At 52.9% G+C, this 115343-nt stretch carries 107 protein-coding genes and 1 pseudogene (1 of these 108 running past the window's edge); 42 read left to right on the top strand and 66 right to left on the bottom strand.

The window, feature by feature from the left end; genetic code table 11:
* Nucleotides 1-67, top strand: partial view of a heme o synthase gene (cyoE, locus tag OGY72_RS01750; RefSeq protein WP_003831005.1) — the final stretch only. 824 nt of this gene lie to the left of the window's left edge; only the last 67 of its 891 coding nucleotides appear in the window; its start codon lies beyond the left edge, outside the window; the stop codon is at nucleotides 65-67.
* Nucleotides 68-124: 57 nt separating this feature from the next.
* Here the strand turns inward: cyoE and OGY72_RS01745 are convergent, their stop codons facing one another.
* Both OGY72_RS01745 and OGY72_RS01740 read right to left on the bottom strand, forming a co-directional pair.
* A complete protein-coding gene (locus tag OGY72_RS01745) occupies nucleotides 125-448 on the bottom strand; it encodes a DUF1493 family protein (protein WP_267445061.1) in 324 nt (107 codons plus the stop codon).
* Between the two features lie 168 nt (nucleotides 449-616).
* Entirely contained in the window at nucleotides 617-991 is a 375-nt protein-coding gene (locus OGY72_RS01740) for a DUF1493 family protein (RefSeq protein WP_079938378.1), read from the bottom strand.
* A gap of 235 nt (nucleotides 992-1226) precedes the next feature.
* On the opposite strand from OGY72_RS01740, the gene OGY72_RS01735 reads away from it, so the two are divergent.
* Entirely contained in the window at nucleotides 1227-2591 is a 1365-nt protein-coding gene (locus OGY72_RS01735; RefSeq protein ID WP_071445875.1) for an MFS transporter, read from the top strand.
* A 94-nt stretch (nucleotides 2592-2685) separates the two neighbouring features.
* Here the strand turns inward: OGY72_RS01735 and OGY72_RS01730 are convergent, their stop codons facing one another.
* The gene (locus tag OGY72_RS01730; protein WP_003831002.1) at nucleotides 2686-3177 is read right to left on the bottom strand and encodes a YajQ family cyclic di-GMP-binding protein; all 492 of its coding nucleotides are present in this window, start codon (nucleotides 3175-3177) and stop codon (nucleotides 2686-2688) included.
* 174 nt (nucleotides 3178-3351) lie between these two features.
* On the opposite strand from OGY72_RS01730, the gene panE reads away from it, so the two are divergent.
* Together panE and yajL are read left to right on the top strand one after the other, a co-directional pair.
* Nucleotides 3352-4263, top strand: a complete 912-nt coding sequence (panE, locus tag OGY72_RS01725; protein ID WP_149281124.1) for a 2-dehydropantoate 2-reductase — start codon at nucleotides 3352-3354, stop codon at nucleotides 4261-4263.
* Nucleotides 4226-4816, top strand: coding sequence for a protein deglycase YajL (gene yajL / locus OGY72_RS01720; RefSeq protein WP_126319036.1), 591 nt, complete (start codon nucleotides 4226-4228; stop codon nucleotides 4814-4816). Before panE ends, yajL begins: the two co-directional genes overlap by 38 nt.
* 39 nt (nucleotides 4817-4855) lie before the next feature.
* Here yajL and OGY72_RS01715 read toward each other — a convergent pair whose 3' ends face one another.
* From OGY72_RS01715 to OGY72_RS01705, 3 genes are read right to left on the bottom strand one after another with little or no spacing between them, the layout of a single operon-like run.
* The gene (locus tag OGY72_RS01715) at nucleotides 4856-5644 is read right to left on the bottom strand and encodes a dimethyl sulfoxide reductase anchor subunit family protein (RefSeq protein ID WP_286546413.1); all 789 of its coding nucleotides are present in this window, start codon (nucleotides 5642-5644) and stop codon (nucleotides 4856-4858) included.
* Between the two features lie 10 nt (nucleotides 5645-5654).
* A complete protein-coding gene (locus OGY72_RS01710; protein WP_170972905.1) occupies nucleotides 5655-6203 on the bottom strand; it encodes a 4Fe-4S dicluster domain-containing protein in 549 nt (182 codons plus the stop codon).
* Nucleotides 6204-6205: 2 nt separating this feature from the next.
* Nucleotides 6206-8539, bottom strand: coding sequence for a molybdopterin-containing oxidoreductase family protein (locus tag OGY72_RS01705; protein WP_286546410.1), 2334 nt, complete (start codon nucleotides 8537-8539; stop codon nucleotides 6206-6208).
* A 171-nt stretch (nucleotides 8540-8710) separates the two neighbouring features.
* Between OGY72_RS01705 and OGY72_RS01700 the strand changes: the two genes are divergently transcribed.
* Entirely contained in the window at nucleotides 8711-9406 is a 696-nt protein-coding gene (locus tag OGY72_RS01700) for a helix-turn-helix domain-containing protein (RefSeq protein WP_191238811.1), read from the top strand.
* A 36-nt stretch (nucleotides 9407-9442) separates the two neighbouring features.
* On the opposite strand, the gene thiI is transcribed toward OGY72_RS01700, so the two are convergent.
* The gene (gene thiI, locus OGY72_RS01695) at nucleotides 9443-10891 is read right to left on the bottom strand and encodes a tRNA uracil 4-sulfurtransferase ThiI (protein WP_003830998.1); all 1449 of its coding nucleotides are present in this window, start codon (nucleotides 10889-10891) and stop codon (nucleotides 9443-9445) included.
* 196 nt (nucleotides 10892-11087) lie between these two features.
* Between thiI and xseB the strand changes: the two genes are divergently transcribed.
* From xseB to yajO, 4 genes are read left to right on the top strand one after another with little or no spacing between them, the layout of a single operon-like run.
* Nucleotides 11088-11330, top strand: a complete 243-nt coding sequence (xseB, locus tag OGY72_RS01690; protein ID WP_003021586.1) for an exodeoxyribonuclease VII small subunit — start codon at nucleotides 11088-11090, stop codon at nucleotides 11328-11330.
* Nucleotides 11331-12230 (top strand): (2E,6E)-farnesyl diphosphate synthase, encoded by a 900-nt coding sequence (ispA, locus tag OGY72_RS01685; RefSeq protein WP_181509333.1) that lies wholly within the window; start codon nucleotides 11331-11333, stop codon nucleotides 12228-12230.
* A 24-nt stretch (nucleotides 12231-12254) separates the two neighbouring features.
* On the top strand, nucleotides 12255-14117 hold the full coding sequence (dxs, locus tag OGY72_RS01680) for a 1-deoxy-D-xylulose-5-phosphate synthase (protein WP_286546400.1): 1863 nt from the start codon (nucleotides 12255-12257) through the stop codon (nucleotides 14115-14117).
* 56 nt (nucleotides 14118-14173) lie between these two features.
* Nucleotides 14174-15148, top strand: a complete 975-nt coding sequence (gene yajO, locus OGY72_RS01675) for a 1-deoxyxylulose-5-phosphate synthase YajO (protein ID WP_008783931.1) — start codon at nucleotides 14174-14176, stop codon at nucleotides 15146-15148.
* Between the two features lie 99 nt (nucleotides 15149-15247).
* Here the strand turns inward: yajO and pgpA are convergent, their stop codons facing one another.
* The 6 genes from pgpA to nrdR form a co-directional block, all read right to left on the bottom strand.
* On the bottom strand, nucleotides 15248-15766 hold the full coding sequence (pgpA, locus tag OGY72_RS01670; protein ID WP_003021578.1) for a phosphatidylglycerophosphatase A: 519 nt from the start codon (nucleotides 15764-15766) through the stop codon (nucleotides 15248-15250).
* Entirely contained in the window at nucleotides 15744-16721 is a 978-nt protein-coding gene (gene thiL, locus OGY72_RS01665; protein WP_286546396.1) for a thiamine-phosphate kinase, read from the bottom strand. Before thiL ends, pgpA begins: the two co-directional genes overlap by 23 nt.
* 77 nt (nucleotides 16722-16798) lie before the next feature.
* Entirely contained in the window at nucleotides 16799-17218 is a 420-nt protein-coding gene (nusB, locus tag OGY72_RS01660; RefSeq protein WP_000801129.1) for a transcription antitermination factor NusB, read from the bottom strand.
* A gap of 19 nt (nucleotides 17219-17237) precedes the next feature.
* A complete protein-coding gene (gene ribH / locus OGY72_RS01655; RefSeq protein WP_003021575.1) occupies nucleotides 17238-17708 on the bottom strand; it encodes a 6,7-dimethyl-8-ribityllumazine synthase in 471 nt (156 codons plus the stop codon).
* A 90-nt stretch (nucleotides 17709-17798) separates the two neighbouring features.
* The gene (ribD, locus tag OGY72_RS01650) at nucleotides 17799-18902 is read right to left on the bottom strand and encodes a bifunctional diaminohydroxyphosphoribosylaminopyrimidine deaminase/5-amino-6-(5-phosphoribosylamino)uracil reductase RibD (protein WP_063941301.1); all 1104 of its coding nucleotides are present in this window, start codon (nucleotides 18900-18902) and stop codon (nucleotides 17799-17801) included.
* A 3-nt stretch (nucleotides 18903-18905) separates the two neighbouring features.
* Nucleotides 18906-19355, bottom strand: coding sequence for a transcriptional regulator NrdR (nrdR, locus tag OGY72_RS01645; protein ID WP_286546392.1), 450 nt, complete (start codon nucleotides 19353-19355; stop codon nucleotides 18906-18908).
* A 153-nt stretch (nucleotides 19356-19508) separates the two neighbouring features.
* Here nrdR and OGY72_RS01640 point away from each other — a divergent pair, with 153 nt between their 5' ends.
* Nucleotides 19509-20048 carry a SadB/YajI family lipoprotein gene (locus tag OGY72_RS01640; protein ID WP_003830983.1) on the top strand — a complete coding sequence of 180 codons (540 nt, stop codon included), beginning with the start codon at nucleotides 19509-19511 and terminating at the stop codon, nucleotides 20046-20048.
* Nucleotides 20049-20346: 298 nt separating this feature from the next.
* Nucleotides 20347-21210: a nucleoside-specific channel-forming protein Tsx gene (locus tag OGY72_RS01635; RefSeq protein ID WP_003021561.1), complete on the top strand. Its 864-nt coding sequence runs from the start codon at nucleotides 20347-20349 to the stop codon at nucleotides 21208-21210.
* Between the two features lie 45 nt (nucleotides 21211-21255).
* On the opposite strand, the gene OGY72_RS01630 is transcribed toward OGY72_RS01635, so the two are convergent.
* The 7 genes from OGY72_RS01630 to queA form a co-directional block, all read right to left on the bottom strand.
* Nucleotides 21256-21948, bottom strand: coding sequence for a helix-turn-helix transcriptional regulator (locus tag OGY72_RS01630; RefSeq protein WP_032942528.1), 693 nt, complete (start codon nucleotides 21946-21948; stop codon nucleotides 21256-21258).
* Between the two features lie 23 nt (nucleotides 21949-21971).
* The gene (locus OGY72_RS01625) at nucleotides 21972-22337 is read right to left on the bottom strand and encodes a VOC family protein (RefSeq protein ID WP_003021554.1); all 366 of its coding nucleotides are present in this window, start codon (nucleotides 22335-22337) and stop codon (nucleotides 21972-21974) included.
* Between the two features lie 170 nt (nucleotides 22338-22507).
* On the bottom strand, nucleotides 22508-23479 hold the full coding sequence (gene secF / locus OGY72_RS01620) for a protein translocase subunit SecF (RefSeq protein WP_003021550.1): 972 nt from the start codon (nucleotides 23477-23479) through the stop codon (nucleotides 22508-22510).
* A 10-nt stretch (nucleotides 23480-23489) separates the two neighbouring features.
* Nucleotides 23490-25337: a protein translocase subunit SecD gene (secD, locus tag OGY72_RS01615; RefSeq protein ID WP_003021547.1), complete on the bottom strand. Its 1848-nt coding sequence runs from the start codon at nucleotides 25335-25337 to the stop codon at nucleotides 23490-23492.
* 27 nt (nucleotides 25338-25364) lie between these two features.
* Nucleotides 25365-25697, bottom strand: coding sequence for a preprotein translocase subunit YajC (yajC, locus tag OGY72_RS01610; protein WP_003021544.1), 333 nt, complete (start codon nucleotides 25695-25697; stop codon nucleotides 25365-25367).
* 22 nt (nucleotides 25698-25719) lie between these two features.
* Nucleotides 25720-26847 carry a tRNA guanosine(34) transglycosylase Tgt gene (gene tgt / locus OGY72_RS01605; protein WP_126955929.1) on the bottom strand — a complete coding sequence of 376 codons (1128 nt, stop codon included), beginning with the start codon at nucleotides 26845-26847 and terminating at the stop codon, nucleotides 25720-25722.
* A 208-nt stretch (nucleotides 26848-27055) separates the two neighbouring features.
* Nucleotides 27056-28120: a tRNA preQ1(34) S-adenosylmethionine ribosyltransferase-isomerase QueA gene (gene queA, locus OGY72_RS01600; RefSeq protein ID WP_126319050.1), complete on the bottom strand. Its 1065-nt coding sequence runs from the start codon at nucleotides 28118-28120 to the stop codon at nucleotides 27056-27058.
* Between the two features lie 90 nt (nucleotides 28121-28210).
* On the opposite strand from queA, the gene acpH reads away from it, so the two are divergent.
* A complete protein-coding gene (gene acpH / locus OGY72_RS01595) occupies nucleotides 28211-28792 on the top strand; it encodes an ACP phosphodiesterase (protein ID WP_003830978.1) in 582 nt (193 codons plus the stop codon).
* Between the two features lie 168 nt (nucleotides 28793-28960).
* A complete protein-coding gene (locus OGY72_RS01590; protein ID WP_003021524.1) occupies nucleotides 28961-29563 on the top strand; it encodes a peroxiredoxin in 603 nt (200 codons plus the stop codon).
* Nucleotides 29564-29684: 121 nt separating this feature from the next.
* Here the strand turns inward: OGY72_RS01590 and OGY72_RS01585 are convergent, their stop codons facing one another.
* The 3 genes from OGY72_RS01585 to OGY72_RS01575 form a co-directional block, all read right to left on the bottom strand.
* Nucleotides 29685-31553 (bottom strand): amidohydrolase, encoded by a 1869-nt coding sequence (locus tag OGY72_RS01585; RefSeq protein WP_149281127.1) that lies wholly within the window; start codon nucleotides 31551-31553, stop codon nucleotides 29685-29687.
* A 21-nt stretch (nucleotides 31554-31574) separates the two neighbouring features.
* Nucleotides 31575-32120 carry an antibiotic biosynthesis monooxygenase gene (locus OGY72_RS01580; RefSeq protein ID WP_003830975.1) on the bottom strand — a complete coding sequence of 182 codons (546 nt, stop codon included), beginning with the start codon at nucleotides 32118-32120 and terminating at the stop codon, nucleotides 31575-31577.
* Nucleotides 32121-32293: 173 nt separating this feature from the next.
* Nucleotides 32294-32935 carry a hydrolase gene (locus OGY72_RS01575; protein ID WP_286546381.1) on the bottom strand — a complete coding sequence of 214 codons (642 nt, stop codon included), beginning with the start codon at nucleotides 32933-32935 and terminating at the stop codon, nucleotides 32294-32296.
* 273 nt (nucleotides 32936-33208) lie between these two features.
* Here OGY72_RS01575 and OGY72_RS01570 point away from each other — a divergent pair, with 273 nt between their 5' ends.
* A complete protein-coding gene (locus OGY72_RS01570; protein ID WP_286546379.1) occupies nucleotides 33209-34111 on the top strand; it encodes a LysR family transcriptional regulator in 903 nt (300 codons plus the stop codon).
* Here the strand turns inward: OGY72_RS01570 and malZ are convergent.
* The 5 genes from malZ to phoB all read right to left on the bottom strand — a co-directional run bounded on the left by malZ (nucleotide 34105) and on the right by phoB (nucleotide 41276).
* Nucleotides 34105-35922, bottom strand: coding sequence for a maltodextrin glucosidase (gene malZ / locus OGY72_RS01565; protein ID WP_286546377.1), 1818 nt, complete (start codon nucleotides 35920-35922; stop codon nucleotides 34105-34107). The two genes, OGY72_RS01570 and malZ, sit on opposite strands and share 7 nt — an antisense overlap.
* A gap of 138 nt (nucleotides 35923-36060) precedes the next feature.
* On the bottom strand, nucleotides 36061-37434 hold the full coding sequence (proY, locus tag OGY72_RS01560; protein ID WP_003021504.1) for a proline-specific permease ProY: 1374 nt from the start codon (nucleotides 37432-37434) through the stop codon (nucleotides 36061-36063).
* An 81-nt stretch (nucleotides 37435-37515) separates the two neighbouring features.
* The gene (brnQ, locus tag OGY72_RS01555) at nucleotides 37516-38835 is read right to left on the bottom strand and encodes a branched-chain amino acid transporter carrier protein BrnQ (RefSeq protein WP_003021501.1); all 1320 of its coding nucleotides are present in this window, start codon (nucleotides 38833-38835) and stop codon (nucleotides 37516-37518) included.
* A 405-nt stretch (nucleotides 38836-39240) separates the two neighbouring features.
* Nucleotides 39241-40536 (bottom strand): phosphate regulon sensor histidine kinase PhoR, encoded by a 1296-nt coding sequence (gene phoR, locus OGY72_RS01550; RefSeq protein WP_286546374.1) that lies wholly within the window; start codon nucleotides 40534-40536, stop codon nucleotides 39241-39243.
* Between the two features lie 50 nt (nucleotides 40537-40586).
* On the bottom strand, nucleotides 40587-41276 hold the full coding sequence (gene phoB / locus OGY72_RS01545; protein ID WP_003830970.1) for a phosphate response regulator transcription factor PhoB: 690 nt from the start codon (nucleotides 41274-41276) through the stop codon (nucleotides 40587-40589).
* Nucleotides 41277-41466: 190 nt separating this feature from the next.
* Here phoB and sbcD point away from each other — a divergent pair, with 190 nt between their 5' ends.
* The 3 genes from sbcD (at nucleotide 41467) to araJ (ending at nucleotide 47174) form a co-directional block, all read left to right on the top strand.
* Nucleotides 41467-42669: an exonuclease subunit SbcD gene (sbcD, locus tag OGY72_RS01540; protein WP_279275130.1), complete on the top strand. Its 1203-nt coding sequence runs from the start codon at nucleotides 41467-41469 to the stop codon at nucleotides 42667-42669.
* Nucleotides 42666-45809, top strand: coding sequence for an exonuclease subunit SbcC (gene sbcC, locus OGY72_RS01535; RefSeq protein WP_286546366.1), 3144 nt, complete (start codon nucleotides 42666-42668; stop codon nucleotides 45807-45809). Before sbcD ends, sbcC begins: the two co-directional genes overlap by 4 nt.
* Nucleotides 45810-46001: 192 nt before the next feature.
* Nucleotides 46002-47174 (top strand): MFS transporter AraJ, encoded by a 1173-nt coding sequence (gene araJ, locus OGY72_RS01530; RefSeq protein ID WP_286546988.1) that lies wholly within the window; start codon nucleotides 46002-46004, stop codon nucleotides 47172-47174.
* A gap of 27 nt (nucleotides 47175-47201) precedes the next feature.
* Here the strand turns inward: araJ and mak are convergent, their stop codons facing one another.
* Entirely contained in the window at nucleotides 47202-48110 is a 909-nt protein-coding gene (gene mak / locus OGY72_RS01525) for a fructokinase (protein ID WP_286546363.1), read from the bottom strand.
* A 91-nt stretch (nucleotides 48111-48201) separates the two neighbouring features.
* Here mak and rdgC point away from each other — a divergent pair, with 91 nt between their 5' ends.
* Nucleotides 48202-49113: a recombination-associated protein RdgC gene (gene rdgC / locus OGY72_RS01520; RefSeq protein ID WP_003021479.1), complete on the top strand. Its 912-nt coding sequence runs from the start codon at nucleotides 48202-48204 to the stop codon at nucleotides 49111-49113.
* A gap of 50 nt (nucleotides 49114-49163) precedes the next feature.
* Here rdgC and ppnP read toward each other — a convergent pair whose 3' ends face one another.
* The 5 genes from ppnP to OGY72_RS01495 all read right to left on the bottom strand — a co-directional run bounded on the left by ppnP (nucleotide 49164) and on the right by OGY72_RS01495 (nucleotide 51849).
* Entirely contained in the window at nucleotides 49164-49448 is a 285-nt protein-coding gene (gene ppnP, locus OGY72_RS01515) for a pyrimidine/purine nucleoside phosphorylase (RefSeq protein ID WP_003021477.1), read from the bottom strand.
* 71 nt (nucleotides 49449-49519) lie between these two features.
* On the bottom strand, nucleotides 49520-50197 hold the full coding sequence (locus tag OGY72_RS01510) for an AroM family protein (RefSeq protein ID WP_003830963.1): 678 nt from the start codon (nucleotides 50195-50197) through the stop codon (nucleotides 49520-49522).
* Nucleotides 50198-50443: 246 nt separating this feature from the next.
* Nucleotides 50444-50635 carry a protein YaiA gene (gene yaiA, locus OGY72_RS01505; protein WP_003021472.1) on the bottom strand — a complete coding sequence of 64 codons (192 nt, stop codon included), beginning with the start codon at nucleotides 50633-50635 and terminating at the stop codon, nucleotides 50444-50446.
* A 26-nt stretch (nucleotides 50636-50661) separates the two neighbouring features.
* Nucleotides 50662-51207: a shikimate kinase AroL gene (gene aroL, locus OGY72_RS01500; RefSeq protein WP_003830960.1), complete on the bottom strand. Its 546-nt coding sequence runs from the start codon at nucleotides 51205-51207 to the stop codon at nucleotides 50662-50664.
* Between the two features lie 186 nt (nucleotides 51208-51393).
* Complete coding sequence (locus OGY72_RS01495; protein WP_275397230.1) at nucleotides 51394-51849, bottom strand: YaiI/YqxD family protein; 456 nt, start codon at nucleotides 51847-51849, stop codon at nucleotides 51394-51396.
* Between the two features lie 189 nt (nucleotides 51850-52038).
* Here OGY72_RS01495 and proC point away from each other — a divergent pair, with 189 nt between their 5' ends.
* The gene (gene proC, locus OGY72_RS01490) at nucleotides 52039-52848 is read left to right on the top strand and encodes a pyrroline-5-carboxylate reductase (protein ID WP_003021462.1); all 810 of its coding nucleotides are present in this window, start codon (nucleotides 52039-52041) and stop codon (nucleotides 52846-52848) included.
* Nucleotides 52849-52865: 17 nt separating this feature from the next.
* On the opposite strand, the gene adrA is transcribed toward proC, so the two are convergent.
* The 5 genes and pseudogenes from adrA to OGY72_RS01465 form a co-directional block, all read right to left on the bottom strand.
* Nucleotides 52866-53981, bottom strand: coding sequence for a diguanylate cyclase AdrA (gene adrA / locus OGY72_RS01485; protein WP_126319065.1), 1116 nt, complete (start codon nucleotides 53979-53981; stop codon nucleotides 52866-52868).
* Nucleotides 53982-54072: 91 nt separating this feature from the next.
* A complete protein-coding gene (gene psiF, locus OGY72_RS01480; protein WP_003830956.1) occupies nucleotides 54073-54393 on the bottom strand; it encodes a phosphate starvation-inducible protein PsiF in 321 nt (106 codons plus the stop codon).
* Nucleotides 54394-54490: 97 nt separating this feature from the next.
* Nucleotides 54491-55906, bottom strand: a complete 1416-nt coding sequence (phoA, locus tag OGY72_RS01475; RefSeq protein WP_003830955.1) for an alkaline phosphatase — start codon at nucleotides 55904-55906, stop codon at nucleotides 54491-54493.
* Between the two features lie 104 nt (nucleotides 55907-56010).
* Nucleotides 56011-56253, bottom strand: a complete 243-nt coding sequence (locus OGY72_RS01470) for a sigma-S stabilization anti-adapter protein IraP (protein ID WP_003830953.1) — start codon at nucleotides 56251-56253, stop codon at nucleotides 56011-56013.
* 248 nt (nucleotides 56254-56501) lie between these two features.
* Nucleotides 56502-57688, bottom strand: a pseudogene (locus OGY72_RS01465) (multidrug efflux MFS transporter).
* 301 nt (nucleotides 57689-57989) lie between these two features.
* Here OGY72_RS01465 and ddlA point away from each other — a divergent pair.
* Nucleotides 57990-59084: a D-alanine--D-alanine ligase gene (gene ddlA / locus OGY72_RS01460; protein ID WP_286546350.1), complete on the top strand. Its 1095-nt coding sequence runs from the start codon at nucleotides 57990-57992 to the stop codon at nucleotides 59082-59084.
* A gap of 23 nt (nucleotides 59085-59107) precedes the next feature.
* Here the strand turns inward: ddlA and OGY72_RS01455 are convergent, their stop codons facing one another.
* Nucleotides 59108-59326, bottom strand: coding sequence for a DUF2754 domain-containing protein (locus OGY72_RS01455; protein ID WP_003830949.1), 219 nt, complete (start codon nucleotides 59324-59326; stop codon nucleotides 59108-59110).
* Nucleotides 59327-59590: 264 nt separating this feature from the next.
* On the opposite strand from OGY72_RS01455, the gene OGY72_RS01450 reads away from it, so the two are divergent.
* Nucleotides 59591-59914, top strand: a complete 324-nt coding sequence (locus OGY72_RS01450; protein WP_286546348.1) for a DUF2755 family protein — start codon at nucleotides 59591-59593, stop codon at nucleotides 59912-59914.
* Here OGY72_RS01450 and OGY72_RS01445 read toward each other — a convergent pair.
* Nucleotides 59899-61002: a DUF1615 domain-containing protein gene (locus tag OGY72_RS01445; RefSeq protein WP_286546346.1), complete on the bottom strand. Its 1104-nt coding sequence runs from the start codon at nucleotides 61000-61002 to the stop codon at nucleotides 59899-59901. The genes OGY72_RS01450 and OGY72_RS01445 overlap by 16 nt on opposite strands.
* A gap of 15 nt (nucleotides 61003-61017) precedes the next feature.
* A complete protein-coding gene (gene sbmA / locus OGY72_RS01440) occupies nucleotides 61018-62238 on the bottom strand; it encodes a peptide antibiotic transporter SbmA (RefSeq protein ID WP_003021430.1) in 1221 nt (406 codons plus the stop codon).
* Nucleotides 62239-62622: 384 nt separating this feature from the next.
* Here sbmA and ampH point away from each other — a divergent pair, with 384 nt between their 5' ends.
* Nucleotides 62623-63780, top strand: coding sequence for a D-alanyl-D-alanine-carboxypeptidase/endopeptidase AmpH (ampH, locus tag OGY72_RS01435; protein WP_003830945.1), 1158 nt, complete (start codon nucleotides 62623-62625; stop codon nucleotides 63778-63780).
* A gap of 1 nt (nucleotide 63781) precedes the next feature.
* Here ampH and iprA read toward each other — a convergent pair whose 3' ends face one another.
* Nucleotides 63782-64405, bottom strand: coding sequence for a hydrogen peroxide resistance inhibitor IprA (gene iprA / locus OGY72_RS01430; protein ID WP_003830944.1), 624 nt, complete (start codon nucleotides 64403-64405; stop codon nucleotides 63782-63784).
* An 89-nt stretch (nucleotides 64406-64494) separates the two neighbouring features.
* Nucleotides 64495-67395, bottom strand: a complete 2901-nt coding sequence (locus OGY72_RS01425; RefSeq protein ID WP_286546341.1) for an autotransporter outer membrane beta-barrel domain-containing protein — start codon at nucleotides 67393-67395, stop codon at nucleotides 64495-64497.
* A gap of 500 nt (nucleotides 67396-67895) precedes the next feature.
* Here OGY72_RS01425 and hemB point away from each other — a divergent pair, with 500 nt between their 5' ends.
* On the top strand, nucleotides 67896-68870 hold the full coding sequence (hemB, locus tag OGY72_RS01420; RefSeq protein ID WP_126319076.1) for a porphobilinogen synthase: 975 nt from the start codon (nucleotides 67896-67898) through the stop codon (nucleotides 68868-68870).
* Nucleotides 68871-68947: 77 nt separating this feature from the next.
* Here hemB and tauD read toward each other — a convergent pair whose 3' ends face one another.
* Genes tauD through tauA form a run of 4 tightly spaced genes read right to left on the bottom strand, consistent with a single transcriptional unit; the run spans nucleotide 68948 to nucleotide 72367 of the window.
* Nucleotides 68948-69799, bottom strand: a complete 852-nt coding sequence (tauD, locus tag OGY72_RS01415) for a taurine dioxygenase (protein ID WP_126319078.1) — start codon at nucleotides 69797-69799, stop codon at nucleotides 68948-68950.
* Nucleotides 69796-70626 carry a taurine ABC transporter permease TauC gene (gene tauC, locus OGY72_RS01410; RefSeq protein ID WP_286546332.1) on the bottom strand — a complete coding sequence of 277 codons (831 nt, stop codon included), beginning with the start codon at nucleotides 70624-70626 and terminating at the stop codon, nucleotides 69796-69798. Before tauC ends, tauD begins: the two co-directional genes overlap by 4 nt.
* On the bottom strand, nucleotides 70623-71390 hold the full coding sequence (tauB, locus tag OGY72_RS01405; RefSeq protein WP_003830938.1) for a taurine ABC transporter ATP-binding subunit: 768 nt from the start codon (nucleotides 71388-71390) through the stop codon (nucleotides 70623-70625). The genes tauC and tauB overlap by 4 nt, the downstream gene beginning before the upstream one ends.
* A 14-nt stretch (nucleotides 71391-71404) precedes the next feature.
* Complete coding sequence (gene tauA / locus OGY72_RS01400; protein ID WP_003830936.1) at nucleotides 71405-72367, bottom strand: taurine ABC transporter substrate-binding protein; 963 nt, start codon at nucleotides 72365-72367, stop codon at nucleotides 71405-71407.
* A 323-nt stretch (nucleotides 72368-72690) separates the two neighbouring features.
* Between tauA and OGY72_RS01395 the strand changes: the two genes are divergently transcribed.
* The 6 genes from OGY72_RS01395 (at nucleotide 72691) to fbpC (ending at nucleotide 80484) form a co-directional block, all read left to right on the top strand.
* Complete coding sequence (locus tag OGY72_RS01395; protein ID WP_286546985.1) at nucleotides 72691-73320, top strand: response regulator transcription factor; 630 nt, start codon at nucleotides 72691-72693, stop codon at nucleotides 73318-73320.
* Complete coding sequence (locus OGY72_RS01390; RefSeq protein WP_286546328.1) at nucleotides 73320-74861, top strand: MASE1 domain-containing sensor histidine kinase; 1542 nt, start codon at nucleotides 73320-73322, stop codon at nucleotides 74859-74861. The genes OGY72_RS01395 and OGY72_RS01390 overlap by 1 nt, the downstream gene beginning before the upstream one ends.
* Before the next feature lie 85 nt (nucleotides 74862-74946).
* Nucleotides 74947-76251, top strand: a complete 1305-nt coding sequence (uhpC, locus tag OGY72_RS01385) for an MFS transporter family glucose-6-phosphate receptor UhpC (RefSeq protein WP_286546326.1) — start codon at nucleotides 74947-74949, stop codon at nucleotides 76249-76251.
* The gene (locus OGY72_RS01380; RefSeq protein WP_003830932.1) at nucleotides 76248-77279 is read left to right on the top strand and encodes an ABC transporter substrate-binding protein; all 1032 of its coding nucleotides are present in this window, start codon (nucleotides 76248-76250) and stop codon (nucleotides 77277-77279) included. The genes uhpC and OGY72_RS01380 overlap by 4 nt, the downstream gene beginning before the upstream one ends.
* 68 nt (nucleotides 77280-77347) lie before the next feature.
* A complete protein-coding gene (locus OGY72_RS01375; RefSeq protein WP_008783887.1) occupies nucleotides 77348-79426 on the top strand; it encodes an ABC transporter permease in 2079 nt (692 codons plus the stop codon).
* Between the two features lie 11 nt (nucleotides 79427-79437).
* Complete coding sequence (fbpC, locus tag OGY72_RS01370; protein ID WP_003830930.1) at nucleotides 79438-80484, top strand: ferric ABC transporter ATP-binding protein; 1047 nt, start codon at nucleotides 79438-79440, stop codon at nucleotides 80482-80484.
* 107 nt (nucleotides 80485-80591) lie between these two features.
* Here the strand turns inward: fbpC and mmuM are convergent, their stop codons facing one another.
* The 9 genes from mmuM to OGY72_RS01325 form a co-directional block, all read right to left on the bottom strand.
* Nucleotides 80592-81524 (bottom strand): homocysteine S-methyltransferase, encoded by a 933-nt coding sequence (gene mmuM, locus OGY72_RS01365; protein ID WP_286546321.1) that lies wholly within the window; start codon nucleotides 81522-81524, stop codon nucleotides 80592-80594.
* A complete protein-coding gene (mmuP, locus tag OGY72_RS01360) occupies nucleotides 81511-82914 on the bottom strand; it encodes an S-methylmethionine permease (RefSeq protein WP_001373486.1) in 1404 nt (467 codons plus the stop codon). Before mmuP ends, mmuM begins: the two co-directional genes overlap by 14 nt.
* Nucleotides 82915-83188: 274 nt before the next feature.
* Nucleotides 83189-84400: a 3-(3-hydroxy-phenyl)propionate transporter MhpT gene (gene mhpT / locus OGY72_RS01355; RefSeq protein ID WP_174785057.1), complete on the bottom strand. Its 1212-nt coding sequence runs from the start codon at nucleotides 84398-84400 to the stop codon at nucleotides 83189-83191.
* A 69-nt stretch (nucleotides 84401-84469) separates the two neighbouring features.
* Nucleotides 84470-85483 carry a 4-hydroxy-2-oxovalerate aldolase gene (mhpE, locus tag OGY72_RS01350; protein WP_286546315.1) on the bottom strand — a complete coding sequence of 338 codons (1014 nt, stop codon included), beginning with the start codon at nucleotides 85481-85483 and terminating at the stop codon, nucleotides 84470-84472.
* Nucleotides 85480-86430: an acetaldehyde dehydrogenase gene (mhpF, locus tag OGY72_RS01345; protein ID WP_286546313.1), complete on the bottom strand. Its 951-nt coding sequence runs from the start codon at nucleotides 86428-86430 to the stop codon at nucleotides 85480-85482. The genes mhpE and mhpF overlap by 4 nt, the downstream gene beginning before the upstream one ends.
* Nucleotides 86427-87236 (bottom strand): 2-keto-4-pentenoate hydratase, encoded by an 810-nt coding sequence (gene mhpD, locus OGY72_RS01340; RefSeq protein ID WP_286546311.1) that lies wholly within the window; start codon nucleotides 87234-87236, stop codon nucleotides 86427-86429. The genes mhpF and mhpD overlap by 4 nt, the downstream gene beginning before the upstream one ends.
* A gap of 9 nt (nucleotides 87237-87245) precedes the next feature.
* Nucleotides 87246-88112, bottom strand: a complete 867-nt coding sequence (mhpC, locus tag OGY72_RS01335; RefSeq protein WP_286546308.1) for a 2-hydroxy-6-oxonona-2,4-dienedioate hydrolase — start codon at nucleotides 88110-88112, stop codon at nucleotides 87246-87248.
* 28 nt (nucleotides 88113-88140) lie between these two features.
* Nucleotides 88141-89085 carry a 2,3-dihydroxyphenylpropionate/2,3-dihydroxicinnamic acid 1,2-dioxygenase gene (mhpB, locus tag OGY72_RS01330; RefSeq protein WP_003830921.1) on the bottom strand — a complete coding sequence of 315 codons (945 nt, stop codon included), beginning with the start codon at nucleotides 89083-89085 and terminating at the stop codon, nucleotides 88141-88143.
* 1 nt (nucleotide 89086) lies between these two features.
* Nucleotides 89087-90751 (bottom strand): bifunctional 3-(3-hydroxy-phenyl)propionate/3-hydroxycinnamic acid hydroxylase, encoded by a 1665-nt coding sequence (locus OGY72_RS01325; protein ID WP_286546304.1) that lies wholly within the window; start codon nucleotides 90749-90751, stop codon nucleotides 89087-89089.
* Nucleotides 90752-90942: 191 nt separating this feature from the next.
* Here OGY72_RS01325 and OGY72_RS01320 point away from each other — a divergent pair, with 191 nt between their 5' ends.
* Nucleotides 90943-91755 (top strand): DNA-binding transcriptional regulator, encoded by an 813-nt coding sequence (locus OGY72_RS01320; protein ID WP_050542092.1) that lies wholly within the window; start codon nucleotides 90943-90945, stop codon nucleotides 91753-91755.
* A gap of 135 nt (nucleotides 91756-91890) precedes the next feature.
* On the top strand, nucleotides 91891-92193 hold the full coding sequence (locus tag OGY72_RS01315) for a putative quinol monooxygenase (RefSeq protein ID WP_149384036.1): 303 nt from the start codon (nucleotides 91891-91893) through the stop codon (nucleotides 92191-92193).
* A 191-nt stretch (nucleotides 92194-92384) separates the two neighbouring features.
* On the opposite strand, the gene OGY72_RS01310 is transcribed toward OGY72_RS01315, so the two are convergent.
* From OGY72_RS01310 to OGY72_RS01300, 3 genes are all read right to left on the bottom strand, one after another.
* Nucleotides 92385-92942 carry a hypothetical protein gene (locus tag OGY72_RS01310; RefSeq protein ID WP_286546300.1) on the bottom strand — a complete coding sequence of 186 codons (558 nt, stop codon included), beginning with the start codon at nucleotides 92940-92942 and terminating at the stop codon, nucleotides 92385-92387.
* Nucleotides 92943-93181: 239 nt separating this feature from the next.
* The gene (locus tag OGY72_RS01305; RefSeq protein WP_003830914.1) at nucleotides 93182-93658 is read right to left on the bottom strand and encodes a cold-shock protein; all 477 of its coding nucleotides are present in this window, start codon (nucleotides 93656-93658) and stop codon (nucleotides 93182-93184) included.
* Nucleotides 93659-93744: 86 nt separating this feature from the next.
* Nucleotides 93745-93990, bottom strand: coding sequence for a YmjA family protein (locus OGY72_RS01300; protein ID WP_003021350.1), 246 nt, complete (start codon nucleotides 93988-93990; stop codon nucleotides 93745-93747).
* Between the two features lie 376 nt (nucleotides 93991-94366).
* Between OGY72_RS01300 and OGY72_RS01295 the strand changes: the two genes are divergently transcribed.
* Both OGY72_RS01295 and OGY72_RS01290 read left to right on the top strand, forming a co-directional pair.
* Nucleotides 94367-95143: an MBL fold metallo-hydrolase gene (locus OGY72_RS01295; protein WP_148362371.1), complete on the top strand. Its 777-nt coding sequence runs from the start codon at nucleotides 94367-94369 to the stop codon at nucleotides 95141-95143.
* Nucleotides 95144-95161: 18 nt separating this feature from the next.
* Nucleotides 95162-96112, top strand: a complete 951-nt coding sequence (locus tag OGY72_RS01290) for a GlxA family transcriptional regulator (protein ID WP_286546297.1) — start codon at nucleotides 95162-95164, stop codon at nucleotides 96110-96112.
* On the opposite strand, the gene OGY72_RS01285 is transcribed toward OGY72_RS01290, so the two are convergent.
* On the bottom strand, nucleotides 96109-96717 hold the full coding sequence (locus OGY72_RS01285) for a class I SAM-dependent DNA methyltransferase (RefSeq protein ID WP_370621441.1): 609 nt from the start codon (nucleotides 96715-96717) through the stop codon (nucleotides 96109-96111). The genes OGY72_RS01290 and OGY72_RS01285 overlap by 4 nt on opposite strands.
* A gap of 156 nt (nucleotides 96718-96873) precedes the next feature.
* Here OGY72_RS01285 and OGY72_RS01280 point away from each other — a divergent pair, with 156 nt between their 5' ends.
* The 4 genes from OGY72_RS01280 (at nucleotide 96874) to lacA (ending at nucleotide 103115) form a co-directional block, all read left to right on the top strand.
* On the top strand, nucleotides 96874-97965 hold the full coding sequence (locus OGY72_RS01280) for a LacI family DNA-binding transcriptional regulator (RefSeq protein WP_286546295.1): 1092 nt from the start codon (nucleotides 96874-96876) through the stop codon (nucleotides 97963-97965).
* A gap of 121 nt (nucleotides 97966-98086) precedes the next feature.
* Complete coding sequence (locus OGY72_RS01275; protein ID WP_286546293.1) at nucleotides 98087-101164, top strand: beta-galactosidase; 3078 nt, start codon at nucleotides 98087-98089, stop codon at nucleotides 101162-101164.
* Nucleotides 101165-101221: 57 nt separating this feature from the next.
* The gene (locus OGY72_RS01270; RefSeq protein ID WP_286546292.1) at nucleotides 101222-102475 is read left to right on the top strand and encodes an MFS transporter; all 1254 of its coding nucleotides are present in this window, start codon (nucleotides 101222-101224) and stop codon (nucleotides 102473-102475) included.
* Between the two features lie 28 nt (nucleotides 102476-102503).
* Nucleotides 102504-103115 (top strand): galactoside O-acetyltransferase, encoded by a 612-nt coding sequence (gene lacA / locus OGY72_RS01265; RefSeq protein WP_284969663.1) that lies wholly within the window; start codon nucleotides 102504-102506, stop codon nucleotides 103113-103115.
* Between the two features lie 92 nt (nucleotides 103116-103207).
* Here lacA and prpE read toward each other — a convergent pair whose 3' ends face one another.
* The 4 genes from prpE to prpB form a co-directional block, all read right to left on the bottom strand.
* The gene (gene prpE, locus OGY72_RS01260) at nucleotides 103208-105094 is read right to left on the bottom strand and encodes a propionate--CoA ligase (protein WP_267441109.1); all 1887 of its coding nucleotides are present in this window, start codon (nucleotides 105092-105094) and stop codon (nucleotides 103208-103210) included.
* 39 nt (nucleotides 105095-105133) lie between these two features.
* A complete protein-coding gene (locus OGY72_RS01255) occupies nucleotides 105134-106585 on the bottom strand; it encodes a bifunctional 2-methylcitrate dehydratase/aconitate hydratase (protein ID WP_286546271.1) in 1452 nt (483 codons plus the stop codon).
* Nucleotides 106586-106624: 39 nt separating this feature from the next.
* A complete protein-coding gene (prpC, locus tag OGY72_RS01250; protein WP_060682693.1) occupies nucleotides 106625-107794 on the bottom strand; it encodes a bifunctional 2-methylcitrate synthase/citrate synthase in 1170 nt (389 codons plus the stop codon).
* Nucleotides 107795-107874: 80 nt separating this feature from the next.
* Nucleotides 107875-108756, bottom strand: a complete 882-nt coding sequence (prpB, locus tag OGY72_RS01245) for a methylisocitrate lyase (RefSeq protein WP_003830903.1) — start codon at nucleotides 108754-108756, stop codon at nucleotides 107875-107877.
* Nucleotides 108757-109009: 253 nt separating this feature from the next.
* On the opposite strand from prpB, the gene prpR reads away from it, so the two are divergent.
* On the top strand, nucleotides 109010-110620 hold the full coding sequence (gene prpR, locus OGY72_RS01240) for a propionate catabolism operon regulatory protein PrpR (protein WP_126319122.1): 1611 nt from the start codon (nucleotides 109010-109012) through the stop codon (nucleotides 110618-110620).
* A gap of 32 nt (nucleotides 110621-110652) precedes the next feature.
* Here the strand turns inward: prpR and yahO are convergent, their stop codons facing one another.
* On the bottom strand, nucleotides 110653-110928 hold the full coding sequence (yahO, locus tag OGY72_RS01235) for a DUF1471 family periplasmic protein YahO (RefSeq protein ID WP_032942474.1): 276 nt from the start codon (nucleotides 110926-110928) through the stop codon (nucleotides 110653-110655).
* A 266-nt stretch (nucleotides 110929-111194) separates the two neighbouring features.
* On the opposite strand from yahO, the gene OGY72_RS01230 reads away from it, so the two are divergent.
* From OGY72_RS01230 to OGY72_RS01215, 4 genes are all read left to right on the top strand, one after another.
* Nucleotides 111195-111827: a LysE family transporter gene (locus OGY72_RS01230; protein ID WP_003830900.1), complete on the top strand. Its 633-nt coding sequence runs from the start codon at nucleotides 111195-111197 to the stop codon at nucleotides 111825-111827.
* 79 nt (nucleotides 111828-111906) lie between these two features.
* Entirely contained in the window at nucleotides 111907-113295 is a 1389-nt protein-coding gene (locus OGY72_RS01225) for a diguanylate cyclase (RefSeq protein WP_126319124.1), read from the top strand.
* 219 nt (nucleotides 113296-113514) lie between these two features.
* On the top strand, nucleotides 113515-114612 hold the full coding sequence (locus OGY72_RS01220) for a 4Fe-4S binding protein (protein ID WP_286546267.1): 1098 nt from the start codon (nucleotides 113515-113517) through the stop codon (nucleotides 114610-114612).
* 183 nt (nucleotides 114613-114795) lie between these two features.
* Complete coding sequence (locus tag OGY72_RS01215; RefSeq protein ID WP_286546264.1) at nucleotides 114796-115305, top strand: hypothetical protein; 510 nt, start codon at nucleotides 114796-114798, stop codon at nucleotides 115303-115305.
* Nucleotides 115306-115343 lie beyond the last annotated feature (38 nt).

The following is a 115343-nucleotide window of genomic DNA, read 5'->3' as shown; positions in this document are numbered from 1 at the left end:
TTCCGTGATGATGTCCGTCGACTTTATGGTGCCAAACTCGCAGAACCTGCTGACTTACGTCTGGTAAGAATCTGCAGATACGAAAAGGGTGCTCCGGCACCCTTTTTATTGGCAGGAATATTATTCAGTCATAGAGCCATTTCCCAGCCTTTGCTGACTCGATAATCATACCTACTGTCAAAGGCTTTAACTCAATTTCAGGAGGATCTTTTCGCCAGAAAGGGTATTCTTGTTCAATATAATTCCTTCCATCAAACTTCGAGTATTCAATATTAAAATGCTCAAATAAATCAGCTAAAAAATCATACGCATCTTCCGGAACAAACTGAAAATCATCCTCAAGGGTCCATTCTTTAGTGACCTGCTTAAGACCAGGTCTGAACCAACGTTCCCTGATTGGGTAATTCTTCATGATGTACTCAATAACTTCAGCTTCATAATTTCTCATCAGAAGGATGTCCACTGCATGCGATCTTTGGGTCGTACTAATATGATGATATCATTAGACTTTATGATGCATAATTCACACAACCTGTTGACCTGGGTTGGGTAAATTCAGCGAATGCTAAAAGGGTACTTCGGCACCCTTTTTACTTACTACGCGATTTTGAGAGCGTCAGGTCTCGTCTTTTTGCTCATCAGGCCAGATCTCAAACAACCATTTCCCCTCCTCTGCTGACTCCGCAAACATCCTTACGGTTAAAGGTAAACGTGTTGCTTCAACCTCCTCCCGTTTAACCTTGAACCATCGTGCCAAAAGTGGCGTGTTTTCCCAGGGGAAATAGCGGGTCCAGTCTACTTCCGATAAATCAACGTTGAATACTTTCCGGAACTCTTCAATTGCATCTGAGAGATCGTCTCGTGGCTCATCGAATAAATCTGTGTCGAGTTCTAAAGGAACCTCCTTCCAGTTTTCATCCAAATACCCAGGTATTTCTTCCCTGAAAATTTTTAACACATCGTCTTGAATACTCACTAGAATGATGTCCATTGAATACAAACATCAGCTTGAAGAAATGGGTTATATTTATCGCGAAATACCATTTTCCTTTTCCCTCTTTCCATTAGAAACAACCACAAAAAGACTACACCCGTAATTATCACAAGCAAATTAGTTGCATAGGTAATTATTTCAATTATCCCACAACACAATTCCACATATCGTAGAGGTTTACCGCACTCCTTCCCCGCTTTACACTAGGCGCGAAATTAATACAGAGGTGGGAATGAACGATTACAAAATGACGCCCGGTGAGTTGCGCGCCACCTGGGGTTTAGGGACCGTATTCTCGTTGCGCATGCTTGGCATGTTTATGGTCCTGCCGGTTCTGACCACATACGGTATGGCACTACAGGGTGCCAGCGAAGCGCTGATAGGCCTTGCTATCGGCATTTACGGTCTGGCCCAGGCCGTCTTCCAGATCCCCTTTGGCCTGCTCTCTGACCGCATCGGTCGTAAGCCGCTTATTGTCGGCGGGCTGGCGGTATTCGTTCTCGGCAGCATAATTGCTGCTCTCTCCGATTCAATCTGGGGCATTATTCTTGGTCGGGCTTTACAAGGCTCTGGCGCGATTGCTGCTGCCGTAATGGCGCTGCTTTCCGACTTAACCCGTGAGCAAAACCGTACCAAAGCGATGGCGTTTATCGGCGTCAGCTTTGGTATCACCTTCGCCATTGCGATGGTGCTGGGACCAATCGTTACCCATGCGCTGGGGCTACACGCGCTGTTCTGGATGATTGCAGCCCTTGCTACCACGGGTATCGTGCTGACCATTTGGGTCGTTCCCAATAGCACTACCCACGTGCTGAACCGCGAGTCGGGGATGGTAAAAGGCAGCTTCAGTAAAGTGCTGGCAGAGCCCAAACTGCTGAAGCTCAACTTTGGCATCATGTGTCTGCACATATTGCTGATGTCCACCTTCGTTGCCTTACCAGGCCAACTCGCGAAAGCAGGCTTCCCCGCCGCAGAGCACTGGAAAATTTATCTGGTGACGATGTTGCTGTCTTTTGTTTCCGTGGTGCCGTTCATCATTTACGCCGAAGTGAAGCGCCGCATGAAACGCGTGTTCCTCGCCTGCGTGTTACTGATACTTATTGCAGAGATTGTATTGTGGAGCGCTAACGTGCGTTTCTGGGGGTTGATTGCGGGCGTGCAGATATTCTTCCTCGCCTTCAACCTGATGGAAGCCCTCCTCCCCTCGCTTATCAGTAAAGAGTCTCCGGCTGGCTATAAAGGCACGGCAATGGGCGTTTACTCCACCAGCCAGTTTCTTGGCGTGGCGATTGGCGGTTCGCTCGGCGGTTGGGTGGTTGAAATGTTTGATGGTCAGGCCGTATTCCTGGCCGGTGCGCTTCTGGCGGCAGTGTGGTTATTGGTGGCGAGTACAATGAAAGAGCCGCCGTATGTCAGCAGCCTGCGGGTGGAAATCCCACCTGAAATTGCTGCGGATGACACCCTGAAGCAGCGTCTGCTGGCTAAAGAAGGGATAAGCGAAGTGTTAATTGTGGCGAAAGAGCATTCGGCCTACGTGAAAATCGACAGCAAAGTCACCAATCGATTTGAGGTTGAGCAGGCCATCAGTCAGGCGTGATGATTGCCTGATGGCGACTATCGTCTTATCCGGCCTACCAATAGCGTGTGCTACCTGTAGGCCTGATAAGCGTCGCGCCATCAGGCATTACGACTTAATCGCGGAAGTTCTTAAACTGGAATGGCTGGCCGAGATCGCCGCCGCGAACCAGTGCCATGACGGATTGCAGGTCGTCACGCGCCTTGCCGGTTACACGGATTTCTTCGCCCTGAATCTGCGCCTGCACCTTCAGTTTGCTGTCTTTGATCAGCTTAACGATCTTCTTTTGCACTGCGCTTTCAATGCCTTGTTTCAGCTTAGCTTCAACAAACCAGGTTTTACCGCTGTGCACGAAGGTTTCTGGTACGTCCAGCGACGTGCCTTCAATACCGCGTTTGAGCAGCTTGGCACGCAGAATATCCAGCAACTGATTGACCTGAAAATCAGACTCGCTCAGCACCTTAATCGTCTTATTTGACTCATTCAGCTCAAAAGTCGCTTCAACGCCACGAAAATCAAAGCGTGACTCCACTTCGCGGCTGGCGTTATCTACCGCGTTACGGGCTTCCTGAAGATCAACTTCAGAGACAATATCGAAAGATGGCATCTTTTCCTCTCCCTTCATTTTTGATGCGAAGCATAATACCTGCAAAGTTACCCAACAGACAGCGCTATACTAGGCTGTATCCTTTAATTGTACGTGGTACTGACACCTGCGAACAATAATGGGGTACGGCCGATATGGATTAACACCTGGTGCTGTTGCAGGTGAGGAGGAAGAATGAAAATTACCGTACTGGGATGTGGAGCGCTAGGACAGCTTTGGCTTACCGCGCTATGCAAACATGGACATGAGGTGCAAGGGTGGCTACGCGTACCGCAACCCTATTGCAGCGTAAACCTGATCGACACGGATGGGTCAGTTTTTAATGAATCCCTGACGGCAAACGACCCCGACTTTTTGGCAAAAAGCGACCTGCTGCTGGTCACCCTGAAAGCCTGGCAGGTTTCTGATGCGGTAAAAGGCCTGGCCGCAATTCTGCCTGAAACCACCCCGATTCTGCTGATTCACAACGGTATGGGGACGATTGAAGAGCTGCATAGCATTAAGCAACCTCTGCTGATGGGCACCACCACCCACGCGGCACGCCGTGACGGCAACGTCATCATTCATGTCGCTCAGGGAACAACGCGCATTGGTCCGGCGCGTGAACAAGACGGTGATTTCAGTTATCTGGCTGAAGTCCTGCAAGAGGTGCTACCGGACGTCGCCTGGCACGACACTATTCGCGCCGAGCTGTGGCGCAAACTGGCCGTCAACTGTGTCATTAACCCGCTGACCGCATTATGGGATTGCCCAAACGGCGAGTTACGCCATCATCCTGAAAAAATAGCACTCATCTGCGAGGAAGTGGCCGCGGTCATTGAACGCGAAGGCCACCACACATCTGTGGATGATTTACGCTATTATGTCGAGCAAGTGATTGACAGTACGGCGGAAAATATCTCATCGATGCTGCAAGACATACGTGCCCTGCGCCATACTGAGATCGACTACATTACCGGTTATTTGTTAAAACGCGCCCGCGCGCACGGCATCGCCGTTCCGGAAAATGCCCACCTGTTTGAAATGGTTAAGAGAAAGGAAAGTGAGTATGAGCGCTCAAGCACTGGTATGTCTCGCCCCTGGTAGTGAAGAGACCGAAGCGGTCACCACTATCGATCTGCTGGTTCGCGGCGGAATTAAGGTCACAACCGCCAGCGTCGCCAGCGATGGCGGCCTGACTATTGTGTGCTCACGCGGAGTAAAGCTGCTGGCGGATGCACCATTAGTCGAAGTTGCTGACGGCGATTTCGACATTATCGTGCTACCGGGCGGTATTAAAGGCGCCGAGTGTTTTCGCGACAGCCCGCTGCTTATCGAAACCGTGAAACAGTTTCATCGTTCCGGGCGCATTGTCGCGGCAATTTGCGCCGCGGCCGCCACCGTACTCGTCCCACACGATATTTTCCCCATCGGTAACATGACCGGTTTTCCGGCGCTGAAAGACAAAATTCCCGCTGACCAGTGGCAGGACAAGCGCGTCGTATGGGATCCGCGCGTCAATCTGTTAACCAGCCAGGGACCGGGAACCTCAATCGATTTCGGTTTGAAAATCATTGATCTTCTGGTGAGTCGCGAAAAAGCTCACGAGGTGGCGTCACAACTGGTGATGGCCGCGGGAATCTATAACTACTACGAGTAAATATGCTTACCGGATGGTTTCAACCATCCGGTAAAATATTTAAAACCAAGGCACTCCGCTCATAACGTTGCTATAAAACAACATTCTTCCCGCCAGTTCCCCCGTCGCCATTAATACTACCCACACCCAACTCTGTTGGCCGTAGTTCAGACGCGATATTCCCCACACAGCAATGCAGATACTGGCAAATAGCTGCCACCATAGCAGAGGACTTGACGCATCAGCGCCAGGCACATGATAGCGAAACCACAACCCGCCCGCCGTCAACACGATTCCAATTACAATCCCTGCATTGCATGTCGTTGAAGAGGATTTATGCCAATAGCCACCGGCCACCGCCACACTCATAAAACCCAGCAATACTGCCGTTGCCAGGAAGCCAAGCGGCGTAGCTATGGTATGCCAAAGCGAGTGCAGCGCCATTTGGTAATACACCTGAGACGTCACAAAAATTGACACCAGGCCAACAAGCGCAGTCACACCACCCAGAAGATTCGCCCCTGGATGCCCAGGCTTGAGCCAACATAACGCTAACCAGCAAAATATCACGGCATTCAATACTATAAATGCCACTACTTCCCGGCTCAGCCAAGATACTCCCAACCCTGCCATTGAACGGTATGCGCCTGTAGGTGTTCCCAGGTGTGCAAGGGATGCCAAAGAACCCAGCACAGTGATGACCCAAAATAACAGCGCCAGCAGACGATACTGTTTAGCATCGAATTTCAGCGTACCAAAATTCTGACACAACGTTAGTGCCAGGACACCACCAATCCCCCATTGAGCAAAGACCGTAAAAAAGACTAATGGCAATTCATAGTGTTCCATTTCTCTCTCCTCAGTCCCGTGGCGCGATAATCACAATATTGGGCTTACTGATATTGTGATCGGGTAAGTTGTAGCGCTTCTCTAGTACCGTCCATTGGGTGGTATGCTCTTTGCGAAGATCTTCTATCTCGCCAAATCGTAAAACCCCCGCGGGACAAGATTCGACACAGCGTGGTTGTAAACCTTCATCCAGGCGTTCCGCACACAAATTACATTTACTGGTTTTCCCCTCTTCCGCATCGTAAACCGGTGCACTCCAGGGGCAGGCCATAATACACATCCGGCAACCGATACAACGTTCGTGGTCCTGTACAACAATCCCGTCAGCTCGTTTGGTATAAGTCCCGGCAGGGCACACTTTCATGCACTGAGGGTCATCGCAATGGTTACACGACATGCTGATAAAGGCTTGAGTATTAGGTTCATCTGTATTGCGCTCACGCACCCGCCGCCACAACACACCAAGCGGCGTCATATTTTCTGATTTGCAGGCCATGCTGCAGGTTTTACAGCCATAGCAGTTTTGCATATCAATAAGAAATCCATACTGTTTCGTCATGATTATGCCTCCCTTCTCACGTCAACTAACGTACTGTTACAAGAGTGTCCATTGCCCAACAACTCGACCTGATCGTTGGTGACGTGGCTACTACTTCCCCCCTGTTGCTCCCACCAGCCGTTATCCAGGCTCACAACTCCCCGTTTTATATGCGTTGTAACATCGGCAATTGCTCTATGCTCTCCACGATGATTGAAAACAACAACCCACTCTCCGGCCTGGATCTGACGATTATGGGCATCTTCTGGATGAATCATAACGTTCGGGCGATTACGCTGAACCTCGAGGATCCATTCATTCATACCGTGGCTCGAATGTACGCTACGTGCCAGTTTGCGCTGTACCGCCATTAACGGATAGTGGCTTGCCAGTTCAGGTGAACCTTTCACTGACTCTTTCACCTGTCTCCAGGTTACCACCGGCAGGAAGTCTTTTTTGGCCCACTCCTCGATATAAAAATGCGCCTTTCCGGTTGAGGTACGAAACTGCCCATCCTTAAAGGGGATCCAGTCTTCTTTAACGGGGCATACCGGCCCTTTTTTTAACATCTCACGGGTGATACCCGACCCTTTGAGGCAAGTATCAATGTAATGTTCAATGGGCTGATTAAAGACGTCTCCAAATCCAAAACGCTCGGCCAAGCGTGCGAAAATCCAGTAATCCGGTTTAGCTTCTCCCGGTGGTTCCACCGCTTTCTCCATCAGTTGTACATAGTGGCTGCGTACCCCCGCCATTAAACTGACATCTTCAAAAATGGTCGTCACAGGCAGCACCAAATCGGCATACAGTGCAGACGAACTCATCAAATTGTCCGCCACCACGACAAATGGCACTTTTTTAAAGGCTTCTCTGACCTGATTTGTATTCGGCAACTGCGTCATCGCCCCCAGTGTCATGTTCCACCAGAATTTTATTGGATGAGGTTTTTCGTTAACGATCCAGTCCCCAATTTTAGAAATGGGGATCGATGGAATTTTGGCAGCATTTGGCGCAGGGGGGATAATGGGCGAAAATTTCGCCATTTGCCTGACCCCGCCCGCATCACAGACCCCTGCACCAGGCTTACCGATATTGCCGGTTATCAGCGCCAGATAAAATTGGCTGGCAGCAACATAAGTACCAAACTCAGTTCTCTGTGCACCAGACATATTCTGAACTATCATCGCAGGTTGCGTGGAAGCATAGTCTCTCGCCAGGCGTAATACCGTTTGCGCTGGCACATCCGTTTCCTGCTCAACTTTCTGTGTCGTCCAGGGCTTTGCCTGCGCCCAAACGTTATCCAGTACGGTCGTAAAATCACTCTCGTTGGGCAGTTCATCATTCAGCAATGCAGGAATAACGCCCGGCGCATCATGTCGCTTCACGCTTTGTGTCAGGGTATCAAACACCAGATAACTGTCAGTATCCTGCGGATCGGCTCGCATTAACTTCTGTTGTCCATCCACCAGATAAACCGCACCGGTGTGCGCTCGCAGAAAATCCGCGTCATAGCGTTTTTCCTGCATAATAATGTTGATCATCCCTAGCGCCAGCGCGATATCCGTTCCCGGCACAATAGGCACCCACTCATCCGCTTTTGCTGCGGTTTCGTTAAACCGGGGATCGATTACCACCATTCGCGCTCCGTTACGCTGCGCATTTGAATAATCTTTGAAGTAAGCATGCATCGTAACGGCCGGGTTGTTCCCCCAGCAAAGGATATAGCGACTTTCCTTTATTGTGTCGCGGGTATCAGCATACCGTAAGCCCACCATTGGCATCATCGCAGCGGTGACGGCTGCGCAGCATAACGAACCAACATGTTTTGTCGATCCACCAAGATAATCAAAAAATGCCTTCCCCATATCATTTTTGATAGAGTCCATATTCCCTGAGGCTGCTGTTAGCAACAGGCCTTTATTGCCATCGGTAGCGATCGTTTCTCTGATTTTCTTTTCAATAAGCTCAAGCGCGGCATCCCAAGAAATCGGCTTAAATTTTCCTTCACCTTTTTCTCCCGTACGCAGCAAGGGTTGCGTCAGTCGTAGCGGGTGATACACCCATTTCGTTCGGCTAATCCCTCGTAAACAACATTTCACGTTAAAGCCTTTTGTCGCTTCAATTTTCATCAAACGATCTTTCCAGACATATGCCGTCAGGTTGCAATGCAAACATTCCATTGCACAGGTCGAACGAAATGTCTGGTAATCCGATTGCTGCAGACGAAACCGAGGCAGCGGTGCGCCATTGACCTGACGCAACCCTAGAAAGGTTGGACCTAATGAAGCCAGCCCCACCACACCTAGCCCTTTTAACAGGGTTCTTCTTTTTAAACGTATATTGCTCAAAGCATCCATGATCTTTCCTCCAATAAAGTTCATCATTAGTGAACTAAAATTCACCAATAATTAACTTGAGGTGAGTCATGATCTAATCATTTAGAGGTAACGATCTTTTTGAACTATGAAAGCAGCACTGCTTTCTGAACTCAATGATATAATCGAGGAGTATTTAATAAGAGAACGCATATGACTGAAACATCACAAGGGATTAATTCGGTTGATATAGCCGTCAGCATTTTGACATTTGTCGCCAGTCAGAATGGTCAAGCGAGGGCAATCGATATCGCTACTGGGTGTGGTTTGTCGAAAAGCCGTTTACATAAATATCTTATCTCACTTTGTCGCACCGGCATGCTATGCCAAAACGAAAAAGGGCTTTACTGCCTGGGAGCAACCACACTGCAACTGACTGGAGGCCAAACCGGCGCACGAGACGCAATTGACGAGCTCAATGCTATGCTGGTCACTTTTCGCGACACCTTTAACCACTCCACCGGGGTCGTCGTTGCTTCTGAAAATGGATTAATACTCAAACACTACAATCGCAGCTTTCGAAACGTCGATATCGATTTTCTGCCCAATACGCAGGTTCCACTTCATGCCAGTGCTGCAGGGCAAATTTTTATGAGCTTTTCTGATTATCAGGCGCAAAATCTGGCGCAGAAACAGTTGATTAGACAAATAATATCGCAGGGATACGCCGTGCGTTACAACCCAACTCAGGGGATCCCTGGAGCGCAATCTATCGCTTGTCCGCTTCAGAATAGTAAAGGTGGGCTCATTGCAATTGCTGTCACAATGGGTTTTTTTAGTGCCGAAGCCATTCCGCAAATTGCCAACCAACTGGTCAACAGCATCGCATCACTTCAGCCACAAGATTAGCGCAGCCCCAGCGCATAAAGCCGGGGCAAGACTCAATTACGGGCGATACACCTTCACATTTTCAAAGCCCTGCTCGCGCAGATAAAGCGCCTGCAGGCGGCTCATCACCCCGCGTTCACACCACAGCAGCCAGGTTTTACTCTGGTCCAGATCGCCGAATTTAGTGCTCAGCTTGTAGAATGGCAGAGAAACGACGTCCACACCTTCAATCTTCAGCGGTTTATCATCCTGTTCATCCACAGAACGGATATCAAGGATTACGTCATTCGGGCCGAAACCGCTCACGGTTTCCACTTCTACCACGGTCTGCTGCGTCTGCTGGGCGATATCGCGAATATCGATATTGTTCGCTTCTTCAACCACTTTATCGAGGATAGAGAAATCGAAGTTTTCTTCTTCGGCCTCAATCTTCGCTTTGATCGCTTTCACCGTCGGGCTTTTTGAAATTACACCGCAGTATTCCGGCATGGTACGTGCAAAGTCTTCGGTGCCAATTTCACGCGCCAGATTGATGATGTGCTCTTTATCATGGGAGATAAGCGGGCGCAGGATCAGGGTGTCGGATACGTTATCGATCAGACGCAGGTTGGTCAGCGTCTGGCTGGACACCTGGCCCAGTGCTTCACCGGTTACCAGCGCCTGTACGCCGTAGCGCTCAGCGACTTTCGACGCCGCGCGAACCATCATACGTTTGAGAACCACGCCCATCTGGCCGTCATCAACTTTCTCCAGGATCTCACCGACCACCGGTTCAAAGTTGATAGCAACAAAACGCACGCGATGCGAACTACCGAAGCGATTCCACAGGTAATGCGCCACCTGGCGAACGCCGATTTCATGCGCTGCGCCGCCAAGGTTAAAGAAGCAATAGTGCACACGGCAGCCGCGACGCATCAGCATATAGCTGGACACACCGGAGTCGAAACCGCCGGAAATCAGCGACAGTACGTCTTCCTGCGTCCCAATCGGGAAACCACCAATACCTTCATAGCGGCCTTTAACCAGCAGCAGACGGTCGTTTTCGATTTCAAGATTAACGGTCACATCCGGCTTCGTCAGCTTCACGCGTGCAGATTCAATATGTTGGTTCAGTCCACCGCCAACATAACGTTCCACCTCAATGGAGCTAAACTCATGCTTCCCGCGACGCTTCACGCGTACACAGAAGGTTTTACCTTCCAGTTGATCGCGATACTGCACCAGTGCCTTCTCAAAAATATCGTGCATATCGGTAAACGGCACGTCTTCTACTTCGAGAATGTGGTGGATACCCGGAATACGGGTCAGCGCGTCGCGAATATCCAGGCGCTGGCTTTCATCTTTAGCGCGAACCTCAACGTGATCCCAGTGACGGACAACGGCAAGGTCTTCATCATAGTGCTTTAAAACGTTACGAATGTTCCCTGTCAGAATTTTTATAAAGCGCAAACGCACAGATTGGCTTTTGATGGTGATTTCTGGGAACAATTTAATGATAAACTTCATGGCGGCAATGGTTCTTAGGCAAGTCTGAATGACTTGTAATGGAAAAAAATACAGCAGCCCATACCCGCGACTGCATCCAGGCGCGCAAGTATATCACCATCACGCGGCTACTGTGCACATTGCGCGTTATTTGCTTATCAGTGCGAGTCCGTTACCATAGTCTTGTGCTGCCAATACAGAGAGTCAGACATTCATTATGCCGAAGAAAAATGAAGCGCCCGCCAGTTTTGAAACCGCGCTGAGCGAGCTGGAACAAATTGTTACCCGTCTGGAAGGCGGCGACCTGCCGTTAGAAGAAGCGTTGAACGAATTCGAACGTGGCGTACAGTTGGCGCGTCAGGGACAGGTCAAATTACAACAGGCTGAACAGCGCGTACAAATCCTGCTGTCAGATACTGAAGACGCCGCCCTTACGCCTTTTACACCGGATAATGAGTAAATGGATTTTACGCAGCAGCTACAGGCTTGCGTTGAGCAGGCAAACCAGGCACTGAGCCGTTTTATCGCGCCACTGCCCTTTCAGAACACTCCCGTGGTAGAAACCATGCAATATGGCGCATTATTAGGCGGTAAACGTCTGCGCCCGTTCCTGGTGTATGCGACCGGTCAGATGTTTGGTGTCAGCCTGAGTACGCTTGATGCTCCCGCTGCCGCCGTCGAATGCATTCATGCCTATTCGCTGATGCACGATGATTTACCCGCGATGGACGACGACGACCTGCGACGCGGTCTGCCTACTTGCCACGTAAAATTTGGCGAGGCAAATGCGATCCTGGCCGGAGATGCGCTGCAAACGCTGGCGTTCTCTATTATCAGCGATGCCCCAATGCCGGAAGTCGCTGACCGTGACCGCATTGCGATGATCTCTGAACTGGCTCAGGCCAGCGGCATCGCCGGTATGTGCGGTGGTCAGGCGCTGGATCTGGAAGCTGAAGGTCATCAGGTTGAGCTGGATGCGCTGGAGCGGATTCACCGCCATAAAACCGGGGCATTGATTCGCGCCGCCGTGCGTCTGGGGGCGTTAAGTGCTGGCGATAAAGGGCGAGAATGCCTGCCAATACTCGACAAATACGCAGAAAGCATCGGTCTGGCCTTCCAGGTTCAGGATGACATCCTGGATGTGGTAGGCGATACTGCAACATTGGGTAAACGTCAGGGTGCTGACCAGCAGCTTGGCAAAAGTACCTATCCTGCACTTCTGGGTCTTGAGCAAGCCCAGAATAAAGCCCGGGATTTAATCGAGGATGCCCGCCAGTCGTTAAGTCTGCTGGCCGCACAGTCACTCGATACCTCGGCACTGGAAGCGCTAGCGGACTACATAATCCAGCGTGATAAATAAACCAACATATCCCATGAGCTTGCGATGAGTTTTGATATAGCCAAATACCCGACCCTGGCGCTGGTCGACTCCACCCTGGAGTTACGCCTGCTGCCAAAAGAGAGCCTGCCAAAGCTTTGCGACGAACTGCGCCGCTATTTGCTCGACAGCGTAAGCCGTTCCAGCGGGCACTTCGCCTCTGGTCTGGGCACGGTGGAACTCACCGTCGCGCTGCACTATGTCTACAACACCCCGTTTGACCAGTTAATCTGGGATGTAGGACATCAGGCTTACCCGCACAAAATTCTGACCGGTCGTCGCGATAAAATCGGCACCATTCGTCAGAAAGGCGGCCTGCATCCGTTCCCATGGCGCGGTGAAAGCGAGTATGACGTACTGAGCGTTGGGCACTCTTCAACCTCCATCAGCGCAGGTATCGGTATTGCGGTTGCCGCCGAGAAAGAAGGTAAAGAGCGCCGTACCGTGTGTGTGATTGGTGATGGAGCCATCACCGCAGGGATGGCGTTTGAAGCGATGAACCACGCAGGCGATATTAAGCCCGACATGCTGGTTATCCTTAACGACAATGAAATGTCGATTTCAGAGAACGTTGGCGCGCTGAACAATCATCTGGCGCAACTGCTCTCTGGCAAACTCTACTCCTCGCTGCGCGAAGGTGGGAAGAAAGTCTTCTCCGGCGTGCCGCCGATTAAAGAACTGCTCAAACGTACCGAAGAACACATCAAAGGCATGGTTGTGCCGGGTACGCTGTTTGAAGAACTGGGCTTTAACTATATCGGTCCGGTGGACGGTCACGACGTGCTGGGGCTTATTACTACGCTCAAAAACATGCGCGATCTGAAAGGCCCGCAGTTCCTGCACATCATGACCAAAAAGGGTCGTGGCTATGAGCCTGCGGAAAAAGATCCGATCACCTTCCACGCGGTACCAAAATTCGATCCATCCAGCGGATGCCTGCCGAAAAGCAGTGGCGGCCTGCCGAGCTATTCAAAAATTTTCGGTGACTGGCTGTGCGAGACCGCAGCGAAAGACAATAAGCTGATGGCAATCACCCCGGCGATGCGCGAAGGTTCCGGAATGGTGGAGTTTTCACGTAAGTTCCCGGACCGCTATTTCGATGTGGCGATTGCCGAGCAGCACGCTGTGACGTTTGCTGCCGGTCTGGCGATTGGCGGCTACAAGCCGGTGGTAGCCATTTACTCGACTTTCCTGCAACGCGCCTACGATCAGGTGCTGCACGATGTAGCCATCCAGAAACTGCCGGTCCTGTTCGCCGTTGACCGGGCAGGGATTGTTGGCGCAGATGGACAAACCCATCAGGGGGCTTTCGATCTCTCCTTCCTGCGCTGCATCCCGGAAATGGTCATCATGACCCCGAGTGATGAAAACGAATGCCGCCAGATGCTGTTCACCGGCTATCACTACAATGACGGTCCAACGGTCGTGCGCTACCCACGCGGCAACGCGGTAGGCGTTGAGCTGACCCCGCTGGAACAACTGCCAATTGGTAAAGGCATCGTGAAACGTCACGGGGAAAAAGTGGCGATTCTCAACTTCGGTACCCTGATGCCGGAAGCCGCTCAGGTAGCAGAGTCGCTGAACGCCACGCTGGTCGATATGCGTTTTGTAAAACCACTGGATGAAACGTTGATCCTTGAAATGGCTGCCCAACACGAGGTGCTGGTTACCATTGAAGAGAACGCCATTATGGGTGGTGCTGGCAGCGGCGTAAACGAAGTGCTGATGGCCCATCGTAAGCCCGTCCCGGTGCTGAACATTGGCCTACCAGACTTCTTCATCCCGCAGGGAACTCAGGATGAAGCTCGTGCCGATCTGGGTCTGAATGCCGCCGGAATTGAGACCAAAATCAAGGCCTGGCTGGCATAATCCCCTCCCCGCTCCTGCTATGCTTAATTCATCACGAGCTAAGCAGGAGTGGATTGATGAAATACAACATCTTAGGAAAAACCGACCTACGGGTCTCCCGCCTTTGCCTGGGTTGCATGACGTTTGGCGAACCCAATCGCGGCAATCACGCCTGGACGCTACCCGAAGAAAGCAGCCGCCCGATAATCAAACACGCCCTTGAGGGCGGCATTAACTTTTTCGATACCGCCAACAGCTACTCCGCTGGCAGTAGCGAAGAGATTGTCGGTCGCGCGCTGCGTGATTTCGCCCGCCGCGAAGATGTCGTGGTCGCTACCAAGGTTTTTCATCAGGTTGATGATTTAGCGGAAGGATTATCCCGCGCACAAATCCTGCGCTCGATTGATGACAGTCTCCGACGCCTGGGTATGGACTATGTGGACATCCTGCAAATTCACCGCTGGGATTACAACACGCCAATCGAAGAAACGCTGGAGGCTCTAAACGACGTCGTGAAAGCCGGTAAAGCTCGCTATATTGGCGCCTCATCCATGCACGCCTCGCAGTTTGCCCAGGCTCTGGCCTTACAGAAGCAACACGGCTGGGCGCAGTTCGTCAGCATGCAGGATCACTACAACCTAATCTACCGCGAAGAAGAACGCGAAATGCTGCCGCTTTGCTATCAGGAAGGCGTGGCCGTCATCCCATGGAGCCCGCTGGCGCGCGGTCGCCTGACGCGTCCCTGGGGAGAAACAACCGCACGTCTGGTTTCCGATGAAGTCGGTAAAAATTTGTACAACGAGAGCGATGAAAATGACGCGCAAATCGCCGCACGACTGACCGGTGTCAGTGAGGAGTTGGGTGTAACGCGGGCACAGGTTGCGCTGGCCTGGCTGCTGAGCAAACCCGGCGTGGCAGCGCCAATTATTGGCTCTTCGCGTGAGGAACAGCTGGATGAGTTGCTCAACGCGGTAGATTTAACGTTGAAGCCGGAGCAAATTGCCGAGCTGGAAACGCCGTACAAACAGCATCCGGTGGTGGGATTTAAATAAGCGCGATTGAAGATTGTAGGCCGGATAAGCATAGCGCATCCGGCACTGATCGCCCGATGTCGCGGCGCTTATCGGGCCTACAATAGCCCCTGAAAAAGGTTAAATGATACCTACCGGCCAGTGATGGCCGATAAAATACAAAATTCCGGCAGAGAGTATTCCGGCCACAATATCGTCGATCATAATCCCCGTGCCGCCATGCACGTTGCGATCGAACCAACGAATCGGCCACGGCTTCCACATATCCAGAATACGGAAAATCACAAATCCGGCGGCAACCCACTGCCAGTCGTTTGTCGGCAGCGCCATCAGGGTAATCCACATCCCGACAAACTCGTCCCAGACAATACTACCGTGATCGTGCACGCCCATATCTTTCGCCGTTTGATGGCACAGATAAACGCCGATACAGATAGATAACATCACCACCAGCGAATACAGCTGCCACGGCAGAAAGGTCATTAAATACCAAAAAGGGATCGCCGCCAGCGATCCCATCGTGCCAGGAACAATTGGGCTCAGCCCGCTGCCAAAACCGGTGGCTAACAGGTGCCACGGATTGCGCATACTCAGGCGGCTTTTGGCGACATCTTTTTTAAGGCGCGGCAAAATGGTCATATCCTTTCCAGCCAAACGTGACGGGTTTTCCATCGCGCGTAAAGTGAATGCCTTCCACGTCCGCGCTCATCTGCCCAATGCAGGTAAACGCTGCGCCGAGATTTCCCAGCGCCACGTCCAGCGCACCACGATTAATTTCCGGTACGGTAAAGCATAACTCATAATCTTCACCTCCCGAGAGCGCCCAGCGCAGGGCCTGTTCCGGCTCAACGTGCTGTGACAATGCCGTGGAGTATGGCAGCACATCAACGTTAACCCGTGCGCCACAGCCGCTGGCATTAACGATGTGTCCCAAATCGGAAATCAGGCCATCGGAGAGATCGATAGCCGCACTGGCCAGATCGCGCAGGGCTTGTCCCTGCAAAATACGCGGCGTGGGACGCAGATGGCGTTGCAGCAGATAGTCCGCGTCTGTTGCATCTGCAACCTGCAATCGGTTCTGCAAAATCGCCAGCCCGGCCGCACTGTCACCCGGCGTGCCGGTAACATAAATCCAGTCACCCGGTTTCGCGCCAGAGCGTTTTAAAGCCCGCCCAACGGGGACGTAGCCATGGATACCCAGCGTCATCGACAGCGGCCCACGCGTGGTGTCACCGCCAATCAGCTGCATATCATAGTAATTGAGGAGTTCAAACAGGCCATCGCTGAAGGCTTCCAGCCAGGCTTCATCGACGTCAGGTAACGTGAGCGCCAGCGTCAACCACGCAGGATCTGCCCCCATCGCCGCCAGATCGCTCAAATTCACCGCCAGCGCTTTCCACGCGAGATCGGTCGGATCAATGTCGGGGAGGAAGTGGTTACCTGCCACCAGCGTATCGGTACTGATCGCCAGCGTTTGTTTTTCAGGGATGTTCAGAAGTGCGCAGTCGTCACCAATACCGGTTTCGACATCAAGACGGGACGTTCTTACGCGGTCAAAATAACGGGCAATCAGGGAAAACTCGCCACATGCCATACGTTATGCCTCAGCAGAAAAAAAAGAAAAAGCCGGGGACAGCGGAAACAGGTTCCACCATCCAGCCGGCCTCGGGATTACTTTTTGTTGGGGCGAATCACAGGTGCTGCTTTATCCAGTACGCCGTTCACGAATTTGTGGCTATCTTCGGCGCCGAAGGTTTTTGCCAGTTCAATCGCTTCGTTGATGGCCACTTTGTACGGCACATCACTACGTTTAGACAATTCAAACAGCGCAATACGCAGTACAGCTTTTTCTACCTGACCCAGCTCTTCCAACAGACGAGACAGGTAAGGCTTCATTAATCCATCCAGGTACGCGCTGTTAGTCGCCACCCCGGACAGCAGTTCACGGAAATACAGAACGTCGACATCTTTAACGTCCTGTTCCGCCAGGAACTGGTATTCAACATCAGCGATGTCGTTCTGGGACAACTGCCAGGAGTAGAGCGCCTGGACGGCACACTCACGGGCGCGGCGACGAGCAGCAGGTTTCACGGATTTCCCCTTACAAAAATCAGGCCTTGATGGCTTTCAATACATTAATCATTTCAAGCGCAGTCAGTGCAGCTTCTGCGCCTTTGTTACCGGCTTTAGTGCCAGCACGTTCGATGGCTTGTTCAATACTTTCGGTGGTCAGAACACCGAAGGCTACCGGAATGCCACTGTCCTGAGCGACATGCGCCAGGCCATTACTTGCACCGCCAGCCACATATTCGAAGTGCGCGGTACCGCCACGGATCACCGTACCGAGCGCAATCACCGCGTCGTATTTACCGGTTTTTGCCAGTGCGTCTGCCGCCAGTGGCAGCTCATATGCACCTGGAACCCAAACAACGGTAATGTTTTCATCTTTAACCTGGCCAATACGTTTCAGGGCGTCGATAGCACCTTCCAGCAGGCTGTCATTGATAAAGTTGTTGAAACGCGCAATGGTGATGGCGACGCGAGCGTCCGGGGTAGCAACGTTAGCTTCAATAATGTTCATATTCTTCCTTCGGGTTCGATTTTTGGCCCCGTAAGGGGGGCGGATTTTATCATAATATTCTGTGCGCTGCTTCCTCTAAATCAGAAAGCCTCACGCAGTCGTTAAATGCAGGCAAACGTCCGGGCCCACCTGGCGTATCTCATTGAATTTGAAATGGGGTGCGTCAGCCAGTTTCTCAAGGCCTGGAAGCACACATAATCCTCTCGCATCGCTGCCTAACAGTTTAGGCGCAACATAAACGATTAGCTCATCGACCAAACCGGCCTGTAATAATGCCCCTGCGAGCGTTGGGCCTGCTTCAACCCAAATGCTGTTAATTTGCTGTTTGCCCAGTTGCATCATTAGCACCACCAGATCCAGATGCCCGTTATGTTCCGGCACCTTCAGGCTGCGCACCGTCTCCGGCCAGCTACGAGGGTCGTCTTCAGTCCGGACAATCCAGGTTTCTCCTGGCTGTTGCACAATTTGGTGCTCCGGTGTGACCTGATTCTGGCTATCAAGAACAATGCGGATTGGCTGGCGCAGCTCTTCCTGCGGGTAACTCGCCTGAGTTGACTCCCCTAGCTCCGACCAACGCACGGTAAGCTGAGGGTCGTCTGCCAGCACCGTAGAACTGCTGGTTAAAATGGCATGGCTTTGCGCGCGCAAGCGTTGCACATCGCGGCGCGCCTGTGGCGAGGTAATCCACTGGCTTTCACCGCTGGCCATCGCCGTACGGCCATCAAGCGACGCGCCAAGCTTAAGCTGAAGATACGGGAATCCCGTACGCATGCGCTTGAGGAAGCCTTTATTCAGTTGCTCAACTTCGCTCATCATCAGCCCGTGGCTGACGTCGATGCCCGCCTGCTGTAAACGGTAGAGCCCACGTCCTGCGACCTGCGGATTGGGATCCTGCATCGCCGCAACCACACGCGACACCCCCGCCGCAATCAGCGCATCGCAACACGGCGGCGTGCGACCATGATGACTGCAGGGTTCGAGCGTCACGTAGGCAGTTGCCCCCTGCGCTTTTTCTCCGGCCATCCGCAGAGCATGAACTTCGGCATGCGGTTCGCCCGCACGGTGATGATATCCTTCACCGACGATCTCCCCATCTTTCACAATCACGCAGCCCACGTTGGGGTTGGGGTGAGTGGTAAAACGTCCGCGCGCAGCAAGCTTCAGCGCGCGCGCCATGTACAATTCATCCTGCATGGCTTAGTCCTGTAGGCGAGCAATCTCTTCGCCAAATTCTTTGATATCTTCGAAACTCCGGTAGACAGAGGCAAAGCGGATGTAGGCGACTTTATCGAGCTTTTTCAACTGCTCCATCACCAGGTTGCCAATCATCTTACTCAGCACCTCACGCTCGCCCGTCGCACGCAGCTGTGATTTGATATGGTTTAACGCCATTTCGACGTCATCTGCGCTGACAGGCCGTTTCTCAAGCGCTCTGAGCATGCCGCTGCGCAGCTTTTCTTCATTAAAGGGTTCACGCACATCGTTGCTTTTCACAACGCGCGGCATGACAAGTTCAGCCACTTCAAAAGTGGTGAAACGTTCGTTACAAACCAGACACTGCCGACGGCGGCGTACCGAGGAGCCCTCGCCTACAAGACGAGAGTCAATTACCTTAGTGTCTACGGCGAAACAGAATGGGCAATGCATACGGCGTCCTGTACCTCAGTGGTTAACAGAATCTATTTTACCCTGAACTGCCGTGACAACAAAGGCGCTGCGCTTTTGAGACAAAGGATCGATGCCTTCGTGCTCAGTGCACACTACCATTATGCTATCGCGACAATGAAGGAAGTAATCACAATGACAAGACGTTACCTAAGAATTCTCCTGGTGGGAAGTCTCTTTAGTCTTAGTGCCTGCGCACAGCAAAGCGAAGTACGCCAGATGCATCAAAGCGTTAGCACGTTGAATAAAGAGATGACGCAGCTTAATCAAGAAACGGTAAAAATTACGCAACAAAATATGTTGAATGCAAAATCAACCAGCGGCGTCTATCTGCTACCGGGTTCCAAAACCCCGGCACGACTGGACAGCCAGATTGGCACCTTACGCATGTCGCTGGTGAACATTGCACCGAACGCCGATGGTACGCGCCTGACGCTACGGATTCAGGGTGAATCCAACACGCCTTTACCCGCTTTTAGCGCCACCGTCGAGTACGGGCAAATTCAGGGCACCACGGACAACTATCAGGAAGTGAACGTTCATAACCAGTTGGTCAACGCTCCGGCGAGTATTCTTGCTCCCAGCGACGTAGACATTCCGTTACAGATAAATGGCCTCACTCCAGATCAGTTAGGATTTGTGCGCATCCACGACGTCCAGCCTGTTAGCCAATAAACTTTTTTGCGGAACGTTTTGTGCGTTCCGCAACATCACTCTGCTCCATTTTGTTACTCCCCTGACATAACCGATATTTCTGGTAAAACTTGGCAACATTCATGGGAGCCAGTACAATTCGTCGCCTAAAGTACGCAAACGTGAACGCAATCGATTACGTAAATGATAGAACTGTGAAACAAGACATATTTTTGTGAACAATGATTTTTATAATAGGCTCCGAAGAATTACGAAATATTTAGAAACGCAAATTGCGCATTTTTCACTCCCGAAAGGGATTTCAAACAGTGGCATACATATGAAAAAAACATTACTTGCAGCCGGTGCAGTGCTGGCGCTCTCCTCGTCTTTTACTGCCAACGCAGCAGAAAATGACAAACCGCAATATCTGTCCGACTGGTGGCACCAGAGCGTTAACGTGGTGGGTAGCTATCACACCCGTTTCTCCCCGAAACTGAACAACGACGTGTATCTGGAATACGAAGCGTTTGCTAAAAAAGACTGGTTTGACTTCTATGGCTACATCGATATTCCGAAAACCTTCGACTGGGGTAACGGCAACGATAAAGGTATCTGGTCTGACGGTTCCCCGCTGTTTATGGAAATCGAACCGCGTTTCTCCATCGACAAACTGACCGGTGCTGACCTGAGCTTTGGTCCGTTCAAAGAATGGTATTTCGCCAACAACTACATCTACGATATGGGTGATAACAAAGCCAGCCGCCAGAGCACCTGGTATATGGGTCTGGGTACCGATATCGATACCGGTCTGCCGATGGGTCTGTCTTTGAACGTGTATGCTAAATACCAGTGGCAGAACTATGGCGCATCCAACGAAAACGAGTGGGATGGCTACCGTTTCAAAGTGAAATACTTTGTGCCGATCACCCAGGTTTGGGGCGGCCAGTTGACCTACATCGGCTTCACCAACTTCGACTGGGGCTCAGATTTGGGTGATGATCCGAACCGCACCAGCAACTCTATCGCGTCCAGCCACGTCCTGGCGCTGAACTACGATCACTGGCATTACTCCGTCGTAGCGCGTTACTTCCATAACGGCGGCCAGTGGAAAGGTGGAGATACCCTGAACTGGGGCGAAGGCGATTTCAGCGCGAAATCTACCGGTTGGGGTGGTTACCTGGTCGTAGGTTACAACTTCTAATCCAGACAATGTTTCGCAGACAAGCCAGCTTAACCGCTGGCTTTTTTATGGCTGGTCTTCACAGCGTACTTTACGCAAAAAGTCACTTAGCGAGCGATCTGCCGATTCGCGAAAATGCCTGTCGAGTGGCGTAATCTTCAGACATCGATCAACGCGAAAGCAACGATAATCGTCACGCTTCTCGCACCAGCCAACCAGCAGCCAGTGCTCGCCCCAGAAAAATAATCCCAGCGGCTGAACGTCGCGCCAGGAGAGGTTCCCGGACTCATCGCGATAATGCAGCGCCAGCACCTGCTGTGCTGAAACCGCGCGATGTATGAGATCGAAGGCACTACGTGAATGCGGCTGATTACCAAAATCTGGCGCGAAAATCCGCGTTTGCTCGGCTCTGCGCCGACTCTCTGGCGGCAATATCGCCAACACTTTTTCCTGCGCGGATTCCAACGCCTGTGAGAGTGAATCCCCACCCCATGTTTTCAGCAACCGAATCGCTACCATCAATGCTTCTGATTCGTGATGCGTTAACATCAACGGCGGTAGATCAAACCCGGCCATTAAGCGGTATCCGCTGCCCACTTCGCCTTCAATAGGCACGCCGGATAAAGAGAGATCGCGGATATCGCGATAAATCGTCCGTTCAGAAACCTCAAGACGCTCTGCCAGCAGCGCCGCCGTTGTCACTCGCCTGCCACGCAGGATTTGCACAATCTGAAACAAGCGGTCGGCGCGTCTGCTCATTTTAATCCTCAGTGCTGAAAATATTACGCGGGTTGATGTAAACCAACACGATTGCCTTCGCTGTCAGTAAATAGCGCAATCGTACCAATGTCCTGCCCCAGTTCGAGTGGGCCAAACACACACTGACCGCCAGCAGTGGCGACGCGTTCAAGCGTTGCAGCCAAATCGTCCGTATGCAGATAAATAATAGCGCCCTGCGCTGAAGGCGTAATACCATCAAATTTAGCCAGCGCCCCGCCGGGAGCGGGATCCTGATGCGGAAATACGGCGAGCTCAGCGCAGTCCATGTTCTCCCTACGCAAAGAAACCTGCATCACTGGCTCATAAAAAGCGATGGCGCGATCCATTTGTGCCACGGGGATTTCAAACCAATTAATTACGTTGCTCATACTTCCTCCTGCCTGTGTGGGTAATCTCAGGAGGACTATAAGACAGGGCTACTGACAGCATACTGTCAGTAGTGTGGCGACAGGAAAAGATAATTACCTGTCGCTAATTCACAGGCAAAAAAAATCCCGACCTTGCGATCGGGATTCCAGTATCTTCACTCCTGGATGGGTTAAGGCAGAATCGACGGTTGATCCGCCCCTTCTTTCTCGACCTTCTGCTGCAGCATGTGCTCACGCTTCATACCCAGCTTCAGCGCCAGCGCCGAAGCCACGTAGATAGAAGACGCAGTACCGATGGAAACACCGATCAGCATCGTCAGTGAGAATCCTTCCAGTACCGGACCACCGAACAGGAACAGCATCAGAATAACCATCAACGTTGTACCGGACGTAATCAACGTACGGTGCAGCGTTTGAGTCAGTGACACGTTAAAGATTTCGTAAGGCGTACCGCGACGAATTTTGCGGAAGTTTTCACGAATACGGTCAGATACAACGATACTGTCGTTCAGCGAGTAACCGATTACCGACATCAGTGATGCGACGATAGTCAGGTCAATCTCGATATGGAACAACGACAGGATCCCAAGTGTGATAATCACGTCGTGCGCCAGCGCGATAACTACCCCTGCCGCCAGTCGCCACTCAAAACGGAAACCGACGTACACCAGGATGGAGATCAACGCCGCCATCAGCGCCATCGCACCGGTTTGCGCCAGGTCTGCACCCACGCTCGGACCCACGAATTCAATTCGCTTCACCGCGGCGTTTTGGTTGGTGGATTCGTTAATCACACTCAACACTTTACTACCCAGCACCTGACCGCCGTCTGCACCTTCAGTTGGCGGCATACGTACCATAATGTCGTGGCTGCTGCCGAAGTTCTGCAGAAGCGGATCAACGAAGCCCGCTTTCTCCAGCGCATCGCGCATCACGTCCATATCGGCCGGTTTTTCCAGCGTGATTTCAATAACCGTACCACCGGTGAAATCGAGACCCCAGTTAAACCCGCGTACGCCCATCACCACGATGGCCGCAATCAGCAGGAAACCTGAAATGCCGAAAGCCCAGTAGTCCCAGCGCATAAAGTCCCAGACTTTACGGCCGTGGTTCAATTGTTCAACAGTATATTCCTGTGCCACTTCGCACTCCTCAGATTGACAGCTTTTTGACGCGCTTGCCGCCATACAGCAGGTTTACGATGGCACGTGTACCGACAATCGCGGTAAACATCGACGTCGCCACACCAATACCGGTAGTAATCGCGAACCCTTTAATTGCCCCGGTGCCCACTGCGTACAGGATGATGACCTTGATCAGCGTCGTAATGTTCGCATCAAAGATGGAGCTAAATGCGCCCGCATAACCTTCATTGATGGCCTGCTGCACCGAACGCCCGTTACTCAACTCTTCTTTGATACGTTCGTTGATCAGTACGTTCGCATCGACCGCGACAGCAAGGGTTAAGACGATCCCCGCAATCCCCGGCATACTCAGCGTAGCACCCGGCAGCAACGACATAATACCGACAATCAGCACCAGGTTAGCAATCAGCGCACTGGTCGCAATCAGACCGAACTTCTTATAGAAGAAGATCATGAACAGGATAGACACCACCAGACCGGCCAGACATGCTTCCAGACCCTGTTTAATGTTCTGCATACCCAGGGTTGGGCCGATGGTACGTTCTTCAACAATCTGAATTGGCGCAATCAACGCACCGGCACGTAACAGCAGGGAAAGCTGGCGTGCTTCGTTCGGGTTGTTGATACCGGTGATACGGAAGCTGTTACCCAGACGAGACTGGATATTGGCGATGTTAATCACCTCTTCCTGTTTCACCAGTACTGCACGACCGTTAGCATCTTTCTTACCGCTGTCTTTGTACTCCACAAACAGGGTCGCCATCGGCTTACCGATGTTGTCCTTAGTGAAGTTGGACATGATGTTACCACCTGCGCTATCCAGCGAGATGTTAACCTGCGGCTGATTGTATTCGTCCTGGCTGGAAGTAGAGTCGGTGATATGGTCACCGGTCAGAATCACGCGCTTGTACAGCACAACCGGCTGACCTTCACGAGACTGTTTCACTTCCGAGTCACCCGGTACACGCCCGGATGCCGCAGCGGACTGGTCAACGTTGGTATTTACCAGACGGAATTCCAGCGTCGCGGTTGCGCCCAGAATTTCTTTCGCACGCGCGGTATCCTGAATACCCGGCAGTTCGACCACAATGCGGTCAGCCCCCTGGCGTTGTACCACCGGCTCAGCAACACCCAGTTGGTTAACACGATTACGCAGAATGTTGATGTTCTGCTGTACCGCGTATTCACGGGCTTCGCTCAGGCGCGCATCGGTCATTACCGCACGCAGAGCATTGCTGCCCTGGCTGGAAATAACCAGATCCTGGTGACGTTTGCTCAGGTAAGAGATAGCTTCATCACGGGCGCTGCTATCACGGAAAGTGATGCTCAGACCGTAGTTATCTTCTTTGCGAACAGTAGTATAAGGAATGCCTTTTTCACGCAGATCGCTGCGCAGGCTATCGATATTTTGTTCCTGCAACTTACTCAGCGCGGTGTCCATATCCACTTCCATCAGGAAGTGAACGCCGCCACGCAGGTCAAGACCGAGTTTCATCGGTTCTGCGTGAATGGCAGCCAGCCAGCGCGGGGTTGCCGGAGCTAGGTTAAGCGCCACGACGTACTGATCGCCCAGTACGCCCATTAATACTTCACGTGCGCGCAGTTGGGTATCAGTGGAGTCGAAGCGCGCGAGAATAGCACCCTCTTCCAGAGCCACAGACTTAGGTGTGATTTTATCTTCTTGTAACGTTTTCTGGACCTGGATCAGCGTTTGCTCACTGGCGGCGGCACCGCGCACGCCAGTGATTTGAACAGCCGGATCCTCACCATACAGGTTGGGAAGCGCATAGAGCAGACCGACGACAATAACGACGATCAGCATGACATACTTCCACAAAGGATAACGGTTTAACACGGCAGTTCCCTTTGGGAAAACAATAAATTACAGCGCCTTCATGGTGCCTTTCGGCAGAACGGCAGCTACGAAATCACGTTTGATAACCACTTCAGTGGTGTCGTTCAGCGCGATAGCGATGTAGCCAGATTCTGCTACTTTAGTCACGCGACCCACCAGACCACCGTTAGTCAGTACTTCATCGCCTTTCGCAATGGAGTTCATCAGGTTCTTGTGTTCTTTGGTACGCTTTTGCTGTGGGCGCAGGATCATAAAATAGAAAATCAGACCAAACACCACCAGCATCAGAATCAGAGACATCGGGCTGCCCTGCGCCGGAGCACCTGTTGCCGCTACCGCATCAGAAATAAAAAAGCTCATTCAAATTCCCTCATTATTAAAATTAATCAACGTTCACAGGTGGAACTGGTCTACCCTGACGTTGGTAAAAATCGGTCACGAAGCTCTCTAATTTACCCTCTTCAATAGCCTTGCGTAAACCCGCCATCAAACGCTGGTAGTAGCGAAGGTTATGAATCGTGTTGAGTCGCGCGCCCAATATTTCGTTGCAACGGTCGAGATGATGCAAGTAAGCGCGCGAATAATTGCGACAGGTGTAACAATCACACTCAGCATCGAGCGGACTGGTGTCGCTTTTATGTTTCGCGTTACGAATTTTTACCACGCCGTCAGTCACAAACAAATGACCATTACGGGCATTTCGCGTTGGCATCACGCAGTCAAACATATCGATACCGCGACGCACGCCTTCAACCAGATCTTCTGGTTTGCCGACGCCCATCAGGTAACGCGGTTTATCTGCCGGAATCTGCGGGCAAACATGTTCCAGAATGCGGTGCATATCTTCCTTCGGCTCACCGACAGCCAAACCGCCGACAGCGTAGCCATCAAAGCCGATATCTACCAGACCTTTGACGGAGATATCACGTAAATCTTCGTAAACACTGCCCTGAATGATGCCAAAAAGCGCATTTTTGTTGCCGAGACTATCAAAACGGTCACGGCTACGCTTCGCCCAACGCAAAGACATCTCCATTGAGCGTTTAGCATAGTCCCAGTCGGCCGGATACGGTGTACATTCGTCGAAGATCATCACGATATCGGAACCGAGATCGTATTGAATCTCCATCGACTTCTCGGGATCGAGGAAAATCGGATCGCCGTTGATCGGGTTACGGAAATGCACGCCCTGCTCGGTTATCTTACGGATATCGCCCAGGCTGAACACCTGGAAGCCGCCGGAGTCGGTGAGGATCGGCCCTTTCCACTGCATGAAATCGTGCAGATCGCCGTGCAGTTTCATGATTTCCTGACCCGGGCGCAGCCACAGGTGGAAGGTGTTGCCGAGGATGATCTGTGCGCCGGTTGCTTCAACTTCTTCCGGCGTCATGCCTTTCACGGTGCCGTAAGTACCGACCGGCATAAAAGCAGGCGTTTCTACTACGCCACGTTCAAAAACCAGGCGGCCGCGGCGAGCGCGACCGTCTGTGGTATCCAGTTCAAATTTCATTTTTTCTCCTGCATCAGAGAGACAGTCTGATGATTAAACTTTCCCCACGGAATTACTCCACGGAGTAAAAATATATTAACCCACTGGCGAAGGCGCAATCGGCGCAGCCAGTTTGGGGGCGACCAGCGCACAGCCACCGGAGCGTACACGCAGTACGAGAGGATGGCGAGCACTGCCCGACATCAAAATGGCAAGTGAGATAGCCTTCTCACGGTCGCTCAGAAATAGCCTGCGGATTGTACGTGATAAACATGGCATCCCCGTAACTAAAAAAGCGATATTCCGCTTTTACCGCTTCATGATAGGCGTGCATGGTGTTTTTATAACCAGCAAATGCGGAAACCAGCATAATCAGCGTTGATTCCGGCAGGTGGAAGTTGGTGACCAGAGCATCAATCACCTGATATTTATAGCCCGGATAAATAAAGATTTGTGTATCGCCGAAGAACGGCTCGATGAGATCGTTTTTGGCCGCCTGCGCCGCACTTTCCAGTGAACGTACGGAGGTGGTGCCCACCGCAATCACGCGGTTGCCGCGCGCTTTCGCCGCCAGCACCGCGTCAACCACATCCTGCGGTACTTCCGCATATTCGGAGTGCATAATGTGGTCTTCAATAGTGTCTACGCGCACCGGCTGGAAAGTACCCGCGCCAACGTGCAGGGTGACGAACGCCATTTCAATGCCTTTATCGCGCAGTTTAGCCAGCAGCGGAGCGTCAAAATGCAGACCCGCGGTCGGTGCAGCGACGGCACCCGGTTTTTCGCTGTATACGGTCTGGTACAGCTCGCGGTCGGCGTCTTCATCCGGACGGTCGATATACGGCGGCAACGGCATATGGCCGATGGCGTTGAGGATATCCAGCACGCTGCGTTCGTCGTTAAACTCAACTTCAAACAGCGCGTCATGGCGGGCGACCATCGTCGCTTTAATACTTTCGTCGTCGCCCAGCAGCAGCTCGGCACCCGGTTTCGGCGCTTTCGAGGCACGAATATGCGCCAGAATACGTTTGTCATCCAGCATACGCTCGACCAACACTTCAATCTTGCCGCCGCTGGCTTTACGACCAAACAGACGCGCAGGAATGACGCGGGTGTTGTTAAAGACCAGCAAATCTCCAGGGTTGAGCTTATCGAGCAAATCGGTGAAAGTACCGTGCGTCAGCGCGCCCGTCGGCCCGTCCAAAGACAGCAAGCGGCAGCTACTGCGCTCAGCTTGCGGATAGTGGGCAATCAGGGATTCGGGTAATTCAAAGGTGAAATCGGTAACGCGCATGACACTGACTCAGACTAAAATAAGAGGCGGGTAGTCTAGTGCCGGGGCGTTCTCCCTGCAACCTTTACCCCTCTGGATAAACGTTTAACTATGAATTTTCTTGCACATTTGCATCTCGCTCACCTTGCCGATAGCTCGCTTTCCGGCAATCTGCTGGCCGATTTTGTCCGGGGTAATCCGGAAACGCACTACTCGCCTGATGTGGTAGCAGGCATCTTTATGCATCGTCGTATCGATGTGATGACCGATAACTTACCGCAGGTGCGTGAAGCCAAAGAGTGGTTTCGTAGCGAAACGCGCCGCGTCGCGCCGATTACGCTGGACGTTATGTGGGATCATTTTCTGTCGCGCCATTGGTCGGAAATCTCACCTGACTTCCCGCTGACGGACTTTGTGCGCTATGCCCGTACCCAGGTAACCACTATTTTGCCGGAATCGCCGCCGCGCTTTATCAATCTGAACAACTATATATGGTCAGAGAAATGGCTTGAGCGCTACCGGGACATGGATTTTATCCAGAACGTCCTGAACGGCATGGCCAGCCGCCGTCCGCGGCTCGATGCCCTACGCGACTCATGGTATGACCTCGATACGCATTACGATGCGTTAGAAGAACGATTCTGGCAGTTTTATCCGCAAATGATGGAACAGGCGCGGTGCAAAACCCTTTGATCGCAGCCCGTATTCCCCGCCGGATAAGCAGTAGCCACCGTCCGGCAAAAGATTGATAGACAAAACCTGTCTCATTGATTGCCAGCGCCTCTTTGTCTTATTCCCGAACACTCTCTATACTGGCCCGCGTTGCGTTCCAAAAACCCCTTAACTTTGCAGGAGAATTATATGGTACTGGTAACTCGTCAGGCTCCGGATTTCACAGCAGCTGCGGTACTGGGTAGCGGTGAGATCGTTGAAAACTTCAACTTCAAACAGCATACCAACGGTAAAACCACCGTTCTGTTCTTCTGGCCGATGGACTTCACCTTCGTTTGCCCGTCTGAACTGATCGCATTCGACAAACGTTACGAAGAATTCCAGAAGCGCGGCGTTGAAGTTGTTGGCGTTTCCTTCGACTCTGAATTTGTCCACAACGCATGGCGTAACACCCCTGTCGACAAAGGCGGCATCGGTGCAGTGAAATACGCAATGGTTGCTGACATTAAACGCGAAATCCAGAAAGCCTACGGCATTGAGCACCCGGAAGCGGGCGTTGCGCTGCGCGGTTCTTTCCTGATCGACGCTAACGGCGTTGTTCGCCACCAGGTGGTTAACGATCTGCCGCTGGGTCGTAACATCGACGAAATGCTGCGCATGGTTGACGCGCTGCAGTTCCACGAAGAGCACGGCGACGTTTGCCCGGCACAGTGGGAAAAAGGTAAAGAAGGTATGAACGCGTCTCCGGACGGCGTGGCAAAATACCTGACCGAGAACGTTTCCAGCCTGTAATTGGCATGAATCGACGAAAGGCCCGCAAATGCGGGCCTTTTTTATTGTTCGCAGATCAGATAAGCGATTGCGTCACTTTCCGTTAGTATCGCCAGTGACGATACGCTTATCCAAACCACAATTAAAACGCGAAGCAGGAGCAGCCAAGCGCGCCCCAGAAAGCCCGGTCATCTGACACCGGAATCCCCGATTTCCGCGCAATATCATGCTGGTGACCGTGTACACCGCAGCTACCGCAGCACTGGTGCATCTGCACCATTGCGCCAATTTTCGCCGCAGCAGGTGGCGCTGAGCGATAGTGCCCCGGCACCTTCACTACCGGCGACCAGTCCGGCACAACCGGAATGGCTGGCGGTGCCAGCGGGGTGAAATGCCCGGCGGCGTAAACCACTTTGCCATCAACAATGGTCATTACCGACTCAATACCTTTAATCTCTTCTTCCGGCACGCTGAAGTAATCTTTGGACAGCACCACCAGGTCGGCCAGTTGATCTTTCTCGATGCGCCCTTTCTTACCCTGTTCGCTGGAGAACCAGGCGCTCCCGGCCGTCCACAGTTCCAGGGCCACATCACGCGGCAGGCGATTGTTATCATCGTACATCGCCATACCGCCAACGGTGCGTCCTGATACCAGCCAGTACAAAGCTGTCCACGGGTTGTAACTTGCCACGCGCGTAGCATCGGTACCCAGGCCAACTGGCACATCAGCCGCCAGCATTTTCGCCACCGGCGGCGTATGTTTAACCGCGTCTTTGCCGTAGCGATCGACAAAATACTCTCCCTGGAACGCCATACGGTGCTGGACCGCAATCCCGCCCCCCAGCGCTTTTACGCGTTCGATATTCCGTTCGGTAATCGTTTCGGCGTGATCGAAGAACCAGTGCAGACCATTGAACGGGATATCACGATTTACCTTCTCAAACACGTCCAGCATTCGGCTGATGGATTCATCGTAGGTAGCATGCAAGCGGAACGGCCAGCGGTGCTCAACCAGGTGTCGCACCACGCGCTCCAGCTCATCTTCCATACCTTCCGGCAGATCCGGGCGTGGCTGGAGGAAGTCTTCAAAATCCGCGGCCGAGAAAACCAGCATTTCCCCTGCCCCATTGGCACGATAGAAGTCGGTTCCCTGCCCTGGCTTGAGCATATCGGTCCAGCGTTCAAAGTCTTCCAGTTCCTGCTTCGGACGCTGGGTAAACAGGTTGTAGGCAATACGCACCGTCATCTGTTTGTTGGCGTGTAACTGCTCAATGATCTCGTAATCTTCCGGGTAGTTCTGGAACCCGCCGCCCGCATCGATGGCGCTGGTCAGTCCCAGACGGTTCAGCTCGCGCATAAACTGACGGGTCGAGTTAACCTGCATTTCCAGCGGCAGTTTTGGTCCCTTTGCCAGCGTCGAGTAAAGGATCATCGCGTTCGGTTTAGCGATCAGCATTCCGGTCGGGTTGCCGTTGCTATCACGCACAATCTCACCACCCGCCGGTTCCGGCGTCGCTTTGGTATAGCCAACCGCTTTCAGCGCGGCGCGGTTGAGCAAAGCCCGGTCGTAGAGATGCAGAACAAAAACCGGAGTATCAGGAGCGGCTTCATTCAGTTCTTCGAGGGTTGGCATGCGACGTTCGGCAAACTGGAATTCACTCCAGCCGCCCACCACGCGTACCCATTGTGGCGACGGCGTTCTGTCAGCCTGGTCTTTGAGCATGCGTAGCGCGTCCGCCAGTGACGGCACGCCCTCCCAACGCAATTCCAGGTTGTAATTCAGTCCACCACGAATAAGGTGCAGGTGCGAATCGTTCAGGCCAGGGATCACCGTATGCCCTTGCAGATCGACAACCTGCGTCCCTTCAGCGGCAAAGCTCATTACCCGTTCGTGGCTACCGGTCGCCAGAATCTTTCCGTTGGCGATCGCCACCGCCTCGACCTGAGGACTTTGTCTGTCGAGAGTATGAATTTTTCCGTGAGTCAGAATCAGTGTGGCAGTTTGAGACATAACAATCTCCTGAGATACCGGTCAGGCTTTTTTCAGCCATCCGGCAAACAGACGGGTTACGATGGGCATCCAGAACCAGACCACCAGCGCAACCACAAAGGCATCATTGATGAGATGCAGGAGTAACGAGCCCTTCATTGCAGGCAGCACAATGCCGGTCAACCACGGCACCAGATTGGTGCTGGGAAATATCACCAGCAGGGTTATCAGAAACTGTTTCCAGCGTTTGGGCTGTCGTACATGGGGCGCGGGCGGCGTAAACCAGAATGCTGCTTCGGTGCGAATTTCGGTTTTGTCACCTTCAGCCAGCAGTGGAGCAATCTCTTCGACCAACACGCGGCGCGTATCGGACTGGGTCCAGCTATACAGATGCTCAAGCGTGTCGAAGCGGATAATGATGTTCCACAGGTTGTTGCCATCTGCCGGGCGAATCACGTTCGCCCCGAGATGACCGGGAAATTCAGCCGCTACAGGCATGATTTTCCCCAGCCACTGCTCATACCGCTGCGCCTGCTCAGGTAGCAGAGTGTGAGTAATTACCAACGTCACATGTTTGTTCTGCGCCATGAAGGGTTCCTTGTTGACAGGAAACAGGCCGCTTAGGCCAGGAAAGTAATACACAAAATCATTCATGGTGCATCGAGGCGGCAAGGTTGTGGATCCCCGGGAGCTTACATAAATAAGTGACCGGGGGACGCAAGCGAAGCCAACAAAGATGCAACATGAAGGATGACGTGTATTTAAGCTTTACGTTCCGGCGCGCCATGCACCATGGTATAGGCATAATCCACGCCCATACCGTAGGCACCGCTGTGCTCGCGTACCAGATCCATTACGGCGTCGTAGGTTTCTTTGCGGGACCAGTCGCGCTGGTACTCGAGAAGAACCTGTTGCCAGGTTACGGGTACGGCACCAGCCTGTACCATGCGGTCGATAGAACGCTCATGAGCATCTACGGACGTGCCGCCGGAGGTATCCGTTACCACATAAACTTCATAGCCTGCCTCCAGTGCCATCAGCGCTGGAAAAATCAGGCATACTTCGGTCCACAGCGCGGAGATAATCAGTTTTTTACGCCCGGTCGCTTCCACCGCTTTCACAAACGCCGTATCTTCCCAGGAGTTCATTGAGGTGCGTTCAATGGGTTTGACATCAGGATGAACCGCTAACAATTCCGGCCAGATATATCCGCTAAAACTTTTAGTTTCTACAGAAGTATAAATCACCGGAACATTGAATATTTTCCCGGTTTTCGCTAATGCCACGGTATTATTTTTTAAAGTCTGGCGATCAATATTCGCCACACCGAATGACATTTGCGGCTGATGATCAATAAAAATAAGCGTAGAGTTTTGAGGGTCAATCAGTTCCCGAATAGACATAGCACACCTTCTTAATCAATAAGTTAAAAGGCAACGGTCTGTATCTGCCGTCAGCAGCAGGATCCTGAATCAGAAAGCTTGTTGAGTATAGCGGGAAATTTCTAACGAGTTATTAAAGAAAACTTACCATCCTGTGAAACTATTAATTTTGTGTTGCGATATATCCTAAACAACATCAAAAAAATGCGCATGACTCATCTAATTTATTCACTGGCATTGTTTTTCTTCATTCGGTACAACAGAAGGGTTTAATTTTCAGGATATTTTCTGCTTATGCGCATTAATCTGGATGTTTTGCTTATTCTCGACGCTCTCGACAAACAGGGTTCATTTGCCGCAGCGGCCGAGTCGCTGTTTAAAACCCCTGCCGCACTCAGCTATATGATTCAGAAGCTGGAAAGCGATTTGAATATCGAGCTGCTTGACCGTTCCGGGCACCGGGCAAAATTTACCGATACCGGACAGATGATGCTGGAAAAAGGGCGTTTGCTGCTGAATGCGGCAAAAGATCTCGAAAAACAGGCGGTACAGCTGAGTTCAGGCTGGGAAAAAGAGCTGGCGATTGCGCTGGACGACTCTTTTCCTTTCGCCGCGCTGTTACCCATTATCGATGAATTTCACGCGCTGAATAAGCAAACTCGCCTCAGTTTTACCCACCATACGCTGGCGGGCTCCTGGGAGGAACTGACCCATAACGGAGCAGATATCATCCTGGGAGCGATCAATGAACCGCCAACGTCAGCGGCCTGGTCCTACAAAATGCTCGGCACGTTGGACAATGTATTTGTCGTGGCACCTCAGCATCCGCTGGCCGCAGCGCCAGATGGCCTGACTAACGAGCAGCTGTGCCTGCATCGGGCGATTGTTATCAGCGACAGCGCTCGCTTCTGCCATCCGTTACAAACCAATCTGATGGAGGAACAGGCGCAAATCCGCGTCGATGACTTCCACAGTAAGGTGATGTTACTGCGGGCCGGTATGGGCTGCGGATTTCTCCCCCGCCATATTGCCAGCCCGTGGCTTACCGCTGGCGAGCTGGTGGAAAAAACGGTTATCTCATTTCGCCAAAAAGACGTGGCTTATATGGCATGGCGCAATAACCGCGATGGGCTGGCACAGCGTTGGTGGCGGGAAACGCTGCTGGCAAGCCCGGAGATTGCGCGCTTATATCAATGACCTATCCATACCGAGGCGGAAATCGCCGGCAGCGTCAGGATATCGTCGGTAAGCATACCGTTGCCCTCTTTATGCTGCCATTGACTCACGCTCAGTAATGGCGAGGCTGGCAGGACCACTTCACAAGCGTGGCCACGGTTAATCGCCACCAGTACGCGCTGTCGGTTTAGCACGCGAACAAACACCACCACGTTATCCTCGGCGTAAATCACCTGGCAACCACCGTGGCGAAGCGCCTGATTCTGGTGGCGTAATTTTGCCAGCCGCTGATACAACGCCAGCAGAGTAGCGTCCTGTTTTTCAGGCTGCCACGGGAACGGTTTGCGACAAAACGGATCGTTGTTCCCGTCCAGCCCCACTTCGTCACCGTAGTAAATACAGGGCACGCCAGGCCAGGTAAACAGCCATACCACCGCTAGCGGTAACCGTGCGACGTCTTTACCGAGCAGAGATTTAAAGCGGGCGGTATCGTGGCTGTCGAGCTGATTAAACATCCGCAGCTGTTGCTGATGCGACAACCCCGCGCGGTAGTTATCCATCCACGCCATACAGGTCTGGGCATCAATGGATTGCGGGTCGTATGAAATATCGGTATTGGCAAGGAATCCCCAGAGGGGGAAAGTAAAGCCGCGATAATTCATGGCGGCATCTTCTGCATCGGCCTGCAACCACTGGCGCGCATCGCCAAAATGCTCGCCCACCACATACGCCTCAGACTGCGTTTCTTTTGCCGCCTGCGTAATTCCGGCCACATGTTGTAGGTTGTTACGTGCGCCTCCGGCCTCTCCCAGCATGTGCACCACATCAAGACGCCAGCCGTCCATACTCCACGGCGCTTTCAGCCAGTGGCGGACGATACTGTCTTCACCGCGATAAATTTCATTCACCAGGCTTTCCGAAGAAAAGTCCAGCTTGGGCAGGCTGGAATATCCCAGCCAGTCGAGCGCAACGCCGTCGGCTGAGAAATGATACCAGTCGCGCCAGGGGGATTCTGGATTATGGCACGCCCCGTCCGTCCCCCGATTATGTCGGTCAAACCAGGCGTGCGAATCGCCGCTATGGTTAAAGACGCCGTCGAGAATCAGACGCATGCCCTGCTGTTGGGTGTTGTGCCGCAGACGCAGTAGCGCCCTGTCGCCGCCAAATTGCGGATCAACATGACGGTAATCTTCGGTATCGTATTTATGCACGCTCGGGGCGGTAAATACAGGATTCAGGTACAGCGCCGTGACCCCTAACGTTTTCAGGTACGGTAGCTTTTCGCTGATGCCGTCCAAATCACCGCCATAGAACGTGGAGCCACCGGCCTGAGCCGTAAGCGGTTCATCCCATTCGCGCCGTAAGATGTCGTGTCCGGCGGCGTGGTGGTAATAGACGTTATCCTGGCCCGCTTCACGCGACTGGCTGCGGGCAAAACGGTCCGGGAAAATTTGATAGAAAATCTGATCGGCAACCCACTGCGGACCGTTATCCGGCACATCAACCGCAAACTGCTCCAGACGCGCAGGCGGAAAACGGCCGAATCCCTGCGGGGTGAACCACAGCTGACGATCGGGCCAAAGTAATTTAAAGCTATAGCGTCGACGAGGCTGCCCGCTGGAGAGATCGATCGCCGCTCGCCACGCGGTCACGCCCGGCTGCGGCTGGCTGCGCTGCTTGTGCATAGCCAGCGAAATCTCTTCGTTATCGTTTTCTGCGCGTAGCGTCACCCGCTGGGGTGGATTTTCCCCCGCCAACCATAATGTAATCGTCAGTTGATCTTTGTCTTGCTTAACAAATGGGGCAACCGGAAGGTGCCAGGCGTTCAACATCACGTATCCCCTTTGATGATAATGACGTCACCTTGCCATAGCGAAGTGCAGGATCACTCATCATCTTAACGTTTATTGGGGGAGGAGTTCGGGGGAGGAGAAAATTGCCGGGTAACGCAAAGCTACCCGGCAAAAATATTACTGTGCTTCAGCCAGTTGGCGCTCGCGACGGCGCTTGAATCCCCAGCCGACCAGCAGCAGAACAATCCACGCAAAGCCGACGTACAGCGAAATGCGGGTATCCGGATGATAGCCTATGAGCGCGATGATAAAGACCAGGAAAATCAGGCCAACAACAGTCGTCGTTACCCCACCCGGTACTTTAAATTTCAGCGCTTTGACCTCTTCCGGCGGCAGACGACGACGGAAAGCAATCTGCGACAACAGGATCATAATCCACACCCATACCGTGGCGAAAGTCGCCAAAGAGGCGATCACCAGGAAGACGTTTTCCGGCATGATGTAGTTAAGATACACCGCAAACAGCAGCGCGATAGTCATCACCATTACCGTCACCCACGGCACGCCACGACGCGACGTCTTGGCGAACATTTTCGGGGCACTGCCCTGCTCCGCCATGCCGTGCAGCATACGCCCCACACCGAAGACGTCAGAGTTAATAGCCGACAGCGACGCAGTCAGAACCACAAAGTTGAGGATCCCGGCAGCAAAGGTAATACCCATATGCTGGAACGTCATAACGAACGGGCTACCGTCGGTACCCACCTGGTTCCACGGGTAGATAGACATAATGACGAACAGCGTCCCCACATAAAACACCAGGATACGCATTGGTACGGAATTGATGGCGCGCGGAATAGATTTTTCCGGATCTTTGGCTTCGCCTGCGGTAATCCCGATAATCTCAATCCCGCCATAGGCAAACATCACCATTTGCAGCGACATCACCATGCCGAGCCAGCCGTTGCTGAAGAAGCCACCGTTGCTCCATAAGTTATGGATACCGGTTGGTTGTCCGCCGTTGCCAATCCCCCAAATGATGATACCGAAACCGGCAACAATCATGATGATAATGGTGGCGACTTTGAAGAACGAGAACCAGAACTCCAGCTCACCAAACACCTTCACGCTCATCAGGTTGATGGCGCAGATAATCAGCACCACGCTGAGTACCCAAATCCAGTGCGGTACCGCCGGGAACCAGACGCCCATGTATATGCCGAAGGCTGTCACGTCGGCAATGGCGACAATCAGGATTTCAAAACAGTAGGTCCAGCCGGTAATGTAGCCTGCCAGCGGTCCGAGGTTTTCCTGCGCATAGCGCGAGAAGGAGCTGGCTGCCGGGTTATGAACAGACATTTCGCCCAGCGCACGCATAATAATGTACGCTGCGACACCGCCGATAATATAGGCCAGCAACACGCTTGGCCCCGCCATTTTGATGGCGTCGGCCGAGCCGTAAAACAGCCCGGTACCAATTGCTGAACCTAATGCCATAAAGCGGATGTGCCGGGTGCTCAGCCCACGCTTTAGCTTGTTATTACTTTCCATCGATTCCTAACCTGTTAACACAATAAAAAAACCACGGGGCCATGTTAATAGCCCCGTGGTTAAAACTTATTGTCAGTGATATTAGTGTGCGCTGGAGGTCACTTGTCGACCCGCGGCGCGATCCCAGATAACTGCCAGGACCACCATCACGACTGTTGGCATCAACCACGCCAGCCCCTGCTCCGCCAGCGGTAAACGCTGGGTCCAGGCCGGTAACACGTCGCCAATTGCAGAAGCTTTAATGCCATCAAGGATACCAAAAATCAGGCTGATAAACATCGCAGGTGCAATGACGCGGGAAGAATTATGCCACCATGAGCGGGTAAAGCTTAATACAACCAGTGCGATACATGGCGGATAGATAGCCGTCAGCACCGGAATAGAGATCTGAATCAGATGGCTCAGACCCAGGTTAGAAACCACCATCGAGAAGCCGCCGAGGATAAATACCAGCGTACGATAAGACAGTGGAACGTACTGGGCAAAGAACTCTGCGCAGGCGCAGGTCAGGCCAACCGCGGTGACCAGACAGGCGATGAAAATCAGCGCCGCCAGCAGGAAGCTACCTGCACCGCCAAAGGTGTGCTGAACATACGCATGCAGAATCGCCGCGCCGTTAGCAGACTGATCGACCAGAATCGCGCTATCTGAACCCAGACGGAACAGCGCGAGATACAGCAGCGTTAAGCCCACACCCGCCATTAAACCCGCCCAAACGGTGTAACGGGTCAGCAGACGCGCTTCAGTAACACCACGCGAGCGAGCGGCGTTAACGATAACAATACCAAACACCATCGCGCCCAGCGTATCCATGGTCAGATACCCGTTCACGAAGCCATTAGAAAACGCCGCAGTTTGATAGGCTTCCATCGCATTACTGATCGGGCCTGCAGGCCAGACAATTGCAGCGACAGACAGGACCACCAGCGCCAGGATTTTCAGCGGTGCCAGGAAATTACCCACCGTATCCAGCAGTTTGCCTGGATAAAGCGAAACCAGAATGACAATCGCGAAATAGATAACACTATAGATAAACAGCGGCAGCGCAGAGTCACCAGTCAGCGGTGCAATCCCGACTTCGAAAGAGACCGTCGCGGTACGCGGGGTAGCAAATAACGGCCCAACGGCCAGATAGCAAACGGTCGCCAGCAGCAGACCGGCAACTTTACCGATAGGCGTGCTCAGTCGGTCCACACCACCGCCGACTTTCGCCAGCGCGACAACGGTAAGTACCGGCAGGCCAACGGCGGTAATCAAAAAGCCAAAAGCCGCAGTCCAGACGTGTTCACCTGCCTGCAAACCAACCATTGGGGGGAAGATGATGTTACCTGCACCAACGAACAGTGCAAATGTCATAAATCCCAAAGCGATAATATCGCGCGATTTTAACTGATGGGTCATAAAGTCTTACTGCCTGTGGATGTGGTGTTGAAAATAGTAAATTTTTGCCTTTCCCTGGGGGACAATACAGCGGCATTTTTGCTCAATTCCAGCGGGAAACACTCCCGACCTGGCGCGGCGAAGAATAGTTTTTCGATTTACCGCGTAAATGCAGTCGGTATGACAGCACCTGGAGCGCAATTTAAACGCTTATAACGTTTTAAAGCAAGGTGGGATCCAAAAACCAGAACAATATAGCGATATGAAAAATAGGGTTAGCACAAAAAACCATTTCATGGAAAAAGGTATGGGTAATAATTCGAACAAAAAACAATCAAACATCGTAAAATTCAGGAGGCATCTATTGACCACATAAAAAAAACCAGCTTGCGCTGGCTTTTGGAAAGATTATCTTACGAATACGTCTTAGCCGTTACTTTTGGCAATGAAACGTTCCGGGATCATGAAACTAAATCGCGTCACTTTGCCTGGTTCGCTTTCGATGTTCAAACGGCTGTCGTGATGATGCAGCGCATGTTTCACGATAGCCAGACCCAGCCCGCTACCGCCCGTTTGTCGCGATCTCGCCTTATCCACACGATAAAAACGCTCGGTCAAACGTGGTATATGCTCGGGGGCAATGCCCGGACCGTTGTCTTCCACGCAAAACTCCGCCCCCGACGCCACATGCTGCCAGCGTACGGTAATGTGCGTTCCCGCTGGTGTGTGGTTAACCGCGTTGTACACGAGATTCGAGATAGCGCTACGCAACTGCTCCTCGTTGCCTCGCACATTCAGGCTGTTATCGACATCAAAGGTAAACGTATGTTTATGCTGGCTCAGGGTTTGCGCTTCGTGCTCGATCACGCGCAGCATCATGGGCACATCGACTTTCTCATTCAGCTGCAACGTCGGCGCAGCTTCAATTTTTGACAGCGTCAGCAGCTGTTTCACCAGACCTTCCATACGGTACGTTTGTTCACGCATGGTATGCAGCGCTTTTTCGCGCGTTGTCCCTTCCAGCGGATGCTCCTGCATCATTTCCAGGTAGCCTTGCAGCACCGTCAGCGGTGTGCGCAGCTCATGGCTGGCGTTGGCGAAAAAGTTACGCCGTGAACCTTCCAGTTGGTGCATCTGGGTAACGTCGCGCGCCACCATCAACAATTGCTTATCGGTATAGGGCATCACGCGAATTTCCAGATGCCGTCCGGTATTGAGCACCAGATTGATTGGCCGGCTAAAATCGCGCGTTTTCAGATATTGTGTGAATTCCGGGTAGCGCAGCAGGTTAAGAATATTTTGCCCGCTATCGTCCGGCCAACGCAGTCCCAGAACCTGCTGAGCCAGTCCGTTACACCAGAAGATACCGCCTTCTTCGGTGGTCAACACCACCGCGTCGGGTAGGGATTCCGCCCCGCTGCGAAAACGTTTAATCAGGTTACCCAGTTCTCGACGGCGCTTTTTGTTGCGAAGCTGCATTTGATGCAGCCCATATAACAACGGCTCCCAACTGCCTCGCCCCGGTGGCGGCGTCATACTTCTGTCGACCCATAACCACCAGGATAAACGTAATAAATTCCAGAAATGCCAGATAAGCAGGCCCGTTACCGACGCCAGTAAAAACCAGGGCAGGTAACCGAAAAAAGCGCTAAGGATAAATGCCGGTATGCAGCACAGGATCAGCTCCAGTACCAACCTTTTCCATGACAATCGTTCTAGCAAACGTCTTACTCCATAAACGGCCTAATCCATCAGGCCCTGATTCTTGTCAGTCAAAAGCGGGTCGAAAAACGATATCCCGTCCCGCGAACTGTCTGCACCATACGATCGTGTCCGCTGTGCTCCAGCGCTTTACGTAATCGACGGATATGCACATCAACTGTCCGGTCTTCCACGTAGACATTGGTTCCCCAGACATGATTGAGGAGTTGTTCACGACTGTATACGCGTTCGGGGTGAGTCATAAAGAAGTGCAACAGTTTGAATTCGGTCGGCCCCATATCCAGCGGTTCTTCGCCGGTCATCACGCGATGCGAAGTGGGATCAAGACTCAGCCCCTGCATCTCAATCACCTCTTCCACCGCCATGGGGGAAATTCGACGCAGCACAGCTTTAATACGCGCCACCAGCTCCTTGGGAGAAAACGGCTTGGTAATATAGTCATCCGCACCGGTTTCCAGACCCCGGACGCGATCTTCCTCTTCTCCCCTCGCCGTCAGCATCATCACGGGTATGTCCCGTGTCATGGCTTCGCGCTTGAGATGCTTAATAAACTGTAGACCCGAGCCGCCGGGAAGCATCCAGTCAAGCAGGACGAGATCCGGCCAGGGTTCATTGAGTTGGTTCACAGCACTGTCATAGTCTTCGGCTTCTACGGGTTGAAAACCGTTTTGCTCGAGCACGAAGCAGACCATTTCACGAATTGGAGCTTCATCTTCTACGACCAGAATACGTCTCGCCATGATTTGCCCTGTTTATAATTAAATCGTTTGCCATCAATACGGTGCCATTATGCGTCAGTTTTATGACAGATTTATGAAAAGATAGTCCAGGTTTAACGCAGCCAGACGAATTATGACAGCCCGGAGACAAGATATTACCGTCCTTGAAAGGTTATAATCCCCGCCACTGTTTTATCGTCATGGAACTCTTATGCGCATCCTTCACACGTCTGACTGGCATCTGGGCCAAAATTTCTACAGCAAGAGCCGCGCCGCTGAACATCAGGCCTTTCTCGACTGGCTGCTGGAGACGGCACAATCCCAGCAGGTGGATGCCATTATTGTGGCGGGTGATATTTTCGATACCGGCTCACCGCCAAGCTACGCCCGTGAGCTGTATAACCGTTTTGTCGTCAATCTGCAGCAAACTGGCTGTCATCTGGTGGTGCTGGCAGGCAACCACGATTCCGTCGCCACGCTCAATGAATCCCGCGATATTCTGGCGTTTCTCAACACCACGGTCGTTGCCAGCGCCGGCCATGCGCCGCAGGTACTGCCGCAACGTGATGGCACGCCGGGGGCGATCCTGTGTCCGGTTCCTTTCTTACGACCACGTGACATCATTACCAGCCAAGCCGGGCTAACCGGACAAGAAAAACAGCAGCATTTGCTGGGGGCGATCACCGACTATTACCAGCAGCAGTATCAGGACGCCTGCACGCTGCGTGGCGATCGAAACCTGCCCATCATTGCGACCGGGCATTTGACCACCGTTGGCGCCAGTAAAAGTGACGCCGTACGTGACATTTATATCGGTACGCTGGACGCCTTTCCGGCGCAAAACTTTCCACCCGCGGACTACATCGCACTGGGGCATATTCACCGGGCGCAGGTTATCGGCGGGACGGACCATATTCGCTACTGCGGTTCACCGATTGCCCTCAGTTTTGACGAGTGCGGCAAAAACAAATGTGTACATCTGGTGAGCTTTGAAGCGGGGAAACTCAGCGCCGTTGAAAATCTCACCGTACCGGTCACCCAGCCGCTTGCGGTACTGAAAGGCGATTTAGCTGCCATTACCACCCAGCTTGAACAGTGGCGTAACGTACCACAAGAGCCGCCGATATGGCTGGATATTGAAATCACCACCGGCGACTATCTGCATGACATGCAACGTAAGATCCAGGCCTTAACCGAAGATTTACCGGTCGAAGTGTTATTGGTGCGCCGCAGTCGGGAACAACGTGAACGTATTATGGCCAGTGAACGACGCGAAACGTTAAGCGAGCTAAGCGTAACGGAAGTTTTTGACCGCCGCCTGGCGCTGGAAGAGCTCGAAGAGCCTCAGCGCGAGCGGTTGAATCAGCTGTTTAGCGCAACCTTACACACGCTTGCAGGGGAGAGTGAAGCATGAAAATTCTCAGCCTGCGCCTGAAGAACCTCAACTCCCTGAAGGGAGAATGGAAAGTCGATTTCACGGCAGAACCTTTTGCCAGCAACGGGTTGTTCGCCATCACCGGGCCAACGGGCGCGGGGAAAACCACCCTGCTGGACGCGATATGCCTCGCCCTGTACCACGAAACGCCACGCCTGAATACCGTGTCACAGTCGCAAAATGACCTGATGACCCGCGACACCGCGGAGTGTCTGGCCGAGGTCGAGTTTGAGGTGCGCGGCGAAGCCTACCGCGCATTCTGGAGTCAGAACCGGGCACGCAACCAGCCTGAGGGCAACCTGCAGGTCCCGCGCGTAGAGCTGGCCCGCTGCGCTGACGGTAAAATCCTCGCCGATAAAGTCAAAGACAAGCTGGAGATGACCGCCGAGCTTACCGGGCTGGATTACGGGCGTTTTACCCGTTCGATGCTGCTGTCTCAGGGGCAGTTTGCCGCCTTTCTTAATGCCAAACCGAAAGAGCGCGCCGAGCTGCTGGAAGAGTTAACCGGTACTGAGATCTACGGCCAAATCTCCGCCATGGTGTTTGAAAAGCACAAGTCAGCGCGTACAGAACTGGAAAAACTGCAGGCCCAGGCCAGCGGCGTTGCGCTGTTAGCACCAGAGCAGGTGCAGTCCCTGACGGAAAGTTTGCAGGTACTTACTGACGAAGAAAAACAATACCTTACCAGCCAACAAACCCAGCAACAGCACCTCAACTGGCTTATTCGGCAAAATGAGCTTCAGACGGACATAAACCGCCACCAGCAGGCATTACAGGCAGCACTTCAGGCGCAAGAAGACGCGCAGCCGCAGCTGGCAGCGCTGAGCCTGGCGCAGCCAGCCAGAGCATTGCGCCCTCACTGGGAGCGAATCCAGGAACAAACGGCTACTATCGAGCGTACGCGCCAGAAGATTCAGGAAGTGAATACTCGCTTACAAAGCAGCTTAGCGCTGTGCGGGCGCATCCGTCAGCAGGCGCACACGCAATCGACCGCGATACTCGCCGAACAACAGACGTTAACCGACTGGCTGAACGAACATGACCGCTTCCGCTTATGGAGTAGCGAACTGGCAGGATGGAAAGCGCTTCTGGCGCAACAGTCCGACGCCAGCACCCAGCTACGCCAGTGGCAGCAGTTGCGGGAGAACGACACCCGTAAGCTCAATGCACTAACGCTTCCCGCGCTGACCCTTTCGCCGCAGGAGGTAACGGATGCGTTGGCACAACATGTGCAGCTTCGTCCGCTACGCCAGCGGCTGAGCAATCTGCACGGGCAAATCGCCCCGAAGCAAAAGCAACTGGCACAGTTACGCGCCACGCTTGTACAGCGTCAGCAAGAGCTAACTCAGCGCAACGCGGTGCTTGCCGAAAAACGTCAGCGCTATAAAGATAAAAATCAGCAACTTACCGATGTAAAAGTCATTTGCGAGCAGGAAGCCCGCATCAAAGATCTGGAAAGCCAACGGGCATTATTGCAATCCGGCATGCCTTGCCCGCTATGCGGCTCCACCGCACATCCGGCGATTGAACGCTATCAAACGCTCGAACTGAGCGTGAATCAGACGCGGCGTGAAGCGCTGGAAAAAGAGGTCAAAACACTGGCCGATGAAGGTTCCACGTTACGCGGCCAGCTTGAGGCGATCACGCAGCAACTTCAGCGGGATGAACGCGAAGCACAGACGCTTTCTCAGGAGGAGCAAGCACTTACTCAAGAGTGGCTGACCGTCACCGCCAGCCTCAACGTCACGCTACAACCGCAGGATGACATCGCCCCGTGGCTGGCCGCTCAGGAAGAGCACGAACAACAGCTTCACCAGTTGAGCCTGCGTCATACCCTGCAGGCGCAAATCGCAGCCCATACCGAGCAGATTACCCAGCTCCAGCAGCATATTGACCTGCGCCAGGCGACGCTAACCGCCGAGCTTTCCCGTCATGGTCTGGCCCTTCCGCCCGAGGATGACGTCGCCTCATGGCTAAGCGAACGGGCGAACGAAGCGCAAATGTGGCAACAGCGCCAGAATGAACTGACCGAGTTACAGGCCCGGATTGCCCAGCTTGCGCCGCTGCTGGAAACGCTGCCAGAAACCGAGGCGCTTTCTGAAGACATTGAGGATTTGTCGCTGGAAAACTGGCGGCAGGTGCACGACGATTGCCTCTCCTTGCAGGGACAACGGCAAACCTTGCAGCAGCAGGAAGCACAGGACGTTCAGCACGCCGCAGACATTCAGGCGCAGTTTGATTCCGCATTGCAGGCCAGCATCTTTGACAATTGTGACGCCTTTATTGCCGCCCTGCTGGATGAAGAGACTTTCAACCGTCTTGAGCAGTTGAAGCAATCGCTGGAAAGCCAGCAACAACAGGCACAAACGCTGCTTAATCAGGCCCAGCAGGCGCTGGCGACTCATCAACAGCAGCAACCAATCGGGGTAGATCTCACGCTCACCGCACAACATCTGCACGACGCGCTGGCGCAGCTCACCCAGCTGCTGCGCGATAACACGACTCGTCAGGGCGAAATTCGCCAGCAGCTTAAGCAAGATGCTGAGAACCGCCAGCAGCAGCAGGCGCTGATGCAGGAGATTGAAAAAGTCACGCAGCAGGTCGAAGACTGGGGGTATCTGAATGCGCTGATCGGCTCGAAAGAGGGAGATAAGTTCCGCAAATTTGCCCAGGGGCTGACGCTGGATAACCTCGTCTGGCTTGCCAACAACCAGTTGACTCGTCTGCACGGTCGCTATTTGTTGCAGCGCAAGGCCAGCGAAGCGTTAGAGCTGGAAGTGGTTGATACCTGGCAGGCCGATGCGGTGCGTGACACGCGTACGCTTTCCGGCGGCGAGAGCTTCCTGGTGAGTCTGGCGCTGGCGCTGGCATTATCCGATCTGGTCAGCCACAAAACACGAATTGACTCCCTGTTCCTCGACGAAGGCTTCGGCACGCTGGACAGTGAAACGCTGGATACCGCTCTGGACGCGCTGGATGCGCTCAACGCTACCGGTAAAACCATTGGCGTCATCAGCCACGTCGAAGCAATGAAAGAACGCATTCCGGTGCAGATCAAGGTGAAAAAAATCAACGGTCTGGGCTACAGCAAACTCGACAAGATGTTTGCGGTGGAGTAATCGACCAGCGGATGTGGTGTCACAGGCCGGATAAGCGCTAGCGCCATCCGGCACTCTATGTAGCACAATATTGCATACTCAGGGACGGATATGAAATGGCATTCCACTTCGCTTATCCGCAAGCTATCGCTATTGGCAGCGAACGTTCGCCGCTATGACGCATATCCTGCGTCTTTCTTGTTGGCAGGTGGTATGAAAAAAGTCATTTTCTCTTTAGCGCTGGGAACATTTGGGCTGGGCATGGCCGAGTTTGGCATTATGGGCGTTCTCACCGAGCTGGCGCGGGACGTGGGAATTTCTATTCCTGCCGCTGGCCATATGATTTCGTTTTACGCCTTTGGCGTGGTGCTGGGCGCCCCCATTATTGCGCTCTTTTCTAATCGCTTTTCGCTCAAGCATATTCTGCTGTTTCTGATCACGCTGTGCGTGATTGGCAACGCCATCTTCACCCTCTCCTCCTCTTACTTCATGCTGGCGGTAGGCAGGCTGGTTTCCGGCTTCCCGCATGGCGCATTTTTCGGCGTGGGCGCGATTATCCTGTCGAAGCTGGCCCGTCCGGGAAAAGTCACCGCCGCCGTCGCGGGCATGATTTCGGGGATGACCGTTGCCAATCTGGTTGGCATTCCCGTCGGCACCTGGCTGAGCCAGGAATTTAGCTGGCGCTACACGTTTCTGCTGATAGCAGTCTTTAATATCGCCGTAATAGTCTCGGTCGCTTTTTGGGTCCCCGACATTAGCGATGAGGCAAAAGGGAACCTGCGCGAACAATTTCACTTTTTGAAAAGCCCCGCCCCGTGGCTCATTTTCTCCGCCACCATGTTCGGTAACGCCGGGGTTTTCGCCTGGTTCAGCTACGTCAAACCGTACATGATGTATATCTCCGGCTTCTCCGAATCGCTGATGACCTTCATCATGATGCTGGTAGGATTAGGAATGGTGTTGGGAAATCTGCTGAGCGGTCGGCTGTCTGGTCGCTATACGTCGCTGCGCATTGCGGTGATAACCGACTTCGTGATTGTGCTGGCTCTGCTGTTGCTCTTTGCCTTTGGCGGGATCAAAGTCGCGTCGCTGACCTTCGCCTTTATTTGCTGCGCGGGCCTGTTTGCCCTGTCGGCGCCGCTGCAAATTTTACTGCTGCAAAATGCTAAAGGAGGGGAGCTGCTGGGTGCGGCTGGCGGGCAAATTGCCTTTAACCTCGGCAGCGCGATTGGCGCTTATTGCGGTGGCATGATGCTGACGCTGGGCTTTGCCTACAACTACGTGACACTGCCGGCGGCACTGCTGTCGTTTTCTGCGATGTCGTCACTGTTGCTGTACGGTCGCTTGAAGCGCGCAGTCCCCCAGATGACACACGCTGCCGGATAGCATCTGCGCTACCCGGCTACGCGAACATTACTCCTGCGGCCACAGCCAGGCCGCACCGCGTACACCGCTGGAATCCCCGTGTAGCGCCTTGCGTAGAGGCGTTTCGCACTCGCCACCAAAGACAAACTGCTTAATCAACGTCGGAACGTTTTGATACAGTCGGTCGACATTGCTCATTCCGCCACCCAGCACAATGACGTCCGGATCGAGAATATTCACCACATGAGCCAGTGATTTCGCCAGACGACGCTCATAGCGGCTCAACGCTTGCTCCGCAAGAGCATCCTGCGCATTAACAAGGCTGATAATTTCATTACCTTTGAGCTTCTTACCGCTCAGACGCTGGTAGTCGGTGGCAAAACCGGTCCCGGAAATGAAGGTTTCAATGCAGCCTTGCTTGCCACAATAACAGGGGACTTCCTGTCGAAAACGCAGCTCATCTTCGTCCATCCACGGCAGCGGATTATGCCCCCACTCCCCTGCGGTACCGTTGCCGCCGGTGTGCGCCCGACCATTCAGTGCCACGCCTGCGCCACATCCAGTGCCGATAATCACCGCAAACACGGTTTGCGCCCCCGCCGCCGCACCATCCACCGCTTCTGAAACCGCCAGACAGTTGGCATCATTTGCCAACCGCACTTCGCGATTCAGACGCGAACTCAGGTCTTTGTCAAAAGGGTGTCCGTTAAGCCAGGTCGAGTTGGCATTCTTTACCACCCCGGTGTAGGGCGAGATTGAACCTGGAATGCCCATTCCCACGGTTCCCGTCTGCCCGGTGGCGTTTTCCGCCATCTCCACCAGCGTGGCGATGGTTTCTATCGTTTGCCGATAATCATCACGCGGCGTGGGCAGGCGATGGCGAAAAAGCTGCTCGCCCGCATCGCCAAGCGCAATAACTTCCGTTTTCGTACCGCCCAAATCGATACCTATACGCACTGTTTGCTCCTCTTCCCGATTAACAATGCAAGCATAGCGACAATTCGCTATCATGCCCGCTGGATTTAACGACAAGGCCGTGGAAATTATCATGCTGTGGTTCAAAAATTTAATGGTTTACCGTCTTAGCCGCGATGTTTCTTTGCGAGCCGAAGAGATGGAAAAACAGCTGGCATCAATGACGTTCACCCCTTGCGGTAGCCAGGATATGGCAAAAATGGGCTGGGTTCCGCCGATGGGATCGCACAGCGATGCATTAACGCATACCGCCAATGGCCAAATTATTATCTGCGCCCGCAAAGAAGAAAAAATTCTGCCGTCGCCGGTTATCAAACAGGCGCTGGAAGCCAAAATATTCAAACTGGAAGCTGAGCAAGGTCGCAAACTTAAGAAGACCGAAAAAGACTCGCTGAAAGATGAAGTTCTGCACTCATTGCTGCCGCGCGCCTTTAGCCGCTTCAGCCAGACAATGATGTGGATCGATACCGTCAACGATCTGATCATGGTTGATTGTGCGAGCGCGAAAAAAGCCGAAGATACGCTGGCGCTGCTGCGTAAGAGTCTCGGTTCGCTGCCGGTCGTTCCGTTGACGATGGAAAACCCTATTGAGCTGACGCTGACCGAATGGGTTCGCTCCGGCACCACGGCGCAGGGCTTCCAACTGCTGGATGAAGCTGAACTGAAAGCGATCCTTGAAGACGGCGGTGTGATCCGCGCGAAAAAGCAGGATCTGGTCTGCGACGAAATCGCCGTGCATATCGAAGCGGGCAAACTGGTCACCAAGCTGGCCCTCGACTGGCAGCAGCGCATTCAGTTCGTTATGTGTGACGACGGCTCCATTAAGCGCCTGAAGTTCAGCGACGAGCTGCGCGATCAGAATGAAGATATCGACCGCGAAGATTATGCTCAGCGTTTTGATGCCGATTTCATCCTGATGACAGGTGAACTGGCGGCGCTGATTAAAAGTCTGGTGGAAGGATTAGGCGGCGAAGCGCAACGTTAAGCCGTGTTTAGCGAATGGCGACTCAATATCGCCATTCATCATTTTTACGCTTACAGGTAACGGCAAAGATAGGATGTTGGCTCTGCTACCTGCAGATGAAACTCGCTGTTGCCCGGTACGTTAAACACGTCTCCTGCGGCATACACTTTCCACTCGGTTTCCCCTGGCAGCAGCACGTTCAGTGCGCCACTAACTACCGTCATCTCTTCAGGCGCCGCAGTACCAAAGGTATATTCACCTTCAGCCATCACACCTACACTGGCGCGGCCAGTACTGCTGCTGGTAAAACCGATCGATTTTACTTTGCCGGAAAAGTATTCATTACTTTGAAGCATACAACTGGCCCTATCTCGTGATTAAGTTAGGAACCAATATAGGGGGCTGACGTTCCACCTGTCACGCAAAATTACGCCAGCAATTCCGAAGCCAGTCGAGCAATCAACACATTGGACAACAGAACCGGGACATCCAGCGACTTTTGCAGTAAATCACGATGACGTTGATGAAACCCCAGGCAGTCCAGCATAAGAACATCAGCACCTTGCTCAAGGAGATATTTCCCGGCATCAATCAGCTGTTGTTCGGAACCTTCTACTGGATTCGCCACGGCGTACACTGGCGGAGTTTGTAACACCTGCCACTTTTGTGTCTGGGCTTTGAGCAATTCAGCAACAGGTACAATGACCCCAACCTGATGCCCTTCGACAATTGAAGCCACTAACGGGGGAATAATGCGTATGGGTTCCAACAAGATACTATTGCGGGCGGTCAGACGGGTGATTGAGGCGGTACTCATCAGCAGGATCACATCAAATCCCTGATTATCGAGAACCTCCACAATGCTTTGCAGCGAGCGTTCCACTTTCTGACGTGAGACATGAGCAAGTTGGTGGTCGCTAAGCAGTGTTAATAACAGCTCGTCACCGGGTGAAGCCCCGTACTCGGCCATCACATCTTCTCGCTGCATCTGCCCCAGCAGACTGTGGTGAGTAATGTGCTGTTCATCAATATATTCCGTCAGGAGCGGTAACATCTCACACATCGGCACAACGCCAATCGTGAGGATAGCCAACGACGTACTCATTTGTTGCTCCACCGTCTTCTTACTTTGCTGTGAAATCCCGGATAAGTGCCGGGCGCTGACCTGTGCTACAAATGCTCAAAAGCGTAGCAGTAGATCGGCGGTGTATTGTGTAAAGATTCCAGATCATTCCAGTACTGGATTGTTATTGTTTAATTTTCAATTTTTACTGTATACGGCGAAATTTAAAATAATGTGATGCACGCCCGGACTGGCACTTTTAAGACTCGTGCCAGAGCGGTCTTCATATCAGGTTTTATCGGGGTCTTCGTAGCGTTTTTTAGCATCCATCGCTTCCTGAGCTGAAGGATGCTCACTGATCAACGAATTCGGTTTAGGGTGATCGGCACGAAGTTGATACCAGGTTACCGTCTGGCCTGGCGTCCCTTTTTCAACCGTAACAATGGTCGCTTGACGTGGGTAAGGTGGTTGTGTCGGCATAGTTCTTCCTTTTCACTGGATGAACATTAAGTATAGACACCGCCCTGCAACCGTGGCGCTGCCTGCGCCAGTATTCCAAGAATGTCTTCCACTACCTGCGAAGGCGGATTGGTGGCATCAACGATATAGTGCGCAGCCTCGCGATACAAAACATCGCGCTGGGCGAGCACTTCCTGAACCTCTTCGGTCAACGGTTTGCCGGTTAGAGTCGGTCGTAATCCTTCTTCAGGCGTGGCCTCCAGACGATCAACCAGTACCGATACCGGTGCGCTTAGATAGATAACCACGCCGTGGCTGCGCATGTAGCGGCGATTAAATTCGGTAAGAATGATACCGCCGCCGGTCGCAACAACCGTGGCAGGAGCTGTGACAGCCTGCAGAGCGGTCGTTTCCTGGGCACGAAACCCTTCCCATCCTTCTCTTTCGACGATTTCCGCCACGGTCATTTGCACGTGCGATTGCAACCAGCGATCGGTATCAACGAACTGGAAATCAATAGCCTTTGCCAGCGCCATACCGGTTGTCGTCTTACCACACCCCCGGGGGCCAACAAGAAAAAGAGGTTGCGTCATCACAGAATTTCCCCAGAGAGCCGCCAACAAGCGGGATCTGATGCGGTTAAAAATATAATCATATCATCAAACTAGTACACCGCCAAAACTGTAAATAAAAAATTACAGAAGGAATGGCGAGGTGAGTCAACCCCTACTATAACAAGAATTCACAATGAATAAAGTGTAAATAATAAATTACACACTCTATTTTCTACGCTGAACTTCCAGCCACCACTTATCCAGTTCAGCCGCAAAATGCTGTCTGTCGCGGGGCGAAAGGCTATCCGGCCCCCCGGTCTGAATACCGCTGGCGCGTAGCGTATCCATAAAATCACGCATCATCAGACGCTCGCGGATTGTGGCTTCGGTATAACGTTCACCGCGCGGGTTAAGCGCCGCCGCGCCTTTTTCAATCACTTCAGCCGCCAGCGGAATATCTGCCGTTATCACTAAATCACCGGCGCTACACTGACGCACAATCTCGTTATCAGCCACATCAAAGCCTGCAGGCACACGTAATGTGCTGATGAAACGCGAAGGCGGGACGCGCAGGCTTTGATTGGCTACCAAAATAAGCGGCATTTGCATGCGCTCAGAAGCGCGGTACAAAATGTCTTTAATCACATTCGGACACGCATCGGCATCCACCCATATTGTCATAACTTCTCCCCACTGGTGTGCTGTCGCACATTGTCGCGTGCTTTTACTTTCAGGCAAAGTGCTGTTTCTCCTTCTGCACATATTCATTCCGCGCTAAGCTTACCTTTCCCAGATTTACCCTAAATACTTCAAGTAACTTGAAGTATTTAGGGTATAAAACAATGAATATCATCCATAGGGAGTGACAAGATGGACAAGAAAATTGGTTTTATCGGCTGCGGTAATATGGGCAAAGCCATTCTTGGCGGCATGATCGCCAGCGGTCAGGTTCTCCCCGGACAAATCTGGGTCTATACCCCTTCCCCGGATAAGGTCGCCGCACTACACGACCAGTACGGCATTAATGCGGCGCAGTCTGCACAAGAAGTCGCGCAGATCGCTGATATTGTTTTTGGGGCCGTAAAGCCAGGCATTATGATTAAGGTGCTGAGCGAAATTACCTCCAGCCTGAACAAAGACTCCCTTGTCGTCTCGATTGCCGCGGGCGTCACCCTCGATCAACTCGCTCGCGCGCTGGGTCATGACCGTAAAATCATTCGCGCGATGCCAAACACGCCATCGCTGGTGAACGCCGGAATGACCTCCGTCACGCCAAACGCCTTAGTCACGCCGGAAGATACGGCCGACGTGCTCAATATCTTCCGCTGCTTTGGCGAAGCTGAAGTCATTGCGGAGGCAATGATTCATCCGGTCGTTGGCGTCAGCGGTTCAGCACCGGCCTATGTATTTATGTTTATCGAAGCGATGGCAGATGCCGCCGTTCAGGGGGGGATGCCCCGCGCGCAGGCTTATAAATTTGCAGCACAAGCGGTAATGGGTTCGGCGAAGATGGTGCTGGAAACGGGTAAACATCCAGGCGAATTAAAGGATATGGTGTGCTCGCCGGGTGGAACCACCATTGAGGCGGTACGCGTCCTGGAAGAACGCGGTTTCCGTTCATCGGTGATTGAAGCGATGATTAAGTGCATGGAGCAGTCGGAAAAACTCAGCCGCTCCTGAGTTAACACCGCCGGACGTCAGGCCGCCGCTTCAGTGCGGTTACGTCCGGAATTCTTTGCTTTGTAGAGAGCCATATCTGCTGATTTTAACCATTCTCGATAGTGTTCAGTTTCAGATGTCAGCGGCGCAACGCCCACGCTAATGCGCAGGTCAACCTGCGGCGCGCAGGATAAACGCAGTTGGGTAAGCCGTTCGTGAACACGTGACATCGCTGCAATCGCGCTGCTCGCTGACGTGCCACACATGATTACCGCAAACTCGTCACCGCCAAAGCGACCAATCACATCGCTACCACGTAAGGTCATCTGTAACTGGCGGGTCAGTGCCACAATAGCCTGATCCCCGACGTCATGACCCCAGGTATCATTGATACTCTTAAAATGGTCAATATCGATGATAAGGAGCGTGGCGTCACGCTGATGGCGGCGGCAATTATCAAATTCATTTCGCAGCAACAGTTCCCAATGGCGTCGGTTATACACCCCGGTCATGCCATCTCGCGTACTCATCACCTGTAAGCGACGTTTATGTTCTGCCAGCCTGATAAGCGTCTTATAACTTACCCAGGCAAACAGCAACGGGTAAACCACTAACACCGGCAGCGACAGCAGCACGCCCAGTTGCGTACTGCTAAAAGCTACGGGGATATCCGTTAACTGTAACGTCACCAGGCAGGAAACCACCATCAACACGGCGCCCGCGATGAAGACACGCATCCCCCCTGCGCCCATCAGGTTGATACAGATAATCATCAACAGCGCCGTGGATGGCAGCAAGTTTATCCCCATAATCCCCATCCACATCCCGGCGAGGATGGCATCGGCTTTTAAGTTGGTATATTCGCTATGTAGTGGATCGATAGCTTTACTTGCCAATTGCCATGCCAGATGCGGCCAGACAAACGCCCATCCCACCAGCAAAAGCCACCAGCCTCCGGTTATTGGCTGAGAAACTAATACCGACGCGATAGGGAAAAACATTCCCCCCAGTCCCACCGCTCGCGGCAGCCTGATTCGTCGGGCAAATCGCAGACCGGAACGTTGGTGGTCATTTTGATGAAGCAATATAAATGCTTCATTCGGGACGACCTTCTTTTGATAAAAGTTTTCATCATTCATCGTATTTGGGAATATTCTGAAACAAATTTCCCAAATTATAGGAAGGGGTCTGGTGGCGGAAGTATGATATTTCGGGTGAGCGATTTTACCTGCTCACCCGGAAGTGCTAAGCAGATTTTTTCAGGCAAGCGCTCATAAACTTATTACGATCATCGCCTTTCAGCGACTGTTCCGTCGCCTTGACGTTGCATTCACGCATTTTCTGCTGCTGCGGCGTCAGGCTCTTTTCCTCAGGCGCAGATTTACTGTTTTTCAGGCAATCACTCATGTAGGTCTTACGCGCATCCCCTTTTAAGGTCTGCGCCGTTGCCTGCTGATTGCAGGTGGTCATACGCTGTTGTTGCGGGGTTAACGTCTTCTCGGCAGCACCGACTGTAGTTAAAAAAATAAGGCCAAAGAGTAACGTCATTAATAATGTAATTTTCATAGCACCATCCTTTTCTGAACGACGACACACAGGTAAGTTTGGCTGCTAACGATAAAAATACCACCCAACGGCAAAAGTATTGCCGTCGAGTGTCAGCTTATTTCAGTCCTAACGCCGCTTTCATGGTGTAAAACAGATCGGTTTGATCGGTCAGGCCAACCACATTCGCCGCATGAGGGCCATAGGCTGCAATACGCAGTTGGCTGCCGGTGTGCTCCTGGGACTCTTCTTCAGAGTTGCCATAGCTAATGACCATCACCGCGCCATCTTTGGTGTTCAGCGCTTGCGTTAAACCGGGTGCTTTGGTATCCGGTGCGACGATCTGGCTGGCATGCGCGTGGTCAGCGGTTACCACAACCAGGGTGTTGCCATCTTTCTTCGCAAAAGCAAGAGCACGCTGCACCGCTTCATCCAGATCGACCGTTTCACCAATTTGACCACACGGGTTAGCGGCATGATCTTGTTTGTCGATTGACGCGCCTTCTACTTGCAGGAAGAAACCTTTCTCATTCTTGCTTAACAGCTCAATCGCTTTATCCGTCATCTGCGCCAGCGTTGGCACGCTGTCGTTACGTTTTGGATTTGGCGTACAGGTCACTACCGGCTTATCCAGATTCCCGTGATAAGACGCTTTCGGCCCTTCCCAACGCACTGGCATATTACCGTCTGAGAACAGACCCAACAGCGGTTTATCCTGATTCGCTTCGGTAATCGCCGCCAGCGTCGCGGCATCACTGACCATCTGGTAACCACGGGCCTGTGCTTGTTCTCGCAGCGTTTTACCCTGCCACTCACCTGCCGTAGCGGTTTCAGTAAATGTTTTTGCTCCGCCGCCTAACGTAACATCCGCACGGGCATTCAATAATTGTTCGGTAATCGACCCTTTACCGCCTTTTTCCAGCGCGTTCGTCGGGCATTTTTCAGCCGTCACGCTCGGGCCATAGCATTTACGCGAAGTGACATGGGCAACCAGTGCGGCCGGGGTGGCATCCTGCAATTCAGCCGTGGAAACGTTGCCTGTCGCCAGACCTGCCGCTTTGGCCATTTCCAGAATAGTGGCGTGATCTTTTTCACGAATATCAACGCCCAGAGCACCATTGTAAGTTTTAACGCCGGTCGTCCACGCCGTCGCGGATGCTGCTGAATCTGTCACATAATCAGGTTTCCCTGTTTTCTTATCCAACGCATAATGCGTGTATTGCCCGGTCAGCGGTAAAGCATCAATACCTTTAAAAAAGCCGCCCGCGCCTTCAGCATAATTTCGCGCTGCCGTTATTTCGGAATCGCCCATCCCATCGCCAATCAGCAAAATAATATTTTTGGCTGGTTTATCGTTCAGGGATTCGCGCAGAGCCGCCGTTTGATCGGCAGACAATCGGCGAGCGCCACCCGGCGTGGTGATATCACCTTGAGCGGCACGATTATCCATAACCGCTACAGTAGATGTTTCTGCATTAATAACCGGGGTAAACAGCAAAGGTAACAGGGCAATAGCGAGTGCGCTTTGTTTCACTTTATATTCTCCATGTATAAATACGGTAAAATTAAAACAAAGCGACTATAAGTATTTGATGTGACACTTTTATGATAATTTGTGGGTGTCCCGCCACAGAGGGTTCAAAACGCTTTTTGTACGCCCTCGCAAGCGCTATGTATGTTCGTCAGAAACGCGGGCATGTGGTTTACATCAGCCAGCGCCCCCTCAATTTGACGAATAAATATTTGCCGATCGTTCCACGCCATATTGCGCAGCATTTCGATGATTACCCGTTCCAACGTTTCGACCTGTGCTGCCAGATCTTGCGACTCTTCTTCTTTTTGCGCGAGCTTAAGTAACAACTCAGTGACGAGGTTTTTCATTTGCCTATTCCCTTAACAAAATATGGGCCACGTTATCATTAAGGCTCACAACTGCCTAGAGGATGAAAGTTGTATTTTTATAAGGAATAAAAAGATTTGCGAAAACAATCACAACACAAAATAAGGGTAAATGCGTCTGGATGCAGAATGATTCAATATAAAAAGGTAAGAAAATTAATAATCACACAAATATATAATACGCAATTATGGATTAACAACGCTGACAGGCAGCGTTGTTAATCAGGAACTCAACGAACCCCGCGCCGACGTCGTAACGCGATAGCTAGTTGCCAGATATTGATAAGCACAATGCTTGCTGTAGCAATGAACACCCAACGGAATCCCGCCATTGCCGAAACCGTCGCCCCCATTAATGGCCCGGCGACATTGCCGAGATACATAAATGACTGGTTATAGCCAAAGATGCGCCCGGTTATCTGGTCGCTGGAGTATTTCACCAGCAGCGTCTGCACCGCCGGCAACATCGCGCCGTCGGCAAATCCAAGCAGAAAACGTAGTACTCCCAACTGCAACGGCGTGGTGACCCACGACATGGCGAAAAACAGCACCACCGCAAAGATTAACGTCGCCATTAAAATCCGCTCAGTACCAATACGGTCGCCTAATTTACCCAGTCGAGGCGCGGAAATCAGAGCAGAAATGCCCGGTACTGAGGCTATCAGCCCGCTGAGAAAGGCAATATTCGAACTATCTGGGACCATCGATTTGATAAACAGCGCCAGAATAGGCCCAATTGAGCCGTTACACAGTTGAATCACCATGGTGGTAAAAAACAGACTGATCACCAGCGCCGGATGTGAAAGCGAGGCAAACACGGCCTTCCCACTCAGACGTTCGCTTTTTTTAATCGTCGGACGAACGCCCTCTTTGATCAAGAACAGTGTGACCATAAAACTCACCACCAGCAAGGCAGCGGTAATACAGAATACCGCCCGTAAGCCAACATGATCGGCGATAAAGCCCCCCATTAACGGTCCACCAATGACACCGCCGTCGACAGCGTACTCAGCGCCCAGCCGCTGCGCTCGCGTGGAACCTGTGACGCAACCAGCGCCATCGCATTAGGAATATAGCCGGAGGTTAACCCCATCACCCCGCGCAGCAGAAAAAGCTGCCAGACGTTAGTGGCAAATGCCTGTAGCAAAATCGCAATGGCCATCCCCAGTGAGGCCCGCAGCAGCATCAGCTTGCGTCCTTTGCGGTCGGCTAGACTGCCCCACATCGGAGAAACAATGGCTGAAATCAGGAAGGTGACGCTGAACGTTAATCCGGACCACATTGATAGCGCTTCATGCGAGGTCACGCCCAGTTGGGAGATATAGAGTGGTAAAAAAGGCAAGATTTGGCTAATCGCCAGTCCGGTAAAAAAGCACCCGAACCAAACGGAAATAAGGTTAACTCTCCAGGATTCCATAAGGACTCATAACGATAAGTAGCTGAAAACTGCGAGCAGCTTAACAAATTACTGAGCCGAATAAGGGTCTACAGGTGCGATAAATCACAGTTTAGGATTTTATCTTCCCGCTCATCATATTTGTGATATAGCTCACATCAAACCCATAATACAAACAGGGGATTGTGCTTCCCGCGCGATCTGCGTGTATGTCCCCTTCTAATCCCCTGTCATTCGCCAAAACAATCTGCCAGAAGCCGAGGAAACCTGCGTTTTGTCGTGGTAATGTATGTGCTTTGCATTCATGGAATGGGTTTTTAAGATGGCAAAGTTGCGGGTAGGAATCGTATTTGGTGGTAAATCAGCGGAACATGAAGTGTCATTGCAATCGGCAAAAAATATTGTCGATGCCATCGACAAGACTCGCTTTGACGTTGTGCTGTTAGGTATTGATAAACAAGGGCAATGGCACGTCAGCGATGCCAGTAACTATCTGCTCAATTCAGACGATCCGGCGCATATTGCGTTGCGACCTTCTGAGACCAGCCTGGCGCAGGTACCCGGCAAACAAGCGCACCAGTTGATCGATGCACAAAACGGTCAACCACTGCCGACGGTCGATGTTATTTTCCCAATCGTACACGGTACTTTGGGTGAAGATGGCTCTCTGCAGGGCATGCTGCGCGTGGCGAACCTGCCGTTTGTCGGTTCTGATGTGCTGGGTTCTGCTGCCTGTATGGATAAAGACGTGACCAAACGTCTGCTGCGTGATGCCGGGTTAAACATCGCGCCATTTATTACGCTCACTCGCGCGAATCGCAACAGCATCAGCTTTGCCGAAGTTGAATCCCGCATGGGTCTGCCGCTGTTTGTAAAACCGGCCAACCAGGGATCGTCCGTTGGCGTCAGTAAAGTAACCAGCGAAGCCCAATACGATCAGGCCGTCGCGCTGGCATTTGAATTCGATCATAAAGTCGTTGTGGAGCAAGGGATCAAAGGCCGCGAGATCGAATGTGCGGTACTGGGCAACGATCATCCGCAGGCCAGTACCTGTGGTGAGATCGTGCTGAACAGCGATTTTTACGCTTACGACACTAAATACATTGACGATAACGGTGCCAAAGTTGTCGTTCCGGCAGCAATTGCGCCAGAGATTAACGATAAGATCCGCGAAATCGCCATTCAGGCATACCAGACTCTGGGCTGTGCCGGCATGGCGCGCGTGGACGTCTTCTTAACTGCTGAAAACGACGTTGTGATCAATGAGATCAACACGCTGCCTGGCTTTACCAACATCAGTATGTATCCGAAACTGTGGCAGGCGAGCGGTTTAGGCTATACCGATTTGATCACTCGCCTGATCGAACTGGCACTGGAACGCCATGCTGCAGATAGCGCGCTGAAAACCAGTATGTAAACCCGTCAGGATGCCTGATAGAGCTATTGGGCATCCTTTGCTTCATCATCTTCAACGCGGCGACGGATGATTAATCCGGCCAGCCAAAAGCTAATCACCCAGGTCACCAGCCCCACCGCATAGGTTTGCCATCCCTGCGCTTCAAAACCTAATAACCCCACCACGCCATTCAGAATAAAGATAAGCCCAATAGCGAAAGCATAGTAGTGCCAGTCTCGGCGGATTTTTACAGGCAGGTTCATAACAGCTCCGGTGAAAATACAACACAGGGAGGCATCCTCGCACATTTCCCCGAGGGCGTCTGTGGTCTGTGCGGAATTTCTTAAATGTAACTCAGTTTTACTTAAGGTTACATAATTGTGACCATCAACAAAAAACCGAAATCCAGGAATAATCTCTACCTGAAATTACCATCATTCTGATATTGACATTGCCGATCACCTGTCAGACTCACTCTCAGTTCCAGGCATTACGTCAAAAAAAGCAGGTTATTTCCGGAGGTCTTTATGGCTGATTTTACGCTCTCAAAATCCCTGTTTAAGGGCAAGCATCGGGATCCCTCCTCCCTGCCCGGCAACATTGCGTATGCCGTATTTGTGCTGTTTTGCTTCTGGGCGGGTGCACAGATTTTAAATCTGTTGGCCCACGCGCCCGGCATCTATGAAGAACTGATGCAGCTGCAAATGCAAGAGACAGGACGCCCGCGGGTCGAAATCGGTGTAGGCGTCGGTACTCTCTTTGGACTGATCCCCTTCCTGGTAGGAAGCCTGATTCTTGGTGCCATCGCGGCGATCATGCACTGGCGTCACCGTCATCATAAAGATGACTGACTCATACACTTCGCCCGACGATCGTCCACGCGTTTAGCAAACCATGCGGTAGTCAGATTACGCGTGATCTTCGGGCTTTCCAGTTGAATGCCCGGCAGCATTTCTCGAGGAAGCGCTTTCCCGGTCTTCGCTTCCGCCAGCTTGTAGACCTTCTCGTACAGTGCGGTCTCTTCAAAGGCCTGGCTGTCACCTTTTTGCAGTTGACGGCGGATCTCACTCTCGCTCATCCCTAGCTTCCCGGCCAGTTTACGTACCGCCAGCTCCGTTTTGCCCGGCTCACTGCTGCCATAGAGAATCAGATCCCCATCCATCGCCAGCTTCACTCCGCTGGCTTTACTGACCGCATTCTGGAAAGCTGCATTGCGGCTCGCATACCATCCGGCATTAAAATCGGCGAAGCGGAAGATTGGCGCACTGTAATTCGCTGGGTAATTGAGCAGATGATATGTACCAAACCACAGCCCACCACGGCGGCTAAACACTTCCTGACGTACCGTCCCCGCCATTTTCCACGGATACCCGCTGGTGTGCTGCTCAGCAAACGCGATACTGACCTGCATTGGACCACCGGTATGTACCGGATTAAGCGCTCCAAACAATGTCTGCCCCATCGGCACCATGTTGATGAAATCATCAAAGATGGCGCTAAGCTGTTTTTCCGTCTTCACCGTATCCAGACGCTCGCTGTAGCTTTTCCCCGTTGGCGAGTTAATCTTTAGCGCGGTATGCACGACAAACAGCGGGATATGCATGCGTTCTGCGCGACGATCAATCTCTTTCCAGGCTATTTTGCTTAAACCAGGAACAGCCGGATCGGCCTGGAAGTTTGACTCCTGCTGCGCTACCGCCAGCACCGAACAGATGTTTTCAACCGTCGGTGCCAGCTTCTGGCTTTCAAAGGTCTTTGCCAAATCCTGCGCCCACGCGTCCCGGTCTTTCACGCTGGCGGGCATTTTCTGGCGCACCACGCTCGCCACATCGACGGCTTTCTCCCCCTTTTTTAGCGGCTGCGCGGGTTGGCTACTACATCCCACCAGCACCAGTGCTGCCAGACCAGACAAGGGGTAAAGACGGGAAACCGTCGACATAACATCTCCTTATTATTAACTCAGCGTATGGGTAACTTCCTGAATATCCTGACCATCAAGCTCTCGTTCAAAGCTGCGCAGACGCTTATAAATAGACATCAGTTCCACTAACGTTGTCCAGGAGTTAATCAGATACTGGAACGAGCCGCGTACCTGGCCAAACACGTTAGTGATTTGCGTCATCAGGCCGAGCGTAATCGTACCGGCAACAATCGACGGAAACAGCAGGAACAAGCCGAAAACGTTATCAACCTGCAGGTAAAGAATACGGGCGATATTGAAGTACATATAGTGAAAATAGAGACGGAAGTAGTTTTGCCGTACCGCGTGGAACAGCTCACGCACCGTCGGTGGCGTCGCACGATTGCCATCATCTTCGCCATAGACCAGTTCTTTACGATAGGCCGCTTCCACGCGCTGGTTTTTAAACTCCAGCCCAGGAAGTTTAATCCCAACGACCGCCAGTAAGCCGGTTCCCATCAGCGACCAGACTATCGCGGCAATCACCAGGCCATAAGGCACATGTCCAACAATCGGCAGGTCAGGAACATGGGCAGAGAGCGTAACCAGTACAGGCAGGAAGGCAATCAGCGTCATAATCGCGTTGATAAAGCTGACGCCCATATCTTCCAGCGTAGAAGCAAAACGCATGGTGTCTTCCTGCACACGCTGCGCTGCGCCTTCGATGTGACGCAAATGCTGCCAGTGCGCCATATAGTGTTCGTTCATCGCGGTACGCCAGCGGAACACATAGTGGCTGACGAAGAAGTTGTTCATCACGCCAATGACTACGGCTATCAGCGCAATACCGAGAAAAATGCCCACTTCATGATAGAACTGCTCAATCTTCACCTTGTGTGGTGCGCTGAGCGCAGTTTGAATCAGGTCATAAAATGGCGCATACCAGGCGTTGACGGCGACGCCAACTTCAACCAGAAACCAGGTCACAAAAATAATCAGCGATGTGCCCAGAATAGACCAGTACTGCCAGCGGTGTGGGCTGTAGAGAAACCAGAACAGCGCGAACACCCCGACACAAAGAATGTAGTACGCATAAAAAATCAGGTAATCCAACGACCAGAAACGCGCTGCGCTAATAGGTACGTCTCCCGACGCGCCGGTAATATGTGCAACCCAGGCTCCCCCACCTGCTTGCCAGAATACAACGGCGACGAGTGCCCAAATAAATGCCGAAATAAAGAACGGCCCCGGCTTTGGGAAAAAAGACTTAAACATAGTGCTCTCCTGCTAACTTCTTATCGTTATGACGACTGCTGTGCATTTGCCACCGTAGAGTGCGGAGGCCAGACGGCTTACGCCCAAAAACACAAGCTGAAACCGACAATTGTGACCAAAACCGAGGCACTTAGTTCGCACCTCGGTTATGAAGAATTGTTTCTGTGGTTTTCACACTCGACAACGTTCCAGTATGTGCAGATTATCACAGCGTGAGATCACAAAAGCGAACATCCGCAATCCAGGAAACTCCTGTGTTTACTCATCGTTACGTTTTTCCCACTATCATTGGTTGATAAGCGCTTTGCAATACGCCGATGAGTAGTATAAATACGCATACGCACGACATCCTTTTTCACTTTCTCTAACTCATGGACACCACCGTTGAAACGTAGTCTGCTTTTTTCTGCCGCGCTGTGTGCGGCGTCATTGACATCTGTCCAGGCGGCACAGCCTATAACCGATCCGGTCTTCGCCTCTGATATCGTTGATCGTTATGCCGACCATATATTTTACGGCAGTGGTGCTACGGGGATGGCGCTCGTGGTGATTGATGGTAATCAGCGTGTATTTCGCAGTTTTGGTGAAACACGCCCCGGCAATAATGTTCACCCGCAACTGGATTCCGTAATCCGCATTGCCTCAATTACCAAATTAATGACCAGCGAAATGCTGGTGAAATTACTCGATCAAGGCACGGTCAAACTCAACGATCCATTGAGTAAATATGCACCACCTGGTGCACGCGTACCCACTTATCAAGGAACACCAATTACGCTGGTGAATCTGGCGACACATACCAGCGCACTACCGCGCGAACAGCCAGGCGGGGCAGCCAAACGGCCGGTGTTTGTCTGGCCAACCCGCGAGCAGCGCTGGAGCTATCTCTCAACGGCTACGCTTAAAGCCGCGCCAGGATCGCAGGCTTCTTATTCCAACCTGGCGTTTGATCTGCTGGCCGATGCGCTGGGTACCGCGTCAGGTAAGCCTTATCCGCAGCTGTTTGAAGAAAAAATCACCCGTCCGTTGGGGATGAAAGACACCACCTTTACGCCATCCCCCGATCAGTGCCGACGCCTGATGGTCGCGGAAAAAGGTGCCAGCCCTTGTAACAATACTCTGGCAGCGATGGGTAGCGGCGGCGTTTATTCAACGCCTGGCGATATGATGCGCTGGATGCAGCAGTATCTCTCTTCTGACTTTTATCATCGTAGCCAGCAGGCCGACCGGATGCAGACGCTGATTTACCAGCGTACGCAGTTAACTAAAGTGGTGGGAATGGACGTTCCAGGCAGAGCCGATGCGCTTGGTTTGGGCTGGGTCTACATGGCGCCGAAGAATGGCAGACCGGGAATTATTCAAAAAACCGGTGGCGGCGGTGGCTTCATTACCTATATGGCGATGATCCCACAGCAAAACGTTGGGGCATTTGTCGTAGTGACGCGCTCTCCGCTGACCCGTTTTACCAATATGAGCGACGGTATCAACGAACTGGTTGCAGAATTGAGCGGGTACAAGCCACAGGTCATTCCTGCATCCTGATTCAATACTCAAAAGGCAAACGGTTAATGCACACCAGTTTGCCTTTATTCATTTCAATGTAACCGCCTTTGCGCAATGCCGCGAGAACCTCAGCGACAACCGAGCGTGAAATTCGTGTGCGTTGGTGAATATAGTTCATAACGCCAATGCGTGAACGAAGGGCTTCATCCCATTTCGTCATAGAGATCAATGTCGCGCGGATCTGATCGTAGGAGTTGTTGCCGATCAACTGCAGATCGCGTAATTCAAGCATGGAGTTTTGCCATGCCAACCAACAAAAAGCTTCACGCCAAAGCTGGCACTCTTCAATTATATTAATTGTTTGCGAGGCAGGTAGATGGTATCCCGTACAATCGCTTTCTGTGATTAATCTGTATTGTATATCTGTTTTTATCACACCATCTGAAAGCCCCATAATAAACGGTGCCTGCGCAATACCGACCAGCACATTCTCCCCTCGCCTCAGGGAAATTACACCATTTAAAATGATAAAGGTATCGTCACTGTTTATATCACTGGAATAAATTATTTCTTTATCGTTATCACACTCAAAGTGTTTGCCATATTTTGACAAACATTTATCAAGCTTACCAAATTCCACAAGCGGTTTATTTGCAGACAACATTTGGGCATTCCTTGCAATAAATGCCCGTCAAATCCGTGACGGGCATTTTTCTGAGTTAGATTATCTTTTCTTTAACAACAAGAGATGTCTTACCAGGTATATTTAACACCAACATTTGCAGACCAGTCTTGATCAACATCGCCACCACCGAGGTAGTTAGCATCGGTGTATGCGCTGAAGTTTTTGGTAAAGCTGAACTGAGTACCCAGTCCAACACGTACCGCAGAACCTTCTACACCGTTGTCGATAGAGTCGCCGTTTACGTCAGAATCGTTGTTAGAGTCATCGTAAACGTAGGCCAGTTTGAAGTACGGGGTCAGCGCCTGGTCGTCGCTGTAGGCGAAGGTATAACCTGCATCTACACCGAGTTCATAGCGCATGCTGTCATAAGACTGACCGTCAACTTTCATGTCGTTGCTCAGCTTATAATCATCACCAGACTGGAACAGACCGGATACGCTGCCGTATGGCGTTACGTAACCTGCATCACCCAGCTTCAGGTCATAACCCAGTTTCAGGCCAAAGCCCCAGGCGTCAGATGAGGTGCTACCATCAACATACTGACCGTTGCTCATGTTAGCAGTCAAATCGTTGTTGAAGTGAGAGTAGCTTAAGTTACCGTCAACAAAGATGTTGTTGGCAAAGTGAGCAGAAGAGTAGATGTAGGCAGTCTGGCTATCCTGATCCACCTGACCGGTACGGTCGCTCATATCACCTTTCGCGAAGCCTGCTGCAGCACCGACAATCCACTTAGCGTTGTTACCATCAATTTTGGAATCAACACCGACCATGATGCCGTTAACATCCTGATCGTAGTTAATGGTGCCATTATCTGCATCGAAGCTACCACCGAAGTAGCTAACCCATGCACCACCGTTATCAACCAGACCATGACGCGCGTTAGTCAGACGAGTACCAACGGTATCTTGTTCCAGGTTCCAGATATTGGTGTTAGCAGACGGAATGCTCAGCGCCATGTTCGCGTAGTCTGTCAGTTCCATCTGCTGCAGAACAACGGTGTTACCCTGCTGCTGTGCCTGATAGGTGTAAGCACCCAGGTCAGCTTTGTTGGCTGCAGAGAAGGTCGCGGTGGTATTCGCGTCATTAACGTAGATCAGCTCTTTGCCTTTGTAATCAGCAACAGAACCAGCACCAGTCGCGTTATCAACACGAACCTTGTAGTTACCGGTTGCTGCAACAACGTTGTCAACAGAGCTGTTATCCAGTTCGTCGCCGTTGTTGATATCGCCGTTACCATTGATAGTCAGGTGACCATCGGAGTTCATTGCGATAGTACCGTAACCGTAGTTAGCCTGAGTGGTATCCCAGGTACGGTCGTTCACAAGATCGGCATTCAGAACATAATCGCTGCTGTGAATGTTGAATACACCGGAAACCACGTGGTTGCTATTATCAGCATAATTGCCGCTGGTCAGTTCCAGTTTATCAGTGTTGAAAACTTCAGTATCAAACTGATCAACATTTACATCCAACACACCGCCGTTAGTGACAGTGATGGTGTTAGCATACAGAGACGAATCATAATTGCGAGTTACATCATCAGTCAGTGCTACAGTACTGTAACTGTCAATGGTCAGATGATCAGTTGCAACAGTCCCATCTTCACCGATATTCATTGAAGAACCATTGGTCAAACCAATTGTATCGGATACTAAAGAGGAATCAGTTACATTAACCTGAGAACCATTGTTAACGGTCAGGGTATCAATCAGAGAATCCCCTGTCGTATTCCATTCTGAACCGTTGTTTAACACTACATTAAACACACCACTCTGGAATACTTTATTGTCAACGACACGTCCCCAACCATTGGCTTCTATTACACCACCAGGAGTCAGGCTGTTGGTAGCAACATCAAACATGTTTGCTGGAGCGATGGCTTGAGCATCGATAGTAGCCTGGCCAACCCACTTACTACCATTATCCAGAGTCAGATTCAGTTCATCGACGTTCAGGCTGTCATCAGCCCAACCAAGGTTGGTATCCGGCACACCATCACCATTGGAATCATGGCCAATGGTATCAAAATTAGCATTCCAGGTGCTGGTAAATGCGACATCACCCATCAGGGTTGAATTACTGAAATACACATTGTTCTTCATTGCATAGTCGGAAGAACCGTCAGTGAAAGACAATGCTACATCACCTGGACCAGTATAGTCACTTGGCTCACCAGAATTACCAAAGAACGCGGAGTTCGATTCCAGAATGTAATTTGAACCAGAAGTTACAGTAGAATCATAAACATTGATGTTGTTATCCCAGGTATGGGATTCTGTCGTGTAGGTGTTGTTGTAAGTGTTCCCTTGAGACAGGGCGATACCGGCAACACGAGAGTTGTTGGAAATGTTGATATTGCTTTCTACATCAAGATTAACCGCAACACCTTCACTGACATCGAATGTTTCATTGGTGTATTTAGTAACATCACCAGATAAATAGGAGTCTGTGAAATACAGAGCCTCATAGTCATCATCAATGGTGGAGTTAGCAATGTTCAGGGTAAAAACATCACCATCATACCAGTTACCGTCTACAACGGTATCATTATAGAAACTGTATCCCCCCAAGCCATTACCATCTGTATCAAAACGATCATAATAACCGCCTGGCAGCATGGAAGTGATTGAGCCATGAATGATGGAATTACTGATATTCAGCTGATTAGCAGCACCGTCAGCATAATCATGATTCAGATAGTAAGTAGAAATCGTACCGTTAACAGTGTCACCGTTAAAAGATTGATCGAAATCGCCATCGGTGTTGTTGTAATAGACAAAGCCACTATAATTTACATAGTTACCATCTACAGTACCAGCTGCATCCATACTATCCCAGTTAAGAGCAGTAGTCGGATTATCAATATAGGTCCAGGTATCGTAAGTTGAAGCATTCGCCTGAGAAGTGATTGCCAAAGTGCAGGCTAATGCTAATTGTGATACTACAAGCTTCTTTTTCCAAGTGTGCATTTGTCATCCCTCCTCAGGGACGTAATATAGTTGATCCATCAATTATCAATGCAAAGAAAACATTTTATGTTTCGCGGGAAGGATTATGCGGTTTCACAAAGGAAAGGTTCAATTATTCTTTGGCTTAAGTCCGATTACGGACAATAGATATGCAAATTATTCGAAACAGCAAACAAACGTAAAAATCATTTCTATTTTAGACAGTTACATGCAAAGACACTGGCAAAACAATATATTAAATTTATGATTAACTTAAAAATCAAACGTCAGCAAATAAATACCGTTAAATCCCGCTACTTAATTAAAAATTAAATTAAACTAAATTCACCATAAAACTAATCACTATTTAAAATAGTCATAATTGCAAAAATAGAGATAATACATAATACCAAGCATTGGTAACATCACCATAACCTCGGCATAACGCCAACTTTCGTAAACCCCTCGCCCTCAGGTTCGGGTATACTACGGCCTTCGATTCCACAAACATCAGGCATACCATGACAGACCTAATCCAACGCCCTCGCCGCCTGCGCAAATCACCTGCGCTGCGCGCTATGTTTGAAGAGACAACACTCAGCTTAAATGACCTGGTGTTGCCGATCTTTGTTGAAGAAGAACTCGACGATTACAAAGCTATTGACGCCATGCCCGGCGTGATGCGCATTCCGGAGAAGCACCTGGCGCGCGAAATTGAACGCATTGCTAATGCAGGCATCCGCTCGGTCATGACCTTCGGCATTTCTCATCACACCGATGAGACCGGCAGCGATGCCTGGAAAGAAGACGGTCTGGTGGCGCGCATGTCGCGTATCTGTAAGCAGACCGTACCGGAAATGATAGTCATGTCCGACACCTGCTTCTGTGAATACACCTCGCACGGTCACTGCGGCGTGTTATGCGAGCACGGCGTTGATAACGATTTAACCCTGGCTAACCTCGGCAAACAGGCAGTCGTTGCCGCCGCAGCGGGCGCAGATTTCATCGCCCCTTCCGCCGCAATGGACGGCCAGGTACAGGCTATTCGCCAGGCGCTGGACGCCGCGGGCTTCACCGATACCGCGATCATGTCCTACTCCACCAAATTTGCCTCTTCTTTCTACGGCCCGTTCCGTGAAGCCGCAGGCACCGCGCTGAAAGGCGATCGTAAAACCTATCAAATGAACCCGATGAACCGTCGGGAAGCGATCCGTGAATCGCTGCTGGATGAAGCCCAGGGAGCAGACTGCCTGATGGTGAAACCGGCAGGCGCGTATCTCGATATTCTACGTGATATCCGCGAGCGCACCGAACTGCCGATTGGCGCTTATCAGGTCAGCGGTGAATACGCGATGATCAAATTTGCGGCGATGGCAGGTGCAATAGATGAAGATAAAGTGGTTCTGGAAAGCTTAGGCTCGATCAAACGCGCTGGCGCGGATCTGATCTTCAGCTACTTCGCACTGGATCTGGCTGAGAAAAAAATCCTGCGCTAACCACTTTGTTGCCGAATGGTGACTTCGCCTTATCGGGCCAACAGATTCCGGCCCGATAAGTCAATCGCCGCCGGCAATCATCCCGCCCGATAAAACGGCTTGTCTCCCAAAATTGTCGCCCGGTGCATAATACGACGCTGCGGCAGATAATCCGCATTCGCATAATGCTGTGTCACGCGATTATCCCAAATCGCCACATCATTGGGCTGCCAATGCCAGCGCACCTGAAACTCCGGTTTGGTGATATGCGCGAATAAAAAGCTCAGTAACGCCTCGCTCTCTTTTTCCGTGACATCAACAATTCGCGTGGTAAATCCTTCATTCACGAACAGCGCCTGTTTACCGCTTACCGGGTGCGTGCGCACCACCGGATGCAACAACGGTGGATGTTTAGCGACGGCATCCAGCCAGCGCAGGTGCTCCTCTGGGGTCTTGCGGTATTTATATTCCTGGAACGATTTACGGAAATCATGCTCTGCCCGCAGGCCACTCAGCAACTGACGAAACGGCTCAGAGAGCGCTTCATAAGCGGCAATCCCACTGGTCCACAGGGTGTCTCCTCCGGTTGATGGCAGCTCTTTGGCTGCCAGAATCGCCCCGGCAGGCGGCGTGTCGATAAAGGTGACATCGGTGTGCCAGTTGTCGTTATCCGGCGGATTATCGTTATGGGTATCCAGCACGATAATTTCCTCTACCCCTTCGGAATGTGGATAGACCGGATGAATATGCAGATCGCCGAAACGCAGCGCCAGCGCCCGCTGCTGTTGCGGCGTAATCACCTGCTCACGCAGAAACACCACCTGGTGACGCAGTACCGCGTGATAAAGCTGTTCAAACTGATTATCGCTCAGCGGACGCGTTAAATCCGCACCAGTGATTTGTGCGCCAATATACGGCCCCAGCGGGGTAATGCTCAAACGTTCACTCATTGTACTTCTCCATGCCAGGGCGTCAGGCGACGCTGAATCGCGCGCAGACCCAGTTCTAAAATAAATGCGATAACGGCAATGACCGCGATCCCTGCCAGCACCACATCCGTTGCCAGAAACTCACCGGCTGACTGCACCATAAATCCTAACCCTCGCGTGGCCGCGATCAGTTCAGCTGCCACCAGCGTCGACCAACCCACGCCAAGCCCAATGCGTAACCCGGTGAGGATCTCCGGTAATGCCCCCGGCAAAATAACAAACCACAGCACCTGCGCACGGCTGGCCCCCAGCGACTGCGCGGCGCGCACTCTCACCTGCTGCGCACTTTTCACCCCCGCCAGCGCCGACATCGCCACAGGGGCGAAAATCGCCAGATAGATCAGCAGGATCTTGGAGGTTTCACCGATGCCAAACCAAATGACCATCAGCGGTAAATAGGCCAGGGGAGGAACCGGACGATACAGTTCAATGATCGGATCGAGAATGCCGCGCATCGTAGGACTCAGCCCCATCGCGATCCCAACCGGAACGCCCAGCAGCACCGCCGCCAGCAGCGCGATAACAATACGCGTCAGACTCGCCGCCAGATGCTGCCACAGCGTTGCATCCATAAACCCTTGCGGCCCAGCAATGACGAGCAGCTTTTGTAAAACCTGTCCCGGTGGCGGTAAAAACAACGGACTGATTAACTGCAGCGCCGCCACCGTCCACCACACCGCCAGAATGACGGCCAGCGTACCGAGGCTTAAGGTAATCTGTCGCGAAAACGGCCAATGCCAGTTCAGCACCCGCTGGCGACGGGGTTTATCATTAATCACCACGCTCATGAGAATGCCTCCCGTTGTTCAAAGACACGACCTAACACGTACTCGCGCATGGCGATAAACTGCGGATCGGACTTAATGCTGCGGCTCGACTCTCCGGCCACAAAGCGACGGGCGAAATTGAGCGGCAGACGTTCCAGTACCCGGCCAGGGCCTGGGGACAGCAATACCAGTTCTGTCGCCATAAATACTGCTTCTTCAATATCGTGGGTAATCAGCAGCACCTGTTTGCCGGTCTCATGCCACAGCTTCAGCAGCAGGGTTTGCATCTGCTCGCGAGTAAAGGCGTCGAGCGCGCCAAAAGGTTCATCCAGCAGCAACAGCTGCGGATTGGCCGCCAGCGCCCGCGCAATGCCGACACGCTGACGTTGTCCACCGGAAAGCTGCCAGATAAAGCGTTTTCCCGCGCCCTCCAGCCCGACTTTCTGCAACATATCCAGGGCAATACGCTGGCGCAGCTGCTTGTCCACGCCCGCCAGTTGCAGACCAAAAGCCACGTTGTCCTGCACGTTACGCCAGGGCAGCAGACCTTCATTCTGGAAAACGACCCCGCGATCTGCCCCCGGACCGTCAACACTGTTACCCGCCAGCGTGATGCTGCCATGCTGATACGGCACAAACCCGGCAATCAGATTTAACAGCGTGGTTTTCCCGCAACCGGAAGGCCCGAGTACCACCAGCAGTTCACCACTATCGAGCGTCAGGTTGATATCCTCCAGCGCCGGTTTTCCACCGTAGCTGGCGGCAAGATGAGAGATTTGCAGCATCATCGCCTCCTTATTTATTGCACGAAGCGATCGGTAACGTACTGGCTGTAATCTGTCGCGACAGCGGGGACTTTGCCCTGCTCTTTAAGGAACTGCGCGGTGTCGATAATCGCTTTGTTCACCGGGCCGGTTAGCTCAGCGGTTTGCTGTTGCGGTGTCAGGTAAGTGTTACCTTTCACCAGCCCCGGTACATCCGCCTCCGGTACGCCGCTCAAACGCGACAGTTTGCTGATATTCTCCGGCTGCTTCAGCCATTCATCAGGATTAGCGATATAAGGCTGCTGGGCATCGATAGCGCTTTTGGCAAAGGCTTTCACCACCTCAGGATGCTTCTCGGCAAAATCTTTGCGCACCACCCACACGTCAAGCGTCGGTGCTCCCCACTCGCCAACCTGTGAGGAGTCGGTTAACACCTTGCCGTCTTTTTCCAACGCATTGACCGCAGGTGCCCAGACATACGCACCATCAATATCTCCGCGCTGCCATGCGGCAATAATCGCCGGTGGTTGCAGGTTCACAATCTCCACCTGGCCGGGTTTAATCCCCCAATGTTTCAACGCCGCCAGCAGGCTGTAATGGGTGGTGGAAATAAACGGCACGGCAATGCGTTTGCCAATCAAATCTTCCGGTTTACTGATGTTTTTCTTCACCACCAGCGCTTCAGAATTGCCGAGCTTTGATGCCAGTAGGAAAACCTCAATAGGCACCTGCTGACTGGCTGCAACCGCCAGCGGACTGGAGCCAAGATTACCGATCTGCACATCACCGGACGCCAGCGCACGAACGATGCTCGCGCCGCTGTCAAATTTGCGCCAGTCAACGGTCGCCCCGCTCTCTTTGGCAAAGGTGTTATCCGCCTGTGCCACTTTGGCGGGTTCGGCGGAAGTCTGATAAGCAACGGTGACGTTCACCGCCTGCGCCTGAAATGCGATGAATGCCAGTGCGGCAAGAAGTGCGTTACGCGATGAAATAGCCATGATTGTCTGCTCCCCTGTCTTGTTATGGAGGCAGTATTTCGTTGCGGCACATTTTGATAAAGGAATTAAAAATTCTGGCTAAGAACAAAGCGTTTTTAGAAAAAAAGCGGCAATAGTTAGCTATTTCGCTCATTACGGAATGTAGGCCGGATAAGGCGATTGCGCCGCCATCCGGCAATCAATGCCTGATGCGCTTATCAGGCCTACACTCGCTGTAAATTATTGCGATTTTGTTACATTCGTTACATATCCGCGCCACGGTGATTGCCAGCGCGGTGCTGGCAGGCATCATAGAGACCATTGTCAGGCAAGAGAGCAATATCATGATTCATGTTGTGCTGGTGGATGACCATGTGGTGGTGCGTTCCGGCTTTGCGCAATTACTCAATCTCGAAGACGATCTTAACGTTACCGGTCAGTACAGCAGCGCAGCGGAGGCCTGGTCTGCACTTCTGCATGATGACGTCAGCGTCGCGGTAATGGATATCGCCATGCCGGATGAAAATGGTCTGAGCCTGTTAAAACGACTGCGGGCGCTAAAGCCCGGTTTTCGCGCCATCATTCTCAGCATTTATGACTCGCCCACGTTTGTGCAAAGCGCGCTGGACGCTGGTGCCAGCGGTTACCTGACCAAACGCTGCGGCCCGGAAGAACTGGTGCAGGCAGTACGTTCGGTAGGTATGGGCGGGCATTACCTGTGCGCCGATGCGCTGCGTGCGCTACGCGGCGGCGAACAGCCCGCGCAGGTCCTGGAAGTACTGACCCCACGCGAGCGCGAAGTGTTTGATCTGCTGGTCAAAGGCGACAGCGTGAAAGAGATCGCCTTCAAACTCGATCTCAGCCACAAGACGGTGCACGTTCATCGGGCGAACGTGCTGGGCAAACTGCAATGCCATAGCACCATCGATCTGGTGCATTTTGCGCTCGACCACCAGCTATTGACGGGGCATTAATGTCGCGTAACCTTCGGCATTGGGTTGTTTCTCTGTTTATTCTGCTGGCCTGGGGATCGGGCTGGCTGATGCTGTGGACGCTGGGGTTTTACCTGACCCACAACGGCCAGCAGGCGGCGCTATTTCTGCCGCACGGCGTCTATCTCGCGCTGTTAATTCTGCTTTCTCGCCGTTACTGGCCCGCACTGGTGCTGCCCCCCCTGCTAATGTTGTTCTGGCTGCACAGCGAGCAATTACTGAATGGCTATATCCTGCTGGCTGCGCCGTTAATTAGCCTGATTCCGGCGAGCATCGGCCAGTCATACTGGCACCGCTTTCCCCTTTACTGGCAACGCTTAACGCTGCTGCTGGCCGCCGTAACGCTCACCTCATTGCTCAATACCGCCCTGCTTTCACCGTTTATCCAGAGCCCGGCAACGTTGATTGGCCTGGCGTCGTTTACCGGCGGCGTGTTGCTGACGCCGTTTGTCTATCTGATCTATGAATTTCTGCGCCAACAGCACCGCTATCATCTGCTCGGGCTGGATACCACCAATCCCCCACTGCGCACCTCGCTTATCATCTGGTGTAGCCTGTTTTTTATTATTGGCATCGGTACTCAGATGGTGCTGTCGCCGGAGATCGAGCGCCTGTTGCTGATCGTGGTGTTCTTACCGAACGTGGTGATGGCGTGGAAATTTGGCTGGCAGGGCGGCGTGTTGTCTGGATTGCTCGGCAGTATGATGATCACCATCGCCCGGCAAATCGGCGTCGGGTTCAGTAACTTACTGGAGCTGGAGATTTTCCTCGCCACCCAGGCGCTGCTCGGCATCGGGCTGGGGATCGCCATCAGCCGCCAGCAGCATCTGGCGCAAAATTTGCACCATTATCGCCAGCGTCTGGAAACCGAACTGGCGGCGCGTCGCGCGCTGACCGAACAGCTGATCCGCACCGAAGAAAACACGCGCAAAAGCCTGGCGCGGGAACTGCACGACGAAATTGGTCAGAACATCACCGCCATTCAAATTCAGTCGCAACTGGTCAAACGCGCGCCAGGCCCTGAGCAAACGCTCGAAGCAGCAAATCAGATCAACAACCTGGCCCGGCGTATTCACCATTCGACCCGCCAGCTACTTCGTCAGCTGCGCCCACCCGCGCTCGATGAACTGTCTTTTAAAGATGCACTACATCATCTGGTGAATGAATTTGCTTTTGCTGAGCGGGGTATTCGCTGCCGCTTTGATTATCAGCTAGAGAATACGCCAGAAAACGAAACGGTGCGCTTCACGTTGTATCGCCTGTTGCAGGAGTTACTCAATAACGTCTGCAAACATGCCGATGCCAGCGATGTGTCGATTACGCTGCGCCAGCGGGAACATTGCTTGTTTCTGGACGTCGCTGACAACGGCGTTGGTATTCTGCCAGAAAAAATCCCCGGTTTCGGTATCCAGGGGATGCGTGAACGGGTGAGCGCCCTTGGCGGTGAACTGACGCTCGAATCAAACAACGGCACGCGGGTAATTGTTAACCTGCCCACAAATTTGCAACAAACCAGCCGCTAACCAGGAAAAAGTCTTAGTCACTGCGGACTTTCTCTCATCCCCTTTTGCTTTCACTTTCCTATAGTCAGCACAAACGGAGACTGCCATGCATACACGCTCAGCCAGCGAAACAGACCAACAATACCGGGCGCTACGCCCCCGGCTGCTGATGTGTATGGTAATTGGTTACGCCGCGTTTTATCTGACGCGCAAAAGCGTTAACTACGTCCTCCCGGCGCTGCAAACGGATCTGGGTCTGGATAAAGGCGATATCGGCCTGCTTGGGTCACTGTTTTATCTGACCTATGGTTTGTCGAAATTTACCGCTGGGCTGTGGCACGACAGCCACGGACAGCGCGCATTTATGGGAATTGGCCTGTTTGCTACCGGCGTTTTAAACGTGCTGTTCGCCTTTGGGGAATCGCTGACGCTGCTGCTGGTGGTCTGGACGCTGAACGGATTTTTTCAGGGGTGGGGCTGGCCGCCCTGTGCCCGACTACTGACCCACTGGTACTCGCGCAACGAACGTGGCTTCTGGTGGGGCTGCTGGAATATGTCGATCAATATCGGTGGCGCCATTATCCCGCTGATTAGCGCTTTTGCCGCCCATTGGTGGGGCTGGCAGGCAGCCATGCTGGCACCGGGGATAATCAGCATGGCATTGGGAATCTGGCTCACCCTGCAATTGAAAGGCACGCCCCAGGAAGAAGGATTACCCACGGTTGGGGAATGGCGGCATGACCCGCTGGAGCTACGCCAGGAGCAGCAAAGCCCGCCGATGGGGCTGTGGCAAATGTTGCGCACCACCATGCTGAAAAACCCGATGATCTGGTTGCTCGGCGTGTCGTATGTATTGGTCTACTTGATCCGCATTGCGCTCAACGACTGGGGCAATATCTGGCTGACGGAAAGCCACGGCGTGAATCTGCTCAGCGCCAATGCCACGGTGATGCTGTTTGAAGTTGGCGGCTTGCTGGGGGCGCTGTTTGCCGGATGGGGATCGGATCTGCTGTTCAGCGGTCAACGTGCGCCGATGATTTTGCTGTTCACGCTGGGGCTGATGGTTTCCGTCTCCGCACTGTGGCTGGCACCAGTGCACCACTACGCGTTACTGGCAGTGTGTTTCTTTACCGTGGGCTTTTTTGTGTTTGGCCCACAGATGCTAATTGGCCTCGCAGCCGTTGAATGCGGACACAAAGCGGCGGCAGGTTCAATTACCGGTTTTCTCGGGCTTTTCGCCTATCTGGGGGCCGCGCTGGCGGGTTGGCCGCTGTCGTTGGTCATAGAACATTACGGCTGGTCGGGAATGTTCAGTTTGCTCTCGGTTGCCGCTGTCTTTATGGGTTTATTGCTGATGCCGTTGCTCATTGCGGGCATTACCCCTTCTCTCAGTCAAAGGATAAAACAATGAAACTGACGCTTACCTCTACCCTGATTGCTTCCGCTCTGACGCTGGCTGCCTTCAGCAACGCAGCCCAGGCGCAGGGCCGCCTGGTGGTGTATTGCAGCGCCACCAACGAGATGTGCGAAACCGAAACCAAAGCCTTCGGTGAAAAATATGATGTGAAAACCTCATTCATTCGCAACGGCTCGGGCAGTACGCTGGCGAAAGTGGATGCAGAGAAGAAAAACCCGCAGGCGGATGTGTGGTACGGCGGTACGCTGGATCCACAATCTCAGGCCGGTGAAATGGGTCTGCTACAGCCGTATAAATCACCAAACCTCGAACAGATCATGGAGAAATTCCGCGATCCCGCAAAGGTCAAAGGTAACCTCTCTTCGGCGGTTTACGTCGGTATTCTGGGCTTTGGCGTTAATACCCAGCGCCTGAAAGAGAAAAACCTGCCGGTGCCAAAATGCTGGAAGGATCTGACCAAACCGGAATACAAGGGCGAAATCCAGATTGCTGACCCGCAAAGCTCCGGTACCGCCTACACCGCGCTGGCGACCTTTGCTCAACTGTGGGGCGAAGATCAGGCCTTTGATTACCTGAAACAGCTCAACGCCAACGTCTCTCAATACACCAAATCCGGCATTGCCCCGGCGCGTAACGCTGCCCGCGGTGAAACGGCTATCGGCATCGGCTTCCTGCACGACTACTCGCTGGAAAAAGAACAGGGCGCACCGCTGGAACTGATTTCTCCATGCGAAGGCACCGGTTATGAAATCGGCGGCGTCAGCATCCTGAAAGGTGCGCGCAACGTCGACAATGCCAAACTGTTCGTTGACTGGGTGCTGTCAAAAGACGCGCAGGAGCTGGCGTGGAAGAAAGGCAAATCCTATCAGATCCTGACCAACACCACCGCCGAGACCTCCCCTAACTCGCTGAAGCTCGACGACCTGAAGCTTATCAATTACGACATGGATAAGTACGGCTCGACTGACGTACGTAAGGCGTTGATCAATAAGTGGGTTAGCGAAGTTAAGATGGGTAAATAAACCCACGTTGCGTTCATTTGCCGGGTGCGGCGTAAACGCCTTACCCGGCCTACATTACCGGAAACGCTATGTCACACACACTTGCACTCCATCCCGTAAAAAAACGGGATGCGATATTTCTTTGGGTTTTGCTCGGCTGGCTGGCGTTTGCCCTGCTGCCGAGCTGGAGCCTGGACTACGGTCTGCTGGAGTCAACGCGGGAAGAAATACTCGCCGCCTACGGCTGGTCGCAGTTCAATATCAGTTGGCTGTGGTATCTGCTGCCAAGTCTGCTGCTGGTGCGCCCATTCCATGAAGCCAGGCGCGAACAGCGCAGCCGCCATTATCTTGACGCGGGTTGGGCATTTTTCTGTATGGCCTTTATTGTCGCCAGCGCCACCCTTGAGGGTCGCGGCTTAGGCTATGCCACCATCGTGCTGTTTGTGGCGCTTGGCGCAATCATGACCCTGGCGCTCACCCGCCTCGAATGGCTGGGCGGTGACCGTTTCGTCATCGGCTCGCTTACCGCGATTGTCGCGCTGATCGGTATTTTTATCGTCTGGCCAAGCATCGCCATTTTCATTCCGATGTTCACCAACGACGCCGGGGAATTTGCCCCGCTGGCGTTTATGAATGTGCTGTCGCAGGCACATATCATTCAGGTGATCCTCAACTCGATTATGCTGTCGATTGCCGTCGGCGTCGGCTGTACCTTCTTTGGTCTGGTACTGGCTATCTACACCACCCGTATCGCCAGACGCAGCGCCATAATCGGACGTATCTTCTCGATTTTGCCGATCGTCACTCCGCCGTTTGTCGTCGGTTTAGGCGTCACGCTGATGATGGGACGCTCCGGTTACATCACCGAGTTTATGGTCGAATGGTTTGGTTTAACCAACACCAACTGGCTGTATGGCTTTACCGGCATCTGGCTGGCGCAGGTTCTGGCCTTTACGCCGATGGCGTTTATGATCCTCGACGGAGCAATCAAAACCATTCATCCGTCGCTGGAAGAAGCATCATACACCCTGCGTGCCAGCCGCTGGCAGACCTTTAACGGCGTGTTTGTCCCGCTGCTGAAACCCGCACTGGCGAACGCTTTTTTAATCGTAGTGGTGCAGTCACTGGCCGACTTTAGTAACCCGCTGGTGCTCGGCGGTAACTTCGACGTGCTGGCAACGCAAATCTACTTCTACATCACCGGTTCGCAGCTCGACTACCAGGCCGCCAGTACGTTGGGAGCCTTCCTGCTGCTGTTCTCGCTGCTGGTATTCTGCGTGCAGTATATGTGGATTGGTAAACGCTCATACGTCACCGTTTCCGGCAAATCCTACCGGGGCGACGTACAGCCGCTGCCGGTAACGCTGGTATGGAGTGTGGTCGCGCTGCTGGCAGTGTGGATTGCCTTTAACGCCCTGCTCTACGGCAGCATTTTCTACGGTAGCTTCACCGTCAACTGGGGCGTGGACTACACCCTGACGCTGGCGAACTTTACCAAACTGTTCGGTCAGGGGATGAGCGACGGCGCGTGGCCTTCACTGCTCGACACCCTGCTCTACGCCGGGATTGCCGCGCCGATCACCGCGATCTTCGGCCTGCTGATCGCATGGATCGTGGTGCGCCAGCAGTTTAAAGGCAAGAAGACCATCGAGTTCACCACCATGCTGTGCTTTGCCGTTCCGGGCACCGTCGCGGGCGTGTCGTACATTCTGGCCTTTAACAGCGCTCCGGTGTACCTCACCGGCACCGCCGCCATCGTCATTATCTCAATGGTGATGCGTAACGTCCCGGTCGGTATCCGCGCAGGCATCGCGGGCTTAGGCCAAATCGATAAATCGCTCGATGAAGCCTCGCTCAGCCTGCGCGCCGGTTCGCTGCGGACCATTACACATATCCTGCTGCCGCTGCTGCGTCCGGCGATCCTTTCGGCACTGATTTACAGCTTTGTGCGCGCCATTACCACCGTCAGCGCCATTGTGTTCCTCGTCACGCCGGATACCCGCGTAGCGACGGCCTACATCCTGAACCGCGTTGAAGATGGCGAATACGGTGTGGCGATTGCCTACGGTTCCATTCTGATCGTGGTGATGCTGGCGATTATTTTCATCTTTGACTGGCTGATCGGCGAATCACGTACCTCCCGTTCAAAAGCCAAAAACCAGGCGTAATGGAGCGCACTATGACTCAGAAAAATTTCGTTGAACTGCGCAACGTCACTAAACGATTTGGCAGTAATACGGTAATAGACAATATCAACCTCACCATCCCGCAGGGGCAAATGGTAACCCTGCTCGGCCCGTCCGGCTGCGGCAAAACCACCATTTTGCGCCTGGTTGCCGGGCTGGAAAAACCGAGCGAAGGGCAAATTTTCATTGATGGCGAAGACGTCACCCATCGCTCTATTCAGCAGCGCGATATCTGCATGGTGTTTCAGTCCTATGCCCTGTTCCCGCATATGTCGCTGGGAGAGAACGTCGGTTATGGCCTGAAAATGCTCGGCGTACCGCGCGCAGAGCTGAAAGCCCGCGTCAAAGAGGCGCTGGCGATGGTGGATCTGGAAGGATTCGAAGACCGCTTTGTCGACCAGATCTCCGGCGGTCAGCAGCAGCGCGTGGCGCTGGCCCGCGCGCTAATCCTCAAGCCGAAAGTGCTGCTGTTTGATGAGCCGTTGAGTAACCTCGACGCCAACCTGCGTCGCAGCATGCGCGACAAGATCCGCGAGCTGCAAAAGCAGTTTGATATCACCTCGCTGTACGTCACCCACGATCAGAGCGAAGCCTTTGCGGTTTCTGATACAGTGCTGGTGATGAACAAGGGACACATCATGCAGATCGGCTCACCGCAGGATCTTTACCGCCAGCCCGCCTCCCGCTTTATGGCGAGCTTTATGGGCGATGCCAACCTGTTCCCGGCTACCTTCAGCGACAGATACGTTGATATCTACGGCTATCATCTGCCGCGTCCGCTGCACTTTGGTACGCAGGGCGAAGGGATGGTCGGTGTGCGCCCGGAAGCGATCACGCTCAGCGATCGCGGCGAGGAGAGCCAGCGCTGCGTGATCCGCCATGTCGCCTATATGGGTCCGCAGTATGAAGTGACGGTGGAATGGCACGGGCAGGAGATTTTATTGCAGGTCAACGCTACGCGCCTGCAACCGGACGTCGGCGAACAGTATTATCTCGAAATCCATCCGTACGGCATGTTTGTTCTGGCGGATGCGGCATAACGTTTGTGGCTTTGTAGGCCGGGTAAGGCGCTTTTGCCGCCACCCGGCAATGCCTGATGCGCCGCGCTTATCAGGCCTACAATGAACGATGCAGGCCCGATAAACTCTCAGCTTCGCGCTTTTAGCGCGGCGATATCCGCAGGCGTGGTGCGACAGCACCCGCCAATCAACCGGGCGCCAGCGGCCTGCCACTGCGGCAGATAATCCGCCAGTTGCGCGCAATGCTCACCGTGATGATGCCAGGTTTTGCTCACCGCATCGTACTGCTCACCCGAGTTCGGATACACCACCAGCGGCAGCGTCGTTAAACCGTGTAAATGCTGCAACGCAGCGGTGGTGTTTTCCAGCGCAATGCAGTTAATGCCTAGCGCCACCACCTGCGGATAACCCGCCAGCAACGCAACCACGTCACGCAGCGGCGTACCGTCGCTCAGGTGCTCGCTGTCGCGCAGGGTAAATGAGAACCACGCCCGCGCACGCGGATATGCGGTCAACAGCTCAGCCAACGCCTCAATCTCGGCAAAATTCGGCAGGGTTTCGCAGGCCAGCAGATCGGCCCCGGCATCCAGCAAGGCTTCCACGCGCGGGCGATGAAACGCCTGGAACGCCTCAACGCTACAATGATAATCGCCACGGTATTCAGAGCCATCCGCCAAATACGCGCCGTAAGGCCCAACGGATCCCGCCACCAGCAGCGTTCCTGCCTGCGGGTTCTCTGCCAGATACGCTTCACGGGCTTTACGCGCCAGCTCCACGCTTTTGCCAATCAGCGCTTTCGACTGCGCTTCATCCAGGCCTCGCGCGGCGAAGCCCGCCGGCGTCGCCTGATAGCTGGCAGTGATCGCGCATTGCGCCCCCGCCCGGTAGTAATCAAGATGTACTTCGCGGATAAGCTCCGGGTTTTCTACCAGCACTTTGGCTGACCACAGGCTGTCGGCTAAGTTACACCCTCGCGCTTCCAGCTCCGTCGCCATCGCGCCATCCAGCAGCAGGATATCCTGTTTATCAAGGAGAGCGCGTAACGGATTATTCTGCGACATGTTCTGGCTCCTGTTTTGCGTTTCGGGGTTGAGTAAGGAAATAAGCACCATAGCACAACGCAACAAACGGTAACCCGCACCACAACGCAATTCTCTGCGCTGGATCGAATGCCAGCCCTACACAGGCCACCAGGCACAGCACAAAACCTAATACCGGCACCAGCGGATACCACGGCGCGCGATAATGTAATTCACTCAATGCCTTACCTTGTTGCAGATGACGGCGACGAAAAACAAAATGCGAGGCACAGATGCTCAGCCACACCGCCACCACCGCAAACCCGGAGATTGCCGACAGCGCAACAAATACCGTGTCCGGGGCCACTACGCTGGAAAATAGCGCCAGCACACCACCGAGCATACTGACCGACAGCGCTGTCAGCGGTACACCGTTTTTCGTTACTCGCGCAAAACAGGCAGGTAGCGTACGTTCATTCGACAGCGACCACAGCATGCGCCCAGAAGCATACAAACCGGAGTTAGCTGCAGAAAGAATAGCTGTCAGGATCACGAAGTTAAAAATATCAGCGGCGTACGGGATCCCTACTTTCTCAAATACCAGCACAAACGGGCTTTTCTCCACGCCCGCCTGCTGCATCGGGATCAGCGCCGCCAGCACAAACACGGTGCCAATGAAGAAAATAATCAGCCGCGCGATGGTAGTACGAATCGCTACCGGGATAACTTTGCGCGGGTTTTCCGTTTCACCGGCGGCAATGCCGATAAGCTCGGTACCCGAAAAAGCAAAGTTCACTGCCACCATAGTCATCAGAATCGGTAAGCCACCGTGCGGGAACCAGCCTTCCGCCGTGATATTACTCAGCCCCGGCGCGGGCGAGCCATCCTGCATCGGAATAAAGCCGAAAATCGCCGCCCCACCGAGGATGATAAAGGCGATGATAGTGACCACCTTGACCAGGGAGAACCAGAACTCCCCTTCGGCAAAAAAGCGTGTGGAGATAACATTCAGACCAAAAATAATCGCGCAGAACACCACGCACCAGACCCATACCGGCACCTGTGGAAACCAGTACTGCATACAGAATCCAGCGGCGGTAAAGCTCGAACCCAGCGCCACGGTCCAGGTCAGCCAGTAGAGCCAGGCCACGGTATACCCAGTAGCCGGACCAAGATAGCGCGCGGCATAAACGTGAAACGCCCCGGTCTCCGGCATCGCGACCGACAGCTCGCCCAGACACTGCATGACCAGCCAGACCACCAGCGCGCCAATCAGATAGGCCAGTAGCGTTCCCGCCGCTCCGGTGGTGGAAATGATGTACCCGGTATTGAAGAATAACCCTGTGCCAATCACGCCGCCCAGGGAAAGCATAATCAGGTGACGCGTTTTCATTGTGCGCTTCAGTGGCGCATTTTGTTGTGTTGTTTGCATATAACCTTCTAAACGTATGGACATCTAAACATCCAAAGAAGGTTTGTTATACCGTGTTTGTTAACAGAATGCAAAGTCAACCCTGCACCAGACGCAGATGACCGCGCCGGGCGCTTAATAGCGGGTGGGGATTAATAATCAGATACAAAAAGGGCCGCCAGCTCATAACGCCTCCGTTGCCATGTTTTATCTAAACTTTGGCAACACAGTTGACTGACGGCGTTCACCCGGAAGTGGGAATCAAATCTCCCCACTCCCACAACCGGATGAGTGCTTAAGCACCGCTGACCGGGAACGGCATCTGCGATTTGCGGCTCATCAGAATAAATACCGCCAGGCCTGCCAGCATAATGCCCGGCGCAGAAGCCGCCATCACCCCTACCGTTCCGGTACCGAGCGCTAACATTTTCCCTGCCAGCAGCGGGCCGCTCATCGCCCCCAGACGCCCGACTGCGACGGCGGTTCCCACGCCTGTGGCGCGGATCTGCGTGCTGTAAAACAGCGGCGCCAGCGCATACAACACGCTTTGCCCGCCGGTGGCGAACATCCCCGCCACAAATCCCGCCATTAGCATGCCGCTCAATGACGACACCGTACCCAGCGCCAGCAGTGAAGCCAACATCCCAGTGTAGATCAGCAGCGACATCACCACCGGGCGCAGTTTATCCATTAACGCTCCGAGAATTAACGTGCCGCTGGCCGCGCCAATTTGCAGAGCAAACATTACGCCTGCCGCCTGCGATGGCCGAAAGCCCTGCTCCACCAGCAGCATTGGCAGCCAGTTGATCAGCATATACACCACCAGCAGGGTGAAGAAATAGCACAACCACAGCAGCAGCGTGGCACTCGCCGTCGCTGGCGCAAACAGGGCCCGCAGCGGTGCGACGGCCACTTGCGTTTGTTGGGTATAAACCTGTGATTCCGGCAGCCAGCGCATCAACAGCGGCACCAGCAGCAGCGGGATCACCCCACCTACCCAAAACACCGTTTGCCAGGCGGAGGCAAGACCGCTAAACCCGAGCGCTGCCGCCAGCGCCGCACCAATCGGCACACCACAGTACATCAGACTCACCGCCGTACCGCGAAAACGCGGGCCCGCCGCCTCGGAGGTCAGCGCGATCAGGTTCGGCAACGCCGCGCCCAGCCCGACACCGGTCATCAGACGGGCAAATACCAGCGATGAGAAATCCCAGGAAATCGCCGTCGCCAGCGAGAACAGGCCGAACAGCGCCACAGAGGCAATGAGAATACGCTTGCGGCCGTAGCGGTCAGCCAGCATGCCACCCACCAGCGCGCCGGGCAGCAGCCCGAGAATGCCCGCACTGAAGATCCAGCCCATCTGCATTTTATCCAGCGCAAACGCGTGGGCGATACCGACGGCAGCGATACCAGCGGCCTGTAAATCCAGCCCTTCCATCAGGGCAACTAAAAAGCAAAGCCCAACAGTCAACGTCAGGCGGTAAGATGCGGGGGTACGGGTCGTCATAAGATGTCCCTCTGAGGTCACGATGCAGGTGAATCGCGGCTGATACGTTGCCAGCCGCGTAATCATTTTTTATTTGCGGTTGCGCAGGTCCAGCGCCACGTCGACGATCATATCTTCCTGGCCGCCCACCATCCGACGTTTGCCCAGTTCCACCAGAATATCTACTGCGCTCAGGCCATAGCGTGCTGCCGCCACTTCGCAATGACGCAGGAAGCTGGAGTACACCCCGGCATAGCCCAGCGCCAGCGTTTCACGATCCACCCGCACCGGGCGGTCTTGTAGTGGACGCACTAAATCGTCGGCGGCGTCCATCAGTGCGTAGAGATCGGTTCCATGCTGCCAGCCGAGTTTTTCCGCAGCGGCGATAAACACTTCCAATGGTGCGTTGCCCGCGCCTGCGCCCATCCCGGCCAGGCTGGCGTCGATACGGTCACACCCCTCTTCTACCGCGGCAATGGAGTTCGCCACGCCAAGACTCAGGTTGTGATGCGCATGCATTCCGGTTTCCGTCTCCGGCTTCAGCACCGCTTTCAGTGCGCGGAAGCGGGCGCGAATATCGCTCATGTTCATTGCGCCGCCGGAATCGACCACATAAATACAGGTCGCGCCGTAGTTCTCCATCAGCTTCGCCTGCTGCGCCAGGTTCTCCGGTGTGGTCATATGACTCATCATCAGAAAACCGACGGTATCCATGCCAAGCTCACGCGCATACTGAATATGCTGGGCCGACACGTCTGCTTCAGTGCAGTGGGTCGCCACGCGCACTACCCGTGCGCCGGCCTGATATGCATTTTTCAGGTCATGAATAGTGCCGATACCCGGCAGCAACAGCGTGGCAATTTTGGCATGCTTCACCACGTCCGCCGCCGCTTCAATCCACTCCAGGTCGCTGTGCGCACCAAAGCCGTAGTTAAAGCTGGAACCTTGTAAACCGTCGCCGTGGGCCACTTCAATAGAATCAACCCGTGCGTCGTCCAGCGCTTTGGCTATCTGGCGTACATACTCCAGCGAATATTGATGACGAATAGCGTGCATACCGTCGCGCAGGGTCACGTCAGAGATATAGAGTTTTTTACCGTTCATGCTGCTTCTCCTGCCTGACGAGCGAGGGACTGTGCCATCTTCTCAGCGGTCGCCAGCGCGCTGGAGGTCATAATGTCGAGGTTGCCCGCGTAGGCTGGTAAATAGTGCGCCGCGCCTTCCACTTCCAGATACACCGCGGTTTTCAGCCCAGAGAACTGGCCGATACCCGGCAGATTCACCGGTTTATCTTCTGGGATGACTTCAAACTGGACACGCTGTTTCAGGCGATAGCCCTGCACGTAGGCCTGCACCGCCGCCGCCATCTCATTAATCGACGCTTCAACTTCAACCTCAGAGGCCGCTTCGCTCAGCACATACACCGTGTCACGCATCATCAGCGGCGGCTCGGCCGGGTTAAGGACAATAATGGCTTTGCCTTTTGCCGCGCCGCCGACCACTTCAATCGCCTTCGAGGTAGTTTCGGTAAACTCGTCGATATTGGCGCGGGTACCCGGCCCCGCCGATTTACTGGCGATCGAGGCGATAATCTCGGCGTAATGGACTTTTGCAACGCGAGAAACTGCCGCCACCATTGGGATGGTTGCCTGTCCGCCGCAGGTCACCATATTGACGTTCTGCTGATCAACGTTGGCTGCCAGATTCACCACCGGCACGCAGTAAGGACCGATTGCCGCGGGCGTCAGATCGATCAGGCGGATGCCTGGTTTAACGGCACGTAGCGCGGCATCGTTCTTCACATGCGCGCCTGCGCTGGTGGCGTCAAACACGATGTCGATATCGGCGAATTCCGGCATGGCGATAAGCCCTGTCACCCCTTCATGGGTGGTTGCAACGCCCATGCGTCGGGCACGCGCCAGGCCATCAGATTCTGGATCGATACCGACCATCACCGCCATTTCCAGATGCACGTCGTGACGCAGAATTTTTATCATCAAATCGGTACCGATGTTGCCGGAGCCGATAATGGCGACTTTACGCTTACTCATGACTGACTTCCTTTTGTATCCGCCGCTGAAAAGGTGGCGGCGACTGAACCAATACCGTCGATATGGGCTTCAAAACAATCGCCCGCATTCACCGCCACCATCGGGCCTAACGCTCCGGTGAGAATAATGTCTCCGGCACGCAGCGGCTCGCCGAGGCTGGCCATTTTGCGCGCCAGCCAGACGGCGGCGTTGATCGGATGTCCCAGGCATTCGCTGCCGCGCCCGCTGGAGACCTCTTCGTTGTTGCGCGTCATTTTCATCGCGCAGTTTTTCAGATCTAATCCTGCCGGACGCTGGGCCGGACCGCCGACCACATACACGCCACAGGAGGCGTTATCCGCCACGGTATCAACAAATTTGATCGACCAGTCGCGGATACGGCTGCCGACCACTTCCAGCGCGGGAAGGACCCACTCGATGGCGTTGTAGAGCTCGTCAAAAGTGGTGTCGGTATTGGGCAGATCGCGGTTCAGCACCAGCGCAATTTCGGCTTCAATACGCGGTTGCAACACACGGGAAAACGGGATGGTTTCGTTATCGCCATAACACATATCAGCAAACAGCGTACCGAAGTCCGGTTGATCGACACCCAGCTGTTGCTGCACTTTCGGGTGCGTCAGCCCCACTTTGCGCCCGACCACGCGACGCCCGCGCGCCACGTCGTACTGCACGTTGATGCGCTGAATGGCGTAGGCCGCTTCGGCGTTATCCACACCAATCAATTCACGCAGTGGGGCGATGGCTTCCCCTTTTTCTTCAGCCAGGCGTAAATCGGCGGCCAGCTGCTCAAGATTACGATTCGTCATGTCCGTTCCTTAAGGGCGTGTGAGGAAATTCAGCACCAGCTGGTTAAAGGCATCCGCATGCTCCCACTGCGCCCAGTGTCCGCAGTCGCGGTAGATATGCAGCTCAGAACCGGCAATTCCGGAGAGCAGGCGCAGACCGGCATCCATCGGTACGAAGCGGTCATTGCGTCCCCAGACAATCAGGGTCTGAGCTTTGATTTCACCCAGACGCGGGCTGAAATCCGGGAACTGTTTCGGGTTGGCCTCCAGACTCTGGACAAAGTTTTCCAGGTGATCGCGGCGCGACAGCATGTTATTCAGCCGCGCCTCAAACAACGCCTCGGTCAGGTCGCTGGTGTCGAAGACAAAGATCTCCATCATCAGCTTCAGGTTCTCGATGGTCGGCTCGCGATACAGCTGATTCAGACGCTTGATACCTTCGGTTGGCATCGGGGTAAACAGGCTCATGCCGCCCGTTCCGCCGCCCATTAGCACCAGTTTGCCCACGCGCTCCGGCCAGCTCAGGGTAAACGCCACAGCACTGTGACCGCCCATCGAGTTACCCAGCAGGTGGACTTTTTGAATATCCAACTGATCGACCACGCTTTTCAGGATGCGGGCGTTGAGATCGGATCGCGAACCGCGGTTAACGATCCCATCGCTTTTGCCCCAGCCAGGACAATCCAACAGGATCACCCGGTATCCGGCCTGTACCAGCGGATCGATATTGCGGCTGAAGTTTGCCCAGCCCGTCGCGCCAGGACCGGATCCGTGCAGCAGCACGACGGTCTCTTCGCCCTGCCCACAGTCATTGAAATGCACGCGTAGGGTTTCGCCTGCTTCCTGCACCTCCAGAAAACGACTGGTAGCGGCTTCGGTTTGCGATTGGTAAGTCATGATGTTCTCCTGCATATTCAGTTCTGTTTTAGTTCTGCGTAGTGGCGCTCAGGGAGCCGAATCCGGCGATCCACTCCGGGATCGGGCGGTAATAACGGCCTTCGCTGCGCCAGTTGCCAAAGGCAGAAATGGCGGCAAAGGCGGCAACCCAGGTTTTAACTTCGTGCGTTGATTTGCCCGCCATCGCGGACAGCTCTTCGTTACTGACCGCGTCCAGCTCCTGCAAACGCCCCTGCTCAAGCAGGGTCATAAAACGGTTATCCCAGACGGGGTTAAGCGGGTGTAGCGTGTTTTGATCGACCACAAACTTCTCGGCGGCGCTGATCACCCGCTGCTGGCGCAGCTCACGCTCGTGTTCAGGTAACTGTTTGCCGCTACCGAGCAGGCGGTCGCGCATATGGGCATCGGCCTTCGCCAGTTCCGGTACCGGCGGCTGATGCGACAGACCACCGGAGCCTAAAAACAGCACGCGCTTATTCAGCGAGCTGGCGAAACGGCCAATCGCTTCACCAAGCATGCGGGTGCGCTGAAAGCCCGGCAGCGGCGCGGCGACGCCGTTAATAAACACTGGCAGCACTGGCACCTTATCCAGGCCGCCGAGCAAAAACTCCAGCGGCTGCGCGAAGCCATGATCGACCTGCATGTTGTAGGACACGGCGAGATCGATACCGCTTTTCATTACCGCGTGGGCGCAGGCTTCAGCGAGATCTGTCGGCACCGGCAGTTCCCCCGCCGCGCTACCAAAATCGCCGATCGCCGTAGCGCCAACGCCTAAACAGAACGGCGGCATCACGTCGTAGAAAAATCCGTTGTAGTGATCGGGGGCAAACAGCACGACCAGTTCAGGTTCGAACGCCGCAATACGTGCCCGAGCGCTGGCGATCACGCCGTTAACCTCGTCGAGCACAGCCTGTGCCGGGTCGACATAGCCCACCAGCGGCGAATGGGAAAGACAGTGAAGATAAGCGTGCATATCAGGCAACCTTTTCAACAGGAATGTCGGCAGTAGCGCGAGTGAGCGTCATCACCGACGCCAGTTTATTCAGGGTGCTGCCCAGGGTTTGCGGAATGGCGATGGCGGCCACGAAGCGGTCCGGGCGCATGACTACCAGCGCGGCGTTGTGCTGGGCAAACCACGCGCGCAGGCGGTTTTGCGTATCGCCAATGCGGGTAACGCCATCGTGGTTATCCTGATCGGTATGTATCTGCGTCTCCGGCACGACCTGGATAAAACACGCCCCCAGCGCCTGCCACTGTTGGATCTGCGCCTCGCTCATGCCCCATAGCGGGTTACAGCCCCAGCCAATCACCGCGAAATTCGGTCCGATGACGTTGTCGAGCAACGTCACTTCGCCCGATTCCAACGTCACCTTCGGCTGGATAAACATCTTGCCGACCGGTGAAGTTTTCGCGTTGCCTTCACGCACCAGCGCCCCGGCGTGGTACTGCGGCATCGGCTTAAAGCGCATTTCAAGGAAGTAGCGTTTGACCGGCGGAATATAGTTCAGCAGCCAGGAAACCCCATCGCGCACCGCACCATGCCAGCGTTTCGGCGGTGCAAGTACGTTGCCTGCGGTCACAGAGAGGTCGATCATCGCTTTGGCGTGGTCGCGACGTTCCTGCTGGTAGGTATTCAATAGCGCATCGCCGGCTTTACCGTTAATCACCAACGCCAGTTTCCATGCCAGGTTGAAAGCATCGCGCATGCCGCTGTTGTATCCCTGACCCTGCCAGACCGGCATAATGTGCGCCGCATCGCCCGCCAGCAGCACGTGGTCAATACGAAAACGTTCGGCCAGACGGGCGTTATGGGTATACACGCGCTGGCGGATCAGCTCGACGTTGTCCGGGTTCGGCAGCACTTTGCTCAAGAGCTGACGCATATTCTGCGGCTCGCTAAGCTGCGCTTCAGTTTCCCCCGGCATCACCATAAATTCGAAACGGCGCACCGCGTGCGGCAGTGCGGCGGAGACGTACGGGCGCACCGGATCGCAGCACAGATACACATGCGGCGTGCTGAGCGGATCGTTGGCGATATCCACTACAATCCACTGATTCGGCGCGGTTTTACCTTCAAACGGCACGTTCAGCGAGCATCTGACGTTGCTGCCGCCGCCATCGCAGGCCACCAGCCACTGGGCCTTCACCGTTTCACGTTGATCGTCCGGCGCTTTCAGATTTAGCGTCACTTCGCCGTTTTGCTGGCTGAAGGCCTCCAGTTCGCGGGAGAACAGGCAGCGCACGTTGGGAAAACGCGACAACCCTTCCAGCATCACCGCGTCCACCTGTGGCTGAATAAACGCATTGCGGCGCGACCAGCCAAATTCGTCGGTCATCGGCTGGATATCAGCAAAGCAGCGGCCTTTCGGGGTGAGAAAACGCATTGCGTGCCACGGCGTGGTGTGCGGCAAAACGCGCTCGACCAGCCCCACAGACTGCATAGTGCGCAGCGCTTCATCGTCAATGCCGATGGCGCGAGGATAGTCGATCAGCGTGTCGAGCTTCTCCACTACCAACACCTCAATGCCCATCTGGCCAAGATAGTTGGCCATCATCAGCCCTACCGGACCAGCGCCGGCAATCGCTACCTGCGCGGTATGCTGCACAGCGGGTTGGATATCCGGTTTTTTTGTTGTCATTTCAGAACCTCACGACTCGGACAAAACGCAATTGCAGACCCTGGTGAGGCGCAATCTGTTTTGTTAAAAATATGTGAATAATTTTTTGTTGTGCGGTCAGTATAGAAGCGAGTTTTTGCGCTACAATCAAAACATGCCAGGATGTGCACTAAGTGCACAACGTTGTTTTACCTGTAGATTTGTCAATGAATATGAAAAATGACGAGAGCACTGAGTACAAAACCGTACGCGGATTAACGCGCGGATTAATGTTATTAAATATGTTAAACCGGCTCGATGGTGGGGCCAGTGTTGGCTTACTTGCTGAGTTAAGCGGCCTGCATCGCACCACGGTCAGACGGCTGCTGGAAACCCTGCAGGATGAGGGTTACGTCCGGCGCAGCCTGTCCGATGACAGCTTTCGCTTAACCATTAAAGTCCGCCAGCTCAGCGAGGGGTTTCGTGACGAGCAGTGGATTTCTGCACTCGCCGCCCCGCTGCTGGGGGATTTACTGCGCGAGGTCATCTGGCCGACCGACGTTTCCACGCTGGATGTGGACGCGATGGTGGTACGTGAAACCACCCACCGTTTCAGCCGCCTGTCGTTTCACCGGGCGATGGTAGGGCGTCGTTTGCCACTGCTGAAAACCGCATCCGGCCTGACCTGGCTGGCATTTTGTCCGGAGAATGAACGGCAGGAACTGATTGAAATGCTGGCCTCCCGACCGGGAGAAGAGTTTCAGCTTGCGCGCGAACCGCTGAAGCTCAATGCCATTTTGTCCCGCGCGCGAAAAGACGGTTTTGGCCAGAACTTTCGCGGTTGGGATCAGGAAGAGAAAATCGCTTCTATCGCCGTCCCCATCCGCAGCGAACAGCGGGTGATCGGCTGCCTGAATCTGGTGTATATGGCCAGCGCCATGACCATCGAACAGGCTGCGGAAAAGCATCTTCCGGCCTTACAAAAGGTGGCGAAACAAATAGAGGACGGCGTCGAGTCGCAGGAGATTTTGGTTGCCGGGAGGTGAGATGGATCACAGTTATGCGGATTATCTGATTGATAGCTGGCATAACTCACTAACCGGCCGATAAAACTCTGTGACCTCTTGCCCAAAAAATATCTTCATTACATAGTGTGCATTCGTTTTCTGCCAGGAGGCTGCATGTTAAAGGTCATTGCTGAGGATTTCATCAAACCTGAGTATATTGAAACCGTTCTCCCGTTGTATCGTGAGCTAATATCGGCAACGAAGAAAGAACCGCACTGTATTTCTTACGACCTCTATATTGATGAAAAAGATCCGGGGCATTTTATTTTTATCGAAGAATGGCCAAACCACGCGGCTCTCGATGAACATTGTGCCAGTGAGCATTTCCAGCGACTTGTACCATTAATCGATCAATACACGCGCCAGGAAGCACGTTACATACTGATGGATGACGTGGTAAATCCGGCAGTCTCGTGATAATGAAGAAAGTAGTTGGAATACTGTTAATTATGTTTTTGGCAGAATGCTCAACACCAGGAAAGACAGTCTTTTACTTCCCTGGTCGCTGAGGGCTTAAAGCCTCTTCAAAAGAGGCTTTAAGCTTTGCAACAATGCATCCCACGGATTACAAAACGGAATCATCACTGTTCCAGATATTAAGCGCATTTTTACGAGGCCATTTTCATCGCGGCACCAATAACTGCCATACACATACTGCTCGCAAGTAAAACAATAAACCAATATATATAATTATTAAACTTTGTAAATAACCAGATAAATCTAAGCAATGACAATGCAGCAATAGAAATAGAAGACACAAACATTGTAAATATATAAATACCAGAAATTATCCATCCTGCTTCTTCGTAAATACTCTTCATTGTAAAAATAAGGATAGATAAGTAAAATCCTGATAAAGCAAGCCCGCTCAGAAAATCATAATAATCGATGTATGTGATGTTTTTATCTTTCTGCGGAAGAGCTATAAACTTTTCAAGTTTCTCATTGTCTACTCGTGACAAAAACCGATTAATTAGCGGAGTAAACATCACTAAAATCATCACCAAATGAATGAATAATAAAGAAAGTTTAATTCTGTCATCAACCGATTCATTCTGTGGCCAGATAGATATTATTTCATAATCCATTTTTGCAAGGAGAAAAAAGCAAATGGCCGATGGTATATATTCAGAAGATATAGCTTTCCATATTTTTTTAAAAATCACTTATATTACCCCATTAGTTATACCGGTGAATCACTATTAGTTAACCGCGCTACTAATCTGCAAATAGTTGGCGATCATATTTATTTAATACGGATAATATATACCTATTCAGAAACGGATTGCTACCTACTAATTTTATCACTACATACCTGAATCACGTAAATTACACATATCAAAAAAAAACCGAAACCCGCTCCTGAAAAGAGCAGCGTTCCGGTTTTTATTCAGTCTGAAGGGTTTCAGACTTTAAGCAGTTTCACCGTCGCGTCGATGTCAATTTCATCTTCCGAGAAGATCAGTGTCGTGCCCTGGAAGGTGGTAATAGCCAGCTTTTTCAGCGTGCGCATTTCACCAGGCTTGACATCTGATTTCGGTCGGATGCTGTTCATCAGCACGCCGACAGACAGCACAGCATTTTCTTTGTCGATACGGGTCTCTACAGGGACTTCTTCGCTGTAGACCAGGAATGACTTGATCGAGGTGAGCTTCAGACGCTCGCCTGCGATATAGATGTACTTGCTGTCTGGTATGACTTTTACCGCGTAGGCAGACAAGCCTTTGTTGTTGGTGGTGGGCTCAAAAGTCACCGCCGCGTCTTTCTTGATCAGCTCAGGATTAGCAACCTTAATCACATGAAAATAGCGGTTGTCGCCGTTTTCATCTTTGATAAATCCAAAGCCTTTATCTTTAAACCACGTTGTGATTGTTCCGTTCATTGCTGTTTCCGCCTGATTAAACCTATTACTCGTAGAGTATACCTACTCAATTTGCGCGCAGTGTAAAACACAGGCCATGTCTTTGGCTACTCGTTACCCCAACGATTGAGGAACTCCGCGATATCATCGATACGCTGAGCGTCGACACCTGCCACGGTTGCCATCTCCTGCTGTGCTTCTTCGCTGATCTCTTCGTTGTTCATCAAACGGGTGATCAACTGCTGGAAGTAGTGCGCCAGCGCGTCACGTTCTGTGTCGCTCACCGGCTTTGCGGCCTCGGTCGCGTACTCGTCGGCGATATCATAATATTTTAGCGGAATGTCGTTGTTCATCAGTTGCTCCGGGGTAAATGCGTGTGCCAGCAGTTGCCTGCCGCGTCTGATGTGAATGATAGCATTCTTATTTCATGGTTCGCGATCTGTTTTATTGGCCACTATGCTTTACATATATCAATAATGTTTTCTGGCGCCACTTCGTATTTAATAAATCTTTCCGTATTTAAATAACAGCATTCTTATTCAGTTCGATATAATGGCTGCGAATTAAATAACGAGCCACAAAGGGAATATTAAATTACTTTAATTACATAATTGATATCTATCATCTGCAGTTGGCCCAATCTCATCGCTAGTCGCCCATTTGCCCACATTCATCTTCTGGACAACACTCTACGATGACACCACTGACCCAACACGTGGAGCAAACACCATGAACATCACGCAAATCCGTAACGCCACGCAGCACATCACCTTTGGTGGCAAAACATTTCTGATCGACCCTATGCTGGCGGCAAAAGGTACTTATCCGGGCTTTGCCGGTACGGCACGCGCCGAGATCCGCAACCCGACCGTTGATCTGCCTGTCGATATCGACACCCTGCTCAACGTTGATGCGCTGATCGTGACCCATCTGCATGAAGACCACTGGGATGAAGCCGCGGCTCGTGTCGTACCGAAAGACAAACCGATTTATGTGCAAAACGATCGCGATGCGCAGGTACTGCGGGAACAAGGTTTCACGCAACTGACCGTACTGACGCAAAACACTGCGCTTGGTGATATCACCCTGCGTAAAACCGGCGGCCAGCACGGTTCGGATCGCGCTTACGCCATCCCGCAAATGGCTGAGCGTCTGGGTGATGCCTGCGGAGTTATCTTCCAACATCCGGCGGAAAAAACGCTGTATCTGGTCGGGGACACCATCTGGCGCGACGAGGTGGAAACCAACATGCGGACTTTCCAGCCAGGCGTGGTCATTGTGAATGCAGGCTTTGCCCACGTTATCGGGTTTGGCCCAATTATCATGGGCGCTGAAGATGTACTTAAAACCCACTTCACGCTGCCCGAAGCACAAATTGTGGCGACCCATATGGAGGCGATTAACCACTGTCTGCTGACCCGCGCGGCCTTGAAAGAGTACGCCTGCGACAACCAGATTGCGCAATTCGTTAACGTGCCGGAAGATGGCGAAACCCTGACGTTTTAATCTCCACAGAGGAATCGTATGCAACCGCTTAACGTCGCCATTGTTGCCGTGGAAGATTTCAGCCCGTTCCACTTCTCGGTGCCGTGCATTATTTTCAGTGACAAAGTGGCGGCGAAAAAGCGTTTTGAGGTGCAACTGTGCGCCGAACAGCCGGGCATCGTTTCCTCGCAGGATGGCTTCTCCATCAACGCAGCCTACGGCTATGAAGCGGTGGAGGCCGCCGATATTGTGGTGATCCCCTGGTGGGGCACCACAGCACATCGGCCACCACAAAGCCTGCTTGATGCGCTCAATCGTGCGCGACAAAACGGCGCGCAGATTGTTGGGTTATGCCTGGGTGCGTTTGTGCTCGGCTACGCCGGTCTGCTGGATGGCAAACGGGCGGCTACGCACTGGGAGTTCGAGCAGGATTTTCAGGCCCGCTTTCCGGCAGCTCATCTGGATATCAACGCGCTGTACGTGGATGACGACGGTATTATTACCTCGGCAGGCACCGCCGCTGCGCTGGATTGCTGCCTGTACGTCATCCGCCAGCGTTTTGGCAGCACGGTGGCGAATCAGATTGCCAGACGGATGATTGTGCCGCCACATCGCGAGGGCGGCCAGGCACAGTTTATCGAGCAACCGGTGGCGAAAAATACCAAAGATCAGCGCATCAACGCCCTGCTCGACTATTTGCGCCAGCATCTCCATGAACCGCATAATCTTGACGAGCTGGCGCAACGGGTGATGATGAGCCGTCGCACCCTCACCCGTCATTTTATGAAGGCCACAGGGTCAAGCGTGGCCGAATGGTTGATTGCCGAGCGCCTGCGCCGTAGCCAGACGTTGCTGGAGTCCAGCCAGTTACCCATTGAACGCATCGCAGAACAGGTTGGTTTTCAGTCGCCCGTCACCTGGCGCCAGCATTTTAAATCCCACTTTGGCGTTAGCCCGGCTGAATGGCGTAAAACCTTTCGCGGTGATTAGCCTCTTTTTTGCGCCAGCCAGATGGTGTGCCCGGCGCAGTGCGGATCTTCCATCACCATCTCGACCACCGCAAAACCGTGTGCTGACAGCAGTGCGCGGTATTCATCCGGGGCGAGGCTGGCGTGAAACAGCGGCTCACCCTCAAATTGCCCCATCGCGATACCGTTGTCCGTACCGCTGGTGAACATCAGCGCGCTGCCTGGATGGCTGAGGCGGTCAAAAATCGGGAACATCTTTTGCTGGTCCTGCTGAGTTAAATGGAAAAAGCTGTCCCAGGCGATCAGACCATCGAAAGTCTCATTGAGTGCCAGCTCGCGCATATCCTGTTCCAGCCAGCGCTGTGCGGGAAAAGTGTTTCGGGCCCGCGCCAGCATCGCCGGGGAACCATCAACGCCGGTAAGCTGAAAACCCTGCTGGATAAAATAACCGGCGATCGGCTGGCCGTTGCCGCAGCCAATATCCACAATGCTGCCCTGCCCGCCCATCACGGAAATAAATTTATCGAGCCAGCGTTTCTCGAACAAGGTGCGCGAGCGCTGGCTGGCAAAAGCATCCGCATGGCGTCGATAGATGGACAGAATATTTTTTGCCGCAGAATCGCTCACAATGTCCTCACTTTTTTCTTCTGTTAGGTATAACGGCGATAAATCCTTCAGCACGCTATCCTCAAACCCTGGAATGCGCCTCGCAGAACCCATGCGCAAATACCCCAAAACCGCCCCGCTGTGGCATCATAGCGCACAGATAACGTCATTACAGGGGTGATAAACGTGAAACCGGTAACGCTATACGATGTGGCAGACCATGCAGGCGTCTCTTACCAGACCGTCTCTCGCGTCGTGAACCAGGCCAGCCACGTTTCCGCAAAAACCCGACAGAAAGTTGAGGCCGCGATGACGGAACTCAATTACATTCCTAACCGCGTTGCACAGCAGTTGGCTGGCAAACAGACGCCACTGATTGGCGTTGTGACGGCAAACCTTGCCCTGCATGCCCCCTCACAAATCGTTGCTGCCATAAAATCCCGCGCCGACCAGTCCGGTGCCAGCGTGGTGATCGCCATGGTCGAGCGCAGCGGCGTTGAGTCCTGTAAAGCCGCGGTCCACAATCTGCTTTCTCAACGCGTAACCGGGCTTATCATAAACTATCCGCTGGATGAAGAAGATGCCATTGCCGTGGCCGCTGCCTGCGGTACGGTGCCGGTGCTGTTTCTCGATGTCTCTGACCTGACGCCAATTAACAGCGTGATTTTCTCTCATGACGACGGCGCGCGCCTTGGCGTTGAACATCTGGTGCAGCACGGACATCAACGGATCGCCCTGCTGAGCGGGCCGCACACCTCCGTTTCGGCAAGGCTTCGGCATGCGGGCTGGCACAAGTATCTGGCACATTACCAGCTACAACCCGTAGCGGAGCTGGAAGGCGACTGGAGCGCGATGTCTGGTTTTCAACAAACGATGCACATGCTGAATAACGGTAACCTTCCTACCGCCATGCTGGTCGCTAACGATCAAATGGCGCTGGGCGCGATGCGGGCAATCAGCGAGTTCGGTCTGCGGGTTGCGGTGGATATATCGGTAATTGGCTACGATGACACCGAAGACAGCGCCTGTTACATCCCACCGCTGACCACCATCAGGCAGGATTTTCCGTTACTGGGTGAAACCAGCGTCGACAGGCTGCTACAACTCCCCCGTGGCGAATCAATCGTGGGTAACCAACTGCTGCCTGTCACCCTGGTCAAGCGCAAAACGGTTCTGCCTCCCGATTCGCAAACCACCACTCCCCAGGCGCTGGCTGATTCCCTGATCCAGCTGGCACGGCAAGTTTCTCAGCTCACACCCAAATTGTGAACGCATAACAATTGTGTGAGTCAGCTCACTTATTGAACGCCCCATCCTTTACAGAAAGGAGCGCTTGTTCGTATTTTGATTGAAATTGTGAGCGAGTAACAAATTCAAACAGGATACCGTTATGAACCTGAACACAGATTCACTCTCCGCTGTTCTGGCCCGCCGCGACTGGGAAAATCCCGGCGTCACGCAGCTCAACCGCCTGGAGGCGCACCCGCCTTTTTGTAGCTGGCGCTCAGCGGATGATGCACGTACCAATCAGCATTCGAGTCAGTTACGCTCGCTGAATGGCCAGTGGCAATTTGCCTGGTTTGACGCGCCGGAGGCAGTACCGGAAAGCTGGCTGACAAGCGATCTGCCACAAGCAGACATCATCACCGTCCCTTCTAACTGGCAGATGGACGGTTACGATGCGCCAATTTATACCAACGTCACCTACCCAATCCCGGTGAATCCTCCATACGTTCCGGCGCAGAACCCGACGGGATGTTACTCGCTCACATTTAATATCGAAGACGCGTGGTTAGATGAAGGTCAGACGCGCATTGTTTTTGACGGCGTCAATTCCGCGTTTCATCTGTGGTGCAACGGTCGCTGGGTCGGCTACGGTCAGGATAGCCGTCTACCGTCTGAGTTTGATCTTAGCGATTATCTGCTGCGCGGCGAAAACCGCCTGGCTGTGATGGTGCTGCGCTGGAGCGATGGCAGCTATCTGGAAGACCAGGACATGTGGCGCATGAGCGGTATTTTTCGCGATGTCTCCCTGCTGCATAAGCCCACTACGCAAATCTGCGACCTGCGCATTAATACCCGATTTAATGATGACTTCAGCCGCGCCACGCTGGAAGCGGAAGTCAGAGTGGCGGGCAGCGAGAGCAAAGATTTACGCGTCACCCTGCAATTGTGGGAAGGTGAAACGCTTACCCACGAAACGACCTCACCGCTCGGCAGCGAGATCATTGATGAACGCGGCGCTTATCATGACCGGGTGACTCTGCGTCTGAACGTCGAAAAACCGGCGCTGTGGAGTGCCGAAACGCCCAATCTGTACCGCGCCGTTGTGCAGTTACGCACCGCGGACGGAGTGCTGATTGAAGCGGAAGCCTGTGACGTCGGCTTTCGTCAGGTTGGTATCGAAAACGGCCTGCTGCTGTTAAACGGCAAGCCGCTGTTGATTCGCGGTACCAACCGCCATGAGCACCATCCGGTCAACGGCCAGGTGATGGACGAGGCGACGATGGTGCAGGATATTCTGCTGATGAAGCAGAATAACTTTAACGCCGTGCGCTGCTCACATTACCCGAACCATCCGTTGTGGTACACCCTGTGCGATCGCTACGGTCTGTATGTCGTCGACGAAGCCAACATTGAAACCCACGGCATGGTGCCGATGAACCGCCTCACCGACGATCCCGCCTGGTTGCCTGCCATGAGCCAGCGCGTCACGCGCATGGTACAACGCGATCGCAACCATCCGAGCATTATCATCTGGTCACTGGGCAATGAATCCGGCCATGGCGTCAATCACGACGCACTCTACCGCTGGATAAAATCAGAAGACCCGTCACGCCCGGTACAATATGAAGGCGGCGGCGCAAATACCGCGGCGACCGACATTATTTGCCCGATGTACGCCCGCGTAGATCAGGATCAGCCCTTCCCCGCAGTCCCCAAATGGTCGATTAAAAAGTGGCTGTCGATGCCCGGCGAGCAGCGTCCGCTGATCCTCTGTGAATATGCCCACGCTATGGGCAACAGTTTTGGCGGCTTCGCCAAATACTGGCAAGCGTTCCGCCAGTATCCGCGCCTGCAGGGCGGGTTTGTCTGGGACTGGGTGGATCAGTCGTTGATTAAATATGATGATAACGGCAAGGCATGGTCAGCCTACGGTGGCGACTTTGGCGACACGCCTAACGATCGTCAGTTTTGCATGAACGGACTGGTGTTCGCCGATCGCACTCCGCATCCGGCGTTATACGAGGCCAAACATGAACAGCAGTTCTTCCAGTTCACGTTACTGCCGGGCGCTGAACGCCAGATTGAAGTGACCAGCGAATATCTGTTCCGCCGCAGCGATAACGAAGTTCTGCACTGGTCGATTGCTCAGGACGGCAATCCGCTGGCCGCCGGAGAAATCGTTCTGGATATCGCCCCACAGGGCCGCCAGGTGATTACCCTGCCTGATGTCCCGATGCCGGAAACCGCAGGCCAGCTGTGGTTGACAGTGCGCGTAGAACAACCTCAGGCAACCGCATGGTCAGACGCCGGGCATATCAGCGCCTGGCAGCAGTGGAAGCTGGAAGAAAAACTCAGTCTGGCACGGCAGCCAACTCACTGTTTCGCGCCACAGCTTAACGTTAGCGAAAACATCTTTACCGTTGAGAACGATAACAAGCGCTGGCAATTCGACCGTCAGTCTGGCCTGCTGACACAGTACTGGATTGGCGATAAAGCCCAACTGTTAACCCCACTGACCGACCAGTTCACCCGCGCACCGCTGGATAACGATATCGGCGTGAGCGAATCAACCCGCATCGACCCTAACGCCTGGGTTGAACGCTGGAAGGCCGCCGGTCACTATCAGGCTGAAGCAACGTTACTGTACTGTGCTGCCGATACGCTGAGCAGTGCGGTACTGATCACCACCGAACATGCGTGGCAGTATCAGGGCGAAACGCTGTTCGTCAGCCGAAAAAGCTATCATATTGACGGCAATGGTGAAATGCAGATAACGGTGGATGTTGACGTTGCCAGCGGTACGCCGCATCCGGCCCGCATCGGCCTGAGCTGCCAGCTGGCGCAGGTTGCGGAGCGAGTGAACTGGTTAGGTCTCGGCCCGCATGAGAACTACCCGGACCGTCTGGGCGCCGCCTGTTTCGATCGCTGGGATCTGTCGCTTGATGAGATGTACACCCCGTATGTTTTCCCGAGCGAAAACGGTCTGCGCTGCGGCACGCGTGAACTGCACTACGGCGCGCACCAGTGGCGCGGAGACTTCCTGTTCAACATCAGCCGCTTTAGCCAGCAGCAACTGATGGAAACCAGCCACCGCCATCTGCTGCAACCTGAGGCGGGCACCTGGCTCAATATTGATGGCTTCCATATGGGCGTCGGCGGCGATGATTCGTGGAGTCCTTCCGTGTCACCGGAATTCCAGCTAAGCGCCGGGCGTTATCACTACCAGGTTATCTGGGGTTAAACATAATAATAATGGGCAGGTTATGACCTGCCCTTATTTTTCCTGAGGAAGTCTGTTATGTATTATTTAAAAAACACTAACTTTTGGATGTTCGGCTTTTTCTTCTTCTTTTACTTTTTCATTATGGGTGCCTATTTCCCCTTCTTCCCTATCTGGTTACACGATGTAAACCATATCAGCAAAGGCGATACCGGCATCATCTTCGCCTGTATCTCACTGTTTTCTTTGTTATTCCAGCCAATTTTCGGACTACTATCCGATAAACTTGGCCTGCGTAAACATCTGCTGTGGGTAATTACCGGCATGCTGGTAATGTTTGCCCCGTTCTTTATTTACGTTTTTGGTCCGTTATTACAGGTTAATATTTTACTGGGTTCAATTGTCGGCGGGATTTATCTTGGTTTTATTTACAATGCCGGCGCTCCGGCGATTGAAGCCTATATTGAAAAAGCCAGCCGCCGAAGCAACTTTGAATTTGGTCGCGCGCGCATGTTTGGCTGCGTGGGCTGGGCGCTGTGCGCCTCGATTGCCGGAATTATGTTCACCATCAATAACCAATTCGTCTTCTGGTTAGGTTCCGGCTGTGCGGTCATTCTGGCATTGCTGCTGCTCTTTTCAAAAACAGATGCCCCCTCTTCTGCAAAAGTCGCAGATGCGGTAGGCGCCAATAACTCGGCATTCAGCCTGAAGCTGGCGCTGGAGTTATTTAAACAACCGAAACTCTGGTTTCTCTCCCTGTACGTGGTCGGCGTTTCCTGTACTTATGATGTGTTTGACCAGCAGTTCGCCAACTTCTTTACTTCGTTCTTTGCCACTGGCGAACAGGGCACCCGTGTGTTTGGCTACGTCACAACGATGGGGGAATTACTCAACGCCTCGATCATGTTCTTTGCGCCGCTGATTGTGAACCGCATCGGCGGAAAGAACGCCCTGCTGCTGGCCGGTACGATCATGTCGGTGCGGATCATTGGTTCATCATTCGCCACCACTGCGCTGGAGATCGTGATCCTCAAAACGCTGCATATGTTCGAGATACCGTTCCTGATTGTCGGTTGCTTCAAATACATCACCAGTCAGTTTGAAGTGCGTTTCTCGGCCACAATTTACCTGGTGTGTTTCTGCTTCTTCAAACAGTTAGCCATGATTTTCATGTCAGTTCTGGCCGGAAAAATGTATGAGAGCATTGGTTTCCAGGGAGCTTATCTGGTGCTGGGGATTATTGCGCTGAGCTTCACGCTGATTTCCGTATTTACCCTTAGCGGGCCGGGGCCGTTTTCCCGCGTTTTCACCCCGGCAGGTAAACAAGTCTGAAGACAAATAACAAGAAGGAATATCTTCGATGAGCATGTCTATGAGAGACAGAATGAAAGCAGGCAAGCTGTTTACTGATATGTGCGAGGGGCTGCCAGAAGAGAGACTGCGCGGAAAGGAGTTAATGTATGAGTTTAACCACACGCGTCCATCTGAGATTAAAAAGAGGGAAAAACTGATTCGCGAAATATTTGCCTCCATAGGAGAAAATGCGTGGATTGAGCCCCCCATTTATTTCTCTTACGGCAGCAATATTCACATTGGCAAAAACTTCTACGCCAATTTTAACTTTACCATTGTGGATGATTACACGGTCACCATCGGCGATAACGTTTTAATTGCACCAAACGTCACGATCACGGTAACGGGTCACCCTGTGCACCATGAATTAAGGAAATCCGGAGAGATGTTTTCCTTTCCAGTCACCATCGGCAATAACGTATGGATTGGCAGTAACGTAGTGATCAATCCCGGCATAACGATTGGCGATAATTCCGTTATCGGCGCGGGGAGTATAGTCACAAAAGACATTCCGGCAGATGTCGTGGCCGTGGGGGCTCCCTGTCGAGTTCTCAGAACCATTAATGAACGAGATAAAGAGTACTATTACCAAAATTATAAAGTGGATCCGTTACTTTAAGTCGTCATGCCGGATGCACCACTCACGTGGTTTATCCGGCCTACAATACTAAAAGGCCCGGTAAGCATTGCGCCGCCGGGCATCACACGATGTTACTCTTCAATCGCCTGACGGATTTGCTGCAACGACGCGGGATCGTCAATGGTCGTTAGATCTCCAGGATCGCGGCCTTCACAGATCGCCTGGATCGTCCGTCTGAGCATTTTGCCAGAGCGCGTTTTCGGCAACTGCGACACAAACCAGACGTGCGCCGGACGGCCAAAATTACCAATCTGACTGTCCACCAGCGCCATAATCGCCTTCTCTTCCGAATGTGCGATGTCGCGATCTTCAAGGCTGTCGCTCTGTTTCGGAATGACAAACGCGACCGCGACCTGCCCCTTCAGCGCGTCCTTCACGCCGACCACAGCCACTTCGGCAACGTTCGGATAGCTGGAAATACTCTCCTCTATCTCACGCGTCCCCAACCGATGCCCGGCCACGTTGATGACATCATCCGTACGGCCAAGGATGAAGTAATAGCCGTCCGCATCGCGAATACCCCAGTCAAAGGTGGCGTACACCTGGCGAGAAAACAGCGACCAGTAGGTATTCACAAACCGCGCGTCATCACCCCAGATAGTCTGGATACAGCCCGGCGGCAGCGGCCCTTCAATCACCAGCATGCCCTTTTCATTCGCTTCGCAGGGCTCACCGGTCACCTCATTGAGCAACTGCACGTTATATCCGTACATCGGCACGCCTGGGCTACCCAGCCGCGACGGGCGGTCGTCCAGCCCGCGAGCGATCGCCATAATCGGCCAACCGGATTCAGTCTGCCAGTAGTTGTCGATAACCGGGACACCCAGCGTTTCCGTTACCCAACTGGCGGTCGGTTCATCCAGCGGCTCACCCGCCAGATACAGCACCTCCAGCGAGGAGAGATCGTGATTGCGGATTTGCGCGGTCGGGAATTTCTTCAGCACGCGGATGGCGGTTGGGGCAGAGAACATCCGGCTGACCTGATACTTCTCAACAATTTTCCACCATACGCCACAGTCTGGGTACGTTGGCAACCCTTCGTAAACCACTGTCGCCATCCCCGCCAGCAGTGGGGCATACACGATATACGAATGCCCAACCACCCAGCCGATATCCGATGCGCAGAAGAACACGCCGCCCGCTTTACCGCCGAAAATTGTGTCCATCGAGGTCGCCAGCGCGACCGCGTAGCCGCCAACGTCGCGCTGCACGCCTTTCGGTTTACCGGTTGTCCCGGAGGTGTAGAGAATGCAGGACGTTTCGTTCGACTCCAGCCAGGCAACCGGCACCCGCGCGCCGAGATGCTGTTGGCGCAGCGCGGCAAAGTCGAGGTCTCGCCCCTCTATCCGCACCATTTTCGCCAGACCGCGATCGACCAATACCACATGACGCGGCTGGTGCTGCGCCTGATCGATCGCATCATCGAGCAGCTTTTTATACGGCAGGATTTTGCCGCCGCGCGCCCCGGCATCCGCCGACACGATAACCACCGGTCGGGCGTCGTCGATACGCGCCGCTACGCTGTGCGAGGCGAAACCACCGAACACCACCGAGTGGATCGCCCCAATGCGCGCGCAGGCCAGCAGCGTAATGTGCGCCTCGGCGATCATCGGCATATAAACCAGTACCCGATCGCCGCGCTGTACGCCCAGCGACAACAACATCGCCGCCGCGACGTTCACTTCGTCATACAGCTGACGAAAGGTAAACGTGCGTTCTTCTTCAGTTTCTGATGACACAGCAATCAGCGCCAGCGCGTCAGGCTGTTTCTCCAGCCAGCGGTCGATGGCGTTGTGGCACAGATTGGTCGTGCCGCCGCAAAACCAGCGGGCAAACGGCGGATTACTGTGGTCCAGCACCTGCGTATACGGCTGCTGCCAGTCAATACGCTGGGCCTGTTCGGCCCAGAACGACTCCGGCTGTGTAATAGAATGTTGATAAAACTCGCTATAAGACATAATGCTCTCCTGTTGAACTTACGCCTGATGAGTCGGGTTTTAGATAATGAACAAATCCAGATACTCATTGACCGGCATCTGCTCCAGACGAGTTCTGTCCAGGGAGACATCCAGGATGCGCTGCTGCTGACGGGTCGGGAACTGACGCGCCAGGTTAATTTTGAACTTCTCGACCAGCTTCGGCATACCGTCGTTACGACGGCGCGCGTGGCCGATTGGGTATTCCACTACCACTTCTTCAAAGCGCGAGCCGTCGGTGAATTCAAGCGTGATGGCATTCGCGATGGCGCGTTTTTCAGGGTCGTGGTAATCGGCAGTAAAGGCCGGATCTTCGAAGCAGTTAATCTTTTCACGCAGTGCATCAATGCGTTTGTCCTGCGCCACGCCGTCTTCGTAATCTGCCGCCGTTAAGCGTCCGAACAGCAGCGGGATAGCCACCATGTACTGGATGCAGTGGTCACGATCCGCCGGGTTATTCAACGGGCCTTTTTTATCGATGATACGGATACAGGCTTCGTGCGTACGAATGGTCACTTTTTCGATATCGGCAGCGGTCTTACCTGCGGCCTGTAACTGCTCGTACAGCGTCATCGCCGCTTCTACCGCGGTCTGCGAGTGGAACTCTGCCGGGAAGGAAATTTTAAACAACACGTTTTCCATCACGTACGAACCGTACGGGCGCTGGAAGCGGAAAGATTCGCCTTTGAAAGAGACATCATAGAAGCCCCAGGTTTTTGCCGTCAGTGCGGACGGGTATCCCATTTCACCGGTTTTCGCCATCAGCGCCAGACGTACAGCACGTGAGGTGGCATCGCCAGCCGCCCAGGATTTACGCGTGCCGGTATTCGGCGCATGACGATAGGTACGCAGCGACTGACCGTCGACCCACGCCAACGAGACGGCGTTGAGAATTTCATCGCGGTTCAGGCCGAGCATCTCGGCAACCACCGCCGTGGAGGCGACTTTTACCAGCAGGACGTGATCCAGACCGACGCGGTTGAAGGAGTTTTCCAGCGCGATACAGCCCTGAATTTCATGGGCTTTAATCATTCCGGTTAACACTTTTTTCATGGTTAACGGCGCTTTACCCACCGCCACCGCATTGCGCGACAGCCAGTCAGCCGTCGCCAGAATACCGCCGAGGTTATCGGAAGGATGACCCCATTCTGCGGCCAGCCAGGTGTCGTTAAAGTCCAGCCAGCGGATCATCGCACCGATGTTAAACGCCGCCTGCACCGGATCGAGCTGGAACTGGGTACCTGGTACGCGCACACCGTTCGGGACGACGGTACCCGGTACAACCGGCCCCAGCAGTTTTTTACAGGCCGGATATTCCAGCGCTTCCAGGCCACAGCCAAGGGTATCAAGCAGGCAATAATGCGCGGTGTCATACGCCACCTTCGAGGTGATCTCGTAGATCATGACATAATCAACGATATCAACGATTTCACGGTCAAATTCAGGGCGGACGTTCGAAATATGTGCAGACATAGGGTACATTTCCTGTTTTTTATCTTTAGAGGTTTTGCATTAGCAACGCTGATCAATCGAGACAAATACGCGATCTTCCGGGCCGGTATAGTTGGCGGAAGGACGGATAATTTTGTTGTCCTGGCGCTGTTCAATGATGTGCGCCGCCCAGCCAGTGACGCGGGCGATAACGAACAGCGGTGTGAACATTTCAGTGGGGACGCCCATCATGTTGTAAGAGACTGCCGAGAACCAGTCGAGGTTGGGGAACATCTTTTTCGTTTCCCACATCACCTCTTCCAGACGGTCGGCGATGTTGTACATTTTCAGCGAACCGCCTTCCTGAGAAAGTTGTTTCGCCACGCTCTTGATCACCTGGTGGCGCGGGTCGGCGATGGTGTAAACCGGGTGACCAAAGCCAATCACCACTTCTTTATTTTCAACGCGTTTACGGATATCCGCTTCGGCTTCATCCGGCGTTTCATAGCGTTGCTGGATCTCCAGCGATACTTCATTCGCTCCGCCGTGTTTCGGCCCACGCAGTGCGCCAATCGCACCGATAATCGCGGAGTACATATCAGAGCCAGTTCCCGCAATCACACGCCCCGTGAAGGTAGAAGCGTTAAACTCGTGTTCGGCGTACAGCACCAGCGAAATGTGCATCGCCTTTTCCCAGCTTTGTGATGGCTTTTCACCATGCAGCAAATGCAAGAAGTGACCGCCAATAGAATCATCATCGGTCTCCGGCTGAATGCGCTCGCCGTTATGGCTGTAGTGATACCAGTACAGGAGGATAGAACTGAGCGATGCCAGCAGTTTGTCGGCAATATCGCGTGCGCCGGAGACGGTATGTCCTTCTTTTTCTGGCAGAGTACAACCCAGCGCGGAAACACCAGTGCGCATCACGTCCATCGGATGCGAGGCGGCAGGCAGCGCTTCCAGTACGGTGCGCACGTTAGCGGGCAATCCGCGCAGCGCTTTCAGTTTGCTTTTATAGGCGGTGAGCTCATCGCGGGTGGGTAATTTCCCGTGAATCAGCAGATGCGCAACTTCTTCAAATTCGCACTGTTGTGCCAGGTCAAGAATATCGTAGCCACGATAGTGTAGATCGTTACCGCTTTTACCCACGGTACATAAGGCAGTATTTCCGGCAGCGACGCCTGACAGCGCAACCGATTTTTTGGGTTTAATGACATGGGTACTATTTTGCAGGATCGTTGTGTCGCTCATGTTGTCCTCGTCATTATTGTAATATGTAGGGTACTAATTTATTGCCGGATGGCGGCTACGCCTTATCCGGCCTACGACGGTTACTTTTTTGTGTACAACGCGTCGAGTTTCTCTTCGAACTGGTAGTAATTGATGCTTTCATACAGCTCGTTGCGCGTCTGCATAATGTCGATAACGTTCTTTTGCGTACCTTCCTGACGCAGCACGTTGTAAACCTTCTCCGCCGCGCGGTTCATGGCGCGGAAAGCTGACAGCGGGTATAGCGCCATCGCAACATTCGCGCTGCGCAGTTCATCGGTGGTAAACAGCGGTGTGGCGCCAAATTCAGTAATGTTGGCAAGAATTGGTACCTGTACCGCATCGGCAAACTGGCGGTACATCGCAAGTTCGGTAATGGCTTCCGGGAACAGCATGTCAGCGCCCGCTTCGACATACGCCTGGGCACGATCGATGGCAGCCTCTAACCCTTCCACCGCCAGTGCATCGGTTCGCGCCATAATCACAAAGTTGGGATCGGTGCGCGCATCAACGGCGGCGCGGATCCTGTCGACCATCTCTTCTTTCGAGACGATCGCCTTGTTCGGGCGATGACCGCAGCGCTTGGCGCCGATCTGATCTTCAATATGCAGCGCAGCAGCACCCGCTTTGGAAATCGACTTGACGGTACGCGCCACGTTGAATGCAGACGATCCAAAACCAATATCCGCATCCACCAGCAATGGCAGCGGGCAAACATCCGTAATGCGACGAATATCAGTCAGCACATCATCAAGGGTAGAAATACCGAGATCCGGCAGCCCCAGCGAGCCCGCAGCGACGCCACCGCCGGAGAGATAAATCGCCTGATACCCGGCGCGTTGAGCCAGCAGAGCGTGGTTGGCATTGATGGTGCCAACGATTTGTAATGGGTTTTCTTTGGTAAGCGCAGCGCGAAACGCCAGCCCTGGGGAGTGTAGAGACATATCCCGTCCTCTTGTTATCAACTTGTTATCGTTCGTTGATATTTCTAAAGCAAGGGGTATGCCAGGGAGCTTATTTTCTCTTCAATTTAATTTTTTATCTTTTAAAACAATATATTAAATCCAATGCTTCTATTTTTGTTGCACAAAAGCGTGTCAGCTATCGTTTCATGAAACGTTCCTTCACGTTTTATTGCAACATTTATGAAACACAACTAAACCCTACTACTCGGTTCCTTAATTTTTGGGGTTAGTTATGGCAGATACGCATCTACCGCCGCGAGTGAACGACGATAAACCGGTTATCTGGACAGTCTCGGTCACCCGCCTGTTTGAACTGTTTCGCGACATCAGTCTGGAGTTCGACCACCTGGCGACCATCACCCCCATTCAGCTTGGTTTCGAAAAAGCGGTGGCCTATATCCGTAAGAAGCTGGCTACCGAGCGTTGCGATGCCATCATTGCGGCGGGCTCCAACGGGGCATATCTGAAAAGCCGTTTATCGATTCCGGTGATCCTGATTAAACCCAGCGGATTCGACGTGCTACAGGCGCTGGCAAAAGCGGGAAAACTCACCTCGTCGATTGGCGTCATTACCTATCAGGAAACCATTCCTGCGCTTCTCGCGTTTCAAAAAACCTTCAATTTGCAGCTTGAACAGCGCAGCTATATCACCGAGGAAGATGCCCGTGGGCAAATCAACGAACTGAAGGCCGGCGGTACGCAGGCAGTGGTTGGTGCGGGATTGATTACCGATCTGGCAGAAGAAGCAGGTATGACCGGCATCTTTATCTATTCGGCGGCCACCGTGCGCCAGGCCTTTGTCGATGCGCTGGATATGACTCGCCTGACGCTGCGCAGAAACGGTCAGTACGCCTCTGGCGATACGTTGCGCACCCGTTATGCGCTGGGAGATATGCGCGGTCACTCTGCGCAGATGGAACAGGTGCGGCACACCATTATGCTCTACGCCCGCTCGCGTGCGCCGGTCCTCATTCAGGGCGAAACAGGAACGGGTAAAGAGCTGGCCGCACAGGCCATTCACCGTGAGTTTTTCACCCGTCAGGAGAATCGACGCGGTAAACCCTCGCCGCCGTTTGTTGCCGTCAACTGCGGAGCAATCACCGAGTCATTGCTGGAAGCGGAGCTGTTCGGCTATGAGGACGGCGCCTTTACCGGCTCTCGCCGAGGGGGGCGCGCGGGCCTGTTTGAAATCGCCCACGGCGGAACCCTGTTTCTTGATGAGATAGGCGAGATGCCGCTGCCGTTACAAACCCGACTGCTGCGCGTGCTGGAAGAAAAAGAGGTTACCCGGGTCGGTGGACATCAGCCGATTCCGGTCGATGTCCGGGTGATTAGCGCCACACACTGTAATCTGGAGCAGGAGATGAAACAGGGGGAATTTCGTACCGATCTGTTTTATCGCCTGAGCATTTTACGCCTCAAGCTGCCGCCGCTACGCGAGCGGTTGCCCGATATCCTGCCGCTGGCGGAAAGCTTTTTAAAACAATCGCTGGCGGAACTGGACGTGCCGTTTTCTGAGCCAGTACGCAAGGGGCTGGGATTAAGTCAGCCGACGCTGCTGAATTATGGCTGGCCGGGGAATATCCGCGAACTGCGTAATATGATGGAGCGCCTGGCGCTATTTTTAAGCGTCGAGCCGCAGCCGGAGCTGAATATGGATTTTTTACAACAGCTATTACCGGAACTGGCCATTGCTGCTGACTCACCGCAAGCATCTTCATTGCTGACGCCGCAGCAGGTGTTGGCACAATTCAATGGTGATAAAACCGCGGCTGCACGCTATCTCGGAATTAGCAGAACCACGTTCTGGCGCCGATTAAAAGAAAACCCGCCGGTACAATGACCGACGGGTGTTGTATTTTTTACAGCTGCACGTTATTTTTTCTTGTAAATATTGGCTGTGCCATGGATTTTGTTATCCGTTTGGCCGGAGGTTAATACCACCACGTCAGCGCCTTTCTCTTCAGCTTTCTTCAGAAGGTCTTCTTTAGCATCCGAAGTAGATACTTCATTACTCGTTGAAATGTCACCGATTTTTGTGTACTGAGACTCAACCTTTTCAAACTCAACCTTCGTCATAAATTCCGCGGCATACGCGTTGGTCACAACAAAAGCTAACGCACCAATAAGTACTTTAATTCCAGTTTTCATATAAAAGCTCCAGATTTTGTTATATATGCCATCATCGCCCCCTGAACATTCGACATGCGAGTCAAGGATGATTAATAAGTAGTTCAGGCTGACAAAAAGATCCAGAGCAGGCGGAAATATAAAGAGATTTTGCGAATCGTTAATTACGCAAAACGCAGTGGCGCTACGTTTTCAACGCGCACTGTGAGTGAATGCGCAGAATGACGTGCGCACTAAAATTATAGTGTTAGCTGTCTTTCCCGTGTTTACTAATGGAAACGTTGTCTATGGAACCTTTGCACGCCGTTGTACTCACCGTCAGCCTGTTTGTTTTAACCTTTTTTAACCCCGGCGCAAATCTGTTCGTGGTGGTACAAACTAGCCTGGCATCCGGACGACGCGCAGGTGTGATGACCGGTCTGGGTGTTGCCTTAGGTGATGCGTTTTACTCCGGCCTTGGGCTCTTTGGTATGGCAACGCTAATCACCCAGTGTGAAGAGATATTTTCATTGATTAAGATTGTCGGCGGCGCCTATCTGCTGTGGTTTGCCTGGAACAGCATCCGCCATCAGGCCACGCCGCAAATGCCCACGCTACAGCAGCCGCTTTCCGCCCCCTGGTATGTATTTTTCCGCCGTGGATTACTAACAGATTTATCGAACCCACAAACTGTACTCTTTTTTATTAGTATCTTCTCGGTCACCTTAAGCGCAGACACACCTACGTGGGCCAGACTGATGGCCTGGGCAGGCATTGTGTTGTCTTCCGTTATCTGGCGTATTTTTCTCAGCCAGGCATTTTCTTTGCCTGCCGTGCGACGGGCGTATGGTCGTATCCAACGGGTTGCCAGCCGGGTAATTGGCGCAATAATAGGTGTCTTCGCGCTAAGACTTATTTATGAAGGTATTAGCCATCGATAAGAGAGTTTAACTTGACCATCGTGAGGTAATTGTCCGTAATACCGCCTGAATTTTTAATCGCAGGTTGAGTGGCAGTGAGATGGAACAGGTTGAACCGGTAAACGACACATTACTCCTTACGGAATGGCAGGCGCTGATACGACAAACATCGCCTGACGTTCACACGCTCCTCACATCGTTAAGCGATGAAGAGATCCGCCATTTAGTGACCGTTTTTTATGACTATATGCTCTCCCATGCCCAGAGCGCATTGTTCCTTAATACGGAACAGGTCAGTACCCGCCTCAGCGGTAGTATGTTTGACTGGTTACGCAGCGTGCTCGGCAGCGCGCACGAAGATCTACCGCAGCTGCTGGCCAAACAGCGCAAAATTGGCGTGGTGCATGCCCGCATCGGTCTGCCCATCGATCTGGTGAATCGCGGCGCGCGTAAGCTCAAGGATGAGCTGTATCGGGTATTGAAAACCAAAGCTGACGACTCGTCTTCCCTGCTGAGCAATGCTATCTGTTTCAGCAGTCTGGCAATGGATACCGCACTGGAGGCCATGACCGTCTCCTATTCCCCAAGCCATCAAAACTCGCTGCATACTCAGGAGCAGTATCGTCTGCAGACTATTTACGATGACGTTAACGTCGAGCGCGAACGGCAAATTCGTTCATTTACCGACTGGGAAAACCAGTTTATCTATAACATTGCCACCGGAATGCCTTTCGGTGAAATGGTGTTTCTGGCGAACTCTGATTTTGGTATGTGGTTCTCACATAAGGGAAAACATATTCTTGGCAACAGCAATTTGCTCAAAGAAATGGAATCGCTAATTGCAGAGATCGACACCCGTCTGACGACCACCCTGTCACCTCAGCATCAGCCGACAGAACCCGAGCGGATGAGCTTATTACAGGATGTTCGCCAGCTGTCGGCAAAAATCCATTTCCTGCTCGCTTCGATGTTTGAGGCACTGGTTAAGCAGGAAAATGGTAAAGATTCGCTGACCCAGTTGCTTAATCGCCGCTTTATTCCGACCATCATGCGACGCGAAATCTCGCTGGCGTTACATGCGCGTAAGCCTTTTAGCCTGGCGATGCTGGATATCGACTACTTCAAGCAAATTAACGATAACTTCGGGCATAATACCGGCGATCTGACGCTCAAAAATGTCGCAGCGGTCATTTATGATCATATCCGTAGCAGCGATTACGTGTTCCGCTACGGTGGTGAAGAATTTATGATCTTGCTCGTCGAGTCAGATGAATCGCAGGCCAGTATTATTCTGGAAACGCTGCGTATGAAAATTGCCGGGATGCGCATGGCAGCCTCTGCGACAGAAACGTTTTCTATTACCGTCAGTATCGGTATTGCCGAATATGATTATCATCCCGACTACAAACAGCTGGTTGATAAAGCCGATCGCGCACTTTATCAGGCAAAAAGTAATGGTCGCGACCGCGTTGAGGTTTATCAGGAATAACCATTGCCCTGCAGAGAAATAAATACCCCATTCAGGGTATTTATCTGACTTGCGATAAATATCGAGCTGTTATTTTTATTCAGGCATATTGGCATGATGAAAATAACAGCCACGTAATAAGATGCAAATCAAATACACCAAATCTGAATAGCGCTAGCATATCCCGGTGATGACGCCTTCTGAATGCAGAAGGGGAAATATGAGGGATAGTATAAAATCATGAACGGGAAGAAAAGAACGCGCTGGCAGCGCCGTCCTGGCACGATCGGAGGCAAACTGCCGTGGAATGACTGGCGCAACGCCAGCAGCTGGCGAAAAGCCACCCAGTTTCTCCTGCTGGCTATTAATATTTATATTGGCGTAACGTTCTATTACTGGGTCCGCTATTTCGAAACCGCCGGCACCAGCGTCTATATTCCAAGGCCAGGTGGTATTGAGGGATGGCTACCAATCGCGGGTTTGATGAATATCCGCTATACGCTGGAGACTGGTTTTCTTCCGCCTATCCATGCCGCCTCCATGCTGCTGTTAGTTGCGTTTATCCTGATTAGTCTGTTGTTAAAAAAAGCCTTCTGTTCGTGGTTATGCCCGGTGGGCACGCTGTCCGAACTGCTCGGCAATCTGGGGAAAAAAGTATTTGGTCGCAACTTCACGCTGCCGCGCTGGCTGGATATTCCGCTGCTCAGTCTGAAGTATTTGTTGCTGAGTTTCTTTTTGTATATCGCCCTGTCGATGCCTGCGCAGGGGATTCAGTATTTTCTAATGTCGGCCTATGGCATGATTATCGACGTGAAGATGCTCGATTTCTTTCGCCATATTGGCTCCGCTACGCTCATCTTTGTTATCGTTATCAGCGTCCTGAGCCTGTTTATTCGCAATGCCTGGTGCCGCTATCTGTGCCCTTATGGTGCGCTGCTCGGCCTGTTCTCATTACTCTCACCGTTTAAAATCCGCCGTAACGCTGACAGCTGTATCGACTGCGGAAAATGCGCGAAAAACTGCCCGTCGAATATCCCGGTCGACAGACTGATTCAGGTGCGTACCGTGGAATGCACTGGCTGCATGACCTGCGTTGAATCCTGCCCGGTAGCCTCAACGCTGAGCTTTTCACTGCAGACTCTGCCTGGAGCACAAGGCAACGGTGGTAAATCATTATGGCGCCAGAGGACGCTGTCAGGTGTTGCCATGACGCTACTGGTGCTGGGCATTCTGTTTGCCACTATTGGTTATGCCGTTTATGCCAATGTCTGGGATACGCCAGTGCCCGATCATATGTATTTCCAGCTGATCCCGAAGGCAAAGATGATCGGCCATTAATTTTTTTATCAGTATGTTCAAAACCCTGCCAATTCTGGCAGGGTTTCCCGCGTCTTTTGCCATTTTAAGACAATTGAACTTGTGCCATCGCGCTCTCGTTTATACAACCTTAAATATCATCTGTAATAATTTTTCTATTTTGTTATGGGCGACTGGGATCAAAATAATGAACGGGATAACATCATGACTAAAATAAAACTGGCACTGCTATTACCTCTTTTTCTGGCGGGTTGTACGATGAGCGACGGGGAATTAAGAAACGCTTACGCTCAGCATTATCAGCAACCTGGTGCTTATGTAGATGCTTATAAACAGAAAATAGCCAGTATGGATATTCATGCGCTGGCCCAATATGCCGCCGCAGAAGATAAGAAAAAAATGCGTGGGCAGCCAAGACTGAAAATCGACGAATTCATTACCATTGAGAACGTGCAGGCGAAAGGAAATCGGGTGGTCTACGATTACTCACTGTCTGAAAGCTGGCTGGCGCTGTCCGCAGATAAACAGCGCGAGAAGCAGACCAATATGAATAAAGACCTGATCTACCGTACCTGCTCGCTGGAAACGGTACGTCTGGCGCAGGCAAAAGGGCTGGAAGAAGAGCATAACTATTACAGCCAGTACCCAGACAAAGTCGCCTTTACTCTGAGAACCAGCGCGCAAATTTGTATGCAAAACGGTTTTACACAATAGCCGCAATCACAACGCCTGATGCGCTGCGCTTATCAGGC

The organism is Citrobacter sp. Cpo221, assembly GCF_030332345.1.
In the GTDB taxonomy this organism is placed as follows: Bacteria; Pseudomonadota; Gammaproteobacteria; order Enterobacterales; family Enterobacteriaceae; genus Citrobacter; species Citrobacter portucalensis.
The sequence above is the reverse complement of the archived record's forward strand: the minus strand, read 5'-3'. Positions and strand labels throughout refer to the sequence as shown.

Excerpts from the sequence above, each read along its gene's own strand:
- OGY72_RS01470 (WP_003830953.1), bottom strand. The coding sequence starts at position 56,253 with ATGAAAAACCTCGTCACTGAGTTGTTACTTAAGCTCGCGCAAAAAGAA.
- OGY72_RS01585 (WP_149281127.1), bottom strand. The coding sequence starts at position 31,553 with ATGTCTCAAACTGCCACACTGATTCTGACTCACGGAAAAATTCATACT.
- dxs (WP_286546400.1), top strand. The coding sequence starts at position 12,255 with ATGAGTTTTGATATAGCCAAATACCCGACCCTGGCGCTGGTCGACTCC.
- mhpC (WP_286546308.1), bottom strand. The coding sequence starts at position 88,112 with ATGACTTACCAATCGCAAACCGAAGCCGCTACCAGTCGTTTTCTGGAG.
- hemB (WP_126319076.1), top strand. The coding sequence starts at position 67,896 with ATGACAGACCTAATCCAACGCCCTCGCCGCCTGCGCAAATCACCTGCG.
- OGY72_RS01570 (WP_286546379.1), top strand. The coding sequence starts at position 33,209 with ATGCGCATTAATCTGGATGTTTTGCTTATTCTCGACGCTCTCGACAAA.
- prpB (WP_003830903.1), bottom strand. The coding sequence starts at position 108,756 with ATGTCTCTACACTCCCCAGGGCTGGCGTTTCGCGCTGCGCTTACCAAA.
- OGY72_RS01215 (WP_286546264.1), top strand. The coding sequence starts at position 114,796 with ATGACTAAAATAAAACTGGCACTGCTATTACCTCTTTTTCTGGCGGGT.
- iprA (WP_003830944.1), bottom strand. The coding sequence starts at position 64,405 with ATGTTGTCTGCAAATAAACCGCTTGTGGAATTTGGTAAGCTTGATAAA.
- OGY72_RS01230 (WP_003830900.1), top strand. The coding sequence starts at position 111,195 with ATGGAACCTTTGCACGCCGTTGTACTCACCGTCAGCCTGTTTGTTTTA.
- proC (WP_003021462.1), top strand. The coding sequence starts at position 52,039 with ATGGACAAGAAAATTGGTTTTATCGGCTGCGGTAATATGGGCAAAGCC.
- tgt (WP_126955929.1), bottom strand. The coding sequence starts at position 26,847 with ATGAAATTTGAACTGGATACCACAGACGGTCGCGCTCGCCGCGGCCGC.
- OGY72_RS01635 (WP_003021561.1), top strand. The coding sequence starts at position 20,347 with ATGAAAAAAACATTACTTGCAGCCGGTGCAGTGCTGGCGCTCTCCTCG.
- tauD (WP_126319078.1), bottom strand. The coding sequence starts at position 69,799 with ATGAGTGAACGTTTGAGCATTACCCCGCTGGGGCCGTATATTGGCGCA.
- sbmA (WP_003021430.1), bottom strand. The coding sequence starts at position 62,238 with ATGTTTAAGTCTTTTTTCCCAAAGCCGGGGCCGTTCTTTATTTCGGCA.
- OGY72_RS01450 (WP_286546348.1), top strand. The coding sequence starts at position 59,591 with ATGGCTGATTTTACGCTCTCAAAATCCCTGTTTAAGGGCAAGCATCGG.
- OGY72_RS01700 (WP_191238811.1), top strand. The coding sequence starts at position 8,711 with ATGACTGAAACATCACAAGGGATTAATTCGGTTGATATAGCCGTCAGC.
- mhpE (WP_286546315.1), bottom strand. The coding sequence starts at position 85,483 with ATGAACGGTAAAAAACTCTATATCTCTGACGTGACCCTGCGCGACGGT.
- ispA (WP_181509333.1), top strand. The coding sequence starts at position 11,331 with ATGGATTTTACGCAGCAGCTACAGGCTTGCGTTGAGCAGGCAAACCAG.
- OGY72_RS01710 (WP_170972905.1), bottom strand. The coding sequence starts at position 6,203 with ATGACGAAACAGTATGGATTTCTTATTGATATGCAAAACTGCTATGGC.
- ribD (WP_063941301.1), bottom strand. The coding sequence starts at position 18,902 with ATGCAGGATGAATTGTACATGGCGCGCGCGCTGAAGCTTGCTGCGCGC.
- araJ (WP_286546988.1), top strand. The coding sequence starts at position 46,002 with ATGAAAAAAGTCATTTTCTCTTTAGCGCTGGGAACATTTGGGCTGGGC.
- thiI (WP_003830998.1), bottom strand. The coding sequence starts at position 10,891 with ATGAAGTTTATCATTAAATTGTTCCCAGAAATCACCATCAAAAGCCAA.
- fbpC (WP_003830930.1), top strand. The coding sequence starts at position 79,438 with ATGACTCAGAAAAATTTCGTTGAACTGCGCAACGTCACTAAACGATTT.
- OGY72_RS01325 (WP_286546304.1), bottom strand. The coding sequence starts at position 90,751 with ATGACAACAAAAAAACCGGATATCCAACCCGCTGTGCAGCATACCGCG.
- ddlA (WP_286546350.1), top strand. The coding sequence starts at position 57,990 with ATGGCAAAGTTGCGGGTAGGAATCGTATTTGGTGGTAAATCAGCGGAA.
- yajL (WP_126319036.1), top strand. The coding sequence starts at position 4,226 with ATGAGCGCTCAAGCACTGGTATGTCTCGCCCCTGGTAGTGAAGAGACC.
- OGY72_RS01300 (WP_003021350.1), bottom strand. The coding sequence starts at position 93,990 with ATGAACAACGACATTCCGCTAAAATATTATGATATCGCCGACGAGTAC.
- OGY72_RS01305 (WP_003830914.1), bottom strand. The coding sequence starts at position 93,658 with ATGAACGGAACAATCACAACGTGGTTTAAAGATAAAGGCTTTGGATTT.
- OGY72_RS01375 (WP_008783887.1), top strand. The coding sequence starts at position 77,348 with ATGTCACACACACTTGCACTCCATCCCGTAAAAAAACGGGATGCGATA.
- xseB (WP_003021586.1), top strand. The coding sequence starts at position 11,088 with ATGCCGAAGAAAAATGAAGCGCCCGCCAGTTTTGAAACCGCGCTGAGC.
- OGY72_RS01380 (WP_003830932.1), top strand. The coding sequence starts at position 76,248 with ATGAAACTGACGCTTACCTCTACCCTGATTGCTTCCGCTCTGACGCTG.
- OGY72_RS01630 (WP_032942528.1), bottom strand. The coding sequence starts at position 21,948 with ATGAGCAGACGCGCCGACCGCTTGTTTCAGATTGTGCAAATCCTGCGT.
- nrdR (WP_286546392.1), bottom strand. The coding sequence starts at position 19,355 with ATGCATTGCCCATTCTGTTTCGCCGTAGACACTAAGGTAATTGACTCT.
- yaiA (WP_003021472.1), bottom strand. The coding sequence starts at position 50,635 with ATGCCGACACAACCACCTTACCCACGTCAAGCGACCATTGTTACGGTT.
- OGY72_RS01510 (WP_003830963.1), bottom strand. The coding sequence starts at position 50,197 with ATGAGTACGTCGTTGGCTATCCTCACGATTGGCGTTGTGCCGATGTGT.
- OGY72_RS01270 (WP_286546292.1), top strand. The coding sequence starts at position 101,222 with ATGTATTATTTAAAAAACACTAACTTTTGGATGTTCGGCTTTTTCTTC.
- OGY72_RS01730 (WP_003831002.1), bottom strand. The coding sequence starts at position 3,177 with ATGCCATCTTTCGATATTGTCTCTGAAGTTGATCTTCAGGAAGCCCGT.
- OGY72_RS01295 (WP_148362371.1), top strand. The coding sequence starts at position 94,367 with ATGAACATCACGCAAATCCGTAACGCCACGCAGCACATCACCTTTGGT.
- sbcD (WP_279275130.1), top strand. The coding sequence starts at position 41,467 with ATGCGCATCCTTCACACGTCTGACTGGCATCTGGGCCAAAATTTCTAC.
- OGY72_RS01290 (WP_286546297.1), top strand. The coding sequence starts at position 95,162 with ATGCAACCGCTTAACGTCGCCATTGTTGCCGTGGAAGATTTCAGCCCG.
- OGY72_RS01390 (WP_286546328.1), top strand. The coding sequence starts at position 73,320 with ATGTCGCGTAACCTTCGGCATTGGGTTGTTTCTCTGTTTATTCTGCTG.
- yajO (WP_008783931.1), top strand. The coding sequence starts at position 14,174 with ATGAAATACAACATCTTAGGAAAAACCGACCTACGGGTCTCCCGCCTT.
- mhpB (WP_003830921.1), bottom strand. The coding sequence starts at position 89,085 with ATGCACGCTTATCTTCACTGTCTTTCCCATTCGCCGCTGGTGGGCTAT.
- OGY72_RS01225 (WP_126319124.1), top strand. The coding sequence starts at position 111,907 with ATGGAACAGGTTGAACCGGTAAACGACACATTACTCCTTACGGAATGG.
- prpC (WP_060682693.1), bottom strand. The coding sequence starts at position 107,794 with ATGAGCGACACAACGATCCTGCAAAATAGTACCCATGTCATTAAACCC.
- OGY72_RS01580 (WP_003830975.1), bottom strand. The coding sequence starts at position 32,120 with ATGGCGCAGAACAAACATGTGACGTTGGTAATTACTCACACTCTGCTA.
- OGY72_RS01395 (WP_286546985.1), top strand. The coding sequence starts at position 72,691 with ATGATTCATGTTGTGCTGGTGGATGACCATGTGGTGGTGCGTTCCGGC.
- OGY72_RS01220 (WP_286546267.1), top strand. The coding sequence starts at position 113,515 with ATGAACGGGAAGAAAAGAACGCGCTGGCAGCGCCGTCCTGGCACGATC.
- tauB (WP_003830938.1), bottom strand. The coding sequence starts at position 71,390 with ATGCTGCAAATCTCTCATCTTGCCGCCAGCTACGGTGGAAAACCGGCG.
- malZ (WP_286546377.1), bottom strand. The coding sequence starts at position 35,922 with ATGTTGAACGCCTGGCACCTTCCGGTTGCCCCATTTGTTAAGCAAGAC.
- OGY72_RS01455 (WP_003830949.1), bottom strand. The coding sequence starts at position 59,326 with ATGAACCTGCCTGTAAAAATCCGCCGAGACTGGCACTACTATGCTTTC.
- OGY72_RS01735 (WP_071445875.1), top strand. The coding sequence starts at position 1,227 with ATGAACGATTACAAAATGACGCCCGGTGAGTTGCGCGCCACCTGGGGT.
- OGY72_RS01625 (WP_003021554.1), bottom strand. The coding sequence starts at position 22,337 with ATGAGCAACGTAATTAATTGGTTTGAAATCCCCGTGGCACAAATGGAT.
- OGY72_RS01590 (WP_003021524.1), top strand. The coding sequence starts at position 28,961 with ATGGTACTGGTAACTCGTCAGGCTCCGGATTTCACAGCAGCTGCGGTA.
- brnQ (WP_003021501.1), bottom strand. The coding sequence starts at position 38,835 with ATGACCCATCAGTTAAAATCGCGCGATATTATCGCTTTGGGATTTATG.
- OGY72_RS01255 (WP_286546271.1), bottom strand. The coding sequence starts at position 106,585 with ATGTCTGCACATATTTCGAACGTCCGCCCTGAATTTGACCGTGAAATC.
- panE (WP_149281124.1), top strand. The coding sequence starts at position 3,352 with ATGAAAATTACCGTACTGGGATGTGGAGCGCTAGGACAGCTTTGGCTT.
- yajC (WP_003021544.1), bottom strand. The coding sequence starts at position 25,697 with ATGAGCTTTTTTATTTCTGATGCGGTAGCGGCAACAGGTGCTCCGGCG.
- OGY72_RS01315 (WP_149384036.1), top strand. The coding sequence starts at position 91,891 with ATGTTAAAGGTCATTGCTGAGGATTTCATCAAACCTGAGTATATTGAA.
- sbcC (WP_286546366.1), top strand. The coding sequence starts at position 42,666 with ATGAAAATTCTCAGCCTGCGCCTGAAGAACCTCAACTCCCTGAAGGGA.
- OGY72_RS01575 (WP_286546381.1), bottom strand. The coding sequence starts at position 32,935 with ATGTCTATTCGGGAACTGATTGACCCTCAAAACTCTACGCTTATTTTT.
- tauA (WP_003830936.1), bottom strand. The coding sequence starts at position 72,367 with ATGGCTATTTCATCGCGTAACGCACTTCTTGCCGCACTGGCATTCATC.
- OGY72_RS01745 (WP_267445061.1), bottom strand. The coding sequence starts at position 448 with ATGAGAAATTATGAAGCTGAAGTTATTGAGTACATCATGAAGAATTAC.
- thiL (WP_286546396.1), bottom strand. The coding sequence starts at position 16,721 with ATGGCATGTGGCGAGTTTTCCCTGATTGCCCGTTATTTTGACCGCGTA.
- uhpC (WP_286546326.1), top strand. The coding sequence starts at position 74,947 with ATGCATACACGCTCAGCCAGCGAAACAGACCAACAATACCGGGCGCTA.
- lacA (WP_284969663.1), top strand. The coding sequence starts at position 102,504 with ATGAGCATGTCTATGAGAGACAGAATGAAAGCAGGCAAGCTGTTTACT.
- aroL (WP_003830960.1), bottom strand. The coding sequence starts at position 51,207 with ATGACGCAACCTCTTTTTCTTGTTGGCCCCCGGGGGTGTGGTAAGACG.
- OGY72_RS01495 (WP_275397230.1), bottom strand. The coding sequence starts at position 51,849 with ATGACAATATGGGTGGATGCCGATGCGTGTCCGAATGTGATTAAAGAC.
- tauC (WP_286546332.1), bottom strand. The coding sequence starts at position 70,626 with ATGAGCGTGGTGATTAATGATAAACCCCGTCGCCAGCGGGTGCTGAAC.
- pgpA (WP_003021578.1), bottom strand. The coding sequence starts at position 15,766 with ATGACCATTTTGCCGCGCCTTAAAAAAGATGTCGCCAAAAGCCGCCTG.
- OGY72_RS01715 (WP_286546413.1), bottom strand. The coding sequence starts at position 5,644 with ATGGAACACTATGAATTGCCATTAGTCTTTTTTACGGTCTTTGCTCAA.
- prpR (WP_126319122.1), top strand. The coding sequence starts at position 109,010 with ATGGCAGATACGCATCTACCGCCGCGAGTGAACGACGATAAACCGGTT.
- mmuP (WP_001373486.1), bottom strand. The coding sequence starts at position 82,914 with ATGCAAACAACACAACAAAATGCGCCACTGAAGCGCACAATGAAAACG.
- yahO (WP_032942474.1), bottom strand. The coding sequence starts at position 110,928 with ATGAAAACTGGAATTAAAGTACTTATTGGTGCGTTAGCTTTTGTTGTG.
- OGY72_RS01705 (WP_286546410.1), bottom strand. The coding sequence starts at position 8,539 with ATGGATGCTTTGAGCAATATACGTTTAAAAAGAAGAACCCTGTTAAAA.
- mmuM (WP_286546321.1), bottom strand. The coding sequence starts at position 81,524 with ATGTCGCAGAATAATCCGTTACGCGCTCTCCTTGATAAACAGGATATC.
- ribH (WP_003021575.1), bottom strand. The coding sequence starts at position 17,708 with ATGAACATTATTGAAGCTAACGTTGCTACCCCGGACGCTCGCGTCGCC.
- ppnP (WP_003021477.1), bottom strand. The coding sequence starts at position 49,448 with ATGCTTCAAAGTAATGAATACTTTTCCGGCAAAGTAAAATCGATCGGT.
- acpH (WP_003830978.1), top strand. The coding sequence starts at position 28,211 with ATGAATTTTCTTGCACATTTGCATCTCGCTCACCTTGCCGATAGCTCG.
- queA (WP_126319050.1), bottom strand. The coding sequence starts at position 28,120 with ATGCGCGTTACCGATTTCACCTTTGAATTACCCGAATCCCTGATTGCC.
- psiF (WP_003830956.1), bottom strand. The coding sequence starts at position 54,393 with ATGAAAATTACATTATTAATGACGTTACTCTTTGGCCTTATTTTTTTA.
- mhpT (WP_174785057.1), bottom strand. The coding sequence starts at position 84,400 with ATGACGACCCGTACCCCCGCATCTTACCGCCTGACGTTGACTGTTGGG.
- mhpF (WP_286546313.1), bottom strand. The coding sequence starts at position 86,430 with ATGAGTAAGCGTAAAGTCGCCATTATCGGCTCCGGCAACATCGGTACC.
- OGY72_RS01425 (WP_286546341.1), bottom strand. The coding sequence starts at position 67,395 with ATGCACACTTGGAAAAAGAAGCTTGTAGTATCACAATTAGCATTAGCC.
- OGY72_RS01320 (WP_050542092.1), top strand. The coding sequence starts at position 90,943 with ATGAAAAATGACGAGAGCACTGAGTACAAAACCGTACGCGGATTAACG.
- mhpD (WP_286546311.1), bottom strand. The coding sequence starts at position 87,236 with ATGACGAATCGTAATCTTGAGCAGCTGGCCGCCGATTTACGCCTGGCT.
- prpE (WP_267441109.1), bottom strand. The coding sequence starts at position 105,094 with ATGTCTTATAGCGAGTTTTATCAACATTCTATTACACAGCCGGAGTCG.
- OGY72_RS01740 (WP_079938378.1), bottom strand. The coding sequence starts at position 991 with ATGGACATCATTCTAGTGAGTATTCAAGACGATGTGTTAAAAATTTTC.
- rdgC (WP_003021479.1), top strand. The coding sequence starts at position 48,202 with ATGCTGTGGTTCAAAAATTTAATGGTTTACCGTCTTAGCCGCGATGTT.
- proY (WP_003021504.1), bottom strand. The coding sequence starts at position 37,434 with ATGGAAAGTAATAACAAGCTAAAGCGTGGGCTGAGCACCCGGCACATC.
- OGY72_RS01640 (WP_003830983.1), top strand. The coding sequence starts at position 19,509 with ATGACAAGACGTTACCTAAGAATTCTCCTGGTGGGAAGTCTCTTTAGT.
- OGY72_RS01445 (WP_286546346.1), bottom strand. The coding sequence starts at position 61,002 with ATGTCGACGGTTTCCCGTCTTTACCCCTTGTCTGGTCTGGCAGCACTG.
- OGY72_RS01275 (WP_286546293.1), top strand. The coding sequence starts at position 98,087 with ATGAACCTGAACACAGATTCACTCTCCGCTGTTCTGGCCCGCCGCGAC.
- phoB (WP_003830970.1), bottom strand. The coding sequence starts at position 41,276 with ATGGCGAGACGTATTCTGGTCGTAGAAGATGAAGCTCCAATTCGTGAA.